Origin of the sequence: Tunturiibacter psychrotolerans (assembly GCF_051013365.1) — a bacterium.
In the GTDB taxonomy this organism is placed as follows: Bacteria; Acidobacteriota; Terriglobia; order Terriglobales; family Acidobacteriaceae; genus Edaphobacter; species Edaphobacter psychrotolerans_A.
This window is the reverse complement of record NZ_CP132941.1, coordinates 1,264,311-1,379,653: the sequence shown is the minus strand read 5'-3', so window position 1 is coordinate 1,379,653 and position 115,343 is coordinate 1,264,311. Positions and strand designations below refer to the sequence as shown.

94 protein-coding genes, 1 tRNA gene and 1 pseudogene (2 of these 96 cut by a window edge) are annotated in these 115,343 nt (G+C 56.5%); 62 read left to right on the top strand and 34 right to left on the bottom strand.

All coding sequences use genetic code 11. The features are described 5' to 3' along the window. The 15 genes from RBB76_RS05640 to RBB76_RS05570 form a co-directional block, all read left to right on the top strand. A protein-coding gene (locus RBB76_RS05640) for a NifU family protein (protein WP_429628384.1) crosses the window boundary here: on the top strand, positions 1-71 show its end. It extends 520 nt beyond the left edge of the window; only the last 71 of its 591 coding nucleotides appear in the window; its start codon lies beyond the left edge, outside the window; the stop codon is at positions 69-71. Next, positions 64-735 (top strand): DUF5947 family protein, encoded by a 672-nt coding sequence (locus RBB76_RS05635; RefSeq protein WP_429628385.1) that lies wholly within the window; start codon positions 64-66, stop codon positions 733-735. Before RBB76_RS05640 ends, RBB76_RS05635 begins: the two co-directional genes overlap by 8 nt. Continuing rightward, complete coding sequence (locus tag RBB76_RS05630; RefSeq protein WP_429628386.1) at positions 728-1,378, top strand: DUF6084 family protein; 651 nt, start codon at positions 728-730, stop codon at positions 1,376-1,378. The genes RBB76_RS05635 and RBB76_RS05630 overlap by 8 nt, the downstream gene beginning before the upstream one ends. Next, positions 1,375-2,430, top strand: coding sequence for a hypothetical protein (locus RBB76_RS05625; RefSeq protein WP_429628387.1), 1,056 nt, complete (start codon positions 1,375-1,377; stop codon positions 2,428-2,430). The genes RBB76_RS05630 and RBB76_RS05625 overlap by 4 nt, the downstream gene beginning before the upstream one ends. Then, on the top strand, positions 2,427-3,314 hold the full coding sequence (locus tag RBB76_RS05620) for a hydrogenase maturation protease (RefSeq protein ID WP_429628388.1): 888 nt from the start codon (positions 2,427-2,429) through the stop codon (positions 3,312-3,314). Before RBB76_RS05625 ends, RBB76_RS05620 begins: the two co-directional genes overlap by 4 nt. Beyond that, positions 3,274-3,594, top strand: a complete 321-nt coding sequence (locus RBB76_RS05615) for a HypC/HybG/HupF family hydrogenase formation chaperone (RefSeq protein WP_429628389.1) — start codon at positions 3,274-3,276, stop codon at positions 3,592-3,594. The genes RBB76_RS05620 and RBB76_RS05615 overlap by 41 nt, the downstream gene beginning before the upstream one ends. A gap of 12 nt (positions 3,595-3,606) precedes the next feature. Continuing rightward, on the top strand, positions 3,607-4,734 hold the full coding sequence (gene hypD, locus RBB76_RS05610; RefSeq protein ID WP_429628390.1) for a hydrogenase formation protein HypD: 1,128 nt from the start codon (positions 3,607-3,609) through the stop codon (positions 4,732-4,734). Beyond that, positions 4,668-5,786, top strand: coding sequence for a hydrogenase expression/formation protein HypE (hypE, locus tag RBB76_RS05605; RefSeq protein ID WP_429628391.1), 1,119 nt, complete (start codon positions 4,668-4,670; stop codon positions 5,784-5,786). The genes hypD and hypE overlap by 67 nt, the downstream gene beginning before the upstream one ends. Before the next feature lie 8 nt (positions 5,787-5,794). After that, complete coding sequence (locus RBB76_RS05600) at positions 5,795-6,979, top strand: SIS domain-containing protein (RefSeq protein WP_429628392.1); 1,185 nt, start codon at positions 5,795-5,797, stop codon at positions 6,977-6,979. Further along, entirely contained in the window at positions 6,966-7,202 is a 237-nt protein-coding gene (locus tag RBB76_RS05595; protein ID WP_429628393.1) for a Uxx-star family glutaredoxin-like (seleno)protein, read from the top strand. Before RBB76_RS05600 ends, RBB76_RS05595 begins: the two co-directional genes overlap by 14 nt. A 2-nt stretch (positions 7,203-7,204) precedes the next feature. Then, positions 7,205-9,502 carry a carbamoyltransferase HypF gene (gene hypF / locus RBB76_RS05590; protein ID WP_429628394.1) on the top strand — a complete coding sequence of 766 codons (2,298 nt, stop codon included), beginning with the start codon at positions 7,205-7,207 and terminating at the stop codon, positions 9,500-9,502. Continuing rightward, on the top strand, positions 9,495-9,839 hold the full coding sequence (locus RBB76_RS05585; protein ID WP_429628395.1) for a hydrogenase maturation nickel metallochaperone HypA: 345 nt from the start codon (positions 9,495-9,497) through the stop codon (positions 9,837-9,839). The genes hypF and RBB76_RS05585 overlap by 8 nt, the downstream gene beginning before the upstream one ends. Further along, entirely contained in the window at positions 9,836-10,519 is a 684-nt protein-coding gene (gene hypB / locus RBB76_RS05580; protein WP_429628396.1) for a hydrogenase nickel incorporation protein HypB, read from the top strand. Before RBB76_RS05585 ends, hypB begins: the two co-directional genes overlap by 4 nt. Positions 10,520-10,571: 52 nt before the next feature. Then, complete coding sequence (locus RBB76_RS05575) at positions 10,572-10,673, top strand: DUF6893 family small protein (protein WP_429628397.1); 102 nt, start codon at positions 10,572-10,574, stop codon at positions 10,671-10,673. Positions 10,674-10,812: 139 nt separating this feature from the next. Next, the gene (locus tag RBB76_RS05570) at positions 10,813-11,733 is read left to right on the top strand and encodes an acyl-CoA desaturase (protein ID WP_429628398.1); all 921 of its coding nucleotides are present in this window, start codon (positions 10,813-10,815) and stop codon (positions 11,731-11,733) included. A gap of 12 nt (positions 11,734-11,745) precedes the next feature. Here the strand turns inward: RBB76_RS05570 and RBB76_RS05565 are convergent, their stop codons facing one another. After that, positions 11,746-12,477, bottom strand: coding sequence for an SDR family NAD(P)-dependent oxidoreductase (locus RBB76_RS05565; protein ID WP_429628399.1), 732 nt, complete (start codon positions 12,475-12,477; stop codon positions 11,746-11,748). A 100-nt stretch (positions 12,478-12,577) separates the two neighbouring features. Further along, positions 12,578-13,324 carry a glucose 1-dehydrogenase gene (locus RBB76_RS05560; RefSeq protein ID WP_429628400.1) on the bottom strand — a complete coding sequence of 249 codons (747 nt, stop codon included), beginning with the start codon at positions 13,322-13,324 and terminating at the stop codon, positions 12,578-12,580. Between the two features lie 129 nt (positions 13,325-13,453). Here RBB76_RS05560 and RBB76_RS05555 point away from each other — a divergent pair, with 129 nt between their 5' ends. Beyond that, positions 13,454-13,870 carry an ArsR/SmtB family transcription factor gene (locus tag RBB76_RS05555; protein ID WP_429628401.1) on the top strand — a complete coding sequence of 139 codons (417 nt, stop codon included), beginning with the start codon at positions 13,454-13,456 and terminating at the stop codon, positions 13,868-13,870. 22 nt (positions 13,871-13,892) lie between these two features. On the opposite strand, the gene RBB76_RS05550 is transcribed toward RBB76_RS05555, so the two are convergent. The 3 genes from RBB76_RS05550 to RBB76_RS05540 all read right to left on the bottom strand — a co-directional run bounded on the left by RBB76_RS05550 (position 13,893) and on the right by RBB76_RS05540 (position 17,575). Then, a complete protein-coding gene (locus RBB76_RS05550) occupies positions 13,893-15,149 on the bottom strand; it encodes a WD40/YVTN/BNR-like repeat-containing protein (RefSeq protein WP_429628402.1) in 1,257 nt (418 codons plus the stop codon). Positions 15,150-15,332: 183 nt separating this feature from the next. Then, positions 15,333-16,634 (bottom strand): formylglycine-generating enzyme family protein, encoded by a 1,302-nt coding sequence (locus RBB76_RS05545; RefSeq protein WP_429628403.1) that lies wholly within the window; start codon positions 16,632-16,634, stop codon positions 15,333-15,335. Between the two features lie 41 nt (positions 16,635-16,675). Further along, positions 16,676-17,575: a SphA family protein gene (locus RBB76_RS05540; protein ID WP_429628404.1), complete on the bottom strand. Its 900-nt coding sequence runs from the start codon at positions 17,573-17,575 to the stop codon at positions 16,676-16,678. 541 nt (positions 17,576-18,116) lie between these two features. Between RBB76_RS05540 and RBB76_RS05535 the strand changes: the two genes are divergently transcribed. Then, positions 18,117-19,133, top strand: a complete 1,017-nt coding sequence (locus RBB76_RS05535; protein WP_429628405.1) for a DUF481 domain-containing protein — start codon at positions 18,117-18,119, stop codon at positions 19,131-19,133. A 60-nt stretch (positions 19,134-19,193) separates the two neighbouring features. Continuing rightward, the gene (locus RBB76_RS05530; protein WP_429628406.1) at positions 19,194-21,104 is read left to right on the top strand and encodes a hypothetical protein; all 1,911 of its coding nucleotides are present in this window, start codon (positions 19,194-19,196) and stop codon (positions 21,102-21,104) included. A gap of 176 nt (positions 21,105-21,280) precedes the next feature. Here RBB76_RS05530 and RBB76_RS05525 read toward each other — a convergent pair whose 3' ends face one another. Beyond that, complete coding sequence (locus RBB76_RS05525) at positions 21,281-22,447, bottom strand: L-rhamnose/proton symporter RhaT (RefSeq protein WP_429628407.1); 1,167 nt, start codon at positions 22,445-22,447, stop codon at positions 21,281-21,283. Between the two features lie 117 nt (positions 22,448-22,564). On the opposite strand from RBB76_RS05525, the gene RBB76_RS05520 reads away from it, so the two are divergent. The 7 genes from RBB76_RS05520 to RBB76_RS05490 all read left to right on the top strand — a co-directional run bounded on the left by RBB76_RS05520 (position 22,565) and on the right by RBB76_RS05490 (position 31,778). Then, positions 22,565-23,305 carry a (Fe-S)-binding protein gene (locus RBB76_RS05520; protein ID WP_429628905.1) on the top strand — a complete coding sequence of 247 codons (741 nt, stop codon included), beginning with the start codon at positions 22,565-22,567 and terminating at the stop codon, positions 23,303-23,305. Beyond that, positions 23,302-24,744 (top strand): LutB/LldF family L-lactate oxidation iron-sulfur protein, encoded by a 1,443-nt coding sequence (locus RBB76_RS05515; protein WP_429628408.1) that lies wholly within the window; start codon positions 23,302-23,304, stop codon positions 24,742-24,744. The genes RBB76_RS05520 and RBB76_RS05515 overlap by 4 nt, the downstream gene beginning before the upstream one ends. Continuing rightward, positions 24,734-25,414: a LutC/YkgG family protein gene (locus tag RBB76_RS05510; RefSeq protein ID WP_429628409.1), complete on the top strand. Its 681-nt coding sequence runs from the start codon at positions 24,734-24,736 to the stop codon at positions 25,412-25,414. The genes RBB76_RS05515 and RBB76_RS05510 overlap by 11 nt, the downstream gene beginning before the upstream one ends. Positions 25,415-25,521: 107 nt before the next feature. After that, positions 25,522-26,709, top strand: a complete 1,188-nt coding sequence (locus RBB76_RS05505; protein WP_429628410.1) for a TIM barrel protein — start codon at positions 25,522-25,524, stop codon at positions 26,707-26,709. 78 nt (positions 26,710-26,787) lie between these two features. Continuing rightward, positions 26,788-27,876 carry a substrate-binding domain-containing protein gene (locus RBB76_RS05500; protein ID WP_429628411.1) on the top strand — a complete coding sequence of 363 codons (1,089 nt, stop codon included), beginning with the start codon at positions 26,788-26,790 and terminating at the stop codon, positions 27,874-27,876. Positions 27,877-28,109: 233 nt separating this feature from the next. Then, the gene (locus tag RBB76_RS05495) at positions 28,110-30,317 is read left to right on the top strand and encodes a bifunctional rhamnulose-1-phosphate aldolase/short-chain dehydrogenase (protein ID WP_429628412.1); all 2,208 of its coding nucleotides are present in this window, start codon (positions 28,110-28,112) and stop codon (positions 30,315-30,317) included. Positions 30,318-30,332: 15 nt separating this feature from the next. After that, positions 30,333-31,778, top strand: a complete 1,446-nt coding sequence (locus tag RBB76_RS05490) for a rhamnulokinase (RefSeq protein ID WP_429628413.1) — start codon at positions 30,333-30,335, stop codon at positions 31,776-31,778. Between the two features lie 7 nt (positions 31,779-31,785). On the opposite strand, the gene RBB76_RS05485 is transcribed toward RBB76_RS05490, so the two are convergent. Then, a complete protein-coding gene (locus RBB76_RS05485; RefSeq protein ID WP_429628414.1) occupies positions 31,786-32,340 on the bottom strand; it encodes a TetR/AcrR family transcriptional regulator in 555 nt (184 codons plus the stop codon). Positions 32,341-32,694: 354 nt separating this feature from the next. Between RBB76_RS05485 and RBB76_RS05480 the strand changes: the two genes are divergently transcribed. The 4 genes from RBB76_RS05480 to RBB76_RS05465 are packed head-to-tail and all read left to right on the top strand — an operon-like array spanning position 32,695 to position 35,348. Then, positions 32,695-33,147, top strand: a complete 453-nt coding sequence (locus RBB76_RS05480; protein ID WP_429628415.1) for a MarR family winged helix-turn-helix transcriptional regulator — start codon at positions 32,695-32,697, stop codon at positions 33,145-33,147. 58 nt (positions 33,148-33,205) lie between these two features. Continuing rightward, complete coding sequence (locus RBB76_RS05475; RefSeq protein WP_429628416.1) at positions 33,206-33,769, top strand: cysteine hydrolase family protein; 564 nt, start codon at positions 33,206-33,208, stop codon at positions 33,767-33,769. Positions 33,770-33,771: 2 nt separating this feature from the next. Further along, the gene (locus RBB76_RS05470) at positions 33,772-34,101 is read left to right on the top strand and encodes a hypothetical protein (RefSeq protein ID WP_429628417.1); all 330 of its coding nucleotides are present in this window, start codon (positions 33,772-33,774) and stop codon (positions 34,099-34,101) included. Beyond that, the gene (locus RBB76_RS05465) at positions 34,098-35,348 is read left to right on the top strand and encodes an MFS transporter (RefSeq protein WP_429628418.1); all 1,251 of its coding nucleotides are present in this window, start codon (positions 34,098-34,100) and stop codon (positions 35,346-35,348) included. The genes RBB76_RS05470 and RBB76_RS05465 overlap by 4 nt, the downstream gene beginning before the upstream one ends. On the opposite strand, the gene RBB76_RS05460 is transcribed toward RBB76_RS05465, so the two are convergent. Further along, on the bottom strand, positions 35,338-35,625 hold the full coding sequence (locus RBB76_RS05460) for a muconolactone Delta-isomerase (protein ID WP_429628419.1): 288 nt from the start codon (positions 35,623-35,625) through the stop codon (positions 35,338-35,340). The genes RBB76_RS05465 and RBB76_RS05460 overlap by 11 nt on opposite strands. Before the next feature lie 112 nt (positions 35,626-35,737). Continuing rightward, the gene (locus RBB76_RS05455) at positions 35,738-36,127 is read right to left on the bottom strand and encodes a hypothetical protein (RefSeq protein ID WP_429628421.1); all 390 of its coding nucleotides are present in this window, start codon (positions 36,125-36,127) and stop codon (positions 35,738-35,740) included. 145 nt (positions 36,128-36,272) lie between these two features. Here RBB76_RS05455 and RBB76_RS05450 point away from each other — a divergent pair, with 145 nt between their 5' ends. The 3 genes from RBB76_RS05450 (at position 36,273) to RBB76_RS05440 (ending at position 38,636) form a co-directional block, all read left to right on the top strand. Continuing rightward, on the top strand, positions 36,273-36,668 hold the full coding sequence (locus RBB76_RS05450; RefSeq protein WP_433963520.1) for an AraC family transcriptional regulator: 396 nt from the start codon (positions 36,273-36,275) through the stop codon (positions 36,666-36,668). 147 nt (positions 36,669-36,815) lie between these two features. Then, positions 36,816-37,607 carry an enoyl-CoA hydratase/isomerase family protein gene (locus tag RBB76_RS05445; RefSeq protein WP_429628423.1) on the top strand — a complete coding sequence of 264 codons (792 nt, stop codon included), beginning with the start codon at positions 36,816-36,818 and terminating at the stop codon, positions 37,605-37,607. Between the two features lie 27 nt (positions 37,608-37,634). Beyond that, positions 37,635-38,636 (top strand): quinone oxidoreductase family protein, encoded by a 1,002-nt coding sequence (locus tag RBB76_RS05440; RefSeq protein WP_429628424.1) that lies wholly within the window; start codon positions 37,635-37,637, stop codon positions 38,634-38,636. Positions 38,637-38,732: 96 nt separating this feature from the next. Here the strand turns inward: RBB76_RS05440 and RBB76_RS05435 are convergent. Further along, positions 38,733-38,808 (bottom strand) — tRNA-Ala (locus RBB76_RS05435). Between the two features lie 209 nt (positions 38,809-39,017). On the opposite strand from RBB76_RS05435, the gene RBB76_RS05430 reads away from it, so the two are divergent. The 3 genes from RBB76_RS05430 to RBB76_RS05420 are packed head-to-tail and all read left to right on the top strand — an operon-like array spanning position 39,018 to position 40,796. Next, positions 39,018-39,722 (top strand): RNA polymerase sigma factor, encoded by a 705-nt coding sequence (locus RBB76_RS05430; RefSeq protein WP_429628425.1) that lies wholly within the window; start codon positions 39,018-39,020, stop codon positions 39,720-39,722. Continuing rightward, complete coding sequence (locus RBB76_RS05425; protein ID WP_429628426.1) at positions 39,719-40,402, top strand: zf-HC2 domain-containing protein; 684 nt, start codon at positions 39,719-39,721, stop codon at positions 40,400-40,402. Before RBB76_RS05430 ends, RBB76_RS05425 begins: the two co-directional genes overlap by 4 nt. Positions 40,403-40,436: 34 nt before the next feature. After that, on the top strand, positions 40,437-40,796 hold the full coding sequence (locus RBB76_RS05420) for a nuclear transport factor 2 family protein (protein ID WP_429628427.1): 360 nt from the start codon (positions 40,437-40,439) through the stop codon (positions 40,794-40,796). A gap of 194 nt (positions 40,797-40,990) precedes the next feature. Here RBB76_RS05420 and RBB76_RS05415 read toward each other — a convergent pair whose 3' ends face one another. Next, positions 40,991-42,343: a heme-binding protein gene (locus RBB76_RS05415; RefSeq protein WP_429628428.1), complete on the bottom strand. Its 1,353-nt coding sequence runs from the start codon at positions 42,341-42,343 to the stop codon at positions 40,991-40,993. Between the two features lie 665 nt (positions 42,344-43,008). On the opposite strand from RBB76_RS05415, the gene RBB76_RS05410 reads away from it, so the two are divergent. From RBB76_RS05410 to RBB76_RS05395, 4 genes are all read left to right on the top strand, one after another. Then, the gene (locus tag RBB76_RS05410) at positions 43,009-44,817 is read left to right on the top strand and encodes a tetratricopeptide repeat protein (RefSeq protein ID WP_429628429.1); all 1,809 of its coding nucleotides are present in this window, start codon (positions 43,009-43,011) and stop codon (positions 44,815-44,817) included. Between the two features lie 81 nt (positions 44,818-44,898). Beyond that, on the top strand, positions 44,899-45,729 hold the full coding sequence (gene rnc / locus RBB76_RS05405) for a ribonuclease III (protein WP_429628430.1): 831 nt from the start codon (positions 44,899-44,901) through the stop codon (positions 45,727-45,729). Beyond that, positions 45,726-46,610 carry a signal peptidase I gene (gene lepB, locus RBB76_RS05400; RefSeq protein WP_429628431.1) on the top strand — a complete coding sequence of 295 codons (885 nt, stop codon included), beginning with the start codon at positions 45,726-45,728 and terminating at the stop codon, positions 46,608-46,610. Before rnc ends, lepB (RBB76_RS05400) begins: the two co-directional genes overlap by 4 nt. A gap of 461 nt (positions 46,611-47,071) precedes the next feature. Continuing rightward, entirely contained in the window at positions 47,072-49,933 is a 2,862-nt protein-coding gene (locus RBB76_RS05395; protein ID WP_429628432.1) for a protease pro-enzyme activation domain-containing protein, read from the top strand. A gap of 106 nt (positions 49,934-50,039) precedes the next feature. Here RBB76_RS05395 and RBB76_RS05390 read toward each other — a convergent pair whose 3' ends face one another. Beyond that, positions 50,040-50,510 carry a VOC family protein gene (locus RBB76_RS05390; RefSeq protein ID WP_429628433.1) on the bottom strand — a complete coding sequence of 157 codons (471 nt, stop codon included), beginning with the start codon at positions 50,508-50,510 and terminating at the stop codon, positions 50,040-50,042. Between the two features lie 385 nt (positions 50,511-50,895). On the opposite strand from RBB76_RS05390, the gene lepB (RBB76_RS05385) reads away from it, so the two are divergent. Continuing rightward, positions 50,896-51,696 carry a signal peptidase I gene (gene lepB, locus RBB76_RS05385; RefSeq protein ID WP_429628434.1) on the top strand — a complete coding sequence of 267 codons (801 nt, stop codon included), beginning with the start codon at positions 50,896-50,898 and terminating at the stop codon, positions 51,694-51,696. Between the two features lie 46 nt (positions 51,697-51,742). After that, a complete protein-coding gene (locus RBB76_RS05380) occupies positions 51,743-53,452 on the top strand; it encodes an AsmA family protein (protein WP_429628435.1) in 1,710 nt (569 codons plus the stop codon). 415 nt (positions 53,453-53,867) lie between these two features. On the opposite strand, the gene RBB76_RS05375 is transcribed toward RBB76_RS05380, so the two are convergent. Both RBB76_RS05375 and rlmB read right to left on the bottom strand, forming a co-directional pair. Then, entirely contained in the window at positions 53,868-55,811 is a 1,944-nt protein-coding gene (locus RBB76_RS05375; RefSeq protein ID WP_429628436.1) for a M1 family aminopeptidase, read from the bottom strand. After that, positions 55,808-56,596: a 23S rRNA (guanosine(2251)-2'-O)-methyltransferase RlmB gene (rlmB, locus tag RBB76_RS05370; RefSeq protein WP_429628437.1), complete on the bottom strand. Its 789-nt coding sequence runs from the start codon at positions 56,594-56,596 to the stop codon at positions 55,808-55,810. Before rlmB ends, RBB76_RS05375 begins: the two co-directional genes overlap by 4 nt. A 145-nt stretch (positions 56,597-56,741) precedes the next feature. Here rlmB and RBB76_RS05365 point away from each other — a divergent pair, with 145 nt between their 5' ends. The 4 genes from RBB76_RS05365 to RBB76_RS05350 are packed head-to-tail and all read left to right on the top strand — an operon-like array spanning position 56,742 to position 59,120. Next, positions 56,742-57,392 (top strand): RNA polymerase sigma factor, encoded by a 651-nt coding sequence (locus RBB76_RS05365; protein WP_429628438.1) that lies wholly within the window; start codon positions 56,742-56,744, stop codon positions 57,390-57,392. Further along, a complete protein-coding gene (locus RBB76_RS05360; RefSeq protein ID WP_429628439.1) occupies positions 57,389-57,775 on the top strand; it encodes a hypothetical protein in 387 nt (128 codons plus the stop codon). The genes RBB76_RS05365 and RBB76_RS05360 overlap by 4 nt, the downstream gene beginning before the upstream one ends. After that, positions 57,772-58,320 (top strand): zinc ribbon domain-containing protein, encoded by a 549-nt coding sequence (locus RBB76_RS05355; protein ID WP_429628440.1) that lies wholly within the window; start codon positions 57,772-57,774, stop codon positions 58,318-58,320. The genes RBB76_RS05360 and RBB76_RS05355 overlap by 4 nt, the downstream gene beginning before the upstream one ends. 8 nt (positions 58,321-58,328) lie before the next feature. Further along, positions 58,329-59,120, top strand: a complete 792-nt coding sequence (locus RBB76_RS05350) for a LytR/AlgR family response regulator transcription factor (protein WP_429628441.1) — start codon at positions 58,329-58,331, stop codon at positions 59,118-59,120. A 567-nt stretch (positions 59,121-59,687) separates the two neighbouring features. On the opposite strand, the gene RBB76_RS05345 is transcribed toward RBB76_RS05350, so the two are convergent. Together RBB76_RS05345 and RBB76_RS05340 are read right to left on the bottom strand one after the other, a co-directional pair. Further along, the gene (locus RBB76_RS05345) at positions 59,688-60,452 is read right to left on the bottom strand and encodes an SDR family oxidoreductase (protein WP_429628442.1); all 765 of its coding nucleotides are present in this window, start codon (positions 60,450-60,452) and stop codon (positions 59,688-59,690) included. Between the two features lie 50 nt (positions 60,453-60,502). Next, positions 60,503-60,889 (bottom strand): hypothetical protein, encoded by a 387-nt coding sequence (locus RBB76_RS05340; protein WP_429628443.1) that lies wholly within the window; start codon positions 60,887-60,889, stop codon positions 60,503-60,505. Positions 60,890-61,013: 124 nt separating this feature from the next. On the opposite strand from RBB76_RS05340, the gene RBB76_RS05335 reads away from it, so the two are divergent. Beyond that, positions 61,014-61,445, top strand: coding sequence for a winged helix-turn-helix transcriptional regulator (locus tag RBB76_RS05335; RefSeq protein WP_429628444.1), 432 nt, complete (start codon positions 61,014-61,016; stop codon positions 61,443-61,445). A 63-nt stretch (positions 61,446-61,508) separates the two neighbouring features. Here RBB76_RS05335 and RBB76_RS05330 read toward each other — a convergent pair whose 3' ends face one another. Further along, the gene (locus RBB76_RS05330) at positions 61,509-62,702 is read right to left on the bottom strand and encodes a serine hydrolase domain-containing protein (RefSeq protein ID WP_429628445.1); all 1,194 of its coding nucleotides are present in this window, start codon (positions 62,700-62,702) and stop codon (positions 61,509-61,511) included. 170 nt (positions 62,703-62,872) lie between these two features. Here RBB76_RS05330 and RBB76_RS05325 point away from each other — a divergent pair, with 170 nt between their 5' ends. Beyond that, positions 62,873-63,286: a hypothetical protein gene (locus RBB76_RS05325; protein WP_429628446.1), complete on the top strand. Its 414-nt coding sequence runs from the start codon at positions 62,873-62,875 to the stop codon at positions 63,284-63,286. A 128-nt stretch (positions 63,287-63,414) separates the two neighbouring features. Here the strand turns inward: RBB76_RS05325 and RBB76_RS05320 are convergent, their stop codons facing one another. Both RBB76_RS05320 and RBB76_RS05315 read right to left on the bottom strand, forming a co-directional pair. Then, the gene (locus RBB76_RS05320) at positions 63,415-64,089 is read right to left on the bottom strand and encodes a BON domain-containing protein (protein ID WP_429628447.1); all 675 of its coding nucleotides are present in this window, start codon (positions 64,087-64,089) and stop codon (positions 63,415-63,417) included. Positions 64,090-64,178: 89 nt separating this feature from the next. Further along, positions 64,179-64,781 carry a hypothetical protein gene (locus RBB76_RS05315; RefSeq protein WP_429628448.1) on the bottom strand — a complete coding sequence of 201 codons (603 nt, stop codon included), beginning with the start codon at positions 64,779-64,781 and terminating at the stop codon, positions 64,179-64,181. Positions 64,782-64,933: 152 nt separating this feature from the next. Between RBB76_RS05315 and RBB76_RS05310 the strand changes: the two genes are divergently transcribed. After that, complete coding sequence (locus RBB76_RS05310; RefSeq protein ID WP_429628449.1) at positions 64,934-65,218, top strand: hypothetical protein; 285 nt, start codon at positions 64,934-64,936, stop codon at positions 65,216-65,218. A gap of 25 nt (positions 65,219-65,243) precedes the next feature. Here RBB76_RS05310 and RBB76_RS05305 read toward each other — a convergent pair whose 3' ends face one another. Further along, positions 65,244-65,735 (bottom strand): hypothetical protein, encoded by a 492-nt coding sequence (locus RBB76_RS05305; RefSeq protein WP_429628450.1) that lies wholly within the window; start codon positions 65,733-65,735, stop codon positions 65,244-65,246. Positions 65,736-65,861: 126 nt separating this feature from the next. On the opposite strand from RBB76_RS05305, the gene RBB76_RS05300 reads away from it, so the two are divergent. The 5 genes from RBB76_RS05300 (at position 65,862) to RBB76_RS05280 (ending at position 78,323) form a co-directional block, all read left to right on the top strand. Continuing rightward, on the top strand, positions 65,862-66,191 hold the full coding sequence (locus tag RBB76_RS05300) for an Mpo1-like protein (RefSeq protein WP_429628451.1): 330 nt from the start codon (positions 65,862-65,864) through the stop codon (positions 66,189-66,191). Between the two features lie 286 nt (positions 66,192-66,477). Then, complete coding sequence (locus tag RBB76_RS05295; RefSeq protein WP_429628452.1) at positions 66,478-69,303, top strand: DUF1800 family protein; 2,826 nt, start codon at positions 66,478-66,480, stop codon at positions 69,301-69,303. Positions 69,304-69,315: 12 nt separating this feature from the next. Next, on the top strand, positions 69,316-70,743 hold the full coding sequence (locus RBB76_RS05290; protein ID WP_429628453.1) for a DUF1501 domain-containing protein: 1,428 nt from the start codon (positions 69,316-69,318) through the stop codon (positions 70,741-70,743). A gap of 342 nt (positions 70,744-71,085) precedes the next feature. After that, positions 71,086-77,754, top strand: a complete 6,669-nt coding sequence (locus tag RBB76_RS05285) for an Ig-like domain repeat protein (protein ID WP_429628454.1) — start codon at positions 71,086-71,088, stop codon at positions 77,752-77,754. A 44-nt stretch (positions 77,755-77,798) separates the two neighbouring features. Further along, the gene (locus RBB76_RS05280) at positions 77,799-78,323 is read left to right on the top strand and encodes a hypothetical protein (protein ID WP_429628455.1); all 525 of its coding nucleotides are present in this window, start codon (positions 77,799-77,801) and stop codon (positions 78,321-78,323) included. Positions 78,324-78,384: 61 nt separating this feature from the next. Here the strand turns inward: RBB76_RS05280 and RBB76_RS05275 are convergent, their stop codons facing one another. The 11 genes from RBB76_RS05275 to RBB76_RS05225 all read right to left on the bottom strand — a co-directional run bounded on the left by RBB76_RS05275 (position 78,385) and on the right by RBB76_RS05225 (position 94,534). Next, positions 78,385-79,479 (bottom strand): glycoside hydrolase family 130 protein, encoded by a 1,095-nt coding sequence (locus RBB76_RS05275; RefSeq protein WP_429628456.1) that lies wholly within the window; start codon positions 79,477-79,479, stop codon positions 78,385-78,387. Positions 79,480-79,563: 84 nt separating this feature from the next. Further along, positions 79,564-80,088 carry a hypothetical protein gene (locus tag RBB76_RS05270; RefSeq protein WP_429628457.1) on the bottom strand — a complete coding sequence of 175 codons (525 nt, stop codon included), beginning with the start codon at positions 80,086-80,088 and terminating at the stop codon, positions 79,564-79,566. 10 nt (positions 80,089-80,098) lie between these two features. Beyond that, complete coding sequence (locus RBB76_RS05265; RefSeq protein WP_429628458.1) at positions 80,099-80,725, bottom strand: response regulator; 627 nt, start codon at positions 80,723-80,725, stop codon at positions 80,099-80,101. After that, on the bottom strand, positions 80,718-83,735 hold the full coding sequence (locus RBB76_RS05260) for a sensor histidine kinase (RefSeq protein WP_429628459.1): 3,018 nt from the start codon (positions 83,733-83,735) through the stop codon (positions 80,718-80,720). Before RBB76_RS05260 ends, RBB76_RS05265 begins: the two co-directional genes overlap by 8 nt. A gap of 38 nt (positions 83,736-83,773) precedes the next feature. Beyond that, positions 83,774-84,061: a c-type cytochrome gene (locus RBB76_RS05255; RefSeq protein WP_429628460.1), complete on the bottom strand. Its 288-nt coding sequence runs from the start codon at positions 84,059-84,061 to the stop codon at positions 83,774-83,776. Positions 84,062-84,090: 29 nt separating this feature from the next. Continuing rightward, a complete protein-coding gene (locus RBB76_RS05250) occupies positions 84,091-86,307 on the bottom strand; it encodes a tetratricopeptide repeat protein (RefSeq protein WP_429628461.1) in 2,217 nt (738 codons plus the stop codon). A 105-nt stretch (positions 86,308-86,412) separates the two neighbouring features. Beyond that, the gene (locus RBB76_RS05245; protein WP_429628906.1) at positions 86,413-88,095 is read right to left on the bottom strand and encodes a CRTAC1 family protein; all 1,683 of its coding nucleotides are present in this window, start codon (positions 88,093-88,095) and stop codon (positions 86,413-86,415) included. A gap of 348 nt (positions 88,096-88,443) precedes the next feature. Beyond that, positions 88,444-90,180 (bottom strand): CRTAC1 family protein, encoded by a 1,737-nt coding sequence (locus RBB76_RS05240; protein ID WP_429628462.1) that lies wholly within the window; start codon positions 90,178-90,180, stop codon positions 88,444-88,446. Continuing rightward, entirely contained in the window at positions 90,177-92,066 is a 1,890-nt protein-coding gene (locus RBB76_RS05235; protein ID WP_429628463.1) for a CRTAC1 family protein, read from the bottom strand. Before RBB76_RS05235 ends, RBB76_RS05240 begins: the two co-directional genes overlap by 4 nt. Positions 92,067-92,233: 167 nt before the next feature. After that, positions 92,234-94,060: a tetratricopeptide repeat protein gene (locus RBB76_RS05230; protein WP_429628464.1), complete on the bottom strand. Its 1,827-nt coding sequence runs from the start codon at positions 94,058-94,060 to the stop codon at positions 92,234-92,236. Between the two features lie 15 nt (positions 94,061-94,075). Next, the gene (locus tag RBB76_RS05225) at positions 94,076-94,534 is read right to left on the bottom strand and encodes a hypothetical protein (RefSeq protein ID WP_429628465.1); all 459 of its coding nucleotides are present in this window, start codon (positions 94,532-94,534) and stop codon (positions 94,076-94,078) included. Between the two features lie 209 nt (positions 94,535-94,743). Here RBB76_RS05225 and RBB76_RS05220 point away from each other — a divergent pair, with 209 nt between their 5' ends. Beyond that, positions 94,744-97,260 (top strand): MGH1-like glycoside hydrolase domain-containing protein, encoded by a 2,517-nt coding sequence (locus RBB76_RS05220; RefSeq protein ID WP_429628466.1) that lies wholly within the window; start codon positions 94,744-94,746, stop codon positions 97,258-97,260. 737 nt (positions 97,261-97,997) lie between these two features. On the opposite strand, the gene RBB76_RS05215 is transcribed toward RBB76_RS05220, so the two are convergent. From RBB76_RS05215 to RBB76_RS05205, 3 genes are all read right to left on the bottom strand, one after another. Continuing rightward, on the bottom strand, positions 97,998-99,794 hold the full coding sequence (locus RBB76_RS05215) for an alpha-amylase family glycosyl hydrolase (RefSeq protein WP_429628467.1): 1,797 nt from the start codon (positions 99,792-99,794) through the stop codon (positions 97,998-98,000). Between the two features lie 27 nt (positions 99,795-99,821). Then, the gene (locus RBB76_RS05210; protein ID WP_429628469.1) at positions 99,822-101,669 is read right to left on the bottom strand and encodes a glycoside hydrolase family 13 protein; all 1,848 of its coding nucleotides are present in this window, start codon (positions 101,667-101,669) and stop codon (positions 99,822-99,824) included. A gap of 113 nt (positions 101,670-101,782) precedes the next feature. Beyond that, positions 101,783-102,976, bottom strand: coding sequence for a GntR family transcriptional regulator (locus RBB76_RS05205; RefSeq protein WP_429628470.1), 1,194 nt, complete (start codon positions 102,974-102,976; stop codon positions 101,783-101,785). Positions 102,977-103,486: 510 nt separating this feature from the next. Here RBB76_RS05205 and RBB76_RS05200 point away from each other — a divergent pair. The 8 genes and pseudogenes from RBB76_RS05200 to RBB76_RS05165 form a co-directional block, all read left to right on the top strand. Next, positions 103,487-103,810 (top strand): annotated as a pseudogene (locus tag RBB76_RS05200) (carboxypeptidase-like regulatory domain-containing protein); the annotation flags it as partial. Positions 103,811-104,473: 663 nt separating this feature from the next. After that, positions 104,474-107,209 carry a TonB-dependent receptor gene (locus RBB76_RS05195; RefSeq protein ID WP_433963558.1) on the top strand — a complete coding sequence of 912 codons (2,736 nt, stop codon included), beginning with the start codon at positions 104,474-104,476 and terminating at the stop codon, positions 107,207-107,209. Between the two features lie 134 nt (positions 107,210-107,343). Then, positions 107,344-108,387: a tetratricopeptide repeat protein gene (locus tag RBB76_RS05190; protein ID WP_429628471.1), complete on the top strand. Its 1,044-nt coding sequence runs from the start codon at positions 107,344-107,346 to the stop codon at positions 108,385-108,387. A 225-nt stretch (positions 108,388-108,612) separates the two neighbouring features. Further along, positions 108,613-110,250: a tetratricopeptide repeat protein gene (locus tag RBB76_RS05185; RefSeq protein ID WP_433963519.1), complete on the top strand. Its 1,638-nt coding sequence runs from the start codon at positions 108,613-108,615 to the stop codon at positions 110,248-110,250. Between the two features lie 103 nt (positions 110,251-110,353). Next, positions 110,354-110,953, top strand: coding sequence for a redoxin domain-containing protein (locus tag RBB76_RS05180; RefSeq protein WP_429628473.1), 600 nt, complete (start codon positions 110,354-110,356; stop codon positions 110,951-110,953). Next, positions 110,950-113,163, top strand: coding sequence for a tetratricopeptide repeat protein (locus RBB76_RS05175; RefSeq protein ID WP_429628474.1), 2,214 nt, complete (start codon positions 110,950-110,952; stop codon positions 113,161-113,163). The genes RBB76_RS05180 and RBB76_RS05175 overlap by 4 nt, the downstream gene beginning before the upstream one ends. A gap of 99 nt (positions 113,164-113,262) precedes the next feature. Continuing rightward, on the top strand, positions 113,263-115,029 hold the full coding sequence (locus RBB76_RS05170; RefSeq protein ID WP_429628475.1) for a tetratricopeptide repeat protein: 1,767 nt from the start codon (positions 113,263-113,265) through the stop codon (positions 115,027-115,029). A 209-nt stretch (positions 115,030-115,238) separates the two neighbouring features. Continuing rightward, a protein-coding gene (locus RBB76_RS05165; protein WP_429628476.1) for a CRTAC1 family protein crosses the window boundary here: on the top strand, positions 115,239-115,343 show its 5' portion. Its footprint extends 1,770 nt past the window's final position; the window shows 105 of its 1,875 coding nt (coding positions 1-105); its start codon is at positions 115,239-115,241; the stop codon falls past the right edge of the window.

Genomic DNA, 115,343 nt, shown 5'->3' with positions numbered 1-115,343 from the left:
AGAGTCTGTTGGGGCAACGGCTCGTAACGGTCGGGATCCCGACAATCACGGAAGGGGCCCACGATGAATGAAGAGACTCTACCAGCCTTCGAGCAGGCCTTCGGAGCATTACGTCAGTTCACCCGGGCGCGGCGGCCAACATCGCGTGCGACGGAACATTGCGAGTTGTGCAGTGCCGGGCTGGCGCAGGAGCACCCGCACCTGGTGGAGATAACCTCTCGGCAGATCTTGTGTGCGTGCGACGCATGCGCCATGCTCTTCGATGGAATGGAGAGATCAAAGTACAAGCGCGTCTCGAGGCAGGCTCAGTACCTTTCTGACTTCGAGATGACGGATGGCCAATGGGAGAATCTGTTGATTCCGATCAACATGGCGTTCTTCTTTCGTTCGAGCATCGAAGGCAGAGTGATTGCGCTATATCCCAGTCCGGCAGGCGCAGTTGAGTCGCTGCTACCGCTCGAGGCTTGGAATGAGATTGCAGAGAGCAATCGAGCGTTGAGCCGCCTCTTGCCTGATGTAGAAGCGCTGCTGGTCAATCGGGTCGGCCATGCCCATGGAATCGCGCGGGCCGAGTATTACATTGCGCCTATTGATGAATGCTACAAGCTCGTTGGACTGATCCGTTCCAACTGGAGAGGTCTTTCTGGAGGATCTGAGGTTTGGACAGAGATAGGGCGATTTTTTTCCGACCTGCGATTGAAGGCGTACGTGGTCAGTGGGGAAGCGAATGCCTGATCTTAGTTTCCAGATCGAAGGGGCGAGCGTGCTTCCATTCGCTGCCACGCCGACGCTGGCTTTCAGGCTCAAGGTCAGCAATGCCTTGGCCAATGAGACTATCCATACCATCGCGCTGCGGTGTCAGATTCAGATCGAGGTCACACGCCGCCGCTACACGCCGGAGGAGCAGGAACGTATGCTCGACCTCTTCGGAACGCCTGATAGATGGAGTCAGACGCTGCGGAGCCTGCTCTGGACGAATCTCAATATGGTCATTCCCGCTTTTGCCGGCGCAAGTACGGTAGCCGATCTCCATGTGCCATGCACCTTCGATTTTAATGTTGCTGCTACGAAATACTTTGATGGCCTCACGGAGGGAGACATTCCTCTCAACATTCTGTTTAGCGGCACTGTCTTCTATGCACCGCCGGATTGCGGCCTGCAAGTCGCGCCGATCTCCTGGGAGCAGGAGGCGAAGTTCAAGCTTCCGGTGAAGGTGTGGCGCGAGATGATGGACTCCTACTATCCCAACAGTGTCTGCATTAGCTTGCGCCGTGATGTCTTCGATCGCCTCCATCGCTATAAGATGCAGCACGGCATTCCGACCTGGGAGCAGGCTTTGGAAGAGGTGCTCCCCATGGAAGTGGCGGTGAAATCGTGAATTTTGACCAGGTGGAAAAGATTGCCGACGCTGTGCTCTACGAGGGATACATGCTGTATCCGTATCGGCCCTCTTCGGTGAAAAATCAGCGGCGCTGGAACTTCGGAGTGCTCTGCCCACGGTCTTATAGTGAACAACAACAGGGATCTGATGCATGGATGATGCAGACGGAGTGCCTAATCAACGCAAACCCATCGACTCGCCTGGTTGTGAAGGTTCGTTTTTTGCAGATTGTTCGACGCTCAGTCGGCAAACTTCGAACTCCGGAACAAGAGACGCCCGAAGGTGTGGAATCGGAGATTGATTTTGTTGACCGTCTCGAAGTGGGCGGGCGAGTCTATCATCCATGGCAGGAGGCGGTTGAACGTGAATTTACGTCCGCCCTGTTAGATCCTGCATCGCTTTCGTCTCTTGCTTCCTTACATCTTCCGTTCCCGGCGGGGAGACAGTGCGAGTATCTGCGCGATGAACAGGGAAGGGCAGTCGGGGTGATTGTGCGGGAGTGGGAGCGTCTGACTGCGTTGGTTCAGTGCGATTCGACACGTTGTGATGATGGAGTCTTCAGAGTCACGGTGCGTGTCAGCAATCTCTCCGAGTTTGGACCGATTGCAACGATCGACCGTGAAGACGCTCTTGGATTTTCGCTCGTGTCTGCCCATACCATCCTGGGAGTCGAGCATGGAGAGTTCGTCTCTCTGCTTGATCCTCCTCCAGATCTCAAAGACCTTCCGGCTCTGTGCCACAACGTCGGCACGTGGCCGGTTCTTGTTGGAGATGAGGCTGAGACTGTTTTGTCGTCGCCCATTATCCTGTACGACCGTCCGCAGATCGCTCCGGAGAGCGCAGGTAATCTCTTTGACTCAACTGAGATTGACGAGATCCTATCCCTACGCATTCTCACCCTGACGGATGAGGAGAAACGTGAGATGCGGCAATCCGACGAGCGGGCGCGTGAGATTCTGGAGCGCACCGAGAACATGCCAGAAGAACAATTCATGAAACTTCATGGTGTGTTGCGCGGTCTGACTCCGCTCAAGGAGGAGGCGCGATGAATCAATGGGAATGGAGCCTTCTCGAAGACAAAGAGCAAGTGGACTACGTAGTGATTGGTGAGGCCGAGGTCAGGAAAGGCAGTCGCGTCTGTTTGCATCCTCATGAGGGAGGCGACATATTCGATCTTGCGCTACGCGGTCAGATCGCAACCGTCGAGAGCATCGAGCAGGACTACGAAGGCCAGCAGCATATTTGTGTGGTTCTCGAAGACGATCCCGGGCGCGATCTGGGAATGATGCGCCAGCCTGGTCACCGTTTCTTTTTCAAGGTGACTGAGGTTGAGCCGCTTCCAGAAGCGGAACAGCATGAGAAAAAGAAGGCGCTGCCGCCAAGCATTTTGATTGCCGGTATCGGCAATATCTTCCTTGGAGACGACGGTTTTGGAGTGGAGGTTGTGCGCCAGTTGGCAGGCCGTATTTCGCCGGACTCCGTGCGGATCGTTGATTTTGGTATTCGCGGTTTGGATCTTGTCTACGCGTTACAGGACGGCTATGAGACGACAATCCTCATCGACGCTTATCCCCACGGACAGACGCCTGGGACGGTTTCTGTTGTAGAACTCGACGCAAACGAAGCTGCTGATTCGACTGGCAACTTCCTCGAGCCACACAGCATGCATCCGGTGAACGTCCTGCGGATGGCGCGTTCGATGCACGGTCCTCTAAAGCGAGTGCTATTGGTTGGGTGCGAACCGGCCACGCTGGGTGGCGAAGAAGGTTACATGGGTTTGAGTGGGCCGGTTGAGGCTGCGGTTGCCGAAGCGGTGAATGCGACGGAAGCGTTGGTGAAAAGAATTCTGGAAGGCGAGACGGTCATCATGCGTCCGGGGAGGGAGCTACCCAATGTGCCTAGCCATACCAGGGAAGATCGTCGAGTTGATTGACGGCCAGAATCAAGTGGGCATCGTGGAGGTAACCGGGGTTCGACGCAAAGTCCAGTTGGGTCTTCTCGAGGACGACATGCCGAAGGTTGGTGACTGGGTTCTGATCCACGTCGGATTTGCGATGTCCAAAATCAGCGAGCGCGATGCAGAGGAGCAGATGCGTCTGCTGATGGCGTTAGGCGAAGTGGAACAGGTTATGGAGGAGGTCCGTGGATATGGTTTGGAAAACAGCGCTGACCGTGCCGGCCCCGTCGAGTTGAATGGAAAACGCTACGCCTGAGGGAGATCCAAGATGCAATATGTGGACGAATTCCGCGACCCCGATCTGATCACGAAAGCTTCTCAAGAGATTCGTCGTCTCGCTGATCCTGCTCGGCACTATCGCATCATGGAAGTATGTGGTGGCCACACGCACGCCATCTATCGCTTTGGGCTGAAGGATATCCTTCCTTCCAATATTGAACTCATTCATGGCCCGGGTTGCCCGGTGTGCGTTTTGCCGATGGGAAGGATCGACGACGGATTAGCGATCGCTCATGATCCTAACGTCATCTTCGCGGCGTTCGGCGACATGATGCGCGTGCCGGGCGCGCATGGTAGTCCACTCGAGCACAAGGCCCGTGGAACCGATGTTCGTATTGTGTACTCTCCTGCGGACGCGCTGGAGCTAGCCAGAAAATATCCTGAGAAAGAAGTTATCTTCTTTGCAATCGGATTTGAGACGACCGCGCCCTCCACCGCTCTTACGCTAATGGCTGCCAAGGCTCAGAGCATCGGCAATTTTTCTGTCTTCTGTAATCACGTCACCATCGTTCCCGCTATTCGCGCAATTCTTGATTCGCCTGATATGCGGCTCGATGGGTTTATTGGACCGGGGCATGTTTCAACTGTGATCGGTTGCAGGCCGTACGAGTGGATCGCCAGGAACGAAGGCAAGCCGGTAGTAACTTCGGGCTTTGAGCCATTGGATCTTCTGCAGTCCATCGTGATGCTTCTGCGCCAGCTGCAAGCAGGTGAGGCCAGGGTCGAGAATCAATATAAGCGCGTGGTGCCTTGGGAGGGCAACACCGCGGCTCTGAAAGCGATGGCCGAAGTCTTCGAGCTGCGGCCTTACTTCGAGTGGCGCGGACTTGGATTTATCTCGCAGTCCGCATTGCGCATTCGCGAGAAGTACGCTACGTGGGATGCGGAGCAACGCTATGTTGTCCCTGAGACGCGCGTGACAGATCCGAAGGCGGCGCAGTGTGGAGAAGTTTTGAAAGGTGTTTTGAAGCCGGCGCAGTGTAAGTTGTTCGGGAAAGAATGCACTCCTGAACATCCGATTGGCGCACTTATGGTTTCTTCAGAGGGCTCATGCGCAGCATATTACAACTACGAGTACCGCAAATCGATGGTAGCGAGAGTCAGCTCCGTGGCCTGAAGACTCAAGCGCTGGTCGAACCGCCAGCAGTGATTCGCTTCCGTGATCCGCAGATCGAGATGGCGCACGGAGCTGGTGGAAAGGCCAGCCGCAGACTGGTGGAGGGATTGTTCGCGCCTCTCCTCTATCCGGGCTCTCAAGAGCCGCTCAGCGATGCGGCTCATATCGATATAGGAGGTGCTCGAATTGCCTTTACGACCGATAGTTTTGTCGTCAAGCCTTTGCGATTTCCCGGGGGCTCAATTGGCGAACTCGCGGTCAACGGCACGATGAACGATCTGGCTGTCTCTGGCGCGAAAGGCCGAGCCATGGTTGTGACGTTCGTTCTCGAAGAGGGCCTTCCCTCGGCTGTTCTCGAAGCTGAAGTTCGCGCTATGTCTGACGCGCTTAGGCAAGCAGGCGTTGCGATGACTGGTGGAGATACCAAGGTCGTCGAGCGGGGCAAGGCCGATGGCATGTACATCACGACGGCCGGGATCGGCACGCCATTGCCTGGCGTTCGAGTCGATGCGCGCTCTGTGTGTCCGGGGGACAGGATTCTGTTATCCGGGCCGATCGGCGATCACGGAATCACCATTCTTCTGGCGCGGGGTGAACTCGACTTCGAAGCAGATTTATCTTCTGATACACGTTCGGTTCTTCCGCTGGTAGAAGCGCTGGCAATGGAATGCGGCCCGGGAGTTCGCTGGATGCGCGATCCAACGCGAGGCGGTGTAGCGACGGCCCTCAATGAATTGGCGCGAGATAGCGGCCTGGGGATTGAGTTGTTCGAGGAAGAGATTCCCATGCACGACGCGGTTCGCGGCGCTTGTGAGTTGCTGGGATTGGATCCTCTGCACATCGCGAACGAAGGCCAGTTTCTTGCCGTCGTTTCTCCGGAGTATGCGGACATGGCTGTCAACGCGCTGCAGCAGGCGGCAGGTGGTGAAGAAGCCCGAATCGTTGGACAGGTCTGTATCGAGCCCGCCAACGCAGTGTTAGTCACCACTCGCTACGGTGGCAGCCGAATCGTAGACATGCTGGTCGGTGATCCTCTGCCGCGGATTTGTTAGGACAAGATATGCAAACTGCCTATACTCTCGCCACACAAATTGAAGAGCGCTTACTGCTGCGCAACGAGATCATGGAGAGCTTCTTCTCTAGGCAGGCGCGTGCGCTCGCGATAGCTTGTCGCGAGATGTCGGAGCGCTTTTTACGTGGTGGGCGTTTGCTTGCCTTTGGGCGTGGTCCATACTCGACCGACGCCCAGCACGTCTCCGTCGAGTTCGTGCATCCTGTGATCGTTGGCAAACGCGCTCTCCCCGCGCTCGACCTGTCGACACTCATGCGTCCGTGGATGGATTCGATTCTCCGCCCCGAAGATATTGTGATCGGGTTTGGCCCACCCGAAGGTGATCCTGAGGTGTGGGCGGCCTTGGAATCGGCTCACTCACGAGGGGCGATGACCTTTGCGCTGCCAGGGCCAAGCGGAACCTACGCGCTTGAGACGGTGACTGAAGATCCTTTTATTCATCAGGAGCTTGTCGAGATCTTCTATCACACGCTATGGGAGACGGTGCACGTCTTTTTGGAACACCGCGAACTGGGTCAGGATGTGGGTCAAACGGAGTTCCTCTATCCTTTCCTCGGCCAGAAGAAGCAGGAAACAGGCACTATTCTGGAGGATGTCGCTGCTTCGATAAAAATGAAGGTGCACGATGACACCTTGTTGCGGACACGTCTTGCCAGAGAAGAATCCGAACAGATTGGAGCGGCGGCCTTAGCCATACGAGGGCGCCTGTCTCGTGGAGGCAAGTTGATTCTCTTCGGTAACGGCGGTTCTGCAACCGATGCCAACGATTGGGCGATGGATTGTGTCCTTCCTCCCGCCGGGTATCAAACTGTCCCGGCAATCTCTCTTTCCATGGAACCGGCTAACATAACTGCGTTGGCCAACGATGTGGGCGTTGAGGTTATCTTTTTGCGGCAACTCCTTGCGCATGCGAAGCCGCAAGATGTGGCGATTGGAATCTCCACCAGCGGCGGTTCCCGCAACATCGTGATGGCGTTGGAAGAGGCGCGAAAGCGTGGCTTATTAACGGTCGCTCTTCTGGGCAACGACGGTGGGGAGATTTATCGTCGGGATCTTGCAGATCATCCCATCATTGTTCGGAGCGACTATATTCCGCGCATTCAAGAGGTGCAGGCGTCCGCATATCATGTGCTGCGCGAGACATTGGAGGCGTTGAACCATGGCCACTCTTGAGCTTTATGGAAGTGCTCGATGTCCGTACACCCAGGAGTTGCGAGAGTGGCTAGAGTGGACCCGGAGAGACTTCAGGGAATACGACGTGGATGCCGATCCTGAGGCGCGGGCTCGGATGAATGCTCTCGACAGCAGTGTGCGTACGGTTCCTGTGTTGGTGGAAGACGGCAAGGTGATACAGGTGGGATGGCAAGGCAGAGGCTGCGTCGTGGAGACATATTAGACATGGCGAATGCGTGCTCAATTCGTGTACGCGGCGTGGTGCAGGGAGTGGGCTTTCGCCCTTTTGTGTATCGTCTAGCGCGCGCCAACACACTAGCCGGGTGGGTGCTCAATGGCGACCAGGGGGTAGAGATTCATCTCGAAGGCGCTGAAGATGACATTATGGCGTTTGTCCAGCAGATGCAGAGCAAACGTCCATCCGCGTCGACGATCTCTGAAGTCGACGTCGCGCCAGCACTATTGGAAGGGTTGAATGAATTTACCATTCGAGAGAGCCATCACAGCGCTGCACCTACTGTTGAAGTCTCACCCGATTTGCCTGTCTGCGACGACTGCCTGAAGGAATGCTTTGATCCGTCCGACCCGCGTTACAGATACCCGTACATCAACTGCACCAATTGTGGCCCGCGCTACAGTGTCGTCCTCGCGCTGCCCTATGACCGGGCAAATACGACAATGACAGATTGGCCGATGGACGCATACTGCGACTCGGAGTACCACGACCCGCTTAATAGGAGGTTTCATGCGCAGCCAATAGCGTGTTCAGCTTGTGGGCCAAATTTCGTACTCTGCCAGAATGGAGTCAACACGGCCGATGGCTGGGATGCGATTCGGAAGGCGGCTGAGCTTCTCTGGGAGGGGTGCATCGTCGCGATCAAGGGGCTAGGCGGATATCATCTGGCCTGCGACGCGCGGAACCCAATCGCGACTGTCGCGCTTCGCACCAGGAAGTACCGCAAGGAAAAGCCTTTCGCCCTCATGGTGAGAGACGTCGAGGTAGCAAGCAGGTTGGTTTTTTTCACCTCTGAGTCAGAGACCTTGCTGACTTCCTTAGCTCGTCCAATTGTGCTGGCACAGGCTCGTCTTGAGCTCGAAGGCGTTGCACCCAACAATCGAGACCTGGGTGTGATGCTGCCCTCGACACCGCTTCACCATCTGCTCTTTGCCGCTGGCGCGCCAGAGGCGCTTGTCATGACGAGTGCCAATCGCTCGAACGAGCCAATCGCGTATGAGGATGCCGACGCATTGAAGCGGCTCTCTGGAATCGCAGATGCGTTTCTCATCGGAGAACGCCCTATTGCGCGTCGGGTGGACGATTCAATAGCTCGCGTAGGAGCATTCGGTCCGGCGGTTCTTCGCCGGTCGCGCGGATATGCACCCGGTAGAGTGGCGAAACTTCCGACAAAGCGGTCGGTGTTAGCTTTGGGAGCGGACCTGAAGAACACAATTACGCTCGTGGTGGACGGTAACGCTTTTGTAAGCCAGCACATTGGCGACCTCTCGCATTATCAGGCCTTCCAGGCCTTCACGAAGACCATTGAAGACTTGATCTCGATGTACGACATCAACACCAGCGATTTGCTTTTGGTGCACGATTGCCACCCTCAATATGCTTCGACGAAGCATGCCGCTGCGCTCCCCGCCTATGAAACACGGGCGATACAGCATCATCGCGCTCATTTAGCCTCCGTTCTCGCTGAACGCGGCGAGTGGGAAAAGAGGATTACTGGGGTCAGCTTCGACGGAACCGGCTTCGGGGATGACGGAAGTATCTGGGGCGGCGAGATATTCGTAGGGAGTCTTGAAGGAGGCTTTGAACGCGCGAGCCATTTGCGCAGTGCGGCTCTCCCGGGGGGCGATGGCGCCGCGCAATATCCGATGCAGGCAGCATCCGGCTTTCTTGCGCAGATCCAAGATCTGCCCGATCTCACGCGTCCGCCCTTCAACTTTACTTCACGCTACGAGGATGCGATGCAACTGGTTCGCCGGGAGGTACGCACCTTTTCGACGACGTCGGTGGGCAGGCTCTTCGATGCCGCGGCTGCGCTGTTGGGTTTCGTCAGGGAGAGCACGTTTGAAGGTCAGGCTGCCATTTGGCTGGAACAACTGGCGCGCGACTCCTCGAACCTTGACGCCTACCCTTTTCCGCTGACTGAGGACGGCCTTGACTTCCGACCCCTTCTGGATGCGGTAGTGCGTGACCGGCTTCGCGGCCGCGCGGTACCCGAAGTCGCGCGCGCCTTCCAACATGGCGTCGCAGAAGGAACGGCCGAAGTCGTTGTGCGGCTTTGCCATAGCCGCTCGATTGATACTGTCGTGCTCTCGGGTGGAGTCTTCCAGAACGAATTACTACTGGAAGACCTAAAATCGCTCCTCGAACCTCTCCATCTTGAGATATGGACCAATCATGACGTGCCTCCCAACGACGGAGGAATTAGTCTCGGGCAGGCCGCACTTGCAGCATTCGGCAACTTCAATGATGCAGAACGATACATCTCTGAAGGAGTCGCCCATGCATGAACTTTCGATTGCAATGAGCATTGTGGATATGGCGCAGGAAGAGGCGGAGCGGCGAAAGGTGCATATCGATGCTGTCCATCTCGAGCTTGGAGCTCTTTCGGGAGTGGTGAAAGAGGCTCTTTTGTTCTCCTACAAAGTAGCTTGCGATGGAACACCGCTCGAGGGCTCGCGCCTTGTGGTGAAGGATGTGCCTATAGAGGTCTACTGCTCGGTGTGCAAAGTCCCAAGGAGACTGGCCTCGATGCAGTGGTTTTGTTGTCCTGACTGCGGCACACAAACACCTGAAGTAATTCACGGGAAAGAGCTTGTTATCACTGCTCTGGAGCTCAAACAATGAATCCTGAACCGCGTCTGTTGGAAGTTCGGAAGAACGTTCTCAAACAAAATGATATTGTGGCGCGCTCTCTGCGAGATAGATTTCGCGCCCAGGGAACATTTGTCGTGAGTCTCGTCTCAAGCCCCGGCGCAGGCAAGACTACCTTTCTCGAGAAGACTTTGACATTGCTCAAGCCGCATTATCGTGTAGCTGCTCTGGTCGGCGACCTGGCAACGGAGAATGATGCGCTGCGGTTGGCGCGCAGTGGAGCGCCGGTTAAGCAAATCACGACCGGAACTCTCTGCCATCTAGAAGCGGCCATGGTCGAACATGCGTTGGAGGACTGGCGTCTTGGTCCACTCGATCTTCTCTTCATAGAAAACGTGGGCAACCTGGTTTGCCCTGCATCCTATGACCTGGGGGAAGATCTCCGCCTTGTGCTACTTTCCGTAACGGAAGGCGAGGACAAGCCGCTCAAGTACCCAACCATCTTCAACAGCGCTGACGCAGCGGTGATCACTAAGGTCGACCTGGCAACGGCGGTTGATTTCGATGAACTGGCGGCGAACGCGAACATCCAGGCGGTACGCCCCGGGATGAATATGTTCAAAGTCTCGGCGAAGACGAATGAGGGAATGGACGAATTCTTGCAATTTCTTGCGGAGACGCGAGAGCGAAGTCTACAAAAGACCCCTGTGTAGACGTCAGTTCGCTGAAATGCATCGAAGCAAACAGTATGACGAGGTGATCGACATGATGAAACTTATAGCTGCTGCTGCTGGAATCGGAGCGATCGTGGTGATGATTCTGATTGCTCCCGATATTTCGCGCTATATGAGAATTCGGGCCATGTGAAAGCGCACGATTCGCAGGATCGCTGAGCAGAATACAGAGCCGTAGAGACGTTCTGTCTGAAGTATTACCGAACTCTTACCTGCGCACCCTAGCCACGCGCCATGCCGGGCGTTAGCCTCGACACCAGAGGCAAGCCCGCATGGCAACTGTTGCAGCAAGACCACAGAAAACTGATACACCTGAAATCGCACTGGTGCAGGCTGAGTCGAACGATTTCAACTGGGTATTTTTTGTTGTGATCGCGGGGTTTCACCTAGGGGCCATCGCAGCGCTGTTTTTCTTCCGTTGGTCTTCGGTCGCCATATTTCTCGTGATGTGGCTGCTTGGTCAGAACGTGGGAATTGCGATCAGCTATCACCGCCAGCTCACGCATCGCAGTTTCACCACGCCTAAATGGTTGGAGTATGCCATGGCGATCTGTGGGACCATGGCGCTGCAGGGCAGTCCAACCTACTGGGTCGCCGTGCATCGCATGCACCATCAATACACTGACAAGCCGGGCGATCCGCATTCTCCCCGCGATGGTAAGTGGTGGTCCCATATGGGTTGGATCCTTCGCGGTTCGATTCATAGCGAAACGACCAGGCTCTCCCAATACGCTCCCGATCTAGAACGCGACCGTTTCTATCGCTGGCTGGCTGTGTGGCACTGGGTTCCGATCACTCTAACCGCCATCGCTTTCCTCGGTGTCGGCACGGCTCTTGGCGGGTGGCGGCTGGGTGTCTCTTGGCTGCTCTGGGGCGTGTTTTTGAGGATTGCTATCGGCTTCCACACGACGTGGCTGGTCAATTCGGCAACCCATCTGTGGGGATCGCGCCGCTTCAAGACGCGCGACGACTCAACCAATAGCTGGTGGGTTGCGTTGTTGACAGGAGGCGAAGGTTGGCACAACAACCACCACGCTCATCCCGTGTCTGCGAACCACGGAATGGCCTGGTGGGAGTTGGACTTCAACTACTGGGGTATCAAACTGCTGGCCTTGGTCGGCTTGGCGAAGAGCGTGAAAGTGACCCACCTCTCCGCTACAACTTCACGTTTGAACCAGTCGCCACTGGAGTAATTCCCTCACTGATCAGATCTGTGCCGTTCCGCCATCTACGAAGAGTTCGATGCCGTTGACGAAGCTTGAATCGTCAGAGGCAAGAAAGAGCGCTACGGTAGCAATCTCTTCTGGGCGACCGATCTCTCCGCGTGGGATGAGTGTCTTGAAGTACTCCTTCGCGTCGGGCCCGAGAGGATCGAGAATTGGAGTGTCGATCGTCCCTGGGCTTAGGACGTTGACGCGAATTTTGCGATCCTTAAGGTCATTGAGCCAGGTTCGAGCGAAAGAGCGTACCGCGGCCTTGCTGGCGCTATAGACACCGAAGGCCGGGAAGCCCTTGATGCTGGCGATGGAGCCGTTCATGAAGATGGAACCGCCATCGCTGAAGAGCGGAAGAGCCTTCTGCACCGTGAAGAGCGTGCCACGCACGTTTAGGTCGAAGGTCTTATCAAAGTGCTCTTCAGTGACTTCCCCGATCTTGGCGAACTCGCCTTGTCCTGCGCTCGCAAAGAGAACGTCAATCTTTCCCTTCTCCCTCTTGACTGTCTCGTACAGGCGGTCGAGGTCGGCGAGGTTTGCTGCGTCGCCCTGGACGCCTGTCACGTTCTTGCCGATTGCCTTGACTGCTTCATCGAGCTTGTCCTGGCGGCGGCCGGTGATGAAGACATATGCGCCCTCTTTGACGAAGAGTTTTGCCGTGGCTAGCGCCATGCCCGACGTAGCTGCTGTGATGACTGCTACTTTTCCATCTAACTTACCCATGTTATTCATCCTTTCCTATTAGCGAATCGAATTGTTATAGGCCAACATGCGGGTGGCCCTCCTGAACGCGCGATGTGCGCTCGAGAAGGCCCTGCTTGGATTAGCGGAGACCGCCACCAGTGATAACGCGCTCGCCGGTGATCCACTTCGCGTCGTCGGACGCAAAGAAAGTAACGACGGAGGCGATGTCGTCGACCCGGCCTGCACGGCCGAGAGGGGTTTGCGCCACAAGACCTTTCTCGAAATCAGAACCGATGAAGCCTGCGCTCTGAGTGCCTTCGGTATCGACGATGCCGGGATTGACGGAGTTGACGCGGATCTTTTTCGGACCGAGTTCCTTGGCTAGGACGCCGGTGATGGCATCGAGAGCGCCTTTGGTCGCGGTGTAGACGGCGCTGTTGGGAGGGGTGAGGCTGCTGACGCCGGAGCCGATGTTGATGATGCTGGCTCCTTCGCCAAGATGCTTGACCGCTGCCCTGGAGGTGAGAAGTGCGCCGAGTACATTGATGTTGAAGATCTTGTGGAACTGTTCTTCCGTGAAGTCTTCAATAGAGGAGAACTCGTAGACGCCGGAGTTGTTAACGAGAATATCGAGACGGCCATAGTTTTTGATCGCCGCATCGATAATGCCCTGTGCCTCGGCAGACTTTGAAACGTCTCCACCGACGGCTACTGCTTTACCGCCTGCAGCGGTGATCGCGGCAACAACTGTGTCTGCACCAGACTTGCTGGAGGCGTAGTTGACGACGACGGAAGCGCCTTCCGCGGCGAGCGATTTGGCGATGGCGGCTCCGATACCCTTGGATGCGCCCGTGACGACTGCTACTTTACCTTTTAGCTTGCTCATGACTTTTCCTCTTCGATTGAGATCTTTCGGCCTATTTGCGACTGGCAGGTTTCGGTTGCTGGTGAATAGATTGCGTTCGGAGGTTGATGGATTCATTAGTTCAGAATTTATGTACTATTGAACTTATCAATGAAAAGGACTATTGTTGTGTTCGTGAGACCCCTATTTCATCCCTCGGTCCAGGACGTTACGGTTGAAGCCATCCTTCATGCCTTGTCTGATCCCGTCCGAGTGGCGATCTATGCCGATATCGTGGGGCAGGACTGTTCGCACAACTGTGTTGCGTTTTCGAATATCAGTGAGAAACCGATACCGAAATCAACGCTTTCGCAACACTTCAAAATCCTTCGCGAGGCGGGGTTGATTCGGGGCGAACGTCATGGCGTCGAGATGCATAACACCTCTCGTTGCGAGGAGATCGATAAGCGCTTCCCCGGCTTGATTGGGTCCATTGTTACAGCGCACAGGATCCAGTTGGCAGATGAGGCATGGCTCGCTAAAGCGACCAAACGAAAGTCTGTTCAACGAATCGCGAGAAGCAGATAGGCAGCGCTCACCCCGGATAGAGCTATTTGTTGCGACCCTTTAGGTGAGGCGAACAAGAGTCTGAAAATGGATTCACCAGGAACGTACCCGCGATTCCAGAGACAAGGATCGTTCCGTCGGAGTTGAAATGGGCAGTGCGAAACTCTTCTTCTGGAAGATCATTGAGTCTTCTCCACCGCTGCCCGCCGTCTTCGCTTGTGTATACGCCTGTGAGCGAGGTTACGACCTCGCGGGTCGGCTTTGACGGGTCTACCTCGATGCTGTAAGCGCGAAGGTTGGAACCTGCTTCATCTGTCGTTCTATGCAAAAGAAAGCTCGCGTTGGTCACTCTTCTCACGGTGCCAGGGCCTGTCGGGTTATAAACCCCCCAACAGGCTGCCAGATGAAGACCTCCCACGACGGTCATTCCATGGATTGCAGAGTCCGGGCCTACTCCCTCGATGCGACTCCATTTGTTCGTGTGCAGATTGAGAAGGTAGACCTGATCGCCGGTTCCCACATAGAGGAAGCCTGGGTCTACTTTCTTTAAGTCGTCGAACTGCATGGAGAGGATGTCCATGTCAGTGGGAAGGCCGGTGAGAGATCCATCTTCGATCCATGAGCCATCCTTATCCTGGCGGTAGGTGAAGATCTTTGGGTTGAGATCGAAGTAGCCGTAGCCAACGATGAGATGTTTTCCATCTGCGGTCATCTCAATGGCGTTCGCCCTCACGGGGTCGCCTGCCTTCTTCGGAATCGGAACCCTCGGGGGTAAAGAAGAAACCCGAGGGCCCTCGATAGCCTTCACTAAAGATTCAGAAGTCGCCGACTGAGGAAAGACCTGAAAGGCACCCCGCTGTGTTGTGATCACAAAGTAGGCTCCACCGGGAGACACGCTGAAACCATTGCGCAGTCCCTCTCCTATCTTTGCATCGAAATATTGGGGACCTACCCTTGCAACTTGAGTCCATGTCGCGCCCCCGTTGGTTGATTTTGAAATGTACATGGCTCGATCATGTGGCGGAACCTCACCGCTAAGATCTGCGGTGAGACCCCATATAGCGTCAGCGTCTTCAGCGGATGGATCCGGGTCGCTGGCGATCGCCTCAACAAAATCACTGGCGAACTTGTGACTTCCTGGAAGGCTTGTGACTCGATGAATACGACAGCTGTCCATGTCATCTTTCAAATCGCCACTGCTGCTCTCAGGAGACGATGATGAGCTGGTGGCGCTGGAATGATTAGGTGCAGGAGTTTGAGGTTGGAGAATCTGTCCCGCTCCGAGCACGGGAATGGCCATCGACAACAAGAGGCTTCGGAGGGCGGCCCGACATGTGTTTGTGAGCTCCATGACCAGAACACCTTCAATGTACCTTGCGGCCATCAGAGTACCAAGTAACGTGTCGCCTTGATGGCAATCGCTCTATTCGGTGCGGCTCGTGAAGGTGAACGAGGGGCCTACTACCTTGCTACATGCGGAACCTTATTTCATTGCAGTGAGTGGTTGTGCGGGTTTCGATTCTCCAGCTTTCTGCGCTGTCTCCGCCCGCTGTAGCGACATCACGCAGCGAAATCCTAAATGGTTGGTACCCGTATCGACGTCGCCTTTGCCGCGTGTGCCTACTATGTAGCGCGAGCAGTACTGATCAGTGCATAGAAAGGAGCCTCCGCGCTGCGCCTTCTTTGAATGGCCAGGCTCCGAAGGATCGTAGGCGGAATCGGGTCCCTGCGGATTGCGCGCGACACCGTCAGCTTCGAGCTTCTGATAGTAGTCGGGGCGATACCAGTCGCTGGTCCACTGCCAGACATTTCCCGCCATGTCGAAGAGGCCATAATTGTTCGCGGGAAACTTTGCGACAGGAGCGATTCCAGAGAATCCATCCTCTCCCGTGTCTTTGTCTGGAAAATGGCCCTCGTGAGTATTGGCCATCCATCTGCCTTTGGGGCGGAACTCATCTCCCCATACATATGGCTTACCTGCGAGGCCGCCGCGAGCAGCGAACTCCCATTCAGCTTCCGTGGGAAGACGCTTGCCTGCCCATTTCGCGTAGGCAAGGGCATCCTCATAGGAGACATGGACGACAGGATAATTCTCCTTGCCAACGATGCTGGACTTCGGACCGAGGGGATGCCGCCAGTTTGCACCTGGTACGTAGGTCCACCACTGATAGTAGTCGTTGAGGGGGACGGGATGATCTGGCGGAGCAAAGATGACTGATCCTGCCACCAGGTTCTCCGGGGGAGCGCCGGGATAATCTTCGGCGCGCGGCATTCTCTCCGCGACTGTGACGTAGCCGGTTGCTTTCACGAACGCGGAAAATTGAGCATTGGTGACATCTGTCTTATCCATGAAGAATCCGTCAACGTAGACGCGATGGACGGGGCGGGAATCAAGTGTGGCCTTCATCCCCACTTCGTCCATGTCCGGCGGATTCTGTGCACCCATGGAGAACTCTCCGCCAGGAATCCATGCCATGCCCTGTGGAGCTTTCGCGGGGGGAGATGTGGTGTTCGGGGTGGTGGGCCCGAAGGCGACCTGTCTCATCTCAGGAGCCGGGGTCTTTGGGGCCGGCGATGCAGAAGTGCTGGGTGCCGATGTTGTTCTTTGGTTAGCGTCAGCAGGCGTCGCGGCAACAGGAACAGTAGACTGCAAGGGCGATGAGTGCTTGTAGACCGCAACACATGCGCCGATTGCCAGCGCAATGACCATGCCTGAGATCCAAAATTCTCTGGTCGACTTTTCTTCGATCTGCCCCTTTTTGATTGAGGCCGTTCGCGTCTTCATGTGTACCTCTAACTACTTCTGGGCCGTTATGGCTCGCGTTCTTAGTGGTGAGCAGACGGTGGCAAGAATATATTGAGCCAAGTGATACCGATGACGAATACATTGCCCTGCGTTTTGGCTTCCACGCCGAATTGTCGCTCATAGCGGAAGTCTAAGCCGAGGTGTTTTACAGGATCGGTGTACTTGAACTCCGGACCGATACCGTAGGACCGGTCGATGTTGCCCGCTACCAGGGGTGAGATGCCGCTGCCGGAGTCAGGCGAGAGTTTCTCGTAAACGTATCCGGCCGCACCGAGATTGATCTTGTACTTGTAGATACGTCGGCCAAGACTATATTCAAGATTGAACATCGGCCCCGGCTTCACATCAAGCCCGCTTTTGCTCTGGTTGATCTCCCATGTTGTGAGCGCGGAGGCATTCCATAGCTTGAGCTTGTCGAAGGAGTAGCCAACGCCGGCCTGGACCTGGTGTTCCCAGAAGCCGAGGCCGGGATTGAGCGCCAGCGCAGGATCAAAGGCTCCAGATGGCGCATAGAATCCGTAGTTCAAGGTGTAGGTAGCCTTGCCTTTCGCCCATCCAAGAACAACCGGCATTAAGAAGATATCGGAGACTCCTGCTGACTGCGCTGAGGCGTCGAAGATGTCTGCTGTGAAGCGGGTGTTAACGATGGGGATAATGGCGGATAATCCGTAACTCGCGCCCAGGATCCTCTTCTCCGTAGTCACTTGATAGACGACGTTATTGGCCACGATAGTGATATCCGGCTTAAGCAGGGTGTTGCCGTTCGGACCTTCCAAACTGTCAACCTTGTAGATGTAGGGCAGATAAGTTACGTAGACGCCTGGTGGTGAGGTCGAGCCATTATCCAGACCGGTGAACCCTTGGAGATAGTGCCCAGACTGCTGTCCGTGCGCCAGATGACAAGATGTGAACAGCAGCATCAAACCGGCTAGAAGATGCCGAGAACAGGGACGCGGTCGCAGATGTTGCTTCAGGAGGCACCTCCACACCGGCAAACATTTTTCTAAGCATCAGAGCAAACGCGGGAGTCGGATCGACTTGCTGAAAAATTCTTGAGTCTGGAATATATCTGCGTGGGGAAGACGAACTGCAATGCAACAGAGATGCAGTTAGACGCGCCTTCGCCTATACAGCCGAACCTCATCGTATACAAAGCCCTTTCTATTGGCAAGCGAGATGACTCAAGCTTACTTGCTGCAGAAAACGCGTCTGCCAGTCTCAAAATAGACCTTGTTTCTATAAGAAGACGCTGACAATTGATGAGCGACCTTGCAGCCTCAACGGGCATCGCCGCTCCAATATTGGCCTGGAATCAGCTGTTCGCATCTCGATTTACGCATGTAGGCACGGACTAAACTGGCGCAGTTGAGGATCTCTATGACCTATTGCTCGAAGTCGTTATCTCGGATGATGGTAGAACGGCGATTCGAACACAATGCACGCAGGTTCGTTCAAAGGTGGATGGCTTTGTTCCTGCTTGCGCCTTGTGTCGCACTGGCGAGTAGCCGCACCAAGACCGACACCGTCTACATGCGCAACGGCGATAAAATCACAGGCGAGATCCAGTCTCTTTCGCAGGGTCAGCTCAGCGTCAAGCCCAAATACACGAGTACCGCTTTCGTCATCGATTGGGCTGAGGTGGATCATCTGGAAAGTACGCAGGACTTTGTTATTACCGATCCTGAAGGAAAGATCTACACCGGTACCCTTGGCGAGGGTTCGGCAGACCGTACCCTCGCGATCGACAAAAACGTCTCCATAACGCTGCCGCTTGATTCGGTAATCCAGATAGACCAGCTTGGAGAGACCTTTCTCAAACGTATGCGCGGGAACTTCGACGTCGGGTCAAGTTTCGCGAAATCGAACGGACAGAAGAACCTGACCGTTCAAGGTGATCTGGGTTATCAATCGAAACAGCATCTGTTCTCCCTGGATACGAGTTCTCAGTTCTCGAGCCAGAAAGAAACCTCGGACACCAACGAGACTACGGCCAAGATTGCCCTCTTCCAGCAACTGCGCAAATCGAATTGGTATGGTGGCGGGCTGACAAACTTTCTCTCAAGTACGGAGCAACAGATCGCGCTCCGCTCCACTCTAGGAGGCGGAGTGGCGAACCGGCTGATATTCACCAACCGCACTAATTTGACAGCTATGGGTGGACTCGCCTTTACCGTTGAGCGAGATGCTCAAGGCGCCGTGAGCACCGCACGAACGAAGGCTTTGGACTCCGCCTTTGCAGCGCAGTACTCAACCTTCCGATTCGACTCGACGACTTTCAACACTACTGTCTGGCTCTATCCAAGCCTTACATCGCCCGGTCGTGTGCGGATGACCCTGAATCAGGACGTTTACCATAAATTCCTGGGTGACTTTTATGTCCGTGTCAGCTTCTACGACAACTACGATAACCGGCCGGTCGTCGGTGCGCCGTCAAATAACCTTGGCGCTACGTCAACGGTAGGGTGGTCGTTTCATTAGGTCTAGGATGGATGGAACCCCGTAGGCCGGTATTTCGCGATTCGTATTCATCGAGGAGCAATGCCAAAACAGAAGACCCAACGGTGCTTCGCGATCCTGCTGGTGGTACTCGTTTCCAGCCGGGGGCTGTCGGCTGGAATTGCGACCAGTCCCATCGATCAGACACAAATAATTGACTTCTTAAACGAGACCATCAACTGGTATCAGCAGATAGCTGTTGGACAACCGGAGTCTCCATCTCCGAATGACATTCTCTTCGCTGCCAGCAACGCTCCCCTCGCGGATCAGGTCGTCAAACTTTCGTTTGATTTTGGTCACGCTGGAGCCGCCCTCTTAGGTCAAACGACGGCTGGAGGCATTTCCTCGGCTTTTGTTGACTCCCGCTATCAATCCCTGGCGGCATCGGCGTCTAAGCTCGACGGTCAGTTAAACCAGACTCAATCGGAACTGGATTCACTCAAGCAAAAACTGAAGACCACACCACTCAGGAAGCAAAAAGATATGCTTTCGGCGATTGCTGAGACTGAGAGCAAGCTGGCGTTGCTCCGAGCCAGGCGTGATGCTTTGAGCAGCGTGTCACAGTTCATGGAAAGTGCGTCCCAGCCAAGCGGCTTGTTATCTCACATTGAGGACCTCGAACATTCTGTTTCGATCGGAGGAAGCACCTCCGCCACAAGATCTGTCGCGAACATGAGGCAGCAGGCAACCACCCGTCCGGCTGAACTCTTTGGCATCTGGAGCAAGCTAGGTGCGGTCTATTCTCTCTCGCGGAAAATTGAGACGATCGACGACGCGATCGGTACCACGAGGGCTCTCGATCAGAGCGCACGTAGACTACAGATCCCTCTTCATGAGCGGATCAAAGCCCTGAGTCTTCGAGGGGACGCTATCGCGAACCGGACGGATTCGTCGGATCCAGCTGTGCTCCTTCAACAACGAACTGCACTGGACTCGCTCACCGCGGAATTCAATCTTGTCGCCGCACCCCTCATCCCTCTGAGTAAACAGACGATCCTATTGCAGACCTATCAGAGAAACCTGGAGGATTGGAGAGCCGCCACAAAGAGGGAATATCTGGACGCGAGAAAGTCGCTGCTGATTCGGCTGATTCTTCTCGCTGCGATTATTGCCATTGTTTTTCTTTTGTTCCGATTATGGAGACGGGCGATTTTTCGCTATGTTCCGGACTCTCACCGTCGCTATCCGTATCTGCTGTTGCGGCAGATCGTGCTGTGGTTCGTCGTAGCGATGGTGGTTACGTTTGGTCTTGTGAGTCGTCTGGGCTCAGTCGCAACATTTGCAGGGCTCCTGACGGCGGGAGTCGCACTAGCGCTACAGAACGTAATCATTGCTATCGTGGGTTACTTCTTGCTGATAGGAAAATTCGGCATCAGAACGAGCGATCGCGTGCAGGTAGCTGGAGTGAATGGCGAAGTCATCGAGATTGGTTTGATTCGCTTCCATGTCATGGAGCTAATCGGAGTCGAGTCCGACGTCCAGCCTTCCGGTCGAGTAGTGGCGTTTTCCAATGCCATTGTCTTTCAACCCACTGCGGCCCTTTTCCGACAGATCCCTGGCACCGACTTCCTTTGGCACGAAACCACCGTCACCCTGGCGCCGGATAGTGATTACCTTGAGGTAGAGAGACGTATGCTGGCTGCACTCAGCGCTGCCTTCAGTGACTACCGGCAAGATTTTGAGGACCTACGCCGCAAGATGGAAACAAATTTGTTACTGGTGTCGGTCGGGCCTTTAGAACCAAAAGTCCGTCTTGTGCTCACCTCGGTGGCCCTTCAAGTCTTTATCCGCTATCCGGTGAACGCAAAGAATGCGATTGCGATCGATGACCTTGTGAATAGTGAACTGCTCCGTGCGGTCGAGCTAGAACCCAGGCTCAAAGTAGTAGGGGTTGAGGTTCCCATTGTTCGTCGTCAACCTCACGACCCTTCGGCCGGCGACCTGGGTGCTTAGTGTGTCCATTGCGTGTCTTTGTTCGAAGGTAAATGACCGCTCCTGGAACGGTAAGAGATTCGCCCCCCTGCTGAGGCAACAGCGAAAGCATCATAGGATGCACTTATCAAAACACCAACATTTGAACGATTTGAATCCCAAATGAGTCGAGTAGGTGGAGGTGGTTTTGAAAAGTCTTAGTTGGCTTTTAGATAGTTTCCGTACCCGACTATTAGGGTTGAACTGACGAGCAGAAAGAGGCCGCAGGAGACTAGGAGTTTAGTGCGGCGGCTTGTGCCGTGCCATTCCTTGAAGATGAGACCCCACAGGGTAGCGAAGATAATGATGCTGGCCATGTGGAGAGTCCAACTTGAGAAGTCGTATTTGCCCATCTTCGTCTGGCCCATGGAGTAGAAGAAAAACTGAAAATACCAGATGATCCCAGCGGTGGCAGCGAAGAAGTAGTTGGCAGCGAGGGTCTTGGGGGCGAGTCGGTCATAGGTAGAGGCATCGAGCGGGTCAAAGTCGACGAGGGTGTCGCCTGAGGAGTGAGAGGCGCGCATCGGGTTGTAACCAGGTTCACCTGCGAACTGCTTGATGGAGCGATTCTTCAGGATGAGAATCGCGGACCAGATGAAGTTAGTTAGAAATCCTCCCCAGAGAACGACAATAAGGATGGGGAGATTCTGCCAGAGATCCAGGCGATGGTTGGCGAGGAGTTGAGTTTTGGCGATGTCGCCGATGGGTTTGCCTGCCTTAAGTCCGAAAGCGAAGAAGCTGCTCATAATGCCAGCGAAGATGGCGACGGCAATGCCTTTGCCAAAGTTGTAATCCGATTCTCCGGCTTCGGCTTTCTCTTCTGGCGTGATCTCGCGGTCCTTGGAGAGACCGGCGGCGCCATTGATGGCTACGGCGATCACGCACACGAGGACACCGAAGAGGATGATTTGGCCGGAGGTTTCGTGCAGGATGGTGTGAATGGAGCCATCGTAGATGGGTGGTATCAGGGTGCCGAACGCAGTGCAGAGGCCAAGAGCGATGGCGTAGCCGAGAGCGATGCCGAGATATCGGATGGCGAGGCCGAAGGTGAGGCCGCCCATGCCCCAGAGCGCTCCCCAGAGAAATGCGTAGCCAATGGCATGGCTCGTGGGGTCGGCATGGACCTGGCTGAGGATGCCGAAGACGTTGGGAACGAAGATAGAAGCAAGTACGATAGGGGTGATGATCCATGCTGCGAAGCCCTGGACAAGCCAGTAGACCTCCCAGGACCAGCGCTTGATGCCGCGGAAAGGGATAAAGTTTGTGGCGGAGGCGAAACCGCCGATCCAGTGAAAGATAACGCCGATAAACGGGTTGGTTCCCACGATACCTCGTTCCGTGATTCACATTGGTTGCCGAGCGCGTACTATCGTACCTGACCGAAAGTTGCATTGGGAAATATAATCCCTATTGAATTTAATAGTTGAGAGATGGAGGCTGTCCTGCGAGTTGCTCTATTTATTACCTGTTATAACGACACGCTGTTTCCTGATACGGGTAAAGCCGTGGTTCGGGTGCTGGAGCGGCTGGGACATACCGTGGAATTTCCCGCGGGACAGACTTGTTGTGGGCAGATGCATTGGAATACAGGGTACCAGTCTGAGGCCTTGCCGCTGGTGAAGCGTTTTGTGGAGCAGTTTCGAGGGGCTGAGGCTGTCGTGATCCCTTCATCCTCTTGTGTCGCGATGATGCGGGATCATTATCCGAAGATGGCGGTGGAGATCGGGGATGCTGCATTGGTCGAAGAAGTTTCGCAGTTGCTGCCCCGCGTGTTTGAGTTCTCAGAGTTCCTGATAAAGCGGTTGGGACTGGAAGATGTGGGGGCCTACTATCCTCATCGGGTGACATATCACGCCAGTTGTCATGGGCTACGAAATCTTGGACTGGGCGATGGACCGATGCGGTTGCTAAAGGCTGTGCGGGGAATTGATCTGGTTGAGTTGACTGCGCTGGAGCAGTGCTGCGGGTTTGGCGGAACGTTTGCGGTTAAGAATGCGGATGTTTCGAGTGCCATGCTTGAGGAGAAGACCGGGGCTGTTTTAGCGACTGGCGCGGAGGTTTGTACGGCTTGCGATAACAGTTGTTTGATGCACATTCAGGGAGCTTTGCACAGACAGAAGACTGGTGTGAAGACGCTCCATCTTGCGGAGATTTTGGCTGCGGACAAGGAGATGGAACTGTGAGCGGGAGCGCGTTGGACCCGAAGACTGCTCCGGTTTTTCCGATGGCGGCCAGGACTGCGATGAAAGATGGGCAGCTGCGGCGGAATGTTCGCCATGCTACGGATGTGATTCAGGCCAAGCGGGCTCGCGTGGTGGCCGAGATGCCGGATTGGCACGAGCTGCGCGAGGCCGGGAAGCAGATTCGTCAGCACACAATGGAGAATCTGGATTTCTATCTGGAGGAATTTGAGGCCAATTGCACCCGGGCTGGTGGGATGGTGCATTGGGCTCGGGATGCGGCGGAGGCTCGACAGATTATCGTCGGCTTGGTGAAGGATTCGGGGTCGGATGAGGTGATTAAGATCAAGTCGATGACGACTGAAGAGATTCAGTTGAACTCGGCGCTGGAGGCTGCGGGGATTCATCCCTACGAGACGGATCTGGCAGAGTTGATTATTCAATTGGGGCACGACCAGCCTTCGCATATTGTGGTGCCGGCGCTGCACAAGAATCGACAGCAAATCAGAGAGATCTTTCGGCGAGAGATGAATCTGCCGGAGCTTGGCGAGCGGCCTGAAGATTTGGCAGATGCAGCGCGGACATTTTTGCGGGAGAAGTTTCTGCGGGTGAAGACGGGAGTGAGTGGGGCCAATTTTCTGATCGCAGAGACTGGCGGTGTTTGCATCGTGGAGAGCGAGGGCAACGGACGGATGTGTTTGACGTTGCCCGAGACGCTGATTACGGTCGCAGGGATCGATAAGATAGTGCCGCGTTTTGCGGACCTGGAAGTTTTGTTCCAGTTGTTGCCTCGTTCGGCCACCGGTGAGAGGATGAACCCTTATAACTCGATTTGGACTGGCGTAAACGCCGCGGATGGCCCGCGCACGTTTCATGTGGTGCTGATGGACAATGCACGCACGGAGATTTTGGCAGATGCGGAGGGACGGCAGACGCTGAACTGCATCCGATGCGGAGCTTGTCAGAACGCTTGTCCGGTGTATCGGCAGACCGGTGGGCATGCCTATGGCAGCGTGTATGCCGGGCCGATTGGAGCGATTCTGACTCCGCAGTTGCAGGAGATGCATCATGCGCAGTCGCTGCCGTATGCCTCGTCGCTTTGTGGAGCCTGCTATGAGGTCTGTCCGGTGAAGATCAATATTCCGGAGGTGCTGATTCATCTGCGAAATAAAGTTGTGAAGCAGAACGGGCCGCTGAATGTCGAGGCGTTCGCGATGAAGATGATGGGGATGATTTTTCTTAGCGAACAGCGGTTTCGGGCAGCGCAGCGTATGGGACGCATGGCTGAGGCTCCGCTCGTGCGGAGAGATGAGAAGGGCGAGGGCTGGATCGGATGGCTACCGGGGATCCTGGGTGGATGGACGAAGGTGAGGGATCTGCAGGAGATGCCGCAGGAGACGTTTCGTGATTGGTGGGAGAAACGGGGGCCGCATGGGAGTTGATACAGGTGCTGCACCTTTGGGTTCAGCGAGGGCAGAAATATTACGGCGGATTCGTGCGGCTACCGGCGGGGTGTCGAATGCAGAGGTCGCCAGGGCTGGGTGGACGCGACTGCCCCGTGAGTATCGGCGAGCGGCTTCGCGTGACAGGGAGGCTGTGTTGGAGTTGCTGGAAGATCGGCTTCGGGACTATGACGCAAACGTTGTTCGTGCTGGACGAGATAGGGTGTCGGCGATCGTGGCCAAGATGCTCTCCGAGCGGGGAAAGACGCGAATGGTTGTGCCGGCCGGGATTGCAAAGGAGTGGTTGCCGGCAGGGGTTGAGTTCGTTGAAGACGACGGTTTGTCTGCGGTGGATCTGGACAGATTTGATGGCGTAATGACCGGATCGACTATGGCGATTGCAGAGACCGGCACAGTGATATTGCAGAGTGTTCCGGGGCAGGGAAGACGGGCGGTAACGCTGGTCCCGGACTACCAGCTATGTGTGGTGCGTGAGGAGGATGTTGTGGAGACTGTGCCGGAGGCGATGGCTCGCCTGCAGGAGACGGCTGAGCTGCCGACAACTTTTTTCTCGGGACCATCCGCCACCGCAGACATTGAAATGACGCGGATCAAAGGGGTGCATGGGCCGCGCTATCTGGATGTAGTTTTGATGGGGTTTGGGTTCTGAGAGAGAAACTCTTTGACAAATCCCCTTGAAATGGTGCAACCTTTTGAATGTTTCAATAGAGAGTATATTTCTACTTAGAGAAAATGAGCCTGCAGATGGATTTGGGGATGGCAACAAACGCAGTACGGGATCGGGTATGGACGGCTCTGGATGGTTTTCGCATCGAGTTGCCGTCGTGGGGTTTCGCGAATACTGGTACCCGGTTCGGCAAGTTTGTGCAGGGTGGCGCGGCAACGACAATTGAAGAAAAGTTCGCGGATGCTGCACAGGTAAATGCTTTGACTGGGGCGAGTCCTACCGTCGCACTGCACGTCTTGTGGGACCTTCCGGGTGGGAAGGCAGATGTTCCGGCGATCCAGGCGTTGGAGAAGAAGTTTGGTGTGAAGTCGGGATCGATCAATCCGAACCTTTTTCAGGATGCGGAGTATAAGTACGGTTCAATTGCGAATCCAAGCGCAGAGATTCGCGGCAATGCGCTGGCGCATCTGCTGGATTCAGTCGAGATTGGGCGTGCGCTGGGGTCGCAGGACGTTTCGATGTGGATTGCGGATGGCTCAAACTATCCGGGTACGCAGAGTATTCGGAAGCGCATCGGATGGATGGAAGAGGTGCTGGGTGCGACCCACGCGGCTCTGGGTGAAGGACAACGGATGCTCGTGGAGTATAAGCCGTTTGAGCCGGCTTTTTATCATACGGATATTGCTGACTGGGGAATGGCGCTGGAGTTGGCTCGGCGGGCGGGACCGAAGGCGAAGGTCCTGGTGGATACCGGTCATCATTATCAGGGCACGAACATCGAACAGATTGTTGCATGGCTCCTGCATCTGGGGGCGCTGGGCGGATTCCACTTCAACGACCGGAAGTATGCAGATGACGATTTGACGCTAGGGTCCATTGACCCTTACCAGGTATTCCGAATCTTTCATGAGATTTTGAGCGCTGGGAACGATGATCAGGCACAGATTGCGTTCATGATCGATCAGAGCCATAACCTGAAGGGTAAGGTCGAAGCAATGGTGCAGACGGTGGTCACTGCGCAGGAACTCTATGCGAAAGCGGCGCTTGTGGACAGGCCTCGGCTTGCCGAGCTGCAACAGGAGTGCCGTCTGGTAGAGGCGGAGGAGTGCTTCCGTGGGGCCTTCTGGCAGGACGTTCGTCCGATCGTGCGAGAGTGGCGGGAGGCACGCGGGCTTCCTCCAGAACCCTTGAAGGCTCTGAGGGAGAGCGGTTATGTGGAGAAGATCACGCGGGAACGGAACAGCCAAAATGCCCGCAGCGAATTCCGGTATGCCTGATTGTTTATTTCATTAACGAAACGCGGTTGCCTTGCCACATAATGGAACGGCTGACTGATTGATCCTCAGCGGGAGACTATGGCGGCACGTAAAACGACGAAGCGACTCTATTTGATTCCTGTCCTGTCCAAGGCCCTGGATATTCTCGAACTGGTACAGGCGGAAAACCAGCCAATGACGCTTGAGTCGGTCCATCGGCAGACACGCATCTCAAAGACCACGGTCTATCGGGTTTTGAAGACGTTTGTGCACCGCGGGTATCTTTCGCAGTCGCCAGATGGCCTCTACCGGCAGGTGACACGGCAGAAGAAGCTACGCTTCGGGTTCGCCGGGCAGAGCGCAGAGATGCCTTTTTCCAATGAGGTAACAGAGAGCTTAAAAGATGCAGCGGCCTCAGTCGGAGTCGACCTGCTGATCCTTGACAATCGTTACGATGCAGCGACTGCGCTAAAAAATGCGGAGGAGTTCGTTCGGAGCAAGGTTGACCTGATCATTGAATTCCAGGTGGAGCAAGAGGTTGCTCCGATCATTGCGGACAAGATTGCGGAGGCAAATATTCCGTTGATCGCGATCGATATTCCGCATCCTCACGCCACCTACTTTGGAGTGGATAACTACCGGGTGGGAATTGAGGCGGGCGAGACGCTTGCGGCGTACGCGACAGCGAACTGGGGTGGCCGAGTGGATTGGGTGATTGGACTGGATCTGCCCGAGGCTGGGCAGCTGGTACAAAGTCGAATTGTGGGTGCGTTCGAGGGGATTCGCAGCGGGATTCCCGATCTGCCGGTGGAGTCGTTTGTGAGGATTGACGGACGTGGGATGCGGGACCGGAGCAAAATGGTGGTCTCTGATTTTTTGCAGCGGCATCCGAAAAACAAGCACATCCTGATCGCCGCCGCGACAGATTCAAGCGCATTAGGCGCGGTCGATGCAGTACGAGAAAACAAGCGCGATAAGCATGTTGTGATTGTGGGACAAGACTGCATTGCGGAGGCGGTTGCGGAGATGCGGAGAGATCGATCGCCACTGATTGCGTCGGTGTCGCATGAGGCTGCGTCGTATGGACCGAGTCTGATGCATCTCGGACTGTCGCTGCTGCGCGGCCAGACGGTGGCTCCTTACAACTATGTTGCCCACAAGGTGGTGACACGGGAATTGCTCGACTGACCTCCGCACCTGGAAGAAGAGGCGATCACAAACGTCGCGGTCCAATAAGCGGCATTTGGACGTTGCAAGTTCTGCAGATCCTGCGTGCTCCTCAAAAGAGGGTCACCGTCGCTCTCGGGTGCCTATAGCGGCTACTTCTCGTGCATTTTCTCATTGGAAATAGTTGCCGTATTGGTGTTTGGTGTGGAATGATGATCCTGGCGTTTCAGGGAGCCGGTACGACGGGGGAATGTATGACAGCACAGAAGGGTCTTCGCTTTCTTGAAGATCGTTGGGATGAGGCGGTTGCGAAAACTTTAGATGGGCCTGAGCTTTTGAGATATAGGTCGAATCTGTTGGGATCGGACCTGCGAATCACGAACTTTGGCGGAGGCAATACAAGCTCGAAGCTGCATCAGTCCGACCCCCTGGATTCGAAGCCAACGCAGGTTCTCTGGGTGAAGGGAAGTGGCGGCGATCTCGGGAGCATCAAGCGCACGGGCTTCGCCACTCTTTACATGGAGAAGCTGTTGTCATTGGAGAGGGTGTACCGCGGCGTCGAGTTAGAAGATGAGATGGTTGATTTGTATCCCTTGTGTACGTTTGGGAATAATCCTGTAGCCGCATCCATTGACACTCCTCTCCATGCGTTTCTGCCGTTTGCACACGTGGATCATTTACATCCGGATTGGGGGATTGCGCTGGCCGCGTCCGCGAACGGGAAGATCAAAATGGGGGAGTTCAACAAGGAATTTGGCCATAAGTTGGTCTGGTTACCCTGGCAGCGACCAGGCTTCGAGTTAGGGATGATGATGCGGAAAGTCGTCGAAGCCAACCCCGGTTGCGATGGAGTTGTGCTGGGTGGCCATGGGCTATTTACATGGGGCGACACGCAACGCGAGAGCTATCGAAATACGATTACGATCATCGATCAAATAGGACAGTTTATTGACCGGCATGCGTCGGTCGCCGGACACAAACACTTCGCTGGCGCCCAGGTAAAAAGTCGCGAGGATCGCGCTGAGATTGCGCTGCGTATTATGCCGTATCTGCGTGGTGTTGTTTCGCGAAAGCAGCGATGGATAGGGAGCTTCAGCGATGCACCAGAAGTTTTGGAGTTTGTGAACTCCGCTCAGGCCGAGAGGCTGGCTCATCTGGGAACAAGCTGTCCGGATCACTTCATCCGCACTAAGATTCGCCCAATGTTTATCAAGTGGAATCCAGAGGGTGATCCTGCTCAGTTAGAGGAGTTGATCGACACCGCTCTCGAGACGTACCGTGCGGAGTATGCGGAGTATTACAGCCGTTATGCTGTGAAGGAGTCGCCCGCTGTGCGCGATGCCAGCCCGACCGTAGTGCTCGTGCCGGGTCTGGGCATGTTTAGCTTCGGAAAAAATAAAGCTGAATCGCGGATCACGGGCGAGTTCTATATCAACGCGATTGGTGTGATGAAGAGCGCCGGTGCTCTTGGGAGTGGTGTGGATTGCAAGGAGATCCCTCAAGCCGGTCCAGCGGCGACAGCCGATCAATTTACAGTTTATGAAAACTACGTGGCGCTGCCTCCCAGCGAGGCCTTCCGGATTGAGTACTGGAAGCTGGAGGAGGCGAAGATTCGACGCCAGCCACCCGAAAAAGAGTTGAGCCGGCGGATTGTTTTCGTTGTCGGCGGAGGTAGCGGGATAGGTCGCGAGGTTGCGTTGTTGGCGGCTGAGCATGGTGCGCACGTGATGGTAGCGGACCGCGACGTGAAAGGCGCGGAGGCCGTAGCACTTGAGACCGCGTCAATCTCAGGCAAGGAGGCCGTGAGTTGGACGAGCATCGATATTCGAGATCGCAAGGCGATCAAAGCTGCGCTGGACGAGACGATCAAACAGTTTGGTGGCATCGACATTCTAATCAACACGGCGGCGCTGTTTCCGTCCTCGCCTGATGGGATTATCAGCGACGCTCAATGGGCATTGACCTTGGAAGTAAATGTCACAGCTAACTATCTGCTGACGGACGAGGCTGCGAAGATATTTGCGCAACAGGGAATTGACGCCAGCGTCGTGCTAACCAGTTCGGCGAATGCGGTTGTGGCCAAGCGAGGGAGTGAAGCCTACGACGTTAGTAAGGCAGCTTTGAGTCATCTGGTGCGAGAACTGGCGGTTACGCTTTCTCCTCATGTGAGGGTTAATGGCATCAGCCCCGCCACGGTCGTGAAAGGCTCAACGATGTTTCCGCGAGATCGAGTAGTCGCCTCGTTGAAGAAATATAAGTTGCCTTTCGATGACAACAGTTCCGACGATGAACTACGAAATGTGCTGGCCCAGTTTTATGCAACGCGCACGCTGACCCATCAGCCCATCGATCCCAAGGATTGCGCGCGAGCGATTCTGTTTCTTGCCGGGCCTCAGGCGCGATGCACGACAGGGCATTTGATTCCCGTTGATGGAGGCTTGACCGAGGCCTATCTGCGATGAAGGCGGACGCCTGACATGCTGCTCTCGCCTGTGGATCAGCGGGCTTTAATTGCGGTGGACCTGGGGGCCGAGAGTTGCCGCGTTTCGCTGCTCCGCTGGGTGGACCGTCAAGCGGTGATTACACTGGTGCATCGTTTTGCAAATGCCCCGCGCGACGTGGACGGCGAACTTCGCTGGGACCTGACGATGATCGAGGCCGGGCTCGATCATGGCCTCCGGAAGTGTGCAGAGATCGCAAGCGAAGGTGTGCGTTCGATTGCCGTTGATGGTTGGGCAGTCGATTACGTGCGGATGGATAAAGACGGTAGAGCGGTAGCTGATCCGTTCTGTTATCGCGATGAGCGAACCCTGGATGCAGAGTGGTCTCTGCATCGAAAGATCCCCCCCCGGAGATTGCGGGAATTGACCGGCGTTCAATTGATGCGAATTAACACCCTGTATCAACTTCATGCGGATGCTTTGCAAAGACAGCCGAGCGAACTGCAGTGGCTGAATCTGCCGGAGTATATTTTGTCGCGATTGGGTGGCGCGCGTGTGGCCGAGCATACGAACGCGACTCATACACAGATGATGGAGTTAGATCGTCGGCATTGGTGTCAAGAGATCTTCCAGGCTGCTGAACTGGATCTTGCATGTGCGCCGCGGCTGGTCCCCCCAGGAACCAAAGTTGGCCGACTGACTGGGCCACTGACAGAGTTGCCAGCTTTTCGCGATACGGTGCTAATTGCTCCTGCATGCCACGATACCGCTTCAGCGATTGCCGGGATTCCAGCAACCGGGGATGACTGGGCGTACATTAGCTCGGGTACATGGTCGTTAGTGGGAACGCTGCTGGAGGAGCCGAAGAACGATCCGGCAGCCCGCGAAGAGAATTTTACGAACCTTGGGGCCGTGGGCGATCGAATCTGTTTCCACAAGAATGTAAACGGGATGTGGCTAATTCGTCAGTGCATCGAAAAATGGGCTGAGGATGGCCGGGTGTGGACAGTTCCCGAGATTGTGACAGCGGCTGAGGCCGCAGTGAAGCCAGATGGCCTGTTAGATGTGGATGATGCTGACCTGCTGCTGGCTGGGCAGATGCCGCAACGTATCAATGCCCAGCGAGTGCGGAAGGGCTTCGTTCCTTTAAACGAAAGCCCAGAGAATGCTCCTGAATTTGCGAGTCTCATCTTCCATAGTCTTGCAGCTCGGTATGCGAGCGTGCTGGAGCGGGTAGCATTTCACAGCGGGAAGAAGTTGAGTCGGCTGTTTGTTGTTGGTGGTGCGAGCCAAAATGATTTTCTGAATAAGCTAACCCAGGAGGCAACGGGGTTGGAGCTGTTTCGGGGATCAACGGAGAGTGCAACCCTGGGAAACTTCGCGGTGCAGCTTGCAGTGTTGGAAGGCAAGCGCGATGCAGTGACGGGGGCGTCTGCGGAGCTGGTCTCGCAGTGGGCTAGCCACCTGTCGAGTCCCCCCTGAAAAGCGTTCACAGACTTCGCAATATCTGCATGAAGCCCTCGACCTTTCGCGCTCCTGCCGTCTTGGTTGTAGCGAGGTTCTGTTCGAGGCTGGTGCCAACAAAAAAAGTCATTACGATGTCAGCAAGCGATCCCGCCGGCATGCGCGGTTGCTCCGCCTCGATGTTCTTAACGAGTAGTTGTCGCAGGGGTTTGAGACTGTTCTGAACGATACTATGAGCTTCCGCCGGGAGAATCGCGAACTCCCTCATTGAATTTGTGGCGAAGCACCCCTTTTGCCCCTCAACACATCCGAGTGCCACCTTAAGGTAGCTGTGAACATTATCCCAGCCAAGTGGTTCGGTCGTGAGCGTGTCCTTGATCCCGCTCGTCTCGATGTAGTAGCGAAGGGTCTCAAGAAAAAGATCGTCCTTATCTCGGAACTCTGCATAGAGACCCGACTTGTTGACCCCCGTGGCCGCCTCGAGATCCTGAAGGGTCGTATCTGCGAAGCCATGTTCCCAGAAAACGGGAAGGGCTTTTTCAAGAACCCCTTGACGGCTGAAATTTCTAGGACGAGCCATACCTGATCCTCTTCCTCCTGGATGATGTCTCCACAGCTCTATCCGCCATGTTGATACCACTCCGCACTGAAACGTAGAAATAGCCTCTCACTATTATGAACCATTTAGTTCTAGATGTGTAAGAGCCAGATAGGAGGTATCTCCAGAATGCTCGATGTTCGAGCTCAATGTGTTTCGTATTTGGTACGCGTGATTTGCCGGCTGGGAGTGCCTCGACCTTACCGTAGAGCGGGACCTCAGTCATAAGGTCAATAGAACGTCATTACCAATGAGCTACTCGCTCATCTTTAGCGGGCGGGCAAGCTATACAGTTCATCTGTACAGGTGAACTGTATATAGGGTAGAATGGCCTTCATGGATGAGCGAGCAAATCGTCCTCGAATAGAGCGGACCTCTGCACTTGCAGCGGAACTGCGGGCGATCCTCGGCAAACTCAAGCGAAAGCTGCGCGAACACTGCGGGCGCAGCGATTTGACTCCTTCGCAAGTCTCCGTCATTCTTCGCCTTGAGAAAGATGGCCCCATCGCAGTATCGAGTCTTGCTCGAGCGGAGGGCATGCGCCCTCAGTCCATGAGCGCCATCGTCACTTCGTTGCTGGAGGCCGGATTGGTAAGTGGTTCTCCGGATCCGAACGATGCCCGCCAGACTTTGATATCGCTCTCTAGGAAATGCCAAAAGTTTCTTAAGGAGGGCCGTGCTGCCAGGCAGGATTGGCTCACAACCACAATTCAGGAGAAGCTCTCCGTTCAAGAGCAGGACAAGCTTGCGGCTGTTCTCCAATTACTCGCGCGACTCGTTGAGGACTGACATTGTCCTGCGCGCATCTCGTACCTTACAGAAATTCGCTTTCAAGGAGAAGACACCTGTGCCTGTTACGACGCTAGACCCGAAAACCGCCCTGATTGTCGTTGATCTTCAGAAGGGTATCGTTAGCTCGCCTTTCCTTCATCCGGTCACCGACGTCATCAAAAACACTCAAGCCCTGCTCGCAACATTTCGCGAGCTTCACCTCCCCGTGGTCTTGGTCAATGTAACCGGCGGTGCACCAGGACGGACAGAGCAACCACGCCGTCTCGCGACCTTTCCCGAGGGATTTGCCGATTTGATCCCGGAGTTAGATCGCCAACCCAACGACATCGTAGTAACGAAGCGAACATGGGGCGCCTTTGCCAGTACCGATCTTGAAGCCCAGCTCAAGACGCACGGGGTAACGCAGGTTGTCATTACTGGCGTCGCCACTGGCACAGGCGTAGAGGCGACAGCGCGCCAGGCGTATGAGGCGGGATTCAACGTTACGCTGGCCACCGACGCCATGACCGACCTGAGGCCTGAGGCCCACGCGTACAGCCTCGCACATGTCTTTCCCCGCCTTGGCGAGACGGGCTCAACAGAGGAAATCATCAATCTGCTTGGCAAAAGGAGCGCCTGAATATGAACTGGCATCATCTCGTGTCCTACTTCTTCGGAGGAGCCTTCCTGGCCAACGCTGTCCCACATCTTGTCAGCGGAATGATGGGACGACCCTTCCAGAGTCCCTTCGCAAAACCTCCGGGCCAGGGTTTTTCCTCATCGACGGTAAATGTGTTGTGGGGCTTCTTCAACGCCGTTGTCGGATACCTTCTCGTAGTGCGCGTAGGCAGCTTTGAGCTGAGATCGACAACCCACGTCCTCGCCCTCGGGCTGGGCGCGCTGCTCATCAGTCTTCAAGTAGCCCGGCACTTCGGCAAGTTCAATGGGGGCAACGAACCGGAGCGTTCATGAAGAATTCAGCGACGGGTACCTTCCGCGCTTTGAGCATCTTCAATTACCGAGTGTGGACAGCCGGCTCTCTCGTTTCCAACATCGGCACATGGATGCAGCGCGTCGCGCAGGATTGGCTCGTACTCACGCAACTGACGCACCACGATGCCTCAGCTGTGGGCTTCGTCATGGCCCTTCAGTTCGCACCGCAGTTTCTTCTATTGCCCTGGTCCGGTTATGCCGCGGATCATTTCAATCAACGCAAGCTCCTGATTCTCACCCAGGCGCTAATGGGCGCACTGGCATCGGCTTTGGGAGTTCTGACGGTTGCAGGTAGTATCCGCCTCTGGCACGTCTATGTCTTTGCGTTCTTGTTTGGTTCTGCAGCGGCACTTGATGCTCCCGTACGACAGACTTTCGTCGCAGAGTTGGTAGGAGATCAGCACTTGTCCAATGCCGTCGCCCTCAATTCGACCTCCTTCAATGCAGGCCGCATGATCGGTCCCGCGGTCGCTGGTATCGTCATTGCGAAGGTGGGAACTGGTTGGGCGTTTGTGATCAATGGCCTGTCGTTCGCCGCGGTTCTGATCTCCATGTCGCTGTTCCGCGTATCCGAACTGTATCCAAACACAAGGGCTCGACGCACCGAGGGAGGGTTTTTCGAAGGACTCCGGTACGTCTGGGGCCGGCAGGATCTTCGAGCGATTCTGGTCATGCTGTTTTTGATTGGAACGTTCGGCCTCAACTTCCCGATCTTTACTTCGACCATGGCGGTCAAGGTCTTCCATACAGATGCGCGGGGTTTCGGGTTGCTGTCCTCCATCATGGCGATCGGGACGATCTCCGGCGCGCTGATCGCTGCCGGCCGCGACAAACCGAAGTTCGGCTCGTTGCTAATCGGCTCCGCGGTCTTCGGTATCGGATGTACTCTCGCTGCGCTGGCTCCCGGTTACTGGTGGTTCGCCGCGGCTCTCGTAATCATAGGTGTGGCAGCACTGACGCTCACCAACACAACCAATAGCATGATGCAACTCTCGACTGAGCCAGTCATGCGAGGCCGAGTCATGGCGCTTCGCCTAGCCGTTGCGCTGGGAGGCACCCCCATAGGAGCGCCTATCGTCGGGTGGGTTGCAAACCGTTTCAGTCCCCGTTGGGCACTCGGAGTGGGCGCAGCATCGGGCTTCGCTGCCGCTATCGTTGCTGCGTATGTCCTGACGCGGCCCGCGGGACGATCCCACTTGACCGCAATCGATGACTTCACTTGTTAAGCTCAAGCGAGCCCGGATGTCTGCATAGTGCAGTCACTTCGACATGCATGAAAGGATAAAGAGGAAGCGAATTGAGCACCTCATGTAGCTCTGCCGGGTCAGCAACATCGAAAATACTGATGTTCGAGAACTTCCCAGCCACGCGCCACAGATGAGTCCACTTTCCTTGCAACTGAAGCTCCTTTGCCCTTTCGTGCTCGCGTTCGCTAAGCTGCTTCAGCATGTCCTGATCGATGCCATGTGGCACCTGAACGTCGATGTGTACGTGAAATAACATGTCTTCTCTCCGATTCGGTGGTTGGTTGAGAGCGTTCTTGCTCTGAGCCACCACGCTTACGGCGTTAGGACTCAGAGTAAGAGCTCAATTCCTCTCATCGTTCGCTGTCGGCTCACGCGAACGTTACAGGCGAATGTCCAGTCATCAGGTGCAGGAAGGCGAGTGCATATTCCGACGCAGCCGACTGATCCTGCCCAGTGATCAACTTGCCATCGACGATGACCTTCGGCGTGTAAGGCTGTACGCTACTGTAAACAGCGCCTGTGCTTTCAAGGACGGTCTGAGGATAGTGCGGAATCACAAAGCTGGCGCCAAAGAGAGCCTGGAGCTGCTTGTCGGCTTCGAGTGTGATCCGGTCACCTGGCGGCCCTTGATACGACCAGGGATATTGCCGAGCGCAACGGCACCGTGGCAGATGGCGCCGACGACCTTTTCCTTCGCCCAGAAATATTCGAGCGCCTTCGCCACGTGCTCGTTCGGGTACAGATCGAAGGTGGCACACGGTGCTGCTCCTCTCGGGATGCAAGACAACTGCACATACCGGCGATCCCCTATTCCGGGAAATGCTCATCACGCGACTCGTAGCCCATCTGCAGCAGCCTCCTTCGAATCCGGGGTGGGCTTTGCATTTGGATAAGGCGAGAGTGATGACTCCTTTCGCTCTGAAAAAGGCCAAGGATTACGCTTACGACCATCTCTCTAAGCCGCTCACGTTGAAAGATTGGGCGGAAGAGATCGGACTGAGTTCGTTTTATTTCATGAGAAGCTTTCGTGTCACAACCGGTCTTTCTCCTCACCAATATCTGATCGACCAGCGCATTCAACTGGCTCGCCACCTCTTAGAAGCCGGTTGGGCCGCCTCATCGGTTGCTGCACACCTGTGTTTCAGTTCGCCAAGCCACTTCAGTGTGATCTTCAAGCAGCGGACGGGGCTCTCACCCGCAGCTTGGAAGGATGCGCACCTAACGCGAAACTCAGCGATCTTCCGCTCAGTGAAAGCCTTCGATGCGCAAAATTTTTACCGACCAAATAGGGTCTCCTGACCCACCAGCATTGCATCTACCGCTCCGCTTAACAACGATTTGCAAGTTTTGATCTTGCATCATGCCTCGCACAGTTCACTCTAAAAGCTGACAGCGACTCACTGACTTTAGCGAGCAATGGGCGCTCGCGCAGTAGCGAGGTATTCCATGCCGGTTACGCATTTGGCGATTGATGGCCCCATCGCGACGATTTCGCTCGATCACCCGCAAGGCAATCGAATCAACTTCGCGATGCGCGAGGAATTACTCGCAGCGTTTCGCTGCGTAGGGCAAAGCGACGCCAGGATACTCCTGATTCGAGCGGAAGGCAGAGACTTCTGTCTCGGAGGCGATTTCCGAGACTGGCCTGGCGTCTCCTCCGCAGAATTACGCCCAAAGATCGAGCTGTATGCCGAAGCTTTGGATCATTTGGACCGACTCGCGATTCCGACGGTAGCGGTCGTGCAAAGCCGCTGCCTTGGCGGGGGATTGGAGTTGGTCCTGTGCTGCGACCTTGTGGTAGCGGGGCGCTCCTCCCAGTTCGGTTGTCCAGAAGCGCTCCTCGGAATCGCGACACTTCAGGGAGGCGTCTTCCAACTGGCGCAGCGAATCGGCCGCACCCGTGCAGTCGAGTTCGCTTTTCTCAGTGACATGTATACCGCCCAGCAGATGGAACAGCTTAACCTTGTCAACCGAGTTGTGCCCGATCATGAGCTTGATGACGCCACGGGCGCGCTGGTGGATCGGCTTGTGGCTGGCTCCCCACAGGCATATGCGATTACGAAGACTCTTCTGCGCACCTGGGCTGCGGGAGGACTGACTGCCGCCAGGTCAGTGCTCTACGACATCGCGATGCCGCTCTTTGATAACGAGGATGTTCAAACGGCGCTCCGCAATGCCGCCTGCGCAGCCGATCAAGGCAAGCCTTTCCCTATGGCCCGATTTGGAGACGAGCAGTAAGTTTCAACTTTAGAGAAGGAGCATTAAATGAAGGCTGTCCAATATTCCTCGTTTGGCGACCGCACCGTACTTGAATACCTGGATCTTCCGGAGCCGGCCGCAAAGGACGGCGAGGTCTTGATCGACGTCACCGCCTGCGGAGTGAATTATGTCGATATCCGTGAACGCCAGGGAGTCTACCAACGTCCAGAGACCCATGTTGGATCAGACAAGGTCCTTCCTCGTATCTCCGGGCTGCAGGTGACCGGTCGTGTCAGAGCCGTTGGTTTGGGAGGAGACAACAGTCTGGTCGGGAGGAAGGTTGTCGCGGAACTCAATGGAGGCGGCTATGCCCAGGTGGTAGCTGCGCCCGCGTATTCAACGGTGGTGGTCCCTGAATCTGCCGACGACTTCAAACTCGCGGCCCTTCCAACACAATGGTTGACCGCATGGCTCATGCTGAATGCGTCCACGCACCTGCGAAAAGGGGAAAGCGTTCTCGTGCATGGCGCAGCAGGTGGCGTCGGATCAATCGCTGTGCAACTGGCCAAGGTCATGGGAGCCGGCTTGGTCATCGGCTCCGCCAGTTCGGAAGAGAAAAGGGACTTCGTCCGCAGCCTGGGTGCCCATGCAGCCATTGACTATAGCGTGCCCGGCTGGGTCGATGAGGTGCTTCGCGTTACAGAGGGGCGCGGAGTGGACGTTATTCTGGAGTCGATCGGTGGCGACGTCTTCGAGCGGAACTTTGCGTGCCTCGCGAAGTTTGGAAGACATATCATCTTCGGCTCTACTCGCGGCCCCGGCCAACCCGTGCCGCCAAGGCAACTCATGGCAAAGGCGCAGGCAATGATTGGAATCTACCTACCGGTCTACTTCGCGCGTCCGGACTTGATCCGAGAGGGACTACAGGACATGGTCGAAAAGTTCGTCAGCGGATCGGTGCTGGCGCAAGTGGCGTCGGTGCTACCACTAAGCCACGTTAGCGAAGCCCACCGCCTACTCGAAGAAAGAAAAATTTCCGGCGTGATTGTGCTCGATCCCGCTAGCTAATAGGTCTTCCGACGACCCACGGCAAGTGGCTAGAGGAATGACCATCTGGTCATACGGCTGGCTTTCGCTAATCTATTGATTTTGTAAGGGGCTGTTTGGTGGACCTGATCGGGATCGAACCGATGACCTCTTCCATGCCATGGAAGCGCGCTCCCAGCTGCGCCACAGGCCCACTCTTAGGAAGGACTCTTTCTATTCTGGCCGACAGCTCAATATTAGTCAATGTCAGTGGGAACTTATCTACCCTGCTCCGGTGTCTAAGTCTAATAGAGTGAGCGAGCACTCGGCCGCCGGCGGCGCAGTTTCTAACACCTTCGTGAGCGTCGCGCGCTCCATAGTTGCATAGCGATTCATCAAGTCGTAATGTAAAGGACACCCGATATGCAGGCGGGCACGATAGTGGGTAATCTAGCAAGCGCAATAGGCATCACCACCGAAGACGTAGCTCTCGTCGCCGACCTCAAAGCCGGGTCCGAGGAGGCGTTCGCCGTCCTCATCGCGCAATATCATCAGCCCCTCTACTCCCTCATCGCCCGCAGCCTCAACGACCCCGCCGACGCAGCCGACATCACGCAGGAAGTCTTCATCAAGGTCTTCCGCAGCATCCGCGGCTTTCATGGCGGATCCAGCCTGCGCACCTGGCTCTACCGCATCGCTCTCCACGAAGCCTCGAACCAAAGACGCTGGTGGTCCCGCCACAAGAAACAGGAGATCACCATCGACTCCTCGTTCGAAGCCGACCCCGACGCCGAGAACAATCATCTCAGCCTCGCCGCAACCCTTGCCGATCGCTCCGATTCTCCCTTCGACCACGCCGCCCAGGCTGAGATTCGCGAGCGCGTCGAAGCCGCCCTCCGGCAAATTCCAGAGGCCTTCCGCACCGTCGTTATCCTGCGTGAGATCGAAGGCTTCGCCTACGAAGAGATCGCTGAGATTCTCAACGTCAATCTCGGCACAGTGAAGTCGCGACTCACCCGCGGTCGTTCTGCCCTCCGCACCATCCTGAATGCGGATGGCATCGTGCCCGCAGCAAATTCTGAGTCCTCCCCGGCCTCTCAGGAATCGAAGCAGATGGTGACACCATGACCTCCCTAAGTTGTCAGAAGTGCCAGTCTTCTTTCTCCGCGTATCTCGATGGCGATGTCAGCGGGAAGCAGATGCAGAAGATCGCGAAGCATCTGGAAGACTGTGCCGACTGCAGCCAGGACTTCGCCTCCTTGCGCGCCACCCAGCGCATCCTTTCAACCGTTGGGCAAGCGAAGGCTCCCGCCGACCTCGGGCTCAGGCTCAGGCTCGCCATCTCGCACGAGCATTCCAAGCGCAAATCAAGCTGGATCGACACCATCAGCCTCAAGTGGGATAACGCTGTCCGTCCTCTATTGCTTCAGGTCTCTGCAGGTTTTGCCGGCGCAGTCATGCTGGTCGGCAGCATCGCCCTCCTGCTCGGTCTCGTCGCCGCACCCGAGCCCGTCATGGCAAACGACGAGCCCCTCGGCGCCATGACCTCGCCCCACTACCTCTACTCCTCGGTCAACCCGCACGCCATCCTCACCGATCACGACGGCGTCATCGTAGTCGAAGCCAGCGTGAACTCAGACGGGAAGGTCTACGACTATCGCATCGTCTCCGGACCCGAGAGCCCCGCAGTCCAAAGCCAGGTCGTCGATCAACTCCTGACCAGCGTCTTCCAGCCGGCCAGCGTCTTCGGCGCCCCGGTTCGAGGCCGCGTCGTGCTGACCTTCTCAGGCATCTCCGTCCGCGGCTAATAACCGCCACTCGCCGATTCAAAAGTAGAGGTCCATGCAGACTGATCGCGAACTTCTCGCCTCTGCCTACAAGCACTTCAACGCACGCGACATCGACGGCGTACTCAATCTCATGCATCGCGACGTCGACTGGCCCAACTTAATGGAAAACTGTCGCGCGCACGGTCACGCAGAGGTTCGCGACTATTGGACGCGCCAATGGGCCATCTTCGACCCGCACGTCGAACCCACCGACTTCACCCCCGAAGCCGATGGCCGCACCACCGTTCACGTCCATCAGGTCGTCCGCGATCTCACCGGCAAAGTCCTCGCCGACCAGATGGTCCACCACGTCTACCTCGTGCAGGATGGCCTCATCCGCAACATGGAGATTCGCGATAGCGATCCTTCCTGAACATCGCTAGTGGATCAGTTTGAGTTCCACGCCAGCGAGAATTTCAAATACATCGCATTCAGTCTGTCAGGCTCGAAGGGCACTTGTCCGACTCGCCGACGTTACGGCCCAATGACGGAAAGCGCGTTTACGGGGACTAAGAATCTAGGCGAGGTGAACCCCCGCCTAAGTCCAAGAACATGCCAGGAAACTGCTTAAGTTAAGAGATAAGTCGGGACCACAATCGGATCGGCTGGGATCAGCGTCGCCACCGACACATGCGGCCAGGTAAGAGGACCGAAGTTCAGGAAAACCGTCTGGCTGTACTGAATCTGGATGAACGGCACAACGATCTTCTTCGGTGCGCTGATGTCCTTGGGGGGCGTAAGCGTAAAGGTAGGTCGAAGCAAGCTCCCCGCGCGCGGCGCAGCCTGGATCGTGATTGGCAATCCATTTGCCGGGCAAGCCGGAACTACGATCGTTTCAAGAACCGTTTCGATCCAGAAAACCGCCTTCATCTTGAAGGCGTGAGCGTTCGGATTCTGGGGGGGCGTGTGATTGTCTCCCGTCAAAAACGCGATCTCCGCAGGACCTCCCGCAAAGCCGGGTGCTGTCGGCACGGGTGCGGCGGGCGGATTTGTCGGATTGGGAGGCGGCGTCGGCAGCGTACCGGCAGAGTCTGTTGTCACGATCAGCGTCACGAAGCTCTGCATGTTTTGCGACGCGATCTCGTTCTGCAGGACTACATTCGGATTGTCAAGCATCGCCTGCGTAATGGTTCCTGCGGCGATAAAAGACGTAAGATCCTGCGGAATCCTGGCAGTGTTCGGAGTCGTCACGGTCTGGTTGGGAAAGAAGCGGGTACCGGGTGCCGAAGGTTGCTGGGCTCCACCGATGGGGAACGGGTTGATGTTAACTTGCAATGCCGGGTTCGTGAAATCAGGCTTGCCGGCCGTCCTACCCAGAGAGATGCCTTGCGCATTGATCGTCACGCCATGCGGAATTGACGCCATGCGCGTGTAAATCGTCGCCGCCTCGGCGGGCTGGGTCGTTGGCGGCACGGCGAGCCACATGCCGGGCTCGAAGTGGATGCCCGTCGCCGGCAACGAGGTAACGTCGGTGACTGACTGTACATAAGGGACAGCGTTCAGGAAGATGTCTCCCTGAGTTCCGAAGCCGCGGTTAGGCACATTGCCCAGAGGTGCGGCAAAACTGAGTGTCTCGGTGGTCAGGTTTAGTTCCAGAATGTTGTCGCTGGTGGGAACCTTGACGGGAAGAGCCGTGGTTGTCTTGGGACTCTGAGGGCGAAAAATCGTGTTGAAGCCCCTGCCGGCAAAGACAAGGCCCTGCGTGGGATCCACAGGATTGACAAACCCCACCAGGTCGCCCAGCGGTTCGGACACGACATTCGTTTGATCTTCCAGCGTGGTTTGTGTAGACAGCAGAGCAGCAAGGCCGGGATTAACCGACAGCAGTCTGCGAGTTTCCAGATCGACGGGTTTGGAAGTGGTTGGATCGACTTCGTCGAAATGGAAACCGGAGTCGAGTGAGATATTGGATCTGCTCATGATGTACCTTTCCCTTCGCTTGGCTAGCAAGAGGCAGTTTGGTTGAACCCTTCTACAAACGCCGAGTGGTAGCACTAGATCGCGCGCAACAAATCGGTCTGCACGATGGTTGACTCAGTGACGTGAAGGATATGCGTGTGTCGTTTTAGTTTGCGGATGGCCCTGACAGCGTCTCTTTCCCTACTTGAAATTGTGGGAATCCATTGATCGCTGTTGTTCCAGAAACATGGCCGGTACGTAGCCCGAGGTTAGTGAGCTTTGCTATGCGCCTGCTTGAGAGGCCTTCAGAGAAAATCGGTTTCCGAGCCTAGTCGATCAGAGGAAACTCGAAGAAAGAACGCGAGCCTTAGCCACAAAACCGGGGGAGGAATTCCTCGTACTCAATCCGAGGCTGAAGTGCAACAACAAAATCGGCGAATTTTCAGAAGTTGAAAATGATCTGATCAGGCCTATAAGAAAGCAAGGTGATCGTTTGTAAGGTCATCGGTACGCTACCAGATTGGTGTCGAGAAGTCGGCTTCTGTTTACGAATTGTTCTTTCACTTGGCCATGCAACGGGCTGATCGGACATATGCTTTTTCCGACGCTGGATTCAAACTGACCCTGCCCGTTTGCCACCCCTCCCTCTGCTCCCATAAACTTCACAGGAGCGTCCTATTCATATCGTGTCTTTTCCCACAAAATCGTTTCATCGGCAACGCCTGCTCCTCTCGCTGTGCCTGGCATCGTCTCTCCTCCTGCCCGCTTCCGTTCTCCACGCGCAGTCGAGCTCATCAAGCAACAGCACCCCAGACACGGCCCCAGATACAACCGTCTCGAAGGAGGCACCGACCAAGGTTGCGCCTCGAATCGCTCAGCCCGAAGCCGGTGGCTCTGCCATCACGCTCGAGACCAGCGAGCCCCTCTTCTATCTCGCCACGGCGTTGAACGTCTGCGGTTACGACACCGATCTTGCTAACTCCGCCCCCGTCCGCCTCAAAATCCGCGATGAGATTAACGCAGAGTTAGCCGACTCCGCCGAGGCTCGCACCAGTAGGGACGCCCTCTGCGGCTACGTTCGCGAACACACCCTCGGCGACGCGAGCCTGAATCTCGCCCAATACATTTCGTTGGCTCTCTACCTCACACCGCCACCCGAACTCACCCCCACGGTAGGCGAGACAGAACTCCCCCCAGACTCCACCCAGGTCGTCAACATTCTTCCGCTCCTCAGAACCTTCGCCGAAGATGTCCATCTCAACGCCCTCTGGATCGAGCATCGCCCCGAGTACGAAGATCTCCTCAAGCGCGTTCACGATCCCCTTACGAAGACAGTCCTCGCCAGCAATATCTATCTGCATCTCCCCGTCAGCAGCTACGACGGCCGCCGCTTCCTGGTGCTCCTCGAGCCGATGCTCGCGCCCTCCACCACCAACGCCCGCATCTACTCGAACGACTACATCGTTGTCGCCTCGCCCGCAGCCGAGCCCCTCGGCGCAGTCCACATGGACGACATCCGCCACATCTATCTCCACTATGAGATCGAGCCTCTGGTCTACTCCCGCTCCTCCGCGATGGAGCGCCTCCAGCCCATGCTTAAGGCAGTTCAGGATGCGCCGCTCGACTACACCTACAAGACCGAAATCGTGCCTCTCATCACCGAGTGCCTCATCAAGGCAATCGAAGATAGAACGATGGATGTAGGCATCGCCAAACCGGCCAAGCCCACCGCCGTCAAGCAGCGAGCCGAAATCGAACAGTACAACGCCGAGCTAAGCACCTACGAGCACGACGCCGAAGCCATTCGTCGCAAGGCCGTCGATCTCGCCATGCGCCAGGGTTGGGTTCTCACCGAATACTTCTACAACCAGATCGGCCAGATGGAAAAAGATTCTGTCAGCCTCAAGGAGTACATGGGAGAGATGGTCTACGGGATGGACGTAGAGCGTGAGAGTCATCACGCCAGGCAGATCGCCTTCCTGCCCTCCGGCAGCCGCGACGTCCTCCGCCGCGCTCCGCAGCAACTCACCGGCCTCCAGCTTGCCGAAGAAAAGATCTACAAAGGCGATCTAACGGGCGCCTCTGACATCGCGAACAAAGTCCTCGCCGACCCCAACGGCGACCACGCCCAGGCCCACTACGTTCTCGCTCGCGTCAATCTCATGCAGCGCCAGCCCGGAGCAGCCTTCGCCGACTTCCAGGAAGTCCTCGACTCCTCCAAGGATCCCCGCACCCTCGCCTGGTCGCACATCTATCTAGGCCGCCTCTACGACGTCAAAGACGATCGCAAAAAAGCCGTAGCCGAGTACCAGGCCGCACTCACCGTCCGCGACGCCCAGCCCGACACCAAAGCCGCCGCGGAGAAGGGAATCAAAGAGCCTTTCGTCGCACCAAAAGTCGCGCAGCAGGCCAAGGACGAAGATGACGACGACGCCCCTCTCGACCCCAGCGGCAAGGCCGAAAAGGACGCCTACCGCCCTCCGCCCCCCCACTAACTGGATTCATCACGCGCAAACCAGTCGCGAACCACCGGTGCACAACCGCCTCCGTCCGGTAAAGTAAAGCAGGGGAGTTCCATGACGACGCGCCATAAAAAGCCCGGACGATCCCAGTCGAACGACGCCCCCCCGGCTCTGTTCGACCACATCTTCCAGCGTCCCGACCTCCTCACCTGGGCCCTCACCCACCGTTCCCTCGCCTACGAGACCAACCCCGAAACCCTCCCAGACCCAGCCGCCGACAACGAGCAGCTCGAGTTCGTCGGCGACGCCGTCCTGGGCCTCGCAGTAGCCGAATCTCTCTTCCGCCGCTTCCCCTCCTCACGCGAGGGCGAACTCACCCGCCTCCGCGCCTCGCTCGTCAGCCGCCGTCATCTCGGCGAAGTAGCCGCCCGCATCGACCTAGGCTCACTCCTCCGCCTGGGCCGCGGCGAAGAACAATCCGGTGGCCGCAAAAAGCCCGCCCTCCTCGCTAACGCCATCGAAGCCGTCATCGCCGCACTCTATCTCGACGGAGGCCTCGACGCCGCCCGCGCCTTCATCGAAAAGCACATCATCGAGCCCGCCCTCCCCGACCTCCACCTCGCCCTCGACGGCAGCAAAACCTTCAGCGGAGCCATCGGCGACCACAAATCCGCCCTCCAGGAGCATCTCCAGGCCACCGGCGCCGGCCAGCCCCACTACGTCCTCACCGACCAGAGCGGCCCCGACCACCAGAAGCGCTTCCGCGTCGAAGTCCGCGTCGACGACAAATCCGGCGGCTCCCGCGCCCTCGCCGAATCCGAAGGCACCACCAAAAAACAAGCCCAACAGGCCGCCGCCCGTCTCGCATTCGAACGCCTCATCGCCGAAGCCAACCTTGTCGCCGACTCCGCCTCCCTAGACGTAACCGCGGAGGTGGTCGAATGACCCAACTCGCCGCCGTCTCAAGCAACCCCGCAATCCCAGTCGCCCCTGTAACGTCCGAGGCGACGTCCGAGGCCCCGCAAAACCGTCCGCCAAGCCCCCACCCCGCTTCAAGCCATCCCCGCCGTCACCCGCACCACGACCGCCCCAGCGTCGCCACCGCCCTCCAATCCCTCCTGCACCTCATCGTTATCGCCATCTTCATCATCACCTTCTGCGTCCAGCCCTTCCGCATCCCCTCCGAATCCATGGAGTCCACCCTCCTCGTCGGCGACTTCCTCCTCGTCGACAAGCAGGCCGCCGCCCCCGACGGCGCAGGCACCCTCCTTCCCGCCGCAACCGTCCACCGCGGCGACATCATCGTCTTCCACGATCCCGTCGACTCCACTCTCCACCTCGTCAAACGCGTCATCGGCCTTCCCGGCGACCATCTCCGCCTCCACAACGGCCTCGTCTACATCAACGGCCACGTCCTCACCGAGCCCTACGCCGTCTACCGCCCCAGCCCGCCCGACAACTTCCGCGACAACTTCCCCCGCCTCCAGTCCCCCGATCCCGAGATCGACTCCCGCTGGTGGATCCGCATGCGCTCCCTCATCGAAAACAACGAGCTCATCATCCCCACCGGCAACTACTTCGTCCTCGGCGACAACCGCAATGACAGCGAGGACAGCCGCTACTGGGGCTTCGTCCCCCGCGAAGCCATCGTCGGCAAGCCCCTCGTCATCTACTTCTCCCTCCAGCCGCAAGAGCCCGACGACACAACCGCAGCCACCCTCACCCAACCCGACGCCGCTGCCAAACCCAGCCACCCCCGCCCCAGCAAACTCGAATCCGTAGTCGACTTCGCCCGCTGGAGCCGCACCTTCCAAATCGTCCGCTAGCCCATATCGACCGTTACGCCGGGCCTAAGTAGTTGATCGATATAGGCGGGGCATAAGTAGTTGATCAATATAGGTAGTGCGTGAGTAGTTGATGGATAGAGACCGTGCGTAAGTAAGCGATGGAGCAGGCCGGGCGCAATTAGTTGATTGATATAGAACGTAAGTAGTTGATGGATATAAAAATTGTCATCCTGAGCGGAGCGTCTCGCAGTCTCATCGCGAGACGCGCAGTCGAAGGACCTGCAGTCAACTCGCGAGGAGGAGACTGTCTCGTTATCTTTCAGCACATTCTCTCCTCGTTTTCTATAGATCGAAACAGCCCAGCGCCATCCATCTCAAAGCTCGTCCCATGACCGTGAAGTAGTTGAAGGTAGATTCCTGTACTTGTCTGACAACCTCATGTGCTAAGGTTTCCTCCAGTCCCACAACCATCTAGGCCCTGGAAAGATTGACCACCCCGTATGATCTGCCGAGTTGTTCCGCCGTCCATTTTGACGGTCCTGCTGTTTTGCTCTTTTTCTGCCTTTGCCCAAAAGCCCACGCCGCGCCTAACCCGTAACATCGCGGATTCAAGCCGAGCCGCGCTCGTCGGATCGCGCACCCCACAAGCCAGCCGCGGACAGGATCTCGGCCCCGTACCCTCGCAGATGTCCATCCCCGGCATCACTCTGGTCTTCAAGCGGTCGCCCGCGCAGGAAGCTGACCTCCAGCAACTGCTAGCCTCGCAGCAGAATCCGTCCTCACCCCTCTATCACCAGTGGCTCACACCGGACACCTTCGCCACCCGCTTCGGCATGGCCGACGAGGACATCGCCGCCGCAGAAACCTGGCTGCAGTCCCAAGGCTTCCACATGGAATCCATCGCCCGCAGCCGCGATCGCATCACCTTCTCCGGCACCGCCGCACAGGTGCAATCTGCCTTCGGTACTGACCTCCACTACTACCAGGTCGATGGAGAACAGCACTTCGCCCCAGCCGCCGACCTCACCCTTCCAAACGAACTAGCCTCAGTCACTGCAGCCGTCCTCCACCTCTCAAACTTCCGCCCCAAACCATCCATCAAAGTACAAACCCGACCCCAACCCGACTACACGGCACCTTCAACGCAAGCCCACTACCTGGGGCCGCTGGATATCGCTACCATGTATGACCTGAACACCCTCTCAACGAGTGGATTTTCTGGTGCGGGCCAGGCGCTGGCTGTCGTCGGTCAGTCCTTTGTAAACACGACGGCAGATTCTTCTGAGATTACTTCCTTTCAGATATTTTCCGGACGACTGACTCCAATCACTCCCGTTCTGGTTCCAGGTTCTGGGGTAGAAGCCATCTCCCCTGGGGATCAGGGAGAATCGGAGATCGACCTTGAGTACTCTTCCGGTATCGCCTCAAATGCCAACATCTTTCTCGTCTATGTAGGCAACAACCAGAACTACGATGTCTTCGATGCCCTGGCGTTCGCGATCGAAGAGAACATCGCTCCCGTGGTCAGCATCAGCTACGGCGTCTGCGAATCGCTTATGAGTCCGACAGACCTCGATCAGGGAAACTCCATCTTTGAACAGGCTTCAGCTCAGGGGCAAACTCTCGTTGCAGCCTCAGGCGACAGCGGCTCCACCGAGTGCGCTGATTTCACCTCCGCCGGACTGACGCTTACCCAGCAACAGGCTCTTTCGGTCTCATATCCGGCATCCAGCCCTTATGTAACAGCCGTCGGCGGAACTCAGATGGCGGCGGGAACCTTTGCTGCAGGATCCAGTCCGTATTGGAGTTCAAGCTCCAACGCGCCATTTGGCTCGCTGCTCTCCTACGTTCCTGAGGTGGTCTGGAATGAGGGCTCAGCTTCATTTGGCATTGCGGCAGGTGGCGGCGGTACCAGCTCTCACTTCTCTCGTCCCACTTGGCAAAGCGGTGTCCCCGGCATACCCTCAGGAGCATTTCGCCTTCTTCCCGACATAGCTCTCCAGTCTTCTATTGAAAGCCCAGGCTTCCTTTTATGCTCCAGTGACCCCACGCTCACCGGGAGCCAGACAAGTTGCAGCAATGGCCTTCAGGACAGCAAGGGGAACTACAGCGTGGCCGGAGGGACCAGCTTTGCCGCACCCGTCTTCGCAGGCTTCCTCGCAATCCTGAATCAGATTGAGCAAACAGACGGACAAGGCAATATCAACCCCCAACTGTACGGTCTGGCTTCCAATTCAGCTTCCTATGCCGCCGCCTTTCACGACATCACGTCCGGCTCAAACGCCTGCATCTCTGGCACCGGCAACTGCGCTGCAGCAGGAGAATCAGGCTATGCTGCAACGCCTGGCTATGACGAAGCGACCGGCCTGGGCAGCGTCGATTTCGGCAATCTGGTGAGAGCGTGGCCCACAACCAGCACCACGAGCCGAACCCCCACGAACATTCAGCTCACTCCATACTCAGTTTCGGCCTCGCCGGGGCAAAGCCTTCAAGTCCAGATCACTGTTGGATCCTTTTACTCATCCAGCGGGGTTCTCAATGGAAATAACGTGCCCACAGGCACCCTCGCGGTATCTGTCGATCACACCGTCTCACAAGCGGCTCTAGCGTTCTCCTCAACAAACGCGTCTGAGTCAAACGCGATCGCACTGTACACATTCGTCGCGCCCGCAACCCCCGGCTCCCATTTGATCACCGTCACCTACCCCGGTGACGCCACGCATCTGCCCGCGGTCGCAACCACGTCGATCCTCGTCGGAAACGTAACGGCGACCGGCACCTTCACTGTTACAGCCGCGAATCTCACGGTCGCAAGCGGCAGTCAGGGAAGCATCCCAATCAGTGCAACTCCAGCTGCGGGCTACAGCGGCAGGGTCGTCTGGTCTCTCGCCGCTACAACTACGAATGGCACCGCAGAAGTCTGTTATTTCATCAGCGCATCGACCACCAACAATCCGAACGCGGCCACACTCAACATCGGCGTAGGATCGATATGTAACTCCACAGCCCCGGCCGAGCGCTCGAACTTCCGCACCCTCACCTCACACGCTTCCTCGACAAAAGAAAACTCATCACCATGGCGCAAAACGCCAGGCCTCGTCCTCTACGCAAGCCTGATAGCCTGCGGATCCCTCTTCACGAGAAAACGAAGACTAAGCCCATCCCTATGGCTCGCCATCGCTCTCACAGTAGCCAGCCTGGGACTCTCGGGCTGCGGAGGAAGTGGAGGCGGAAGCTCCAGCGGAACCGGCAATTCAACCCCACCAGCCGGCGCGACCACCTACACCCTCACGCTAACCGGGACCGATTCCGTAAACACCACGATCACAGCCTCAACCAACTTCACCCTCACGTTGAAATAGCGCATCGTCTACTCGCCGTGTGCCCCCATATCTCGATTCTGAGAAGTGGGCATTCGCGCGCCGAGCGCAAACCGCTCTACCGCCCTCGGAAAACTTCGACGCAAGCCTACTTCGCCGCAGCCGCAGCCTTCTCCAAAGCAGCGATATCGAGCTTCTTCATCGTCATCATCGCCTGCATCCCACCCGGATTGCTGACCAGTTCAGTAATATTTTTCGGCACCACCTGCCAACTGACGCCAAACTTATCCTTGCACCAGCCGCACGCAGTCTCCGAGCCTCCCTCAGTCAGCTTCGCCCAATATTTATCGATCTCCTGCTGACTATCGCACCGGATCACAAACGAAAAAGCATCGCTCAGCTTGTTGCTCGGGCCACCGTTCAGAAAGGTGACCTGCTGTCCTTCCAGCTCAATGCTGACCACAACCAGCGAGCCCTTCGGCCCCGGCCCGGCCTCGCCGGAGCGAAGCTCATCCAACTTCCGGCCACTCGGAAAGATCGAAAGATAAAAATCCGCTGCAGCCTCAGCGTTGTTATCGAACCAGAGAAACGGAGTGATCTTGTTCAAAGATGAACTCATCGAATGACTAGCCTCCTCGAAAATCTGTCTTTCGCCGTCGCCCTGCCAAGGGTAGTCCGGCCCAATGAAAGTTTGAGATGCCCAACCCCAAGTCTAAAGACGCCCAAAACAACCAGCCAACAAAATAAATCCCAAAACCGTGGCGTATTGTTCAGACCCGAAAACACGACTGCCAAAACACCAAGTTCACCACGCATTCCACCACAGTTACACCACCAAAACACCACATCCAACCACCACGCTTCCCCCAAAACCCCTTCAAAAACACCAAAACCCCTCATCCTCACCACGCCAGAAAAAAATCCCGCAAATCCCACCACCAAAACCTCCCGCCACCCCGCCCCCATCAGCGATACACTGATACTTGCATCTGTGGAGAAGAGTCTTGCCCGAAACCATCACAACCGAAGCCGCCACCCCCGACGTCGCCCAGCAGGAACAGGCCGAAACTCCACTAGAGTCCCTCGCCTCCATCTGCACCGTCCTCGCCATCGGTCTCTTCGTCATGACCTTCATCTTCCAGAACTTCGAGATCCCCTCGGCCTCGATGGTCAACACCCTCCTCATCGGCGACCACGTCCTCGTCGACCGCATCTCCCTCGCCCCGCCCGCTAAGTGGGCACCCTTCACCTTCTATCGCGACGTCCAGCGCGGCGACATCATCGTCTTCTTCAAGCCCGGCGAGCCTGATCTCTTCCTCGTCAAGCGCACCATCGGCATCCCCGGCGACCGCATCCACCTCCGCAACGGCGTCGTCTACCTCAACGGCGTCGCACAAAACGAGCCCTACGCCGGCATGCCCGTCAACGACGACAATCCCCAGCACGCCTTCGATCCCTACCGCGACGACTTTCCCGCCGTCCCACCCGACAACTACGGCAACGTAACCGCCAGCTGGGGCTACGAGCTCCCCAGCCACATTCAAGACGGCGACCTCATCGTCCCCCCCGGCAAAGTCTTCGCCATGGGCGACAACCGCACCGAAAGCCTCGATGGCCGCTACTGGGGCTTCGTCCCACGCGAGAACATCGTAGGCCGCCCCCTCTTCGTCTACTGGTCTTTCCAAACTCCCGCCGACCAGATCAACAAGCAGAGCATCGGCGAGCGCCTCAGCTTCATGGGCCACATCCTCATCCACATCTTCGACCAGACACGCTGGAAACGCACCTTCCATCTCATCAAATAAGAGGTTCCTCCGGCGCGATTCATCCCACCGCGCCGGACCAACATTCATGCAGGAAACCGATCCCACCTTCGAGCGCCCCCTCGACCCCGGCGACGCCGCCGAACACGACACCGCTCCGTCCCTCAGCACCCACACGCTGCGTCGCCTCCTCTACTTCGCCTTCGCTGTACTCGCAGTCATGCTGCTCATCCTGCTGCCGCCCTACATCAGCGTCAACCGCTATCAGCACCGCATCGCCACCAGCATCGGCAACAGCCTGGGCCGCCCCGTCCACCTCGACAAAGTCTCCCTCAACCTTCTCCCTCTACCGGGCTTCACGCTTGAAAACTTTGTTGTAGACGAAGACCCCGCCTTCGGCTACGAGCCTGTCATCCGCGCCAACTCCGTCCGCGCCACCCTCCGCCTCAGCTCCCTTTGGAGCCGCCGCGTCGAGTTCTCCACCATCAGCTTCACCGAACCCAGCGTCAACCTCGTCCATCTCTCCAACGGCAAGTGGAATCTCGAAAGCATCCTCCTCCACGCCGCCCGCATCGAGGCTGCTCCCACCGCCCAGAAAACTTCCGGCTCCGCCCCCCGCTTCCCCTACATCGAAGCCACCGGAGCCCGCCTCAACCTCAAGCTCGACCGCGAAAAATCTCCCTTCTCGCTCACCGACGCCGACTTCGCCCTCTGGCTCCCCGACCCCCAGCAGTGGCATCTCCGCCTCTCCGCCCATCCCGCACGCACCGACACCAACGTCTCCGACACCGGCCTCTTCGAACTCGAAGGAACCCTCGGTCGCGCCGCCTCGCTCGGCCAGGTCCCCATCATTCTCCGCGGCACCTGGCGCAATGCTCCCCTCGGCGAAGTCAGCCGCTTCCTCCTCGGCCGCGACGCCGGCCTCCGCGGCGAGATGGATCTCACCGCCAACGCGCAGGGAACCGTCAGCAACAGCCTGGTTCAGGGCCACCTTCGCCTCACTGGCGCCCGCCGTGCCGACTTCGTCCCCGCCCAGCCAATGGATATCGATCTCCAGTGCCTCGGCACCGCCACCTCCGACTTCCATGGCTTCGAGGACCTCCGTTGCAGCTGGCCACCCGCCGGCTCCTCCGACGCCCCCATCCTCGCCCTCACCGGCACCCTCCCCGATCTCCGCAATCCCAAATCCTCCTCTATTCAGATCGGAACTCCCGGCCTACCCGCCACCACCCTCCTCGACTGGCTCCGCGTCGCCAGCTCCCGCGTCCCCGCCGACGTCACCGCCGCCGGCGCACTCACCGGCAACATCGACTACGCTCCCGGCCCATCCGGCACGCTCCCCTTACACGGCGGCCTCCTCCTCACCAACGCCAGCCTCATCAACCCCCACGCCGGCCCAGCATCTCTCGTCAGCGGCGACATAGCGCTGCGTTCCACAACGGCAACCCCTCCCACCCCCCAGCAGGCCAAACACCATAAACCAGCTCCTCCAGCAGTCGACGGCTTTCAACTCTCCCCCGTATCTCTGGCCTTAGGCGGTAAAGATCCCGCAACCCTCGAGGGCCGCTTCGACGCCAACGGCTGCACCTTCCACCTCACCGGAATGGCCTCCACTGCCCGCCTCTTGGCCCTCGCCACAGCAATCCCCCAGTTAGGCGACGGCCTCGCCGAAGTCCTACCCACCAACCGCGCCACCGGCCCCTACCGCATCGACCTCACCGCCACCCGCCCCTGGGGCCAACCTCAAACCTGGACCGACACCTCACCCCGCACCCCAGCCCCGCACTCCCACCGCTAGTCGCCGCAAGGTTTGCTCTCTCGCCTTTCCTCCCCAAAGAAAAATCGTCATTTCGACCGAAGCTGCTCGCGACCTTTCGCGACTAGCGCAGTGGAGAAACCCCGTATTTCGTCTTTGCTCTCGCTGTCCCACCGAAAAAGCTGTCAAGCCCCAAAAACACCTAACCCCTTCCCGCACAATAAGATAAGCGTGGCGTATCAGTTACCCTCCAAAAGCTATACTGGAAACAGCAAAAAAAAGCCCCGGGAAATATCCGGGGCTTTCGCATTTAAACCCATAAATCCTTTGACTGGACGAATTTAGCCGCAACCCTTTTCGAATGATGAATTTACAAAGGACGACCCCAGCTAAGTTGTTGAAAATAAAAAACTTACACGCGGGCAACCGGGGGGGGGGCACCCCCAGAAAGGAGACCCTAATGCGCCTCAATCTGCTTGGTATGGATCGAAGCCGTCACCTCAGGCACGCTGCCGTCGTTGACGATCACCTCATCCGGAGTCCCTTCGAACACGACTCGCGTAGAAGCGCTCGAGCGCCCCGCGATCCGAAGCTTTTGCGTGGAAGTCAGCGTCCCCGATCGGACCGTCACCGGCACTTCAGCCGCCGCATCTCCGTCGTTCTTTACCTCCACCGACACCAGATACCCCTTACCCTTGTCCCCGATCTTATCGAGTGCCCGAGGCGTTACATTGGCAATGCTCAGGTCCGGCAGGCCGCGATCTCGATACACCCAGTCATCAAAAAACCAGGCCAGATCCCGCTTTGCCGTTCGCTCCAGAACCCGCTGAAACTCCTTCGGATCGCTGTCAAGCTTATCGGTCCGGTAAGCCTGCAGTGTCTTCTTCAAAGCGTCATCGCCCACCAGCGACCGCAACATCCACAGCACCGCCGCAGCCTTCGTTCGGTAGTACACATCGTCGCTCGCCTGAATCAGGTTCTGTCTAGGCTCGACGGGCTGATCGTTAGCTCCTCCGACGATAGAGGTTGCCGCAGTGGTGGCCACCGGAGCAGGCTCTACCAACGCAAGCGCATTCGTCCCCTCCTGCAGATGCTTGATGGCAATTTCGCGCCCCTGACTCTGCTCGATCCACAGCATCGACAGGAACTGTGCCACACCCTCATCCAGCCACACATGCGACGAGCCAAACCAGGCGTGGCTCAACGAATGCACCAGAGAGGGAGCCAACTCATCCGGAGCGGCTGCGCGCATCGGCACCACCAGCAAAGCATCGTCCTCAAACGGCTGCCCCTCGTGATCCAGCACGTTGAGCATCTTCAACGGCCCAGTCCCCAGCCACTCAGTCAGCAGAGGCTGCACCTTCGTCGACGCTGCGCCATAGCTCGGCAGCGCATCGTAGTGCTCGGTCACCGCCGAGATCAGACTGTTGTCGGTCACTGTCCCCGCCCGGTCGGTAAGAAAGAGACTAGGGGTACGAAATCCCAACGGCTGCTCGGGGAAATCAGCCGTAGCAACTCCGGGCGACTCAGCCACCGGCAGGTTCTGATTCTCGTTCACCTTCGTCAACTGCTCGCGTCGTCCACAGAAGAACGCAGCATCCGGCGCATCCCCGACGTACTCCACCGTCAGGTGCATCCGAATGGTCGCATCAGCCTGCCGCAGCTTGTTCAGCCCCACACTCTGGAACAGCTTCGCGCCATCGCCCAGAAACACCGGTGCCGCCGCCGTCGGATACCATAGAACATTGCCGAACCCCCGCAACGCGGTGTGCTCCGAGGTGACTACATCCCAGTCCGCATGAGACGCCTGGTCGAGTGGCGCACCGATCCGCTCCAGCCGCTCCGCCGACTGCACCACCTCGCCCGAGTAAAAGCCCGTAAGCGCAAGACTTGCACCCGGCTCAAGCGGCTTAGGCAGAGAAACCACCGCCTCGGTCGCCTTGCCCGTGTGATCGGCGTCTGTATCGATCGCATGCTGCGTGAAAGTGAGAGGTACCACGCGCCCCTCACTCTGCATCGCAAAACTCTCCCAGCTCAGAGCCGAAGAGATCTGAAATACAAGCCTCGTCAGCGGGGCCTTCCCCGAGTTCTTCACGGTGAATCTCGAATGTACCGCCAGCAGCGACTGCGCCGGGGTGACATGAACATCCAGATCGTACGAAATGAAAGTGAGCGACGTGCGCTCCGCATCGCTGACCTCAACCGCCACCTGGCTCTCCGGCGGCTTCTCCTTCTTCTCGATCTCTGGCGTATCCAGATTTCGATCGAACAGCACCTTACCCTGAGGCGGAGGAGGCGCATCAGCAGGGGGAGTCTCCTGTGCCCGCGCTAAACCAACTCCAAACACAGCCGCCAGAACCAGCCAGCGACCTCCAGCCGAAACAACATCAAAACTCTTCAAGATCCGAATCCCTTACGTTCTTTCAAAGGCTTTCGTGCAGCCGGCGGAGCTGCAGGTTGACGGCGCTGTCGCATCGCCTCATACATCACAACCGCGCCCGCAACCGACACGTTCAGCGAGGACACTTGTCCCGCCATCGGAATCCGCAGCAGATGATCGCAGGTCTTCTTCACCAGATCGTGCAATCCAGCGCCTTCGCGCCCCAGCACCAGAACACAATCACTCTTGAAGTCATACTCGGTGTAATCCGGTGTTCCGCGTTCATCCAGCCCAAGCACCCAGACATGCTTCTGCTTCATCTGCTCCAGCGCACGAACCAGGTTCGTCACCCGAGCAATCCTCACATGCTCCGATGCTCCCGCCGAGGTCTTCGCCACCGTCGCCGTCACCGGCGCCGAACGTCGCTCTGGCAGAATCACTCCATCGACGCCCGCTCCATCCGCAGTCCGCAACAGCGCCCCGAGGTTATGCGGATCCTCAACTCCATCGAGCGCCAGGAAGAACCTGTGTTGTCCCTCCGCCTTAGGAGCCAGCAGATCCTCGATCCCCAGGAACTTACGCTCCCGAACCACAGCGAGCACGCCCTGGTGAGCATCCGTCCTCGCCAACCGGGTCAACTGATCCCGAGACTCCAGAGACACCCGAACCCCAGCCGTCCGGCACAGCTCGATCAGCCTCTCCAGCCGCTCATCCCGCCGCTCCCGGGCCACACTGACATGGTCAAGCTGCCGCCCCCCCGCCCGAATAGCCTCCTCGACCGGGTGCAGCCCATAAAGAACTTCCATCCCTCAAGTCTACCGCCCAGGCCGAGAAAAGAGGCGAGGCCTTAGAATGACTGAAGGGTAATCGCGGTAGGCAGGCGGGACGGTTGGTTTCTTGAAGGAATCTTTTTTGGACCAAGTCAACAAAAAGCGAGTCTTGCCAAGGCAGATGAACGTCTCTAGAAGTGTGCAAAATGGTTCCATCTCGCTAACCTCTGCGCTCGCCCAAGTCTCGAACGAAAACGCGGCAATTGCCCAAGGACTTAAGAAGCAAAACCCCGAACTTCTGGACACGCTCATTGAGCTCTATCAGCATCGCCTTCTGCGATATCTACTCTTCCTCACAGGGAAGCGTGAGGTTGCCGAGGATCTCTTTCAGGAGACGTGGATGCGGGTCCTCCTGCGCGGAGCACAGTACAACGGAAAGGCGCGATTCGACACATGGCTCTTTACCATTGCTCGAAATCTCGTGATCGACCTGTCGCGTAAGCGCGTGATGGCCAGCCTCGACGAGATGCGAGAAGGTAAAGAGGACGATCGGCCATTTGAGGTGGCAATATCCGAACCTTCTCCTCTGGAGCAGTTTCAATCCCGTGAAAACGGCGCTGAGATCAGTGAGGCGATGCTGAGGCTCGAGCCTAGCTATAGAGAGGTTCTAGTCCTTCGGTTCTATGAAGAACTCTCCCTGGAAGAGATCGCAAATGTGACTCGTGCGCCTCTATCGACGGTAAAGTCGAGGTTGTATCGCGGACTGGTAGCGTTGAGGCCTGAGATGGAGCGGCTTCGCTCTTCTTGTCGCTCGGCGGAGGTCGAGTTATGAGCGAGGCTCGCGACAGATCTTTTTCGCAGGACCATGCCAGGACGTCTCCTCAGGAGGCAATGGGAGGAGCACGTAATTTTGGGGTTCGAGCATCGGTGGTCAATCGAACTCATCGCGTGGTGCGGGAGCGAGCGAAGATGCTTGCGGTACGGCGTAGTCGAATTCGTAGTCTGTGGATTCCGTTGGCGGTTTGTTCCTCGCTGTTCGTTATTATTTGCACTGCAGTCTGGAATGTGCTGGATGCCTACGACGTGACACCGAACGGCGTTCCGGATGCGAGTAATCAGTTTCTTGTTCTCTGTTTGTGGTTTTTGCCTGTGTCGATGGCTTTGCTCGCTTTGGTGCTGTTTCGCCGTGCCCGTAAGCGCGAGGTGGCTGGATGATGAGATTTTGGAGCCAGGGGTCGGATCGATCGCAGGGGAACCTGGCAGAGGGTGAGGATGAGCTGAGCATGATACCGACTTGGTCGGTAGTGCTGGCCATCCTGGTGTTCGGCGCGGTGCAATACCTTTTCCATCATGTGTTGCCTCATAACAAGCACGAGTTGCTTCCGATGCGGCTGCTGATGGGGTACTCGTGGGGGACGGCGTTTGCGAGCTATGTTCTGCTGGTGGGGTATGTGAGCCGCGACGTTCGGCGGCGGCGAATGCCGGCTGGATTGTGGATGCTGATCGTGGTGGTGCTGCCGGGCGGAATCGGGGCTGTCGTGTACTTCCTCTTGCGGCAACCGATGCTGATGCCTTGTCCGCATTGCAGTACCGAGATCACCTCGAGCGTGCACTTCTGTCCGCAGTGCCAGTTCCAGTTGGCTCCTGTGTGTGGGCGCTGCTATCGCGGGGTGCAGATTACGGATGTTTACTGTACGCAGTGTGGGCACGATCTTGCCAAAGATCAGGCGCCGGCGCGGCTGCGCGTATATAGTGACTAGTTGCGAGCATGTCACTGACTGCACTCATCATCGACGACGAACCATTGGCCAGGCAGGAGCTGCAGTATCTGCTGGAGCGCGCGGGCGGGGTTGAGGTTCTGGCGCAGGGAACCAATGGTATTGAGGCAGTCGAGCTGATTCGGACGCATAAACCGGACCTGGTGTTTCTGGATGTTCAGATGCCTGGTCTGGATGGCTTTGGCGTGCTGAAGAAGCTGCTGGATCGCAAGGTTCCGATGCCTCAGGTGGTGTTTGCTACTGCGTTTAACCAGTATGCGGTTCGCGCATTCGAGGTGAATGCGGTGGATTATCTGCTGAAGCCTTTCGATCGGAAGCGGGTAATGCAGACGATTGAAAAGGCACAGGCGCGGCGGGTGGCTCCGGCGGAGTCCGCCAGCGATGCCAAGCTGGATGCGCTGCTGCGGCTGGTAGAAGAGCAGACGCAGGCGGCGCCGAAGGCGAACTCCGGCAAGGTGATTGTCCGGGCGCAGAGCCGGTTGCTGCTGGTGGATCAGCGCGAGATCTGTTTCGCGTCGATCGAAGAGGGCACGATCAGTGTCGTGACGCGGGCGGTTGAGGGGCAGTCGAACTGCAGGACGTTGGAGGAGCTGATGGATCAGCTCGATCCGGAGACGTTCTGGCGAGCGCACCGGTCGTATGTGGTGAATATTCAGCACATACGGGAGGTGGTGCCGTGGTTCAAGTCGAGCTATCAGCTTCGAATGGACGATGCCCAGAAGACTGAGATTCCGGTGAGCCGGTCTCAGACGAAGCGGTTGCGGGAGCTCTTCAACCTGTAGTCTTGAGGGGGTACCCCCCCCTGGGTTGCCCGCGCGTAAGTTGCTTATTATCAGTCGTATACGACCTGCGATGAGCTGCAAATTCGTCCATCGAAAGGGGTTACGGCCAAATTCGTCTTTCTAAACGGGTTACGGGACCTCCCCACGATGCTGATGCTCGATTTGCGCAGCCGGGATTCATTTTTGATCTCTATTCTTCTTCTTTGTCGACAATTTGTTAGTCCGTCGTGTGCCTCCTCCAAATAGAAAAAGCCTCGGCTTCGCCGGGGCTTTTATTCACTATATACAGTATAGCGGTTGGAGGATAACTCATACGCCACGCGAATCTTCAGGATTGGCGCGGCGATTTGCGACTAGGGGGCTTGACAAGTTTTGCCGATTTCTCAGCACTGGTCCTTATTTTTCCCGCTACCTGGAGGGCCACGTTGTGTTGGGCTCGCCCACCCTCACCGTATAGGGATCACAAATCGCATCGGCTCGGTCGCGCTGCCGTTGCGGCTGACGCGATGGAAGCTCGCCTTATCCTGGAAGCTCTGGCCTGGAAGTATGATTTCGTCGGCATCGTCGTCAACTTGTGGCGTGTACCATCTTTGCCATTTGCCCGAATGGAAGTGAGGGGGCGAAGCGGCTCATCAGATAGAGAACGTTGCTCAGGCCGGGGCGAATTTCTGTCTTGCCTGCTTCGATCCCCGCGATCGCCTTTCTGACCAGAACATCAACGGGCATGCCCTTCTGTCCCTTCATCTCCTTCTCGAACTCGCCGCGGAACAACTTCGTCTCAACTCCCGGGGGAGCAAGTTCCACGACCGCGACCTTTGAACCTTTTAGCTGGACGCGGAGGCACCGGGTGAAGGCGTGGATACCGGCCTTGGATGCGCTGTAGATCGGAGAGAGTGGAAACGGAACAAAGGCCAATCCCGACGACACGTTCACGATCAGGGCATTCGGCCTGCTTTTGAGATGTGGAAGGAACTCCTGCACCATCTGGACGGGTGCATTCAGATTAATGTTGAGCTCTCGCGTGACGTCCGTCAGCGACCGCGGCTGGTTGATATCGAGATTTCGCATGATGCCTGCGTTGTTGAACAGGGTGTCACATGCCGGGAACTCTGCCGTGACCCGTTGCCGCAGGGATTGAATGTCCTCCGGTTTGCTTCCGTCACTCTGAAAGGTATGAACGCCGGGCAGGGCGGACTTGGACTCTTCGAGCTTTTGCGGGTCGCGGCCTGTGATGAGGACAGTGTTGTGACGTGCTAGCAGCTGCCTGGCCATTTCGAAGCCGATGCCGCTGGTGCCGCCTGTGATCAGAATTGTTCTTCCTTCGAGTTTCATGAGATCTCCTGGGTGCTATAGGGAACAAAAATCTGGCTGAGTGAGAGGACTCAGACCGTAAGAGCAGCGCCGAGAAGAAGGACTGCAAACAGAGCCACCGTCTTTCGTGGCTGGGTGTATTCGAGAAACATGATGCTGAGGACGAACCACGAACAGGCCGCCAGAAGGCCCAGCGTGATACCGGACCATTGGCCCATCGCAGCCACGCCTTGACGAATGGCAAACAGAGCCAGCATCGCAAACAGGATCTGGCCCACGGCGTAGGAGCTGTTCAGGCCGTAATACAGAGTAGTCGCGGGACCTGGAGCGCGTTTGCCGCGAATGTACTGCGAGACAACATCGATTCCGAAGTGCAGGAGTCCGCTTAGCAGAAGCCAGCTATACGCCCCATAGAGCAGCGTGCGGTGAAGCCGGGTGACGTTATTGAACAAGTGCATCTTCACCTCAAGTTGCCGGCCGTAGGTAAGAGCCGGCCTTATGTGTCACTATAGGCTTGCCACTCTCTTATAGGAAGAAGGCACTTTAACGTTTGATATGCACTGAATGGAGAGTGTAGAGGACATGGGCAAAGTGAAACTGTCAAAGGAACAAATCGCTTCTCTGCAGGCGTATGAGAGTTGCGATACACAAGATCTCGCCGATCCGCGCGTAGAGGCGCTGGTTACGGAGCTTATTGGACGCGTTGCCGACAAGTGGACGATGTTGATACTCGAAGTGCTTACGGAGCGAGGAGAGCTACGCTTCACCCGGCTGAGCGAACTGGTGCCGGGGATCAGCTACAAGATGCTCACGCAGACGCTCCGCTTGATGGAGCGTGAAGGCCTGATTGAACGCACAGTGCACCCGGTCATTCCTCCGAAGGTCGAGTACAAGCTTACGGAGTTGGGCCTTAGCCTGGGAGCTGCGTTTTGTGGCGTTTGGATGTGGGCGGAGAAACACCTTGAGCAAGTAGAGCGGGCGCGGGCCGCATTTGATCAACGATCCAAGTCCTGATCCTGATGACCATCGAATCTTAGATGACGCCAAGCGCGCTTACGTTGAGAAAGGAGCCGCTCTTCAGGCGTTCCAGGAGGGGACGGTGCGGACCATGTTCCACATCATTTGGTCGATGGCGGTATTGATTTCGTTCATGGGTTGGGTGCGGGTGTTGGCAAGGGCAGCCCAGCAGAAGCCGGTCGGGGTGCGAACCATGATGGTGGTGGTTCCGGGAAGACTGCCGTCGTGCCACCAAGTACCTGCTCCGTCGTTGCGAACCATCCAGCCGCGGGCGTAGCGTGCGTCTCCGGGTGGGTAGGCGGGGGCAGGGGTGGTCATGAGCTTGATGGTTGCGGGCTTGAGGATGGCGGGGATGCCGGGCGCGCCGGCGACGTGGTTGAGGAATTGAACGAGTTCGGTTGAGGAGGCGATCCATCCGCCGTGCGAGTCCATGCGGGTGACGTTGAGCTTGTAGGGGTCTTCGGAGTACTGGCCGTAGTAGACGACCTCGTTGGGTGCGCGCTGGCTCTCTTTGTTGGCGGCGATCTGCATGGTGGAGATGCCGCAGGGAGCGAGGATGTTGGCTTTGACGTAGGTGTCGTAGGGCTGGCCGGTGATCTGTTCGATGACGCGGCCGAGGATGCAGTAGCCGAAGTTGGAGTAGGCCCAGTGGGTGCCGGGCTGGTTGGTGAGGGGCTGGTTGGCGATGGTTTCGGTGATGAGTTTGGTGTGGTCCCAGCCGTTGTTGTGCATCATGGGGTCGTTGGCGTCGTTGGACCAGCCGCCGCAGGTGTGGGTGAGGAGCTGGTCGACGGTGATGTCGGTGACCCATTGCTTGTAGGGGGGCTTGCCGTACTTGTTGTCGAAGATGGCCCCGGGGCCGAAGACTTTGTCGGTGAGGTTGAGCTTGCCCTGCTCGAGGAGCGTGAAGATGGTGACGGAGGTGATGGGTTTGGAGAGGGAGGCGATGCGGAAGAGGGAGTCCTGCGTGACCTGGGTCTGGTGTTCGCGGACGGCCATGCCGGCGGACTGGTCGTAGGCGAACTGGCCGTTGCGGGAGATGGCGATGGAGGTGGCAGGGACGGAGAACTGCTGGCGGAAGGCTCCCGCGATGCGGCCCATCTCGCCACGTTGCTGACCGGTTGAGCCGCCGTATTGCGGTTGGGCTGTGAGTTTGGGCAGAGGGACGGCTGCGGCGGTGAGGGCTAGATTGCGGAGGAGGGTTCGGCGGGTCAGGGGGCGGCTGATGGGGTTATGAGTTGTTGGGTTGGGCATAGCCGCGGGGTGTCCTTTCGATGAACCGCTCGGTGCTGCAATGCTGGACTTCGACTGCGGGATTCGATAAGGATTTTATCCCGCCATTTATCTTCGCTGTGGTTAAAGGATGAAAGAGGTCGGGAATTGCTGTAGATTTTGCTATGCAGTTTTGCTGTCAGGAGGACGTGGTGAAGAGATTTGGCTTGAGGGTTCTGGCGTTTTGTTTTGCTTTGATGATCTTCGGCGGTGGTTTTCTGTTCGCGCAACAACCGCCGCCAGAACAACAGCCGGCCAACGTCGCGGGTAAGTGGACGCTGTACTGCAAAGACCCGAACGGAAGCACCTCTTCGAAGTTTCTTGAACTGCAGCAGAAGGGGAATGTGATCTCCGGGCATTTCAAGGGGCCGAACCAATCTGGGGGCGTGGAAGGCACGATTGACAACCAGCATCTGGTGGTTCGAACAAAGACGCGCGATGTGTTGACGTTTCGCGGGAGGGTGGATGGCCCGCGAGTTGAAGGCGTGGTTCAAGGCAATACCTACAACGGCAACTTCCACGATCGTGGAGGGACGGGTTCGTTCCAGGGAGAGCGAACGAACTAAGGGCTGTTGAGTTGTTCGGCATGGCTGCCAGCCTTAGTGGCGGCGGCTATTCAAAAGCTTCTGTTCTTATTGCTCGCAGGGGAGCCGATTGGACGAACCGGCTCCCCTGGTTGATGACGGTGTGGAGCTTACTTTGCTGCTTTTGGTTTGGCTGCGGAACCCTGGACGATGAGGTCGTTGTCGACGCTGAAGGTGCCGGGGGTTGAGTTGGCCTGCATGCCTGCAATGGCGGAGTCGGATTGATTGAGGACGACGCCGTAAAGGGTGACGTTGCCGTTCTTCACGATAATGTGGATGGCGTGGTAGCCCATGGGCGGCGTGTTGGTGATGCCTCCGGCGGCGAGGGCGATGCCGGCGCCGGGTCCGATGGCGCGGCCGATGCTGCCCTGGTTGGCGTTATATTTGCGCAGCGAGGGCTGGGTATAGATGTTGTTGTAGACGGCGGCGCGGATGCGGTCGTCCATGGGGGAGTAAGGAAGGACCTCGATCTCGTTGTCGATCGAGTCGATGCCCTGGATCTTTTTGACGGCGTTTTCGGCGTCACTCTTCAAGACGGGGCGGGAGGCGTAGCCCCTTAGGATGAGGGTCTTTCCTTTAATGCCGAAGGTGAGCCAATCGAAGACGCCATAGGTGGTCAGGTTGGCGAGCTTTTGTTGAACCTCTTTGACGATGCGAAGGGTGTCTTCCTGCGACCAGGTGGGGTTGGCCGCGGGAGCGGGTTCCTGAGCGATGAGGGGAGCAGAGAGTGTGAAGATGAGAGATGCAGCAAGGGCCGGGATCACGCGATGGGTTGAACGAGTCATTTTTTTCTCCGGTTGCTATGGATTTAGCTTCCCGACAGAAAGATACGCTGTGCCGGGAGTGGAGTCCATAGTCGGAGAACGATTCGCGGTTATTGGGCGTGGTGGTGACGGGGATTGAAGTCGAAGATGTAGACGGCGGCGAGGGTCGCGGCCTTGGGGCTGATGCTGCCGGAGGCGACGGTGGGGGTGTTCCAGTGTTGATATTGGAAGTCGACTTTGACGGCCAGCTGATGGGTGAGGTTGTAGTCGAGCCCGACGCCGGGGGAGAGGACCAGGGTGTTGGAGCTGAGATAGCGAACATTGCCGAAGATGTAGCCGCCGCGGATGTAGTCGATTCCGCCGCGACCGATGAGGAAGTTGGCGTAGGGGTGGAGACGACCGATGGGGTAGTCGAATTTCGGGCCGAGGAGGAAGTTTTTCTGACTGCTGATGGTGCCTTCGTCGATGGGGTAGGAGCCGCGAATCTCGGCGGCGGGACGGAAGCGACGGAAGGTGAGAACAGTGATGTCGGCACCGGCGGTGATGTCGAGGTTTTTTCCGCCAGCGAGGTCGGTAAAGGTGCCGGTGCCTCCGACGAAGGCTGAGAGTTGAAGTTGCTGGGTGGCGGTGGGCTTGCTCTGCGCGAATGCGTTGCGGGCCAGGGGCAGCGCGGAGAGCAGGGCCAGGCTGGTCAGCGTTTTTTTGAACTTCATTTGATCCTCTGACTTCTGTTTTCTACGTAACGCAGTGCGGTCGCTGTGAATGGCTCGTCGCGTAGAGTGCGGGCGTTGCAGGAGTGTCTCCTTAGGAGAGTTATCGGCTTGTTGGCCGTAATGCTTATTACCTTTGTGCAATACTTTGGCTGATGGAACTCTGGATTGGGCGGCTGGTTCGGTTGCTGGTGGCACTGGCTATTGCGGCTGGGGCGTTGTGGGTGGGGGATTGGGCGGTGCTGCGTGCGCGCGTGTCGCATGGGACGGCATTTGCGACGGTGCAGGTGAATCAGTTTCTGGCTACTCCGCTGAAGGGCAGCAAGATGGAGTATGACTACATGGGCACGGTGCCGGTGACATGCAGCCGGTCAATCTTTCCGCAGCAGGGGAATTCGGCCTGCTGGTGGGTGGAGCGACATAAGGCGCAGTGGGAGTGATAACGCAGGATTTCGATTCGCGAGGCTAGAGCTCGAAGAGTATCTGGAGGATGTGGCGGGCCAGGTCTTCGGGTTGATGGAAGCGCTTTGGGTTGTCGTCGAAGGCGTCCTGAACGTAGAGGGCGTCGTCGTCGGTGACCTGGAAGGCGAAGTTGCGGGACTTGCGATCGATTGCTGGATCGCCGGCTATGCCGAGACCTTTGGCGTAATCGAGAGTGATGGTGGGGTCGTGATGGGTGATGCGGGCGTCAAACCAGGGAAAGCGGCTCCGGGTGAGTTTGACCTCGGTGAGACCGGTGGTCTGGATGATGGTTTCCGAGGCGGTGACGTCGCCCTGAAGCTGACGCTTGATCTCGGCCACGTCTTCTTCGAGACAGGAGACGAATGCGGCGAAGAAAGGCTTGCCCTGAGTGGTGATGATGCCTGCCTGGTGTTGTGAGCGACCGTACTGTTCTGCTGCTTCGTGGGATTTTTGCTTGATGTCCTGGGCGAGATTCGCGATCCACTCCTTTGCCATGCTGGTGACGACTCCTTCATCCTTTTGGCTTCGCTTGAAAGGCTTGCGAAGAGGATGTTGTTGGTTGGATGGCAGAGGCGGACGAAAGGCAGTATGAGCGGGGCGGGATGATTTTGGTTGCCGGCTGTGAACGAGGAAGTATATGGTGTCGCCATGCTTGGCGGACGGAGTTGGGAGAGTTGGATCGCGGAGTACTCGGAGAGCCATCAGCATCCGCTGAACAGGCTGACGCATACGTTTGGGATCCCGATTATTATTTTGTCGCTGCCGGTGCTGTTGGCGACCATTGTGTGGCACCGCTTGTTGTGGATAGGGGTGGGGTTGTTTTGCTTTGGGTGGCTGCTGCAGTTTGTGGGACACGCGATTGAAGGAAAACCTCCGGAGTTTCTGAAGGACTGGCGATTTCTTCTGGTGGGGTCGCGGTGGTGGGCGGCGAAGATGCGCGGGAAGGCTTAGGGTCTTCGCGGGGGCACGCCGCTTCGGAGCAGTGTTGGGAAACTTCGATGACGAATGAGTGGGTGGCGCTCGCCTGTTTTTCTTTTTTTGGCGAGTGCGTCTCGTTGTTGGTGGTTACGGCTGCCGCTTTTTGTCTCGGTACAACTTTTGTGGCAGCTGTGCGTGCCAAAAGGTAACTAGTTCCGTAACAAATCGCAGATAAGCTGGAGACGAATTCGTTGCTGATCCACTGACTCTTTGAAGTTGTGGAAGACATGCCTCACTTTGTACGAACGCGGGGTCGCTCATGCAGCATAGATTGAAGTGCTTTCCTTCTCCGAAGATTGCATTGATGTTGGGCTTCTGCGCCTTTATGAGCGGATGCGGATCGGGTTACGACAAGGGTTTTCCGTCGTCGATCTGGACGACTGGCAGTACGGTGAGAGTTAGCCAGACGTTGCAGTTGGGGACCGAGACTGGCGTTACCGGGTCGCCTCTGACGTACTGGGTAAACGGGGTCAAGGGTGGGAACGCACAGTTTGGGACGGTCGATAGCAAAGGTTTGTATACGGCGCCAGCGCTTGTTCCGACGCCTGATAATTCGGTGACGATCACCAGTCTTGCGAATGCATTCCCGCAGGATACGCCCGGGATGGCGAAGGTCAGCGTTTTGAATCCGATTCCGATTATTAGTTCGGTGACGCCCTCCATGTTCTCTGAGGGGACTTCCACAATAACGATCATCGGGGCGCAGTTTATTTATGGTGCGCAGATTTTTTGGAACGGAGTAGCGGTTCCGACGACGTTTGTTTCGAATACTGAATTGGCTGCATCGATCTCGGCGCCTAATCCTGGGACCTACTCGTTGATGGTGAACAATCCCGATCCGGGTTCGGCGAATTCAGCGGTTGTCTCGGAGGTTGTGGGACCGGGGAAGGTTGTGCTCGTCCTGCAAACGAATGCCGGCACCACTGTGCGGGTTACAAACAGCGTGAAGATTGGGTTGACGGTGAGTGGGACGAACAATACGGGTGTGACCTGGACGGTGAATGGTACTCCCGCGGGAAACGCGCAGATAGGGACGATCGTTGCGAACGCAGACGGTAGCGTAACCTACACGGCTCCCGCGATTGTTCCGACGCCGAACAATGTTGTGCAGTTGACGGCGGTCAGTGTGGATGATCCGACTGTGTCGATCAGTCAAAACATCTCGGTGTACAACCCAATTCCGATTTTGAATTCTGCTGCGCCGATGGCTTTTGATGTCGGACCGTCGACGGTTGTTCTTACCGGCAGCAACTTTATCAATGGGGCGCAGGTGTTGATGAATGGTGCGCCGGTGCCGACTACATTCAATAGCGGCGGGCAGTTGACCGCAACTGTCAGCCCGACAGATCCGGGTGATCTTGATCTTCAGGTTTTGAATCCGAGCCCTGGGCCGGCGACTTCGACCGATCTGATTGCGCAGGTGAACGGCACGCCGCCGGTGCCGCTGGTTTCGCCGGAGGATGCGTCGCGCTTTCTGGCGCAGGCGACCTTTGGGGCGACGGATGGTGACATCCATCATCTGTCGAAGATTGGCTATACGGCGTGGATGAATGAGCAGTTCAATATTCCTGCGACATTGCATGAACCTGTCGTCGAACAGTCTTTGGTGCTGAATAATCCGCTGTGCGCTGTGGGTGATGTGAAGTGCAATGCGGCTCTTTTTGTGCAGAACGATGGGGATGATGCCTATCTTGAGGGGAGCTTCTGGCAGCAGGCGATAGCGGGAAGCGATCAACTGAGACAGCGTGTGAAGTATGCGTTGACGGAGCAGATGGTGGTTTCGAGCCAGGACTTTGCGCTGGCTGAGATGCCGCGCGGCATGGCGAACTACTACGACGTGCTGGGAGCGGATGCGTTCGGAAACTTTCGACAGCTTCTGGAAGATGTGACGTTGAATCCGATGATGGGGCAGTACCTGTCGGTGATGGGCAATGACAAGGGAGACGCTACGCGCGATCCCGATGAGAACTATGCGCGTGAGGTGATGCAGCTGTTTACGATTGGGCTCTATCAGCTCAATCCGGATGGCACGCAGAAGTTGGATCAGACGGGGCAGCCGATTCCTACGTATTCGAATCTGGATGTGATGGGATTGGCGAAGGTGTTTACCGGCTTTAGTTGGAATATACCGGGCGATCAGAGCAACACGGCGTGGTCTAACTGCTGCGCGTATGTCGGGACTGGGTTCGGCGAAGACATTTTGCCGATGCAGAGTTTTCCGAATCATCACTCGACGGAGGAGAAAGATTTTCTTGGAGTTACGATTCCGACGCAGTCGAACCCTGATCCGGTGGGGGATTTGAAGATCGCGCTGGATACGCTGTTCGATCATCCAAATCTGCCGCCGTTTGTTTGCAAGCAGCTGATTCAGCATCTGGTGACGAGTAATCCGAGTCCAGCGTATGTGGGCCGGGTGTCGGCGGTGTTTCAGGATAACGGGGCTGGGGTTCGCGGAGATATGAAGGCCGTGCTGACGGCGATTCTGTTGGATGACGAAGCGCGCAATTCCGCTGCGGCGAGCAGTAATCCGCAGTATGGGAAGGTGCGTGAGGCGCTGATTCGCTACGTTGAGTGGGCGCGGGCTTTTACGGCGCAGTCGCGGAATGGTTCTTACAATCTCGGGAGCACGGAAGACCCGATCTATGGATTGGGCGAGATGTCGCTTCGTTCGCCGAGCGTCTTCAACTGGTTCGCGCCGGGATATGTTCCGCCGGGGACGAGCATTGCGAAGGCTGGGTTGCTGGCGCCGGAGATGGGGATGACCGATGTGTCGACGGTCGTCGGATATCTGAATTACATGCAGAGTGCGATTGGAGCGGGTGCGACTACGGGGCCTGACGTTTTTTCGAACTACGCGACGGAGATTGGATTGGCGGGTACGCCGGATCAGTTGCTCGATCGTATCAATCTGCTGTTGATGGCTGGCGAGATGGATGGGACGCTTCGCGGCCAGATTCTTTCTGCGGTCAATTCGATTGCGATACCGACGGGAGATCAGAATGCGATCAATGCTGCACTGGCTAACCGCGTGAAGACGGCGATTTTTCTAACGATGGCATCGCCATCTTTTAGTGCGCAGTTTTAGACGGAGAAGATGATGAATAAGCACGAACTATCGCGGCGGCAGTTTCTTCGAACAGCGTCGATGGCATCGATGGCCGGGTTCTCTGTGAGTCCATTTCTGCTTGAACTTAACTCGGTTGCTGCGATGGCGCAGCAGAGCAGTCCGACGGACTATCGCGCGCTGGTCTGTATCTTTCTGGCTGGCGGTAATGACGGGCATGGAACGGTGATTGCGACGGATGCGGAGTCGTTCAGTGCCTTTACGACGGCGCGGTCGGGAGCGCCGGGACTTGCTTATAGCCAGAGTAATCTTCTGCCAATCGTTTTGAAGACGCCGCAAAGTGGGCGCACGTTTGCATTGAATCCATATTTGACGGGAGTGCAGAATCTTTTTAATGCCGGGCGTGCAGCGATTGTTACAAATACGGGGACTTTGATCGCTCCTACGACTAAGGCGCAGATTCAAGCTAACTCGGTTCCGTTGCCGGCCTCGTTGTACTCGCATTTTGATCAGACTGCGGCGTGGCAGGCGATTACTGCGAATGGCGGGAGCGCGGTTCACGAAGGATGGGGCGGGGCAATGGCAGACATCATTGCGTCGATGAATTCGAATGCCGCGTTTACGTGTATTTCGACGTCGGGAATCGCTTTGTTTCTGTCTGGGCAGACGTCGTTTCAACTCAATGTAACGTCTGCAGGCCCGATACCAATCTCCGGTCTGGCGAGTCCGCTGTTTGGGCAACAGGCTGGATCGAGTGCGCTGTCATCCATTCTTTCTGCCGAAGAGACCAACCTTTTTGCGAAGGAGTACGAGGTGATCATCGGCCGCTCGATTGCGGCACAGGCTAGCCTGGCGAGTTCGATGTTGCCTGCTGGGCCGGGAGGAGTGGCGAACCCGCCGCAGTATCTCGATCCGGTGCTGAATAAGCTGACGGACAATTCGCTCGCTATTTCACTACAGACCGTAGCGCGAATTATGGGTGGGAGAAGCAGCCTGGGAGTGAGCCGTCAGATATTTTTTGTTCAGCTGGGCGGCTTCGATACGCATGACAATCAGGCACCGCAACATGCGCGCCTGCTGACGCAACTGGGTGAGGCGCTGGAGTATTTTGATACGGCCATGACGACCGCGGGTCTGAATAGTCAGGTGACTACTTTTACTGCGTCGGATTTTGGCAGGACGTTGACGGCAAACTCGGACGGGACGGATCACGGTTGGGGGAGCCATCACATTGTTACGGGGGGGGCCGTGAACGGTCAGGATATGTATGGGCAATATCCGGTGATCGGCTCCAACCAGGCAAATGATATGGGAGCCGGTCGGTTAATCCCTACAACTTCTGTTGAACAATATGCCGGCACGCTTGCGCGCTGGTTTGGACTCTCGGATGGTCAAGTCAAACAGGTGTTTCCGAATTTCTCTAACTTTGGCTCGAACCCATACATGGGATTTTTGAGCTAAGGATCTGTCGCTATGCGGTCTGGTAGCACACTGAGCGCAGCCGATTTGCAGATTCAGGGAGTTTTCCGAACGGGCAATGAGCTGTCGCTATCGTGAGTTCGGCTCGAGTCTTCGAATGCTGTTCCATCTCAAGCAAAAAGAGATGAACCACTGATGACGGAGCGCGAGCATCTGTCGCATATCTCATGCAACTTACGGGTAATTTTCCATTCCGGGACAGTTGCCTAAAGTCATGATTACCAAAGGGCAACATCCCGTGTTACCTGCGATCTCTGGCGCTTCCTCCCCACTTTGGAGCTACGTCGCAACCTCCATCTGCTGTTGAGCTCCAGAGGTGAAACCATGCACGCTCCTGTTCGATTTGATGTAAAGCTTTTCTGTCTGCGTTTGTCTCTGGTGTCGTCAACCGATCGGGACAATGCGGATCTGCGCTCCCTAAGAGGACGGCTTCAGTCGCGAGTGTGCATCCTGCTAGCTCTTCTGGTGTTATGCGGAGCGGCGACATACAGCTACGCGGCGCCGGTGACCTTGCCTGGGGTGACTGTCGTGGGGAATACCTCGGCGGCTCAAACAGTTTCTGTTGTCGTGACGGCAAACGGTCAGTTGGGAAAGGTTAGCGCGCTCACGGGCGGCGTTGCGAATCTTGATTTTGCGATTTCGGGGACTGGGACCTGCTTGACCGGGAGCACGCTTGTTGTGGGTCAGACCTGCAGCTTTCCGGTGACGTTCAGCCCGAAGTACCCCGGTCAACATATAGGAGCAGTGGCTCTGTTCGATCCGACGGGGTTGCCATTGGGTAACACATGGCTGGTGGCGACTGGTAGCGGACCGCTTGCCCTGTTTGTGCCGGGCATCATCAAGACGGTTGCCGGAGACGAATCGTGGATCTACCGGGGGGACGGGCAGCCCGCTACAGCTTCGCCGATCTTTCTTCCGTTCGGACTGGCGGTGGATCCGGCTGGAGATATATTCATTGCCGATTCAAGCAACAACCGCATTCGACGTGTGGATGGCGGGTCGCAGTTGATGTCGACGGTGGCGGGTAACGGCGACGCGGGCAACACGGGCGACGGCGGCTTGGCTACGATGGCTTCGCTTAGCCTTCCGACCTCGGTGGTTCTTGATGGAGCGGGGAACCTGTACTTTGCCGATAGCAATAATCATGCGATTCGCATGGTCACGGCGGCGACGGGAATCATAACGACGGTAGCGGGTGTGCTGGGATCGCAGGGTTACTCGGGCGATGGCGGGAGCGCGATTCATGCTCATCTGAATACGCCCGATTCGGTTGCGATCGATCCGGTGAATGGCTTTCTCTATATTGCGGACAGCGGAAACAATGTTGTACGGCGCGTCGATCTTTCGACTGGGATCATCTCTGGGTTCGCGGGCAACCACATTGCAAACTATGCAGGGGATGGGGGGCAGGCGACGAGTGCGAGCCTAAACGGACCGTGGGGCGTAACGGTGGGCCCGGATGGCCAGATCTATATTGCCGACCAGAACAATCACAGCGTGCGCAAGGTCGCGCTCGACGGGACTATTACGACGATTGCGGGAAATGGAACCTCGGGGTTCACCGGCGATGGCGGACCAGCAAGTGGTGCTGTGCTGGACAGCCCGGCGGGGACCGTGATCGACGCCGCTGGAAATATCTACATCTCTGATGCGGGCAACAACCGGGTTCGGAAGGTGAATGCCGTGACCGGCGAGATCGACACGGTTGTCGGTAGCACCCTGGAGTCGTTCAGCGGTGATGGTGGACCCGCGAATGCGGCGGGTATGTATGGACCGTACGGAATGGCGCTTGATGGAACAGGAAATCTCTACGTCAGCGACGTATTTCACAACCGGATACGCCTGGTTCAAAGTATCAATGCCGTGTTGAATTTTCCAGCGATTCGAGTGCAACGCGTCTCAAGCACTCAAGATCAAGAGCTTGAAAATGATGGTAACGCTGCGCTGAACATTTCGGATCTCAACCCTGGCGTCAACACACAACTGGACCCGGTTGCTACGACCTGCTTGACTACTGCGCCGATCCCTTCGGCTTTCAACTGCATTATCGGTGCACAGTTTGCGCCGACGGTGATTGGCAACCCGGTGAAGGGAACGATTACCGTCCTGTCGGACTCTCCAAACAGTCCGCAGACGGTTACTCTAAGTGGCCAGGTTCTGACGCTTGATCCATCGACCATTACGCTGAACACCAGCGGCTCTCCGTCTGCTACTGGGGCGCTTGTGACGTTCACTGTTGCGGTGACGAGCACGGGCGTAACACCGACTGGCACTGTCACTTTTCTTGATGGATCGACGACGATTGGGACCGCTACTCTGAACAGCTCTGGCGTGGCGGTGTTTCCGACGCTGTCCCTCGCGAGTGGAACCCACATCATCACGGCGAGTTATGCCGGAGATAACAATACTGCACCGGCAACATCCGCGCCTGTAACTCAGATCGTAAAAGATGGGACCACTACTACCGTAACGTCGAGCCTCAATCCCTCTTCGGCACAGGCCAACGTGACCTTTTCTGCGCTCGTGGTTGGGACGTCGGGGATTCCAACAGGGACCGTTACTTTTAACGATGGGGGAACGCATCTCGGGACGGTCACTCTGAATGCATCCGGAGCGGCTAGCTTCAGCACGACTTCGCTGATTGTTGGAACCCATCACATCACGGCGAGCTACAGCGGAGATGCCAATTCGATCGCTAGCACGTCGACGCTTACCCAGGTCGTTGCCGCTTCCTCGACTGCGACTACATTGATTACGAGCAACCCAGATGTTCCGTTCGGAACACCTGTCACTTTTACAGCGAGCGTTACCAGCGGTGGCTCGGTGACACCGACGGGCACAGTTCAGTTTGAGGATGGCACTACGATTCTGGGGACGGTGACCCTGGACATTCACGGTTCGGCTGCTCTTACTCTTTCGACTTTGTCAGTGCAAGGATATTCGATTCGCGCCGTGTATGGAGGCGATGCGAATAATGGCGCCAGCACTTCTGCCGCGGTGCAGGAGACCATTGAACAGATCACGACGACGACTAGTGTTACGTCGAACTCGGCGAATGCGCCTGCAGGGTCGAACATTCAGCTGACTGCCACAATTACGCCAGGGTCGTCGGCGCCATCGAGTCCGATCACCGGGACTGTGACTTTCATGGATGGCGCGACGACTCTAGGCGCTGCCACAGTGAGTGGCGGTACGGTGACCATTACCCTGAGTTCGTTGGGAGTTGGACAACATTCGATTTACGCAATCTATGGTGGGTCTTCTATCTATGCCGGAAGCATATCGCCGACGATGACGCAGAAAGTACAGCAGGCGGTGACATCGGGAACACTGATTGCGTCGGCCAATCCGTCGGTCGCCGGAAAGAGCGACACGCTGACTGTTTCGATCACGAGTAATGGAGGCGTTCCAACTGGCATCGTGACCTTTATGGATGGCACGACAGTGCTCGGCACGGCTGCGCTTAATGCGCAGGGGATTGCGAGCTTTACGGTGCCTTCTTTCTCGACGGGCACGCATTCGATTACGGCCGTGTACCTGGGAGACAACAATAATCTCGGAACGACTCCTGCGCTGACGCTGACGGTTCAGCAGGCGACAACGGGAGTTGTGATTTCAACTTCGGGAAGCCCATCGACTGCAGGGTTGCCGATTACATTGAGTGCGACCGTTACCGGAAATGGCTCCGCTCCAACTGGCTTTGTGACCTTTTACGATGGCGCTGCTGCAGTTGGTACTAGCCCGATCAACGCTGCTGGTCTCGGAACACTATCGTTGTCGTCTCTTACGGTGGGCTCTCACTCGTTGACCGCTGCCTATTCGGGAGATGCTTATAACGCAACCAGTGTGTCGCCGGCGATTACGCAGGTTGTCGTGAAGGCGACGACGACGACTGTCTTGACGGCGAGCGCTTCGACGACGCCAGTAGGCGCTCCCGTGACGTTCACTGCGACTGTGACCGGAAGCTCGGGCGCGTTGGGCGGGACTGTTCAGTTCATGGATGGATCTACGGTGATCGGCAGTCCTTCCCTGGCGGCGAATGGAACAGCGGTGTTCAGCACGTCGACGTTGATAGTGGGGCAACACATCATTACGGCTGTTTATCTGGGCGATACGAATGATTCGGGGAGCACATCAGCCGGGCTGACACACATCGTCTCACCGGTGACGAGTATTGGTCTTGCATCGAGTCAGAATCCGGTTAGCGCCGGTGCGAATGTGACGTTTACGGCGGCGGTTGGAGGCTCGGAGCCAGCGCCGACCGGGGTTGTTACGTTCCATGACGGCTCTGCGACGTTGGCTGCGATCACGCTCAATGCGGCGGGGGTTGCGGTGTTCAATACTACGAGTCTGGCTTTAGGTACGCACTTGATCACGGCCTCCTATGGTGGAGACGCGAACAATAATTCGGCACTCTCTTCGACTCTGAATGAGTCGGTGCAGCGTGCGACCACGCAGACTTCAATGGCGGTCAGTGCGGTGACGTCGACGGTAAACTCTACCGAGACCCTGACTGTCACCGTTACCGGATCGGGCGGTATACCTGGTGGACAGGTGACGTTCCTTGACGGCACGTCGGTGCTCGGCACAGCCATCCTCAGCGCGAACGGCTCCGCAACTCTCTCTGTTTCGAGTCTTGCACTCGGTCAACACACCTTGTCGGCAAGCTATGCGGGAGATACGAATGATGCGGCGTCTTCCTCTCCGCCGCAGACGATTACGGTGAATAAAGGCGCACCGAGCCTGACGCTGGTATCGAGCAGCAATCCCTCGGTGGCCGGGCTTCAGGTGGTCTTCACGGCAAACCTAAGTGGGACGACTGTCGCTCCGACTGGCAGTGTGACGTTCACGGACGGTACTGCGGTGCTTGGCTCTGCACCGATTGCAGCGAATGGAAGCGCTAATTTGCCGGTATCAACCCTCTCGGTGGGACAGCATACGATTGTTGCGACATACACAGGTGATGCGAATAACAGTGCTGCCACGTCGCCTGGCGTTGTGGAGACGATTCAGCAGTCTACGAGCGCGATCAGCCTTAGCTCTAATAAGAATCCTGCGCTTATTGGAGACGCAGTTACTTTCGCGATGATGGTGACTGGGACGGGGGCTCAGCCAACCGGTACGGTGGTGCTCCGCGACGGCGCCAACAGCATTGGCACGGTTGGAATTGATGCGAACGGTCTGGCTACTCTGACTGCCTCTACCCTATCGATTGGGGCGCATACGCTTATCGCAACGTATAACGGCGATTCGAGTCATCCTGGGAGTGTGTCAGGACCACTGCAACAAGCGATTCTGCAGCCCACTGCCAGCACTCTTGTTTCGAGCAGCAATCCATCTTTGTCGGCTACTCCAGTGACGTTCACAACGGTGGTGTCAGGTAGTGGTGGGTCTCCTGTTACAGGGACCGTCACATTCCGTGATGGGACGGTTGTTCTCGGAACGAGCATTGTGGCGTCGGGTACTTCGACGTTCACGACGAATGCTTTGAGCCCCGGGCAACACTCGATTGTTGCGACCTACAGCGGCGACAGCGTCAGCCAGACAAGCAGTAGCCCGGTGCTTATCCAGACAGTGCAAAACAGCAACACTACGACTGTGCTGACTACATCCGGTTCGCCGTCGGTGGCGGGAGCTTCTCTCACACTTACTGCACAGGTGACTGGCAAAGGGACAGCTCCCACCGGTCCTGTGACCTTCGAAGATGGGACCGCGGTCATCGGCACGGCTTCGGTCGGCGTCAACGGCATCGCGACTCTTACAACGTCCTCGCTCACTGCTGGTCAGCATATTCTTCTCGCGATCTATCAGGGCGACAGCAACACTCTAACCAGTACGTCCAATCCAGTTCTGCAAAATATCGAACAGCGTACTACGGTCTCGCTCACTGCGGTGAATAGCCTGGGAACCATCAGTGGGACGAGCAGCGGCCCAGCTCTAATTGGTAGCCCGATTACGTTTACCGTTTCGGTGACGGGCAGCAGTACGAATCCACTTACGGGCCTCGTCTCTTTGTCTGATGGATCCACTATTCTGGGTACGTCGGGTGTTAATAGCTCGGGGGTCGCGACCTTTACGATTTCGACTCTAACGCTCGGGTCGCATACTCTTACCGCAAGCTATGCTGGCGATACACAAAATTTCCCTGGCACTTCGCCTGCACTGACTGAAGTTGTGCAACTTCACACTTCGAAGAATACGCTGACGATCTCTTCCAGCACTGCCATAGAGAATAAGCCGTTTACGCTGGTTGCAACGCTGCAAGGTGACGCGGCCGTTCCTCCGTCGGGTACGGTGGTCTTCAGTTCTGGAAGTACGACGCTTGGCAGTGCGACTTTGAATGCTTCCGGTATTGCTACTCTGACTACCAGCCTGGGGTTGGGAACTTACAGTCCGATCGCGACCTACCAAGGGGATTCGCAGTATTTGGGGTCTGTATCGAGTCCTGTTTCTTTGACGGTGATTCCGGCGACCAACTTCACGATCGCTTTGAATCCTCCAACCATGCAGATGAAGAGCACACAGCATGGCACCATTCAGCTGACACTCACCTCGATTGAGAATTTTACCGATCAACTTTCGCTCGGCTGTGTTGGCCTCCCGCGCGCGGCTACCTGCACGTTTACTACTGATCAGGTATCGCTTGATGCGAATGGCAAGCAGACGATTAGCCTGACGATTGATACAGGCTCTCCGCTGACGGCTGGGAGCATCGCGAAAGCGGATGGACCCTCGGCTAGTGGTATCGCGCTTTGTTTCCTGCCAGGTGGACTCATTGTCGGGTTGACGCTTCTACGATCGAGGCGTGGCCATAAGCTGCTCAGCGGCCTTCTGCTTGCCTTGCTCTTTACGGGAGCGATGGCGATGTCGGGCTGCGGTGGACTCGATGTGCATGGGACACCGGCAGGCTCGTACACCTTCAATGTGACTGCTATTGGCGCCAAGACGGCGGCGACTCAGTCTGCTCCTATGACTTTGACGGTGACTCAGTGATCAAATGGTTTGATGGCTCACAGCCTCTTTGGAGATTGTCGAGAGTGCTCGTTGTTGTGGTGTTTCTTGCTGCTGCAACATCTCTCGTGAACGGCCAGGCGCTGCCAACTGCGACAGGGCCGGGGCCGCGATGGCTGGTGGGGGGGACCTACTCTTTCTTTGCGGCGGATTACGGCAAGCGCGATCTTGGAGGCGGGTCTGGCTTTGTCGATTACTCTCGCTCAGAGAGAATTAGTTACGAGGCTGAGGTTCGTTTTCTTACCATTAACGAAGAGGTGGGCACTCATCAGTCGACCTATCTTGTTGGGGGAAAATTTCCATATCGCAGACGATGGTTGACGGCATATGGAAAAGTTCTTGTTGGCGATGGGCACTTTCATTTTCCCTACGATTACGCGGATGGCAATTACTTTGTGTTGGCTCCTGGCGGCGGTGTTGATCTGGCGTTGGGCAGAAGCCGGTATAGTGTCCGGCTTGTTGATTTCGAATATCAATGGTGGCTCAATTTTCCGTTCGGAACGCTGCGCCCGTATGGAGCCAGTACGGGAATTGCTGTTCATTTTCACTAGCGGCTTGTGAATGGGATAGCTTCACGATTCGCTAATGGATGATTTCATCGAATCTGTAGACCTATTTATTTGGCGCTGTGGCGACAGCTACGAGCGAGTCCGCGCATCCGTAGTAAAGAAACCACCGGTTATGAAAGTAAACCAGACCTTCGGCGAAGGTGGTTCCCGCGGCGTATTGTCCGGTCTTCTCGTAAGGCATGATCGGTTTCAGGACAGGATTTTCTGTCTGTGCGAGGAGATGGGCGGGATCCTTGATGTCGAAGAGGGCCTCGCCGGCTGCATATGCGTTGGGGCCTAGATCCGGATCTCCGCCTGTCACTGCATTTTTTCCGTTGTAGAGGACGACGATTCCGGCGGCGGTCAGGATTGGCGGGGGTCCGGTCTCAGGAAACGTGCCGTCAAAGTGTTGAGGACGTGGGCGAAGCACTTCGATGGGATCGCCCTGTGCATGCTCGAGTGGACTCCAGTGAATCAGATCGCTCGAGGTCGCGAGATGGATGGCTCCTTCTCCCCAATACATCCAGAATCTTCCGTTGATTTTGGCGGCAACGAGGCGGCCGTTGTGGAGATGCGTTACGATCCCTGCCGACTTGTATTTGAGGTGGGCATACTTGGCGTTCGATGCGCTTGCAAAAGCGGGACCGTGCTTGGTCCAATGTATTAGATCGGGGGAAGTCGCGATTCCCACGGAGTAAGTACTGCGGTTCCACTGGGTGTACGTGAGGACGTAGGCGCCGTCACTGGTTTCGACGAGGCGCGGGTCTTCGACGCCGCCTGGCCATTCGCGAGACTGTTCAGTGTCTTTTGAGGGATAGAAGACGGGTTCGGCTCGTCGTGTGAAGTGAATACCGTCGTTACTCTCCGCTAAACCAAGACGTGAGGTGTGTTCACCAATCTGCATCGTTCCGGAGTTATCTTCTGCGCGGTAGAGGACGTAGACCTTGCCGTTGCGAACGATCGCTGCAGGATTGAATGTGTGAAGAATCTCCCAGTGAATCGGAGCGTTGAGGACAGGATCAGTGAAGGTCGACTGCGGATTAGGAGTGATGACGGGATTGCCGCTCGCAGGCCGGGTGAAAGGGCCGATCTCCCATGTGGCCGCACTTTGCGCAGGGAGGATGCTGGTCGTAAACAGAGTCGCTGTGATGATCAGCATGCGGTCTATTTTCATGTGGTCTAAAGTACAGTGCTCTAGAAGTGGTAACAAGGCATGATTTTAACGACGGATTTCGACGAGTGGTTATGGCGTTGGTTGCTTCTCCAAGGTGTAGGGAATGGCGAAGCGACCAATTTGAAGAATCGAGTTGATGGTGGGAGGCCATATGCGAAAGGATTCGACGCGTGAGCCGGTTGCCAGATGATGAGCGGTGACGGCACCATGTTCTCGTCCGGTTGCGGCATCGTAGAAGTTGACGATGAGATCGTCGTCACCACGGTGCCATCCGATTACGTAGTTGCCGGCAGTAAGTGAGAGGTTTCCGAAGGTGATGGGAGATTGAACCAAGAGGTAGTGGGAGTATTTTCCGTCGGCGGAGTAACCGGCGGTGATGAGAACGACACCCGCGATGATGTTTCCGCGCGAGTTGATGATGCCCGAGGCGGTGCGCATCTCTGTTTCGATGCGTTCTTTTTCGACCGGTGCGCGGGCTGGTAGAGCCATCTGCAACTCTGTTGGAGTCGCTGCGCGCCAGGAAGCCTTTGATTGGGCGCCGACGAACGACGGTGGCACAAGGATCAGGAGCAAGGCAAGGAGAGAGGGCTTCATTGGGCGGGTCTCATTTGAGATGTACGATACCTCGTTGGAGGGCGACGGTTGCGGCGTGAGTGCGATCGCTGACACCAAGTTTCCCGAGCAGGCTATTGATATGAGATTTGACTGTGGCTTCACTGATCTGCAGGTCGGAGGCGATCTCCTTATTTGCGCGGCCAGCCACGATGCGTTCCAGAACTTTCAGTTCGCGGTTGGTAAGGGCTTGAGTGCTCATTCTTTCGGCGAGCTTTTCCGCGATGGCGGGAGAGATGAGGGTCCTTCCGCTGTGAACTGCTTGAATGGTCGAGACGAGTTCGTCGAGGGTCATTCCCTTGAGGAGATAGGCTTTTGCGCCAGCCTGGAGGGAGCGGAAGATGTCTTCATCTCCGTCGAAGGTGGTGAGCACAATGAATCTTGCGGCGGGATCGTCTGCGCGAATCTTCAGGATGGCGTCAACTCCGCCGAGGTTTGGGAGCTGTAGATCCATCAACGTTATGTGCGGTTGCAAGGCCTTGTGGAGCTCGATTGCCTGAAGACCATCGCTGGCTTCGCCCACTACTTCAATGTCGGGGATGATGTTGAGCAGCGCAACTAGACCTTGACGAACGACATGATGATCATCCACTACGAGGATACGAATACGTTCAGGCATTGATTGCTGCCTCTTTTCCTTCTGTGATGGGTGCTGCTAGCGTGACGATGGTGCCGTTACCAGGACTACTTTCAATCGTTAGTTGAGCATGAATTTGAGCCGCGCGCTCGCGCATCCCCTGAATGCCAAAATGCCCGCTTGATGCAGGAGCATTTTCCGTCGCATCGAATCCGGCACCGTTGTCGGAGATGCTTAGTATTAATAAGGTTGCATCGTAGCGAAGGCTGATGGATACCTGAGTAGCGTTTGCGTGGCGGGCAGCATTTGCCAAAGACTCCTGGGCGATGCGGAAGACCTCGTCTTCAAAGGGTTGGGCGAGAGGGCGATAGGTGCCGGTGATGTTGAGTCGGACGCTGAGGTTCTTTTGATTGGACTGGTCAGCCAGGCGTGTGAGGCGTGTTGGCAAGCTGTTCTGCGCAGTAATGGCGCGTAGATTCCAGATGCTTCGGCGAGCTTCGGCTAGTCCCTCGCGGACGTAGGTGCGGGTCTGGTCGATTTGTTTTCTCGCTGCGTCAGGTTGAGAGTGGGCGAGAAGCTGGGAGGTGAGTTCGAGCTGCACGGAGACGCCGACGAAGCTTTGAGCGAGAGTGTCGTGAATTTCGCGGGCGACGCGGTTTCGCTCGGCGAGAACTGCCTGGAACTGCGATTGAAGACCCCGAACGCGGAGACGATAGAGTAGGAGCGCGATGGCGGCGGCGAGACCGAGGACGAGCGGGAGAAACCAGAGTCTGCGATAGAAAGGAGGTCGCACGTTGAAGATGATTTGCGCTCCAGTTTCGTTCCAAATGCCATCGTTGTTGGCTGCCTGCACGCGAAAGCGATAGTGGCGGGGCGGGAGATTAGTGTAGAAAGCGATGGGGCGTGAACCGGCTTCTGTCCATTGCTGGTCGAAGCCTTCGAGAAGGTAACGATAGCGGACTTTGGCGGGTGCCACGTAACTGAGGCCAGCGTATCCAAATGCGAAGCTGGTGTGACCAGGCGTGATATTTTGTTCGGCGGATGTCAGGGGCATGTCGACACCGTCTACTGTGAAGCGTTCGATGACGACCGGGGGAGGGATCAGGTTTTCCGTGAGGTGTGTGGGATCGGTGACTGCGACACCTTTGCGAGTCGCGAACCAGAGAAGTCCTTCAGTGGTTCGCCAGGCGGCGGGATGACCTACGCCGACAGCCTCTTCGGTGGGCATTCCGTCGGCGCGACCGTATGAGACTGGATGAGGATCGCAGGTTGATAGCAAACCACACCTGATAAGCGCTGCAGCTGAGACGCGGATGATGCCTCGACTGGAGCCTAGCCAGAGATTGCCGAGATCATCTAGGAGGATGGAGTCGATGGTCTGAGGCAGGTCGTTTCGGTGAAGGGAGATGACGCCTGTGTTCGTAAGGGCGCTGAGGCCGGCTCCTTTTGTTCCGATCCAGAGCGTGCCGTGAGGGTCTTCCGCAAGAGCGGTGATCGTGTCACCGGAGAGGCCGTCCGTTTTTGTGAAGGTCTTGATATGGCCATCGCGAAGGCGCGAGAGCCCGTCGAGTGTGCCGATCCACAGGTCGCGCGAGTTAGAGGCGTGGGATTTGAGAAGAGCACCGACGAGGTCACTTCCGAGGCCGTCAGAGTGGGTCAGTGTAACGAATCGATCGCCCTGCAAGTGTGCGAGACCATGGCGAGTGCCGATCCAGAGTGAGCCATCGTCGTCGCTAAGGAGAGAGCGAATCAGATCATCGGGTAGGCCGTCGGCGGAGGTGTAAGTTCGGATCTTCGTGCCGTCGATATGGTTGAGGCCGTCTGGCGTGCCGATCCACATAGTGCTGTCTGCCCCTGGGGCCAAAGCGAGAATGGTTTCACTGAGGAGGCCCGAGTGAGTGGACAGGTGCTGGATATTTCCTGCTTGCCATCTGTCGAGTCCGTCTCCGTCGGTGCCGACCCACATGGCGCCGTCGGATGCCTGTGTGATGGCAGTGATCAGGTGATCGGAGAGGCCGGGAATGGTGCGGAAGTTTTCGGGTCTTAGGATTTGGAGGCCGCTGGATTCTGTTCCGACCCAGAGATTCCTCTCCTTGTCTTGTGTGAGAGACAGGATGCTGTCGGAGCCGAGGGGCGCGACGGCTTGTGGATGGTTGCCGATTTTGTCGAGGGCGAAGAGTCCTCTGTTGGTGCCTATCCAAAGCGCTCCTTGCGAGCCGGCGAGAACAGACTGGATGCGCGAGGCTGGGAGGTCGTGGCCTGTTGTTAGAGTTCGGCTATGTCCGTTTTGCAGCACCGTGAGACTGGTACCAGTGCGCAGCCAGAGACTGTGCTCGGGGAGAAAACCAATGCCCTGAATCTCTTTTGGCGTAGAAGGCGAGCTGATTGGCAAAGGGAGAATTCGGCCACGGACATATTGAAAGATTCCGGAGTTCGATGCGATCCAAATGCTGCCGTCGTGTGCTGTGGCTATTGCGGATGGGACGGCAGAGGAGGGAAGGTAGATGGTTGAGAAGCGGCTGCCGTCAAAGCTGACGATGCCTTCGTTCGTTAGGAGCAGGAGTGAACCGTCGTCTGCGGCAGCGAGGTTGATGATGCGGCTGGAGGGTAAATCATCTGCGATAGAATAGCGGCGAAATGTTCCCGCCGAGTACTGGAGAAAGCCGTCGGATGTTGCGATCCAGAGCGGGCCAGTGGGACTTTGGGTGAAGCAACAGATGTCGTCGCCGGTGATTTCGGGAGTCGTTTCGTGGCTGAAGATTTTGAAGTCGGTGCCATTGAAGCGAGCTATGCCACCTTCCGTTGCAATCCAAATGTAACCGTCGGTGGACTGGAAGATCTGATGGACGCTATTTTGGGGGAGGCCGTTTTCTGTGGACCAGGATTGATTGCCCAAACTGTTTGGGTCCTGGGAGTGAGCGGACTCGCAGAGCAATGCGGTTCCGCATAGCGTCCAGAAGAGGGAAGAGCACAGGACGAGATGGAGGCGCGAAAGAGAATTCATGCGGACGTTCGATATGCGCGAAAGCATGATGGCTAGATTCGCTTCCATTCGGATGTTACGTATCTCCCGATCTGAGAATGCTTAAATTATTTCGGCTTCTTGTCGCGACAGGAATGCAGGTAGGCGACGAGGTCATCGACTTCCGATGCCTTCAGAATGTTGCCGAAGGACGGCATCTGGCGACCACCCTGTGTGATCTGAGTGCGGATCTGAGTTTTGTTCAGGGTGCGGCCTACTCCGGACAGATCGGGGCCTCTTTCGCCGCCTTGACCGTGGATGGTGTGACAGTGCTGGCAGCCGTTGTCGACGAACACGGTGGCTCCGTGTTGCTTTGCGGACTCCCCAAATGCCGGGAAATAAAACGTGGATGCCATAACAATAACTAATGCTGAACGCAACAAATTCATTGAGCAGATTTTACGTTGTGGTCGGTGGGTTCGGGAGCAAAATCGGTGTGTGTGTGCCAGGGGACGGTCTCCGATGCGACTTCGTTGTGTTTGCGCAGGTACTCGAGTGCGTAGGTGCTTGCGGTGGGGTCGTCTTTTTGATCGGCAAACATCGCTGCTTCGTGGGCCGCTTTCTCTTTCATGCCGAGGCGGCGGTAGATGATGGAGAGGATATAGTGTGCAGCCAGATCGTCGGGATCGATGGATTGTAGAGTCTCGTACTCTGTGCGGGCTTCGTCATACTTGCGCTGCTGATAAAGAGAGAAGCCAAGCTCTCGGTGAGCGTCGCGTGAGTTGGGGAATTTTGTAATGACTTCGCGGAGATCTGCGATGGCGTTGTCGACCTGGCCCTGGTTCCGTTCGACTAACGCAAGGTAGTAGAGCGCACGGGAGTTGTGCGGGCTAAGCGCGAGCGCCTTGTCGAGGCTGGTACGGGATGCTTCGTAGCGCTCCCACTGGAAGTCTGCAATGGCGATGTTGGTGAAGGCGTCGGCGTAGTCGGGTCGGAGCTGGGCGACTTGCTGGAATGCGCGGACACTCTCGGCGTATTGCTGCGCATCCAACATGGTGATGCCGTAGTTATTCCAGCGCATCCAGATTTTGTTGTCCTGTGCGTCGACCGAGGGGGGATTGTCGCCGAGGGTGAAGGTGCGTGTGCGTTCGGACATGGTAACGACTGGCATCTCGTAGTGCTTGCCCATTCCGAAGTCCATGAAATGCTGATCGAAGCGGCGATAGTTGACCTTAGCTGTAACGGTGATGGGTCCCGTCGCGTCCGCGGGTACTTTGAATTGGTAGCGGACGACCTGGGAGCGACCGGAGGCGATCGTGTTGTTGTAGGCCACGACCCGATTATTCCAGACTTGATGGAGATCGTTGATCGTTCCCCTCGTGTTTACGAGGCGATTGGTGAAGCTGTGCGCGCGAGGATCGAGGTCGCCGTTGGGTTGAATTGTGCCGGAGTGCATGAGGGTGTGACCAGCGGCGTCTTTGGCTTCAAACTCGACCCAGCTCTCGTACATGTCGCGCTGCTCGGGTACGTGGCTGTGAGCGATGCCTGTGTTTTGGATGATGATCGTGGTGGTTAGGAGATCGCCTGGGGCGACGGCGAAGTTTTCGTTACCGAGTGGGGCGATGATTTTGTCTTGATTTCTCTCAAGCCCGAAGATGTCTACGTTGAAGACGCCGGCCTTGAGGAAGGCTACGGTCTTCTCCATCTGAGCGTCGTAGTTGTAGAACTTCGGGAGAACGGTGTTGGCACCGAGCCATCGGTGGGAGGCGAGTTTTCCTTCCTTCGCTCCTGAGTCAGAGGTGCTGAGATCTTCGCGGGTCATGTGACAGGTCTGACATGTGGAGACCTGGTCTTTGACGTAGAAGGGAAGGGGCGACTGTTTGGCGAAAGAGGAGAGCTGCCACTCGTCGGAGAGGAAGATGGCGCGTTGCCATTTATAGTCGTTCAGTTGCTTGGGGAGAGCCGCTTTATGGCAGGCCGCACAGAAATTGCTAGTGCGGTAGAAATCCTTCATTACTGCTTTGGAGTGGCGGTCGAGGTGGGCGAGGATCTCCTTGTCAGAGACGTCGCCGTAGATGGGTTGGTCGTTCTCATCGAGGAGAACCGTCGGTTGTGCGAGTACATAACTGCCGGTGCCACGGGCATCGACCTTCTGGATGGAGTGGCAGACGGAGCAGGTGATGCCATCTTCGTCGAACTTACGATTGACCGGTGATCCCTTGGTGAGAGCTCCTGAAACGAGTGCGATGGGGTTGTGGCAGCCTTCGCAGTGACGGGTGTATTCAATGCCTTTTTCGGCTGTCAGCAGGCCTGTGTTCCTGATGTACCAAGGAGCGCGAAAGGAGTTAGCGTGAGCGGATTGGCGCCATTCGGCATGGGCTTCCTGGTGGCAATGGCTACAGTATTTGGCAGTGGGGAAGGCTTTGGGATTGATGAACTGGCCGGTGTCTGTAGTGGCGTTCGACGGCAGGAAGGGTTGATTGGCGCCGAATCTGAAGTTGTAATGTTCTTTGACTGCCTCGGTATAGATCTCTCGCTGGGCAGGCGTAGTGACGGTATCGGAGGCATGGGCTCCATCCGTCTTCAAGGCAATGAAAAATGAGGTGGCGGCTGCGCAAAGGGCCGTACAGAGGATGATGCGACCGATCCGTCTGTAAGGCATTTTCATAGGAGAAGTGATTGTAATGATGCGTCAGGTGGGTTCGCTATCGTTCTGCGGGTGGAAGGTTGTGTCGATCAAAAGTTTGAGGTCAAGAATTTGCGGCGACTAAATCTTTGTTCCTTTGCTTTCTGTCAGAGTGATAATTTGGTCCACCTTCGTGATTACGAACTTTTCTTTAGCTCCGCTGGGCCAGTGTACTTCGATTGAATCGATTGTGGCGGCGTCGCCGAGGCCGAAGTGAACGCGAGGATCATGAGTGGAGGCGAAGCTGCCTCCTGAGGTTACATCGCCACGCTGTTTTTGGCCTCCTGCGGTAAGGTAGACCGTTGAACCGATAGCGTCTCGAGGGCTTTTGGGTCCGCCTACGAGTTTTAGCTCGATCCAATGATGGTTGTCAGCGGAGACGTTACGGAGCAGGCCGGGGTGGTGGTCGAGTGCGTTGATGACAACATCCAATTTGCCGTCGTTGAAGAGGTCTCCGACGGCCATTCCGCGGCCGGTGTAGAGAGCTGCGAGTCCGGTGCCTTCGACTGCGGGTTCGAGATCGAATTTTTTTCCGTCAATGTTGCGGAAGAGGAGCGGGCGTTGTGCCCAGGTGGTTCCCCAGGTTGTTTGGTCGACCTGCGGGTAGACGTGGCCATTGGCGACGATGAGATCCTTCCATCCATCGTTGTCGAAGTCCAAAAACGCCGTGCCCCATCCGAGGAAGGGAATTGTGGGTTCCGCGATTCCCATCTGATAGCTGATATCGGTGAAGTTGCCATCTCCATCGTTGCGATAGAGCGGGTTGTAGTCGTCTGAAAATGTTGTGTTGTAGATGTCGAGAAGGCCGTTGTTTTGGTAGTCCCCGGTTGCGATGCCCATCGATGCTGTTTCGCGGCCGTTCTCGTTGAGAGCGTATCCGGAGGCGTAACTAGCATCCTCGAAGGTGCCGTCGCCTTTGTTGATGTAGAGGTAGTTTGGTGTGGAATCGTTGGCGACGAGAAGGTCTGGTTTGCCATCGTTGTTGACGTCGACGAAGACGGAGGCGAAACCGTAATAGCCATTGCTGTCGGAGACTCCGGCTTTTTCGCTTATGTCGGTGAAGGTTCCGTCCCCGTTGTTGTGGAAGAGGTGATCGGGTTCGCCCTTGAGACCACGCGGGCCGCACATGACTTTCACTCCGCGAAACTGGCAAAAGCTGTAGGAAACCTCTTTGCCTCCGGACCCAGGCTGGTTTGCGATGTCGTAGTGAACATAGCCTGGGACGAAGAGATCGAGCCGGCCGTCACCGTCGTAGTCTCCCCAGGTGGCTCCAGTGGACCAGTTGCCGAGAGTGACCCCGGCTTTCTCTGCGACGTCGGTGAAGGTGCCGTCATGGTTGTTGTGATAGAGGCGGTTTTTGCCGAAGTTGCTGACGTAGATGTCGGGCCAGCCGTCGTTGTCGTAGTCGGCGATGGCAACGCCGATTCCCCAGCGGTCATTGGTAACGTGTGCGTTTGCTGCGACGTCGGTGAAAGTGCCGTCGTGATTGTTGTGGAATAGGGCGGCATGGGGCGGTGTCGCTTTGCCGCTCATCGCGTCGTAGGTAGAACCATTGACCAGATAGATGTCCAGCCAGCCATCGTTGTCATAGTCGATGAGTCCCACGCCAGATCCGTTTGTCTCGATGATGAAGTTCTTCTCCGGAGTTCCCATTGTGTGGGTCCAAGAGGTCAGGCCGGCTTTTGCGGCGATGTCCTGGAAGATAATGTGGCCACTCTTTACGAAGCCGCCGGCGGTGATGGGTCGTTTTTCTGCGTCGAGCACTGCGGGGTGTGCTCCGCCAGTGTTGGCTCCTCCCGTTGCAGGCGCCTGTCCGCCTTCCTGGGGTTTGTCAGATTGTGTATCTGTGGTGTGGGAGTTTGGAGCGGTGGATTGGCCTATCGATATTCCTGTACTCACAAAAAGGATTGCCTGGAGGACAAAGGCCAGGTGGTGCGAAGTATAACGGCGGCGATGATGAACGGTCACGAATGTGTCCTTGTGATTCCCTATTTCAGTTTGCAGCGGCAGTCGAGTTGTGCGCGCATTTTTAGTTCTCTCGATGGACTCACGATCATGTTTACCATACGAGCCTCGCATGTGATTGCGACTTTGTTGTCAGAGATAGCTCGGTTAATTTGACGCTGGCACGGGGCGACCCTTCCCTTCGCTGAGTTCGATGATGCGATCGATCTGTGCGGGAGGGTCAAAGAGTTCCGTTTGGCCGCTGGGCCAACGGATCTGGATGCTTATGAGGCGAGTTTCGAGGCCGAGGCCGAAGTGGAGGCGAAGATCGTTGGAGGAGTTGTAGCTGGAGCCGCTTCGGACTTCGTCGACCCAGAGACGGCTCGCAGATTTCAGGGTCGCGCGTGCGCCGATGGCATCGCGGTTCGAGGAGGTGCCGATGAGGTGCAGCCCGAGCCAATGGTTCTGATTCCTGGCGAGGTTGACCAAGAGCATCGGTCGATCGCTGAGGTTGTTGATGACGTCTTCTAGACGGCCATCGTTGAAGAGATCGGCGATGGCAAGGCCCCGACTTGAGCGGGGATCGGCTAATCCGGGGCCAGAAGTTTTGCTGATGTCGCGGAACTTTCCGTTGCCGAGATTGCTGTAGAGGAAGCGAGGTTCGCGGTAGGAGGAACCTAGTTTGGCGGAGTCGACTTCGGGATAGACGTGGCCGTTTACAACGAGCAAGTCGGGCCATCCGTCGTTATCAACATCCGCGAACATGGCGCCCCAGCCGAGAGCATCGGCGTTGATGCCTAGTCCGGCGGCGAAGGTCATGTCTGTGTAGGTGCCGTCACCGTTGTTGCGATAGAGGGTGGAGGTGTCGTCGGAGAAGTTTGTTTTGAAGAGGTCGAGTCTACCATCGCCGTCGTAGTCGGCTGCGGTAGAGCCCATGCCCGCCTGTTCACGTCCGTCTTCGTTGAAGGCTACGCCGGCGTCTGCGGCAGTGTCTTTAAAGGTTCCGTCGTGGTTGTTGCGATAGAGGATGGCAGGGGTGGAGTCGCAGGCGACATAGAGATCGGGCCATCCGTCGTCGTCGTAGTCGAGAGTAGTGATAGAGAAACAGTAGTGTCCGTTCGTGTGTTCAAAGCCGCTGGGCTTGCTGACGTCTTCGAACTTTCCTCCGCCGAGGTTGTGATAGAGGATGTTCGGTGCGCTCTCGAGGCCACGGGGACCGCACATGACGGGAACGCCTTTCCAGATGCAGCCTGAGGTCTGGCCTGGAGTAGGCGTGTGGGCAAGGTCGAAGTGTACATAGTTGGCGACGGCGAGATCGAGTTTGCCGTCGCGATCATAGTCGACGAAGGCACAGCCCGTTCCCCACTCCTTGCCGGTACCGGCAACGCCTGCCTGCTCCGCGACTTCTTTGAAGGTTCCGTTGCCCTGGTTGTGGAAGAGACGATTTTTGCCGTAGCCGGTGACGTATATGTCGTCGAATCCATCGTTGTCATAGTCTCCGACACAGGCACCTTGACCCCACCCGGTTGAAACGAGGCCTGCCTTCACGGTGACATCTGTGAAGGTACCGTCGTGATTGTTGTGGAGGAGATGATTGGTGGGTTTGGCCTGGTTGGGTGCGGAAGTTGTGCCAGGCATGTTGGTGCCATTGACGAGAAAGATGTCGGGCCAACCGTCACGGTCGTAGTCGAGGATGGCGACGCCGGAGCCGGTGGCTTCGATGATGTAGCGCTTGGATTCGACGCTACCGTTGACGTCGCGAACGGTGATGCCTGCTTTGAGTGCTACGTCGACAAACCAGGCTGGGGGAGGATGATCAGTGGTTGGAGGGTAGGGCTGCTGGCCGAAGGCCGTCGTCGCAAACGTAGCGATGACGGACATTCGAAAGAGCGACTGAAGCGTCATGGTTTTGAGGCCGGGGCAGGAGTTGTCGATGTTTTCGATTGCGATGACGTGCCCATAGCAAGAGTTTTCAGAATCTTTCCACCTTCCTGAATGACGTAAAGATGGTTTGCTGCGAGGTCGGTGAGCGTGTCTGTCGTTCCGGATGGCCACTTGATTTCGACCGAATCTGCTTTGGTGGAGTGGTCGAGACCGAAGTGGATGCGGAGATCGTTTTGCGAGTAGTAGCTGCCGCCGCTGCGGACTTCGTCGATCTGGGTGAAGGGTTTGGCTGCGCCTGGTAGTGCTGTCGTGACGCTGATCTTTGCTCCGATGCCGGAGCGATTGGACTTTGTGCCGACTGTGCGAATTTTGATCCAGTTCCGGCCGGTGGTTGAGTCGCAGTGAAGTAACTGCGGGAGGCTGTTGATGCAATTGACGACGACGTCCAGCACACCGTCGTTGTCGTAGTCTCCGAAGGCGCAACCACGGCCGGGGGCGGGAGTCGTGATGCCGGGGCCTCCTTGCGCGGTTACTTCTTCGAATTGCCCGTTGCGCAGGTTGCGGTAGAGATATTTGTGTTCAGCGTAAGGTGCGTCGATCGCGGTTCCATCGACTTCTGGGTAGACGTGGCCGTTGCAGATGAAGATGTCGGGCCAGCCGTCGTTGTCCATGTCGAAGAAGCCGACGCCCCAGCCAAGATAGCGGGTGTTTACGCCAAGTCCGGACATGTAGGTATGGTCGTCGAAGTTTCCGTCGCCGAGGTTAACGTAGAGGGAATCGGTGTCACCGGCGAAGTTGGTTTTGACGATGTCGAAGCGGCCGTCGCGATTGAAATCTCCAATGGAGACGCCCATGCCGGCTTGTGGCTTGCCGTCAGGCGAGTAGGCGATACCGGCTTCGATCGCTACATCTTTGAAGGTCCCGTCTTTTTGGTTCTGGTAGAAGGTGGCGGCGGTGGAGTCGTTGGCGACATAGATATCAGGCCAGCCGTCGCCGTCGATGTCGGAGACAGCTACCGAGAGGCCATAGGTTCCGATGGTGTCCCACATGCCTGCTTTTTGCGAAACGTCGGTGAAGGTTCCGTTTCCATTGTTGCGATAGAGGATGTTTTTGCCACCCTGAAGACCGGGAGGGCCGCAGGCTACCTGAATTCCTTTGTAAGCGCAGCCCGCAGCTTCGGGGAGAGGTGCGGTTTTGATGTCGAAGTCGATGTAGTTGGCGACAAAGAGGTCGAGATGCCCATCACGGTCGTAGTCGAGAAAGGCACAGCCGGAGTTCCAGCGCGTCTTTGATTGGAGAAGGCCTGCCTTCTCTGTGACGTCGGTGAAGGTTCCGTTTCCGTTGTTGCGGTAGAGGACATTTTGGCCGTAGTAGCTGACGAAGAGATCGTCCCAACCGTCGTTGTTGTAGTCGCCGACACAGCATCCCTGGCCCCATCCGGCGCGGCCGAGTCCGGCTTTGAGGGTGACGTCGGTGAAGGTACCGTCGCGATTGTTCTTGAAGAGTCGCGAGATGGGCTCCTGCCCCTTGGGGAATCCGTCGAGGCGCGTACCGTTGACCAGGAAGATATCGATCCAGTCATCGTGATCGTAGTCGTAGAAGGCCACGCCGCAGCCTGTGGTTTCGAGTAGGTATCGATTTTTGTGTTCACCTCCGTAGATTGTTTTTGCGTTCAATCCCGATTGACGTGCCACGTCGGTGAAGGTGATGCCGAGCGCGGTACCGGCAACGGGGGAGGGGAGCCCTTTGGGTGCGGGGCGAGGAACAGCGTCGTAGGTGGGGCGCGATCCCGCTTGTTGGGGTGGTTGCGGATTTTGCGGCGCTGCCAGGGCCAGAACGTCGTCGAGCGAAAGAACCAGTGCAGTGGTGGAGAGCGAGGTGAGAAAGTTACGGCGGGACCAATTCAAAAGGACTCTCCTCGGGTTATTGACCCGGACAGGCGTTTCGAGGCTCTCTATTCGACGTGGTAATTGTAATCACAAAATTGGATAGGGTTGAAAGAGTGTTGGAAGTGGCTCACGTAGGAGATCTGTTGGAGGCACAAAGCTGCTTGGGAGAGCTTGCAGTGCTGACTCTATGGGTGAGAGGAAGGGGCGTTGGCTGGTGCGGAAGTATTTGCGATGAGCTTCTTTGCTTTTTGTCGTTCGAGGGCAGCATCGGCGCTTCTCCCTTGCCTATCGAGAGCATCTGCTAAGGCAGAGTGAGCTTCACTGTAATTTGGGTCGGCGTCTACTGCAGTTTGCAGTTGGACGATTGCCTCTGCAATCTGACCCTGTTTTAGAAGAGCTTTGCCGCTATCGAGCGCGAAGTTGGCACGCTGGCGGCTGACGGCAACGCGGCTGAGGGTTGCGGCTGTTTTCCGTTCGGCTATCGCGCCTTCTGAATCTCCCTGCTGGCTGAGGACTGCGGCAAGACTGATATGCGGGCTGGGCTGGTTGGGTAACAGGTCGATGGCTCGTCGCAGCGCGGCGGCGGCCTTTTGCGGATCGTTGTTGTTCTTATAAACATTGCCGAGGAGAGCCCAGGCATCGCCGTTATCGGGGCGTAAGGCGGTGGCCTTTTCGAGTTCAACCTGGGACTCTGCGAAACGCCCGAGTTGGAGATAGAGAACACCGAGCGTGTATGGCGGATCGGGTAATTTCGGATCGAGCTCTTCTGCGCGTTGGAACTCAGGCACTGCTGCGGTCGGATTGTCTTTTAGCTTTAACGCTAGTCCAAGATCGTAGTGGAGATGTGAGTTGTCAGGTTCGACAAGGAGTCCTGCACGAAACTGCTCTATGGCGTGGTCGAGATCGCTTTGCTGAAGGTAAGCGACGCCGAGGTCCTGAAGCAGGGTCGCATTCTGCGCGTTCAGCGCGAGGGCGCGAAGGTAGAAGACGATCGCACCCTTTGCGTCGCCCGTCTGCACGAGCGCGAGTCCGAGATTCGTAAGTGCGGCGGAATCCTGAGGACGTGCCGACACGACCTGTTTGAAGAGAGGTAGAGCTTCACGGGGGTTGTCGTTGGCTTGCAGGGTGAGGGCGAGTTCGTATTGGATGTCAGTCGATGCAGGATCGACCGCCAATGCTTGTCGCAACACTGTGAGGGCGGCCTCTTCCTGATCGTTTGCGCGAAGGGCGCGGCCAAGCTGTAAGACATACTCGACATTTTCTTTGGCGAGCTCGTTCGCTTTCGTCAGTTCGCTAACGGCAGATGCGGGGTTGCCTTGATTCAGAAAGACGGAGCCGAGGTGATAGTGCGCGGATGCCAGCGATGGGTCTAGTGAGATAGCGCGCTGAAAGTGAGCGGTGGCGTCAGGGTACTTCTGCTCTTGCGCAAGGATGGTACCCAGACTATCGTGCAGAACTGCATTGTCGGGTGCGCCGGCCAGAGTGGCTTCCAACTGCTTTTGGGCTGCTGCCGGCTCTCCCGTTGCGGCGAGCGCGGCGGCGTAGGCGATGGAAGCCTGCGGCGTGAGCGTCTGCGTCGAATCGCCTTTCGTTCCATCAAGGAGCTGAAACATCTGCACCGATTTCTGATATTGGTGTAGTTGAGAGTAGGTAATCGCCAGGGTGAGGGTGGCGTCCGAATTCTGCGGGGCGAGTCTGTGCGCCAATTCGAGTTGATCCGCTGCATAGGCTAGATCTCCTTCAGCAAGCAGGACGGTTCCGAAGGCACTGTGCCCGGCGGCAACTTCAGGGGCTAGTTTGACCACCTTTGCAAACTGTATGTGCGCAGTAAGAAGGTCATTTTGAAGATAGGCTGCGGATCCGGCACGGAACGCTTCCTCTGCTTCCTTCACTCTGTCGGATGTAGCGGCTGGTGCGGGAGCTGCCGGCGTTGAGGGAGTCTGTGCTCGAGCCAGTGGGACGATCGCGAATACGCTGAAAAGCAGAAGCGAACTTGTCTGGAAGCGTTGCATCTCAGCCGATTGTAATCATGGACGAAGGGCAGTGGTGTTGTTCGTTTCGGGCGAGTGGGCGAAGTCGATATAGTCACGACCTACGTAGAGTCGGTATCCGGAGCCGTTGGGCATGGGAAGGACCTGAAGGGGAGTGGGCCGGTGGAAGGTGGCGTCCTTGGTTGAATGGATGGAGAAGAGATCGTGGCCTCCGATGTCCATGACGACGAAGGCATTGCCGGCCAGGAAGCCGCAGCCGTATGCGCCTGGCGGAAGCCGATGCCCTTCGATGTCGAGGGATGCTTCAGTGATCAGATACGCTTGATATTTTTCCTGCACCGAACTTGAATAGCCCGCAGTGTCCACGAGGGTAACAAGAAGCAACTCGTTTTTGTTGAACTGCACTCCGCTCGAGTTTCGTGCCTGAATGGGTGCGCTCTGGCCACGGAAGAAGACTGTTGCGGGCAGTAACTTCGCCGCTTCTGACGCCGTCAAAGCTCTAGACTCATTCGCGGTGCTTGAATCGCTTTGGTATCTGCTGACAGCGCGAGTTGCTCTGTATGTAGAGAAAATCGTGAGGGCAAACAAAAGGGTGGAGCGCAAAGGTTTGCGGAGCATGATCGGCCTCTTATCAATGGCATCGTACTTGGTTCGGAGAGAACTCAGCAACATGTAGACTGGTGATCTTTTGAGAGGGAGGCTCTATGCGGGCTGCTTTTTCTGTTGTCGCAATGCTTGGCGGAATCGCGGGCGCTCAGACAGGGATGTTGCGGCCGGTCGATGCTTTTCCAATCAGAGAAGATAGTCTTGTGATTCAACGGCACGTTGAGGCGGGCAAGCCATTCACTGTTGCCGGGACAAGCGGCGCGATGCCTGGGCAACAGGAAGGAACGTTTGAGGCATGGGTGCTGCCCGTAAAGCTGCTTAGCCACTTCGCGATTCGAGCCGATGTGGAAGGGTATTCGGTGCCTATCGATCTAAATGCAGATGCGGCGGAGATCGAGGTGTCTCCTGATCGTACGGTGATCACGTATTCGCATATCGCGTTTACGGTGAGGCAGATTATGTTTGCCCCAGATGATGCGGAGGATGGCACAGGTGCGGTGGTGTTGTTTCAGATTGATTCGACGCGACCGATGGATTTGACCTTCAGCTTTACGCCCGAGATGCGGCCGATGTGGCCACAGCGAAGTCAGGGGCTTCCATCGGCGGATTGGGTGAAGCAAGGGAATGGGGGATTTTACGTGCTGCATACTGACTTTCCCGATCTTGCGGGGGCTGTAGCGATACCGAATGCGCAACCGGGAATATTGGCTCCGTATCAAGAGAAGCCACGTTTTTATCCGCTGGAACTGAAGTTGCATTATGACCCTAAACGAGATACGAATCGCTACTTTCCTCTATTGATGGCGATGGGGACCACAGCGGAGACTGCGACGAACGCTAGGCTACAAGGGAAGCTCGAACGGTTGAACAGCGAGTTGCCGCGAATATATGCGAAGCACGCGGAACGATATCGACAGATGCGAGATAGTTTGACGGCGATTCGCACTCCGGATGCTGGATTGAACGATGACTTTGCCTGGGGAGAGGTTTCGATTGAGCAACTAAGGGCGAGGGCGCAACCGAGTGGGGAGATTGGGTTGGTGGCTGGATATTACTCGTCTGGGGATTCTGCGCGGCCTGGATTTGGTTGGTACTTTGGGCGCGATAGCTTGTATACGCTCTATGCCGTGAATGGATTTGGTGACTTCGGGCTGACTCGTGCTGAACTTGAGTTCCTGATGAAGAGGCAGCGCGATGACGGGAAGATCATGCACGAATATCCGCAGACCGCGGCGTATTTTGATTGGAAGGACTTCTCTTATGCATACGCGGCAGCGGATTCTACGCCGTTGTTTTTGACTGCGTTGCTGGATTACGTGCGGACGAGCGGCGATGTTGAATTTCTTCGGCAACATCGGGAGGCCGTTGAGAGAGCGTGGCGTTTTGAGACGACTCATGACACCGATGGCGATGGCATTTATGACAATTCGCAGGGGACGGGTTGGGTGGAGAGTTGGCCGACCGGGATGCCGCATCAGGAGATCTATCTGGCACTGCTCGATCAGCAGGCTTCGGCTGCGATGTCGAAGCTTGCTGGGTTGCTGGATGATAAGGCTACAGCCGATACTGCGGGTGCTCGTGCTGTAGATCTGGCGAAGAAGATCGAGGCTGAATACTTCGATTCTGCGAGTCAGCAGTATGCGTTCAGCCGAAACGTTGATGGGACTCTTGACCGGACGGCTACTGTTTATCCGGCGATTGCTTGGTGGAACGGAGGAGTGGGGTTGGCGCATCCGCAGACGAGTTTTCGGCGGTGGGCTTCGCATGATTTTTCTACCGATTGGGGGCTGCGTGATGTGGCGGAGAGTGAGCCTATCTATGATCCGATCAGTTATCACCAAGGGTCGGTGTGGCCTCTGTTTACAGGGTGGGAGGCGGTGGCGGAGTATCGTGCGGGACGCCCGCTGGCTGGTTATGAGCACTTGATGCAGAACGCGGATTTGACGACGGCTCAGGATCTCGGCGCGGTCACGGAGTTGCTGTCGGGCGCATTCTTCCAGCCTTTCGGGCGGAGTACCAGTCATCAGCTCTGGTCTTCGGCGATGGTGATCACTCCGGCGCTGCGGGGTTTGTTTGGTGTGGAGGCGGATGGGCTCTCCCACTTGATCGATCTTGATCCACATCTTCCTGCGGATTGGGATTCGGCTACGGTGGAGCGACTTCATGTGGGGGCGTCGGTGTGCTCGCTGACCTATCAGCGTCAGGGGGCGAACATGGTGGTGAAGGTGTCGAATGCGTCCGGGCCGGCGGTTCGGTTGGCCAGTGCGGTGAAGGGTGCGAAGGTCGCCTCCGATGGGGCGTCGATTGCTTTTGCGTTGCCTCCGGCGGAGGTCGCGGTGCCGCATGGGCTGCCTCTGCCGGGTGCGCGGACTGCTCAGATGAAGGTGTTAGGCGAGACCGCAGATGCGCACTCGTTGAAGCTGGATTTGGAGGCTGAGGCGGATTCCGTAGTTGAGCTCAAGGTGCGGAGGAATGCGGCTAAACTCAATCTTCATGTTGAGGGCGGGACGATCGAGGCTGCTCCGGCTGGAAGCGCCGCGGGCGTCGAGAAGCTCGTCGTTAAATTCCCTTCCGGCGTTGGCTATCAGGGGCAGACAGTCACACTTCGCTGGTAACGATGGCTGCAACCTTGCCCCCCCCCCCTATATGCAGCGTGTAAGTTACTTGTATTGAGTAACTTAGGAAGTGCAGCCACTCGCAAATTCGTCATAGCAAAGGACTTGCGCCCAAATTCGTGCAGCCAAAGGACTTACGGCTACAAACGACAATTCCCCGGTTTGTGGCCGGGGATCTTGTCTTACTGGTTTAAGTATACCTATTTGAAGGAACTCATACGCCACGCGTAAGCGCTTGTGTTAGTTAGAGTTAGGCGTTTCTGGGACTTGACAGGTTTTTAGGATCTCTAGCGAGAGAGAGGACTCGGGCGGCTACTCGTGAGCAGCTTCGGTCTAAGAAATTTAGCGAAAGAGAACAGAGGTAAGAGCGGTTCCCCTTCGGGGATGACAGCAAGAAACGCAAAAGCAAAGGCGGAACGGTTCGTCACTTCGCTCACAGTGACGAAGTGGGAAGGCAGAACGGTAGGTAAAAAAATGCAACCGCAGATCCCCTTCGGGGATGACAACAAGAAAGGCCCAGGCAAAGACAAGACCCAGGCAAAGACAAGACCGAGGCAAAGACAAGACCGAGGCAAAGACAAGACCGAGGCAAAGACAAGACCGAGGCAAAAACAAACACCGAGGCAAAAACAAACACCGAGGCAAAGACAAAGACCGAGGCAAAGACTAGGACAACGGTTAGGAGGCTGGCCAAAGAATAGAGGAGCGTGGGATGCAGAGAATGATGGTGTTCAACGTTATTGCGCTTCGGCGATCCAGGTGGCGTATGGGGCCAGGGTGATCGGTTTGGTGAGCGGGGTGTGGTTCAGGGTTGGGTCGTCGGTCTCTAACGTTTTGGTTGGTCCTTTAGACAAGCCTAGTGCGGTGTAGTCGTACTTGAGGGTCTGGGGTTTGTCGGAGAAGTTGAGGGCTACGAGGACGGAGGGTTTGCCGGCGGGGCCCTTGCGCAGGTAGGAGACGACGTTTTCGTTCGGGTTGAGCATCTGCATGCTGCCTTCGTATAGCGCAGGGTTGATGCGGCGTAGCTCGATGAGGCGCTTGTACCAGTTGAGCATCGATTCGTGGTCGGGAGTTTCGACGGCGACGTTGACGGTCTTGTAATCGGACGCGACTGGAAGCCATGTAGTGTTCGAGGTGCTGAAGCCTGCGTTCTTCGAGGCGTCCCACTGCATGGGAGTGCGTTCGCCGTCGCGGCCTTTTTGTTTTGGCCAGCCGGTGATGCCTTCGGGATCGCGAACGTCTTCGATTCGAGTGGGAGTGGATGTGACCATGCCGATCTCGTCGCCGTAGTACATCTGCGGCGTGGCGCGCGAGGTGAGTAGCAGAGCCGCCATCATGCGGGCGATGCGCGCCTTCATCGCGGGATCGTTGACTCCGATGCTGTAGCGGTCCCAGAGGCGGTCCTGATCGTGGTTGCCGAAGAAGAAATATGGCTGGCCGTGAGCGGGATTGTTTTCGACCTCATCGAGAAGCTGACGAAATTTAGGGGCGTTGAGTTCATTGACGTCGGCTACCTGGAAGTCCATCGGGAGTTGGACCTCGTCGTTGTTCTTGCCGTACATCTTGGAGAGCTCGAAGATATTGGGCTCATCGGCTTCGCTGATGAGGACGGGGTTGCCGGGATATTCGTCGATGACCTTGCGCATCTCGCGCAACATGTCGTGAACTTCGGGGAGGTTGTCGGTGTACTTGTGTTGGATGTTGGGGTCGCCGAAGGCGTTGAGGCCGGGCTGGATGGGGTCGTCGTGGAGGTTGGGGTCTTCGAAGAGGCGCGAGACGGCATCGACGCGGAAGCCGTTGACACCTTTGTTCATCCAGAACCGGAGGACATCCATCATGGCCTTGACGACTTCAGGGTTACGCCAGTTGAGGTCTGGTTGCTGAACGTAGAAGTGGTGGTAGTAGTACTGCTTGGTTGTTGGATCCCACTCCCACGCGGAGTGACCGAACCAGCTTTGCCAATTGTTTGGTGGAATCGGTTTGCCGTCGGCGGTGTAGCCCTTGGGATCGCGCCAGATGTACCAATCTCGTTTGGGATTGTCGCGGGAGGAGCGCGACTCTTTGAACCATGCGCTTTGGTCTGACGTGTGGTTGGGCACGTAGTCCATGATGACGCGAATGTTGCGGCTCTTTGCCTCCGCGGTCATGTGCTCGAAGTCTGCCATGGTGCCGTACATCGGATCGATGGCCTCGTAGTCGGCGATGTCGTACCCGAAGTCGATCTGAGGCGATGGGTACATGGGCGAGATCCAGATGGCATCGACGCCAAGTTGCTTGATGTAGTCGAGACGTGAGGTGATCCCTTTGATGTCGCCGATGCCGTCGCCGTCGGTGTCCTGGAAGCTGCGTGGGTAGATCTGATAGATGACGCCATGCTTCCACCATGGGTCGGAGGTGGTGTTCTTTTGATCGACTGCAGGTGGGACTTGAGTTGCAGTTTGCGCCCAAGCGCCCGGTAAGAGACTACCGAGCGCGAGGACTGTGCAGAGGAGATGGTTCGTAATAGAGGACGTGAGAAACCGCTTTTCGTTCAAGAGCGTCTCCTTCTGTCGTGACTGTTGCTATTTGATGGAGCCGATCCATGAAGCGTACGGCGGTAGGGTTATGTTTTGCAGACTGGTCGTTCCTTGAAGCGACGGCGCGTCGGTGAGAAGCGTAGTGACTGCTGTGCCCGTGACGTTCGCCTGTTTGGCGTCGAGTGAGACTGTCTGCGGTTGCGTGGTGAAGTTCATCGCCACAATCACTGCAGGGTGGCCGTCGACTCCTTTGCGAACGTACGAGAGAACGGAGGGGTTGCTCTCGTCGATCATGATTTGCTCACCGTCGCGCAGTGTGGGGTCGGTCATACGCATTGCAATTAGCTTTTTATGCCAGTTCAGGAGCGAGTTGGGATCGGCTTCCTCGGTCTTGACGTTGACGGTTTTATAGTCCGACGCGACGGGGAGCCATGTCTTGTCAGCGTCGCTGAAGCCTGCGTCTTTCGAGCTGTCCCATTGCATGGGGGTGCGCTCTCCGTCGCGGCCTTTTTCTTTTGGCCAGCCGGTGATGCCGATGGGATCCTTGACGTCTTCACGGCGTGTGGGCGTGGAGGTGACCATGCCGAGTTCTTCGCCCTCCCACATGAGAGCGGTGGCGCGACTGGTGAAGAGAATGGTGGCGAGGATGCGGGCGATCTCCTGGTTGTGAACGCCGTCTCCGTAGCGCTCCCAGGAACGGACGTTGTCATGGTTGTCGAAGACGAAGAGGGGTTGTGAGCCGTTGATCTCGGTCTCGGCTTCGTTGATGAGTTTGCGGAAACGCGGGGCGTCGAGCTTGTCATGGTCGCCGTGGAATCCGACGAGCATGTCCATGGGGAGTTGCAACTCGTCGTGTTTGGCGCCGCCGTACCAGTCATTGAGCGAAGCTGTGTTGGGGAGATAGGTTTCGCCAATAAGGACGCGCTCGCCGGGGTAGGTTTCTATCATGGCGCGCATGCGGCGGATGACATCGTGAACCTGGGGCAGGTTGCTGGTGTAGATGTCTTTGAGGTTGGGATCACCCTGGGCGTTGATGCCGCCGACTTCGGGTTCGTCGCGGAGTTGGGGGTCTTCAAAGAGAGTGGGGATGGCGTCGAGACGGAAGCCGGCTACGCCACGGTCGAGCCAGAAACGCATCGCGTCGAAGCAGGCTTTTTCGACGGCGGGATTGCTCCAGTTGAGGTCGGGCTGCTGCTTGTAAAACTTGTGGTAGTAGAACTGATGGACGGCGGGGACCCACTCCCATGCAGAGCCGCCGAAGCCGGATTCCCAGTTGTTGGGTGGTACGCGGCCTTCGTGTTCGAAGCGCTTTTGATATGCGGTGACGTGGGGGCCGTTGGCGGGGACGCCGTCGTTCCAGACGTACCAGTCATGCTTGGGATTTGTGCGGGAGCTGGCTGATTCGATGAACCATTGGTGCTTGTCCGAGGTGTGATTGAGGACCATGTCGAGGATGACGCGGATGTTTCGCTGCTTGCCCTCGGCGATGAGGTGGTCCATGTCGGCAACGGTGCCGTACTTCGGGTCCACTGATTCGTAGTCGGAGATGTCGTAGCCGAAGTCGACTTGAGGTGAGGGGTACATGGGCGCGATCCAGATGGCGTCGACGCCTAGACTCTTGAGGTAGTCGAGGCGCTGGGTGATGCCGTTGAGATCGCCGATGCCGTCGCCGTTGGAGTCCTGAAAGCTGCGGGGATAGATCTCGTAGATGACGGCGTGTTTCCACCAGGGGCCATCGTCATGATGGGAAGCGACGGTCGTTGCCTGTTGCTCCTGGCAACGTGCGATGCCTGCGGGGTTCCATGAAACAGTGGCGGCCAGGATCGCGAGGGTGGCGAGGTGACGCAACCAGGTAAGAGATGATGCGTTGCGATGGCTTCTGTTGGTGGTCAAGTTGCGCCTCCCGGAGTTCGCAACACTATAGCATTCGGCATGTGGGTTGGGACTGATGGTCATAGCATTAAGGTTACGACCCAACAGGGCGGGAACAGGTTTGATTGCGCGGATTAAGTGAGTTTGTGGGCTGAGGATGGATGGGTGCCGCAAGAACTGCGAAGGACGGTCTTCGTTTGCAGGAGGATGTCGCGTGTGGGGAGATCGGGTTTCTCCAGCCGCTGGAGCATTGTTACAAGAGCCATAGCACCAATGTCGCCGGAGTTTTGATGCTGGGTGGTGAGAGGGACTGGCAGAAGATTAGCGTATTTGACGTCATCGATTCCGACTATGCGAATGTCTTGCGGGACACGTATTCCGCGAGTGGTGAGACCCTGCATGATCCGAGCTGCGGTGATGTCGTTGGCACAGACGATTGCGTCGGGGCGACTGTCTCTGAGCACGGCCTGCAGGAAATGATGATCCTCTGGATCGCCGATGCATACCAGATCTTGTTGCTGGGCGAGACCGCGAGCGAAGAGAGCTTCACGATAGCCGGCGATTCGTCCGTGAACGGTTGAGGCAGAGAGACGCCTGGCGACAAAGGCAATGCGTTTGGCTCCATGAAGGATGAGGTGCTGCGTGATGAGGAAACCCGCACTGCGATTGTCGATCCCGACGAGGTCATACTTTGAACGAAGCGGATATGGCGCGTAGCACCGGTCGAGAAGCACAACCGGGATGCCTGCGCGATCGAACGCGGATGCGATTCGCCGGTTTACGACGTCCTTTTCCGGCGTGAATTCCAGCGGTGCGAAGAAGACTCCTGAGACTTTTTGCGCGATGTACTTGTGGCAGAGTTCCTCTGCCTCCTTCTGCTGTTGCGCTAACTCGCCCATGGAGTGTCCCCATAGGAGAGAGTGCGGCTTGGCGAGAGGAGATCGCATCATGCCGTTGCAGATTGGTTCGAAGATTTCGGTTCTGCCGAGATCGGGAATCAGTAAACCGAAGACGTGATCGGTGGAGGCAATAGATGCGAGAACGTGTGTGCCTGAGCCGGGGTGTCGTGATACGAGGCCTTGCACCTGAAGATCTCGCACGGCTTTCGCTATCGTGATGCGCGAGGTGTTATAGCGTCGTCCGAGTTCGGCTTCGCTCGGAAGACGATCTCCTTTACGAAGAGCGCCAGTTTTTATCGCCGAATGGAGGTCCTCGTAGACCAGCCGATATTTCGGCGTATCGGTCGCTTTTTTCTTATTTTCTGAGCGGATTTCTGGGTCGCTCGCTCCGGGTTTTGCCTCTGAGCGAAGGGTCTGGCTGCTCTTCATTCAATCCATCCCGAGGAAATCGTTCCAAAGATCTTTGGTTAATGTATAGACAAAGATATGCCGGATCAGCCTGAACTTTACTCGCCAATGGAGGCGGTGGTCAACCTTTTGGTTGATATTTCTTTGCATCCCACGGTCTTCCAGGCTGTTGGCTCTGTAGGCGTAAATGGTTATTCACTCATTAGCTTGGCGGGGGTTCGACCTTGAGGCGATCGCATTGTTTCTTGGAAAATGGTCAGACCAATTGTCCTTCTCCTGTCCCGATTCTTGTATCTCCGATCGGATTGTCAATAACTTGCAAAAATCATCCGAGCAAATGGTTGACATGTGGTGAACCTCTCGGTTATTTTCGGGCGACTCAAAAAGTGTGATCACGTCGCATTCGAACGCGATGAGGACTAAGGGCCCAGTCAGGAACGTAGAAAGCGTTTGACTTTCGGCGGAGTTCGGCGGCGCTGACAAGATGATTGACAACAGCAAGCGAATGCAGCACTTTTTTGGAGGTTCGTTATGAGATTTGTGACGCGCGTAACGGTGGGTTTGCTATTTGCCGTGTGTGTTCTGGCGTTCTCGCCAGTTGCGTATGGCCAGGCGGTCTATGGCTCGATCTTCGGATCGGTCGTTGACACTACAGGTGCCGCGGTTCCTGGAGCGACAGTTACCGTCACCGATGAGGGGAAGGGGACATCGGTCACTGCAACTTCAAACGCGAGCGGCGAATTCACGATTGAACATCTCATCCCAGACCTCTACGACGTTACTGTAGCTGCTCCGGGCTTCAAGGGCTTTTCGCAAAAGGGCATCCAGCTCTTCGCAGATACGTCGACCAAAGTCGTCGCTTCGATGACGGTGGGTGGATCCGATCAGACTGTTGAAGTCGATGCGGATTCGGTTCCGCAGTTGAAGACGGATCGAGCTGATGTGTCGACGATTTTTACCCAAAAAGATATTGGTGACCTGCCGGTAGGCGGCCGTAACTTCACTAACCTTCAACTTCTATTGCCCGGCGCGCAACTGCTGGGATGGAGCCACGCTCCTGATGAGAACCCGCAGGGCAGCGCCCAGATTCAAGTCGATGGACAGGCGTTCGGTGGCGTAGCTTTCATGCTGGACGGTACTGATAATCAGGATCCAATCCTGGGAATCATCGTCGTCAATCCGAATCTGGACTCGCTTTCAGAGACCAAGATCACCACGCAGAACTTCGATGCAGAGTTTGGTAAGGCAGTCTCTTCGGTTGTGACTGCGCAGACGAAGTCTGGCTCGAATAAATTCCATGGTTCGGCGTTTGACTATCGCACCGGCAACGCAAATCTTGCGAAAGATCCTTACCAGAACTTCCCTGACACCCCAACGCAGGTAGGAAGCCACATTCCGGCCGGGCTCAAGAATCTATTTGGCGGTTCAATTGGCGGTCCAATTCTGAAGGACAAGTTTTTCTTTTTTGGTGACTACCAGGGAGCGCGTCAAAAAGTTGGAATCAGTGCCTCCACCATCGTGCCGACAGCGCAGATCACCTCTTCTTGTCTAAGCGGGAACGGCTGCAACTTTAGCGAATACAATCAGCCGGGTCTGGGGTTGAATTATCCCATTTATCACAATGTCAACGGCGTATCGACTCACTATCCGGGTGACATCATTCCGCAAAGTGATCTGTCGGGACCGGCATTGAATTACATCAAGGCAATCTCTCAATTCGTTCCCAACAAAGTAGGTGCTAGCGGATTGGTTGACACCTACACGCAGGGTGGCACGGGCATCTTCAATAGCGATCAATGGGATGTTCGGCTGGATGGACAGATTACGCAAAAGGCGCATGCGTTTGTTCGGTTCAGCCGATTTACGGACACTTTGACGGGAAATCTGCTGCTTGGTGCGGCGGGTGGTCCTGGTTTTGGATTGGGTGGCTATGGCGGAAATTCGTCTGGCGCAAACGACAGCACAGCTGCTGGTATGGACATCGCCATCAATTCGTCACTCGTTACAGATTTTCGGCTTGGCTACTACCGCTACAACATCAATGATCAGAAGTTTGATGCTGGGACGACTGCAGCTGCGGATCTCGGCTTTGGTGGACTGAATACCGGCGATCCGATTACCAGCGGCTTGCCAGGCTTTCAGATCAATATGCCTAATAATGGGCAGACGGAGTGGGGCGCGGGACTCAATATCAATCGTTGCAATTGCCCTCTGATTGAAAAAGAAGATCAGTACCAGATTGTAAACAACTGGACGAAGACAATACGCAATCACGCAGTGAAGTTCGGAGTGGATCTGCGTTATGCTCGCAATCTTCGCGTACCGAGTGACGTGGATCGCACTGGACTATTCAACTTCAATGGAATTGCAACTGCATTTACGCCTGCGGCTGGAGATCCCACGCCGTCTTCTCCGGGACTTGGACTTGCTTCTTTCGTCCTCGGAGATGTGAATCAGTTCAATCGCTACGTCAGTACTTCGACTAATGCGAAGGAGTTCCAGAAGAGAACCTTCTTCTACGCGCAGGACACCTGGCGCACAACCCCTAAACTTACGCTAAACCTCGGCGTACGTTACGAGCTGTACTTTCCGGAGGTGGTCAATGGGGACGGCAACGGCGCTCTCTTGGATCTCTCCACCGGCTACTTGCACGTTGCCGGGGTAGGTGGCGTCCCAACAAATATGGGCTGGCAGGCGGGAAAGAATACGTGGAATCCGCGCGTCGGCCTGGCCTACCAGGCTACAGACAAAACTGTGGTGCGTGCAGGTTACGGCCGGAGCTTTGACCTTGGCGTATTTGGCTCGATCTTCGGTCACGTAGTAACGCAGAACCTTCCTGTTCTCGCGAACCAGTCGATCCAGGGAGGCGGTTCGCAGGCCTCGAGCTATGCCCAACCTTTCAATCTCGCTACGGGGCCGGCACCGAACCAAACCGTCACTGTTCCATCTGATGGTCTTTTGCCGAACCCTGGATCGCAAGTAAGCACAAAGGCACGGCCTAACCCGCTGAAGCTGCCCACGTTGGACGCCTGGAACATGAGCGTGCAGCAGTCGATTACTCCAACCTTATCTCTGACCATGGCCTATGTCGGTAATAAGGGAACCAATACGCTCAGCGCAGGTGATGGCAATAATACGAATCCGAATGAAGCAGGAATCTTCCTTCCTGGAGCGCAGAGCATCACGGGAACTCCTCTCCATTACGATCCGAATGGCGGCACTTGTTTCCCTGTAGGTCCGGGCTGCCTGGCCAAGGACGCAATAAATCCCGCAACTGGGGCTACAGGAGCACAGAAGTTTTTGGAACGTTACTATGCCGGAGTGCTGCCAGCGTGTCAGGACCCAAACTATGCGCAGCCTACCGGTGAGAGTCTGCCACCAGGGGCTTGCGGTTGGAATCAACCGATTGGATATTACGGAGACAATCAAAACACCCACTTCAATGCGCTGCAGGTTACGGTCGCAAAGCAAATATCTCATGGCCTCTCGTTTACCGCGAATTATGCGTGGCAGCGTGGGTTTAACTACAACAACAGTTATGCGACATGGGAGAAGGCGGCTGCTTATGGCCGTGACGATTCGATTCGTGAACAACAGTTAGTGGTATTTGGCGCTTACGAGTTGCCGGTAGGCCGCAACAAGCTGTTGCTGCCCCATGCATCGCGATTTGTAGATGAGATCGTAGGTGGATGGCAGCTGAGTCCTGTACTCAACGTCTCGGGTGGCCTCCCTTATAGCCTCTCAATGTCGAATTGCACTACATCAGTTGGTGGGAGTGGAATCGGCGATAACAGCGGCCACCCGACTGCAGCGCCGTGCTATCCGAACGGAAACCCGGGCGCTTTCCATCCTAAGCAAGGTAAGTTCAACCCAGTCACTCACTCGAGGCCTTATTTCACGGCTCTTCCTCAACTTTGCCCAGGAACAGGCGCTGGTTCTGGCGGGTTTACCTGCCCTGCTCTCGATCAGATCGGCAACACTGGTCGCAACAGCAACTATGGCCCGCATTTTTTCAACACTGACCTTGCGGTACAGAAGACTTTCCCGATCAAGGAGAGCGTTTCTGCGCTATTCCGAATGGATGCCTTCAACGTATTCAACTACATCAGCTCAGGGACTCCGAATGGGAACTCTAACAGTGTTCCTATCGACGGCAACGCTTCCATCACGAATGGTATCGGCGGCAATGGTATAGGAACCGTTGGACAGTCGAGTCCGCGTCAACTTGCGTTCACAGCTAGAATAACGTTCTAGCCAGGACGTTTTTCGAGAGAGGGGAGCTACGGCTCCTCTCTTTTTATTTGAGTTACACTCGGTCCAGATCTTCTATGTGCAGTCCGTTCAAACTAGCCTTATTCCGTTGTCTGTTTTTTCCTGCTGTGATGTCCGTGTCACTCGGATTTGCGCAGTCCTCGACATCAAATGCACCTACAACGCTGACGCCAGATGCAGTGGTCTCTGCGCCAGGGACTGCTTCTGCCGATGCTTCGTCGAATCTGACACAGTTGCGAGCGATGATTGATCGCGGGCGTTCTGACGATGCACTAAAGCAATTGGATGCATTGGCTGCGAAACAGCCGGCGACTGCAGGAGTGAATCGGTTGCGCGGTCTCGCACTGTACTCAGAGAATGACTTTACGGATGCGGATGTTGCGTTCGCGAGTGCTTTGAAACAGGACCCTCACGATCAGGAGTCAGCACAGCTGCGGGGTCTGACGTTATTTCGAATGGGACGGCCGGCGGATGCGATTCCTTTGCTTGAGTCCGCTTCTAACTGGACTTCGCAGACGAAGATCGATCCAAACTATGTCCTTGCCCTTTGTTATCTCGATACCAATCAATACGACAAGGCGCGTGGGGCGTTTGCGACACAGTACGGATTTCCGGTTGATTCAGCGCCGGCTTATCTTTTGGCTGCGCGAATGTTGTTGCGCCGGGATTATCTTCCGGTGGCGCAGCAGTTTGCTACGAAGGCGCTGGAGTTGGACCCGCAGTTGCCGCTTGCACATTCTCTGCTTGGCGAAGTCGCCCTTGCGGGCGAACATTTGGACGTAGCTGTTGCGGAGTTTGAGAAGGAGCGAGTGCGCAACCCGCTCGATGGCAGTATCTATGACAGGCTGGGGGACGCGTATAGCCGAGCCGGGGACTATCCGAAGGCGCAGCAATCCCTGCAACGCGCGTTGCTTCTGGAGCCGAATTCAACGGGACCGTATATTCTGCTGGGAAAGGTTCTGCTGAAGCGGCAAGATCCTGCAAGCGCGTTGATGTATCTGCAACGAGCTGAAAAGATGGATTCGAGTAACTATATAACTCATAGTTTGTTGGGACAGGCGTACCGGTCGCTTGGTAGAGCAGATGATGCCAGTCGAGAGACGGAAATCTCTCACAAGATCCAAGCTGCGAGCGAACCTAAACTCGAAACGCTTCATTGAAGCCGGGGGCATGATTGTCGGAGAAGATGCCGAGGCGAGTTTTATCGCAGGTTGAGTCTTCCCGATGGAAAGGTCCGTCTTTTCAGAATGAGAGTAGATCCGCGTGGGCGAATGCTAGTTTTCCGACGTCTGGGTACGATCTTTTCTCTCGTCTTGTTGGCGGTTTTTTATTGGGTGCCGAAGTGTCGGGTTCGCGCTTTTGGTCATACTCGCGAACAGACTAACGTGGCTACACCGCGAGCAAATCCAGATGAGGTTTGCGCGAGCTGCCACAAAGAGATCTACGAAAAGTACGAGCGTACTGCGATGGCGCGAGCTAGCGGGACAGCTATGGAAGGGCTGTTGCAGGGCGATTTCTTTCATGCTGCTTCCGGAATTCGCTATAAGGTTTTTTCCCGGGAGGGGCGGGCCTGGATGTCGTTTGATCGCGATGATGCGCCGGAGGCATCGAATCGGGGGTCCGTTCTGGACGGAGAGAAGGAACTGCTCTACTTTATCGGCTCCGGACATCGTGGCCGTACTTACCTCTACGAGGAAGAAGGGGAGTGGTTTGAGATCCCCATCAACTTTTATGGGAAGAAGCAGTTGTGGGACATGGCTCCAAATTATGGCGCAACGAAGACCATGCCTGCAGCGTTGCCTGTCGATTCCAACTGTCTGCATTGCCACGCTTCGGCAGTGCAGATGGCGTTACCTGAAGCTCGCAACCGCTATGCGGGGCCACCGTTCCTGCAAGGGGGAATTGGATGTGCTGCCTGCCATGGTGATGCTTCGAAGCATCTGGAGGCGCAGGGGCGCGGGCCGATTGTGAACCCGGCTAAATTGGCTGTCGCGGCGAGGGACAGCGTTTGTCTCCAGTGCCATCTTGAAGGAAATGTAGCTGTCTATCGTGCGGGGAAATCACTGGCAGAGTTTCGCGTGGGAGACGATCTCGCGGACTACGTCGTTTACTCCGTGAAGGCAAACGAAAAGACGGGCGGTAGCCGGGCGGTTAGCCAGTATGAGGCGCTTCTGCGTAGCGCCTGTAAGCTCGCCAGCGGCGATAAGTTGACCTGCACAACCTGCCACGATCCGCATAGCTCGCCGAGTTCAGAAGAGCGCGTCGAGTACTTTCGCAGCAGGTGCCTGACCTGTCATACGGGCGCGAAGATGGCGACGGCACACCACCCAGAGCAAAAGGACTGTGCGGTCTGTCATATGCCCACTCGTGAGGCTGCGGATATTTCCCATGAACAGGCGACGGATCACAATATTCAACGGCGACCGCACTCGGCGACATCGACGGCGCGATTTCTGAATGCTACGGAAGAGGACGACCTGGTGCCGGTCGGTAAAGTGCCGTTTGGAGACAGGGAGATGGGATTGGCATATGCGCAGTTAGCGGAGAACGGAAATCCGAAAGATGCGGAAAAGGCGCTGCGTCTTCTGCTAAAAGCGGAGAAGAATGGCGCAAGCGACGCAGAGCTTCATACAAAGCTCGGATTTATTGAGCAGATGTCTGGCGACAAAAGTGATGCACGCAAGGAATATGCCGATTCTTTGAAGGAAGATCCATACGATGCTACAGCTTTGGGTAACCTTGCAGTTTTGGATGCGGTGTCTGGACACACTGCCGATGCTGTCGACCTGCTGCGGCGCGCCGTGGAAGCTGATCCGAGCCAGATAACGGCAGGACTAAACCTGGCATTTATTGAGTGCCGGGTCGGCAACAAGAAGAGAGCAATAGAAATACTAACGGGGCTGGCTCGATTTGATCCCGATGATCCTGCTCTACGCGGATTTCTGTCCTCCGGTACCTACGCGGGCGAGCGGTGCAGTCTTGACTCACGATCCGATGTCCCACACGGGCGAAATGGCTATTGATAGCTGGAGATCACGTCTCAGGAGAGGCGAAGTTTTGCGAGTTAGTTGCCGCCCACTAAAGTGCTTGCCTGACTCAGCAGGAATGCTGTTTACTCGGAGAACGATGCGGCGCTTTCTGTTTATGATCTGTGCGGTTGCTTGTTTAGGTTCACACGGTACGGTATGTCAGACGCAGACGAGACAGGCAAGCTATGGAAACTATTTGAACGGAGAGCCGGTTGGAAGCCTTGCTCCGTCCGATGCTTCTGCCGTTGTTCTTTTCTTTGCCGCAACCGATTGTCCGATCTCCAATCGCTACGTGCCAGAGATGCGACGAATTGAGCAAGAATTTGCAGCGCGCGGTGTTGTGCTCTGGTTTGTGTATCCAAATTTTGGAACGACTGCAGATGCTGTGAAGCAACATGAAGCAGCTTACGGCGCTGAGAATCACGTGCTTCTTGATCCGGATCATGACCTCGTCACTCTTGCTCACGCGAAAGTCACGCCTGAGTCGGCCGTTCTTATTCCGGATCGGCGCGGTGGGGGCACTTTTCGCGCCGTGTATCACGGACGCATCGATGATCGCTATCTTCGTCTTGGACAGGAACGGCCTAAGGCGACTCAACATGATCTGGAGAGAGCGATCTCTGAAGTTCTCGAAGGTCGCGTGGTGCAGCAGCCAAATGGGCCTGTAGTGGGCTGTGGAATCATAGGACATCCATGACATCACCGGTCGCGAAACACGTTTCAGCGGCACTCTTATGTGCCGGTGTATTTTTTGCGCCGTGGATCAAGCCGCTTCATGTCCGTGTTCAGGCTGCTACGGCTCCGGTTACTTTTAGCCGGCAGATCGCTCCCATCTTGTATAAGCAATGCAGTAGCTGCCATCATCCTGGTGGCTCTGGCCCGTTCAGTCTGCTTTCCTATGCCGATGCGAAGCGATGGGGAACCCAGATTGAAACCGTTACTCAAAGCCGTTATATGCCTCCCTGGTTACCCGAACCGGGCTTCGGTAATTTTGCCGATAGCCGTCGACTCTCTGCAGAAGATATCGCTCTGCTCAAAGAGTGGGTGGAGGGTGGTATGCCTGAGGGTGATTCAAGAGAGGCGCCGAAAGCACCTGTCTTTTCGGGCGAATGGCAGCTCGGCACGCCCGATCTCGTTTTGAAAGTGACTTCGCCGATGCTGGTTCCCGCGTCCGGAAGCGATCTCTTTCGCAACTTCATTCTGACTGTGCCGATCACGGAGACCAAGTATGTTCGAGCGATGGAGATCAGGCCAGGAGCCGCACAAGTGGTGCACCACGCGAATATGCTGGTCGATCGTACTGCCTCGTTGCGTCGTCAACATCCCAACGACTGGATGCAAGGAGTTCCTGGCATGGAGCTCACGGTCGATTCTGGAGACGCTTTCGATCCTGATAGTCACTTTCTGTTTTGGAAGCCGGACTCTCCGGCTCTTATCGAGCCGAGTGGTATGCCATGGCGGATTGATCCGGGCAATGACTTGATTCTGAATATGCACCTTAAGCCCACTGGCAAGGTAGAGACATTGCAAGCTACCGTGGGTCTCTATTTTGCGGACAAACCGGCGACGGCACATCCTATGCTTTTGCAGTTGGAGCATGACGGCGCTATCGATATCCCCGCTGGAGACGCGGCGTTTGTCATCGAAGATGAACTCAAGCTTCCTGTCGACGTTGACGTTCTGGGCGTTTATCCGCATGCCCATTATCTTGGAAAGAGATTGGAAGGCTACGCCGTACTGCCCAATGGCGAAAAAAAGTGGTTGGTTCTTATTCGAGATTGGGATATCGATCGGCAGTCAGTTTACCGTTTTCAATCGCCGGTATTTCTGCCGAAAAATACGGTCCTGCACATGCGCTACACCTACGATAATTCGAAGGGCAATATTCGCAACCTAAACAGTCCGCCTTTGCGAGTGAGGGCCGGGAACCGCTCTGTCGACGAGATGGGTCATCTGTGGCTTCAGGTTCTGCCGCGAGCTCTGCCGCATGCTGACGAAGATCCGAGGGTTTTGCTCGAACAGGCATGGATGCAGAACAATCTGCGGAAAGATCCCCAGGATCACACTGCGCTTTACAATCTTGCTTCTGCAGATATGATTTCAGGCGACTATAGGCCTGCTGTCGACCTCTATCGACGCATTCTGACAGCGACACCGACAGATGTCCGAAGTCTGATTGCCCTTGGAACGGCGCTCGACGGCGCCGGAGACTGGCAGCAAGCACAAGGCGAGTACGAAAAGGCATTAGCTATCGATCCTCAGAGTGCGGACGCGCGTTTCGACCTCGCTCATCTTGAGGCCAAACACGACAATTACGTGGCAGCCGAACAGGAATATCGCCGCTTGCTGGCGGAGAATCCAAAGGATGCTGCTGCACATAATGAGCTGGGTGGAGTGCTCGTTACAGTTGGCCGGACTGCAGAGGCGAAGCAGGAATTTGAGAGGGCGATCGGCATTTCTCCGAATGACTTCGATTCTCTGTACAACCTGGCCGGCATTGAAGCGGATGACAACGAGTTGCCGCGCGCCACGGAGTTATTGGAGCACGCTCTGAAGTTGCGTGACGACGCTGATGCTCATCAGTTGCTTGGGAACGTTTATGCTCAGTCCGGAAGGCTTGCTGACGCGCTGGATCAGTTCAAGGCGGTTCAGACTATGCGGCCCAAAGATGCGGTGCCGCATCGGCAGCTTGCCCAACTCTATTCGCAGATGGGACAACTGCGTGACGCAATTCGTGAACAGAATGCTGCCATCAGTGTCGAGCCAAAGAATGCAGATGATTGGAATAATCTAGGTGTATTGCACGCTCGCAATGGAGAAGCTGCGCTTGCCCGCAAAGACTTCGAGCACGCTCTGATGTTGGATCCTCAACATGCGGCGGCGCGGGCAAACCTGGCGCGTCTCTGATCGTTGCAGCGTATCCTCGATGCCGTTGGACTTAGTTAGGTAGCGATGTTCTTTAGTCAAGGATGGGATCTGAGTTCGCGCAAATTCATGGATAAACTTATGCAAAACGGGCTCTCTGTCTTGACGGCGGCATTGATTGCTCCGATCGCTCTCTCGGCCCATGGGTTCTCGCAAGAACCTTCGGCTGCCTTGAGAAAGGCAGATGCGGCGTATCATGCGGGGCAAGCTGCTTTGGCTAAGAAAGATCTTAGCGCGGCGCAGGCTGACTTTGAGCAGGTGGTGCAGTTGGCTCCTCAAGCTGAGCAGGGACATAGCGCACTTGGTGCGGTTCTGGTGAATCGCGGATATGTGAAGGAAGGCATTCGCGAGCTTGAAAGAGCGCTCGCGATCAAGAGCACTGACAGCACCGCGCAGATCAACCTCGCGATCGCTTATGAGCAGATTGGCGCGTCCGAGAAGGCTATCGTTTTGTTTTCCAAACTGGAGGCGGACTCACGCTTACAGAAGCATGTACTTCCTTCTTATGTGATGGAGGGGTACGCGCGCTCGCTTGCGGCGAATCGACAGTTCGGCCCGGCGATTACGAAGATGAAGGCTGCGCTCGCGACAGATTCGCAGAATGCAGAGTTGCATGATGAGCTGGGATCGCTCTATGCGCAGCAAAAGGACTGGAACCATGCGCAAGAGGAATTTACGACGGCGATTCACTTGAATCCAGATTTAGCAGCTGCGCATTTACATCTTGGTTTGGCGATGCGGGCTCGAGGCGAAGGGGACGCGATGCCGGAGATGATGGAGGCATCGCGACTCGCTCCAGCGAATGCGACGATCGCGTTGGAACTTGGTAAAGCTCTTGTTGCGGATGGAAAGGACGAGCAGGCGATTCCGGTCTTCGAACATGTGTTGCAGCAGGAGCCAGAGTCGGTCCAGGCATCGTATCAACTCGCGCTCGCTTTGCAGCGATCGGATAAGGTGCCGGAAGCGATTGCATTGTTGAAGAAGGTAGTAGCCGCCGAACCGAGCAACGCTGAAGCTATGACGAATCTTGGAATGGCGCTTAGTCAAGCGCAACAGGCTAAAGATGCGGTCCCGGTTCTGCAACGAGCCATTTCCATTGCCCCGGAGAGCGTGACGGCGCATCAGAATCTTGCAGCCGCGTATGTGCAGTTGAGCCAGTTTGGCGACGCGGTGGCGGAACTGCATCAGGCACTGAGGCTGGCGCCTGATGCGCCACAGTTGCATTATGACCTTGGCCTTGCGCTCAAGATGCAGGATGATTCGGCGGGAGCTATGCCAGAGCTAGAGACGGCCCAGAGGCTTGATCCGTCGGCGGCGGAGGCTCCTTATCTTCTTGGGGTCCTCTACATGCAGTCCGGACGGTACGAAGATGCGGCACGTGAGATGAATATCTCTCTCAAGCTTCGTCCCGAGAACGGAGATGGATGGGCGGCGCTAGGAAGCGTCTACGAGAAGTTGAATAAGCTGCCTGAGGCTACGATGGCGCTGCGTGAGGCTATCCGTCAGCTTCCTGGTCAACCGGACCCGCATCTGACGCTTGCGGCAGTCTTGACCAAACAGAATCAGCTTGGTGAGGCGGCGGCGGAACGAAAGAAAGCAGCTGAGCTTATGCGGGGCAATATGAATCGTCAGCGTGCCGAGGTTGCTACCAATGCCGGTAACTCTGCGTTGCGCAGTGGCGATGTGGAAGGGGCTAGTACTCAATTTCATGGTGCGTTGAGTTATGACCCGAATTATGTGGAAGCGCATCTTGGGCTTGCAGCAGCACTGGAGAAGCAGGGCAAAAGCGCGGAGGCGGCAGAGGAGCGTCAGAAAGCCGAGGCACTGAAGACGACGGGAAATCCTTAATTTCGCGCAAGAATTCGACACGGACCGAACACGATGCGCAGACGAAAGGTGTTTGTGTACAGTGCCTTTGAGTGTTCGCTATAATTCAGCCCACGGCTGACAGGGCGACTTATTGAGGTACGCTCTTATGCGAGTTGTCCATACACACTAACCTGCTGCATACCTTCGGTGTTGGGGCTTGGGAAATTTTGAAAAGACAATTCAGTGAATTGAATCGCCGTAAATTTATTGGATCTCTCAGCCGCACCGCATTGGTGCTTCCGTTCGCGGATATTCTAGCGCTGGCTTCGCCGTTGCGGCAGCAAAGTCCGCCA

Excerpts from the sequence above, each read along its gene's own strand:
- RBB76_RS05450 (WP_433963520.1), top strand. The coding sequence starts at position 36,273 with ATGACTCCTTTCGCTCTGAAAAAGGCCAAGGATTACGCTTACGACCAT.
- RBB76_RS05330 (WP_429628445.1), bottom strand. The coding sequence starts at position 62,702 with ATGCCCAACCCAACAACTCATAACCCCATCAGCCGCCCCCTGACCCGC.
- RBB76_RS05240 (WP_429628462.1), bottom strand. The coding sequence starts at position 90,180 with ATGACGCTTCAGTCGCTCTTTCGAATGTCCGTCATCGCTACGTTTGCG.
- RBB76_RS05270 (WP_429628457.1), bottom strand. The coding sequence starts at position 80,088 with ATGAAGCCCTCTCTCCTTGCCTTGCTCCTGATCCTTGTGCCACCGTCG.
- RBB76_RS05500 (WP_429628411.1), top strand. The coding sequence starts at position 26,788 with ATGGCGGCACGTAAAACGACGAAGCGACTCTATTTGATTCCTGTCCTG.
- RBB76_RS05600 (WP_429628392.1), top strand. The coding sequence starts at position 5,795 with ATGCAAACTGCCTATACTCTCGCCACACAAATTGAAGAGCGCTTACTG.
- RBB76_RS05430 (WP_429628425.1), top strand. The coding sequence starts at position 39,018 with ATGCAGGCGGGCACGATAGTGGGTAATCTAGCAAGCGCAATAGGCATC.
- RBB76_RS05180 (WP_429628473.1), top strand. The coding sequence starts at position 110,354 with ATGCGGCGCTTTCTGTTTATGATCTGTGCGGTTGCTTGTTTAGGTTCA.
- RBB76_RS05175 (WP_429628474.1), top strand. The coding sequence starts at position 110,950 with ATGACATCACCGGTCGCGAAACACGTTTCAGCGGCACTCTTATGTGCC.
- RBB76_RS05530 (WP_429628406.1), top strand. The coding sequence starts at position 19,194 with ATGCCAAAACAGAAGACCCAACGGTGCTTCGCGATCCTGCTGGTGGTA.
- RBB76_RS05445 (WP_429628423.1), top strand. The coding sequence starts at position 36,816 with ATGCCGGTTACGCATTTGGCGATTGATGGCCCCATCGCGACGATTTCG.
- RBB76_RS05250 (WP_429628461.1), bottom strand. The coding sequence starts at position 86,307 with ATGCCTTACAGACGGATCGGTCGCATCATCCTCTGTACGGCCCTTTGC.
- RBB76_RS05390 (WP_429628433.1), bottom strand. The coding sequence starts at position 50,510 with ATGAGTTCATCTTTGAACAAGATCACTCCGTTTCTCTGGTTCGATAAC.
- RBB76_RS05630 (WP_429628386.1), top strand. The coding sequence starts at position 728 with ATGCCTGATCTTAGTTTCCAGATCGAAGGGGCGAGCGTGCTTCCATTC.
- RBB76_RS05220 (WP_429628466.1), top strand. The coding sequence starts at position 94,744 with ATGCGGGCTGCTTTTTCTGTTGTCGCAATGCTTGGCGGAATCGCGGGC.
- RBB76_RS05575 (WP_429628397.1), top strand. The coding sequence starts at position 10,572 with ATGATGAAACTTATAGCTGCTGCTGCTGGAATCGGAGCGATCGTGGTG.
- RBB76_RS05335 (WP_429628444.1), top strand. The coding sequence starts at position 61,014 with ATGGGCAAAGTGAAACTGTCAAAGGAACAAATCGCTTCTCTGCAGGCG.
- RBB76_RS05340 (WP_429628443.1), bottom strand. The coding sequence starts at position 60,889 with ATGCACTTGTTCAATAACGTCACCCGGCTTCACCGCACGCTGCTCTAT.
- RBB76_RS05465 (WP_429628418.1), top strand. The coding sequence starts at position 34,098 with ATGAAGAATTCAGCGACGGGTACCTTCCGCGCTTTGAGCATCTTCAAT.
- RBB76_RS05620 (WP_429628388.1), top strand. The coding sequence starts at position 2,427 with ATGAATCAATGGGAATGGAGCCTTCTCGAAGACAAAGAGCAAGTGGAC.
- RBB76_RS05460 (WP_429628419.1), bottom strand. The coding sequence starts at position 35,625 with ATGTTATTTCACGTACACATCGACGTTCAGGTGCCACATGGCATCGAT.
- RBB76_RS05345 (WP_429628442.1), bottom strand. The coding sequence starts at position 60,452 with ATGAAACTCGAAGGAAGAACAATTCTGATCACAGGCGGCACCAGCGGC.
- RBB76_RS05560 (WP_429628400.1), bottom strand. The coding sequence starts at position 13,324 with ATGAGCAAGCTAAAAGGTAAAGTAGCAGTCGTCACGGGCGCATCCAAG.
- rnc (WP_429628430.1), top strand. The coding sequence starts at position 44,899 with ATGACGACGCGCCATAAAAAGCCCGGACGATCCCAGTCGAACGACGCC.
- RBB76_RS05295 (WP_429628452.1), top strand. The coding sequence starts at position 66,478 with ATGCAGCATAGATTGAAGTGCTTTCCTTCTCCGAAGATTGCATTGATG.
- hypB (WP_429628396.1), top strand. The coding sequence starts at position 9,836 with ATGAATCCTGAACCGCGTCTGTTGGAAGTTCGGAAGAACGTTCTCAAA.
- RBB76_RS05545 (WP_429628403.1), bottom strand. The coding sequence starts at position 16,634 with ATGAAGACGCGAACGGCCTCAATCAAAAAGGGGCAGATCGAAGAAAAG.
- lepB (WP_429628431.1), top strand. The coding sequence starts at position 45,726 with ATGACCCAACTCGCCGCCGTCTCAAGCAACCCCGCAATCCCAGTCGCC.
- RBB76_RS05230 (WP_429628464.1), bottom strand. The coding sequence starts at position 94,060 with ATGCAACGCTTCCAGACAAGTTCGCTTCTGCTTTTCAGCGTATTCGCG.
- RBB76_RS05565 (WP_429628399.1), bottom strand. The coding sequence starts at position 12,477 with ATGGGTAAGTTAGATGGAAAAGTAGCAGTCATCACAGCAGCTACGTCG.
- RBB76_RS05535 (WP_429628405.1), top strand. The coding sequence starts at position 18,117 with ATGGCTTTGTTCCTGCTTGCGCCTTGTGTCGCACTGGCGAGTAGCCGC.
- RBB76_RS05260 (WP_429628459.1), bottom strand. The coding sequence starts at position 83,735 with ATGGAAGCGAATCTAGCCATCATGCTTTCGCGCATATCGAACGTCCGC.
- rlmB (WP_429628437.1), bottom strand. The coding sequence starts at position 56,596 with ATGGAAGTTCTTTATGGGCTGCACCCGGTCGAGGAGGCTATTCGGGCG.
- RBB76_RS05320 (WP_429628447.1), bottom strand. The coding sequence starts at position 64,089 with ATGACTCGTTCAACCCATCGCGTGATCCCGGCCCTTGCTGCATCTCTC.
- RBB76_RS05595 (WP_429628393.1), top strand. The coding sequence starts at position 6,966 with ATGGCCACTCTTGAGCTTTATGGAAGTGCTCGATGTCCGTACACCCAG.
- hypF (WP_429628394.1), top strand. The coding sequence starts at position 7,205 with ATGGCGAATGCGTGCTCAATTCGTGTACGCGGCGTGGTGCAGGGAGTG.
- RBB76_RS05380 (WP_429628435.1), top strand. The coding sequence starts at position 51,743 with ATGCAGGAAACCGATCCCACCTTCGAGCGCCCCCTCGACCCCGGCGAC.
- RBB76_RS05510 (WP_429628409.1), top strand. The coding sequence starts at position 24,734 with ATGGGAGTTGATACAGGTGCTGCACCTTTGGGTTCAGCGAGGGCAGAA.
- RBB76_RS05365 (WP_429628438.1), top strand. The coding sequence starts at position 56,742 with ATGAACGTCTCTAGAAGTGTGCAAAATGGTTCCATCTCGCTAACCTCT.
- RBB76_RS05585 (WP_429628395.1), top strand. The coding sequence starts at position 9,495 with ATGCATGAACTTTCGATTGCAATGAGCATTGTGGATATGGCGCAGGAA.
- hypD (WP_429628390.1), top strand. The coding sequence starts at position 3,607 with ATGCAATATGTGGACGAATTCCGCGACCCCGATCTGATCACGAAAGCT.
- RBB76_RS05470 (WP_429628417.1), top strand. The coding sequence starts at position 33,772 with ATGAACTGGCATCATCTCGTGTCCTACTTCTTCGGAGGAGCCTTCCTG.
- RBB76_RS05355 (WP_429628440.1), top strand. The coding sequence starts at position 57,772 with ATGATGAGATTTTGGAGCCAGGGGTCGGATCGATCGCAGGGGAACCTG.
- RBB76_RS05285 (WP_429628454.1), top strand. The coding sequence starts at position 71,086 with ATGCACGCTCCTGTTCGATTTGATGTAAAGCTTTTCTGTCTGCGTTTG.
- RBB76_RS05275 (WP_429628456.1), bottom strand. The coding sequence starts at position 79,479 with ATGCTGATCATCACAGCGACTCTGTTTACGACCAGCATCCTCCCTGCG.
- RBB76_RS05415 (WP_429628428.1), bottom strand. The coding sequence starts at position 42,343 with ATGAGCAGATCCAATATCTCACTCGACTCCGGTTTCCATTTCGACGAA.
- RBB76_RS05495 (WP_429628412.1), top strand. The coding sequence starts at position 28,110 with ATGACAGCACAGAAGGGTCTTCGCTTTCTTGAAGATCGTTGGGATGAG.
- hypE (WP_429628391.1), top strand. The coding sequence starts at position 4,668 with ATGCGCAGCATATTACAACTACGAGTACCGCAAATCGATGGTAGCGAG.
- RBB76_RS05540 (WP_429628404.1), bottom strand. The coding sequence starts at position 17,575 with ATGCTGCTGTTCACATCTTGTCATCTGGCGCACGGACAGCAGTCTGGG.
- RBB76_RS05265 (WP_429628458.1), bottom strand. The coding sequence starts at position 80,725 with ATGCCTGAACGTATTCGTATCCTCGTAGTGGATGATCATCATGTCGTT.
- RBB76_RS05360 (WP_429628439.1), top strand. The coding sequence starts at position 57,389 with ATGAGCGAGGCTCGCGACAGATCTTTTTCGCAGGACCATGCCAGGACG.
- RBB76_RS05420 (WP_429628427.1), top strand. The coding sequence starts at position 40,437 with ATGCAGACTGATCGCGAACTTCTCGCCTCTGCCTACAAGCACTTCAAC.
- RBB76_RS05315 (WP_429628448.1), bottom strand. The coding sequence starts at position 64,781 with ATGAAGTTCAAAAAAACGCTGACCAGCCTGGCCCTGCTCTCCGCGCTG.
- RBB76_RS05555 (WP_429628401.1), top strand. The coding sequence starts at position 13,454 with ATGAAAAGGACTATTGTTGTGTTCGTGAGACCCCTATTTCATCCCTCG.
- RBB76_RS05505 (WP_429628410.1), top strand. The coding sequence starts at position 25,522 with ATGGCAACAAACGCAGTACGGGATCGGGTATGGACGGCTCTGGATGGT.
- RBB76_RS05205 (WP_429628470.1), bottom strand. The coding sequence starts at position 102,976 with ATGAAGAGCAGCCAGACCCTTCGCTCAGAGGCAAAACCCGGAGCGAGC.
- RBB76_RS05305 (WP_429628450.1), bottom strand. The coding sequence starts at position 65,735 with ATGGCAAAGGAGTGGATCGCGAATCTCGCCCAGGACATCAAGCAAAAA.
- RBB76_RS05425 (WP_429628426.1), top strand. The coding sequence starts at position 39,719 with ATGACCTCCCTAAGTTGTCAGAAGTGCCAGTCTTCTTTCTCCGCGTAT.
- RBB76_RS05310 (WP_429628449.1), top strand. The coding sequence starts at position 64,934 with ATGGAACTCTGGATTGGGCGGCTGGTTCGGTTGCTGGTGGCACTGGCT.
- RBB76_RS05290 (WP_429628453.1), top strand. The coding sequence starts at position 69,316 with ATGAATAAGCACGAACTATCGCGGCGGCAGTTTCTTCGAACAGCGTCG.
- RBB76_RS05170 (WP_429628475.1), top strand. The coding sequence starts at position 113,263 with ATGCAAAACGGGCTCTCTGTCTTGACGGCGGCATTGATTGCTCCGATC.
- RBB76_RS05255 (WP_429628460.1), bottom strand. The coding sequence starts at position 84,061 with ATGGCATCCACGTTTTATTTCCCGGCATTTGGGGAGTCCGCAAAGCAA.
- RBB76_RS05635 (WP_429628385.1), top strand. The coding sequence starts at position 64 with ATGAATGAAGAGACTCTACCAGCCTTCGAGCAGGCCTTCGGAGCATTA.
- RBB76_RS05485 (WP_429628414.1), bottom strand. The coding sequence starts at position 32,340 with ATGGCTCGTCCTAGAAATTTCAGCCGTCAAGGGGTTCTTGAAAAAGCC.
- RBB76_RS05615 (WP_429628389.1), top strand. The coding sequence starts at position 3,274 with ATGTGCCTAGCCATACCAGGGAAGATCGTCGAGTTGATTGACGGCCAG.
- RBB76_RS05440 (WP_429628424.1), top strand. The coding sequence starts at position 37,635 with ATGAAGGCTGTCCAATATTCCTCGTTTGGCGACCGCACCGTACTTGAA.
- RBB76_RS05550 (WP_429628402.1), bottom strand. The coding sequence starts at position 15,149 with ATGGCCATTCCCGTGCTCGGAGCGGGACAGATTCTCCAACCTCAAACT.
- RBB76_RS05570 (WP_429628398.1), top strand. The coding sequence starts at position 10,813 with ATGGCAACTGTTGCAGCAAGACCACAGAAAACTGATACACCTGAAATC.
- RBB76_RS05480 (WP_429628415.1), top strand. The coding sequence starts at position 32,695 with ATGGATGAGCGAGCAAATCGTCCTCGAATAGAGCGGACCTCTGCACTT.
- RBB76_RS05490 (WP_429628413.1), top strand. The coding sequence starts at position 30,333 with ATGCTGCTCTCGCCTGTGGATCAGCGGGCTTTAATTGCGGTGGACCTG.
- RBB76_RS05395 (WP_429628432.1), top strand. The coding sequence starts at position 47,072 with ATGATCTGCCGAGTTGTTCCGCCGTCCATTTTGACGGTCCTGCTGTTT.
- RBB76_RS05350 (WP_429628441.1), top strand. The coding sequence starts at position 58,329 with ATGTCACTGACTGCACTCATCATCGACGACGAACCATTGGCCAGGCAG.